General features: G+C 71.3%; 109 protein-coding genes, 1 rRNA gene and 6 riboswitches (1 of these 116 running past the window's edge). Of the genes, 40 read left to right on the top strand and 70 right to left on the bottom strand.

Features of this window, described 5'->3' with window-relative positions; genetic code table 11:
* The 3 genes in view from nrdE to thiI are tightly spaced (at most 14 nt apart) and all read left to right on the top strand, a layout consistent with a single transcriptional unit that may run on beyond the window.
* Positions 1-118, top strand: partial view of a class 1b ribonucleoside-diphosphate reductase subunit alpha gene (gene nrdE / locus ACIQWG_RS00550; protein ID WP_404088718.1) — the 3' portion only. It extends 2090 nt beyond the left edge of the window; 118 of the gene's 2208 nt are visible here — the last part of the coding sequence; the start codon falls outside the window, past its left edge; it ends in the stop codon at positions 116-118.
* A 14-nt stretch (positions 119-132) separates the two neighbouring features.
* The gene (gene nrdF / locus ACIQWG_RS00545; RefSeq protein WP_404088715.1) at positions 133-1161 is read left to right on the top strand and encodes a class 1b ribonucleoside-diphosphate reductase subunit beta; all 1029 of its coding nucleotides are present in this window, start codon (positions 133-135) and stop codon (positions 1159-1161) included.
* A 9-nt stretch (positions 1162-1170) separates the two neighbouring features.
* Positions 1171-2421, top strand: a complete 1251-nt coding sequence (gene thiI, locus ACIQWG_RS00540; RefSeq protein WP_404088712.1) for a tRNA uracil 4-sulfurtransferase ThiI — start codon at positions 1171-1173, stop codon at positions 2419-2421.
* Positions 2422-2424: 3 nt separating this feature from the next.
* On the opposite strand, the gene ACIQWG_RS00535 is transcribed toward thiI, so the two are convergent.
* From ACIQWG_RS00535 to ACIQWG_RS00525, 3 genes are read right to left on the bottom strand one after another with little or no spacing between them, the layout of a single operon-like run.
* On the bottom strand, positions 2425-3564 hold the full coding sequence (locus ACIQWG_RS00535) for a bifunctional 2-methylcitrate synthase/citrate synthase (RefSeq protein ID WP_404088709.1): 1140 nt from the start codon (positions 3562-3564) through the stop codon (positions 2425-2427).
* Between the two features lie 50 nt (positions 3565-3614).
* Positions 3615-4520, bottom strand: a complete 906-nt coding sequence (gene prpB / locus ACIQWG_RS00530) for a methylisocitrate lyase (protein WP_404090734.1) — start codon at positions 4518-4520, stop codon at positions 3615-3617.
* Positions 4521-4522: 2 nt separating this feature from the next.
* Positions 4523-6031 carry an MmgE/PrpD family protein gene (locus ACIQWG_RS00525; RefSeq protein WP_404088706.1) on the bottom strand — a complete coding sequence of 503 codons (1509 nt, stop codon included), beginning with the start codon at positions 6029-6031 and terminating at the stop codon, positions 4523-4525.
* Positions 6032-6239: 208 nt separating this feature from the next.
* Between ACIQWG_RS00525 and ACIQWG_RS00520 the strand changes: the two genes are divergently transcribed.
* Both ACIQWG_RS00520 and ACIQWG_RS00515 read left to right on the top strand, forming a co-directional pair.
* Positions 6240-7688, top strand: coding sequence for a short-chain fatty acyl-CoA regulator family protein (locus ACIQWG_RS00520; protein WP_404088703.1), 1449 nt, complete (start codon positions 6240-6242; stop codon positions 7686-7688).
* A gap of 558 nt (positions 7689-8246) precedes the next feature.
* Positions 8247-8837 (top strand): histidine phosphatase family protein, encoded by a 591-nt coding sequence (locus tag ACIQWG_RS00515; RefSeq protein WP_404088700.1) that lies wholly within the window; start codon positions 8247-8249, stop codon positions 8835-8837.
* Positions 8838-8847: 10 nt separating this feature from the next.
* Here ACIQWG_RS00515 and ACIQWG_RS00510 read toward each other — a convergent pair whose 3' ends face one another.
* From ACIQWG_RS00510 to ACIQWG_RS00450, 13 genes are all read right to left on the bottom strand, one after another.
* A complete protein-coding gene (locus ACIQWG_RS00510) occupies positions 8848-9195 on the bottom strand; it encodes a hypothetical protein (protein ID WP_404088697.1) in 348 nt (115 codons plus the stop codon).
* Positions 9196-9348: 153 nt separating this feature from the next.
* Positions 9349-10101 carry a CbtA family protein gene (locus ACIQWG_RS00505; protein ID WP_404088695.1) on the bottom strand — a complete coding sequence of 251 codons (753 nt, stop codon included), beginning with the start codon at positions 10099-10101 and terminating at the stop codon, positions 9349-9351.
* A 21-nt stretch (positions 10102-10122) separates the two neighbouring features.
* Positions 10123-10344: a CbtB-domain containing protein gene (locus ACIQWG_RS00500; RefSeq protein ID WP_404088693.1), complete on the bottom strand. Its 222-nt coding sequence runs from the start codon at positions 10342-10344 to the stop codon at positions 10123-10125.
* Between the two features lie 37 nt (positions 10345-10381).
* Positions 10382-10535: riboswitch (cobalamin riboswitch) on the bottom strand.
* 53 nt (positions 10536-10588) lie between these two features.
* A complete protein-coding gene (locus ACIQWG_RS00495; RefSeq protein WP_404088690.1) occupies positions 10589-11401 on the bottom strand; it encodes an enoyl-CoA hydratase in 813 nt (270 codons plus the stop codon).
* The gene (gene mmsB / locus ACIQWG_RS00490; protein WP_404088688.1) at positions 11398-12294 is read right to left on the bottom strand and encodes a 3-hydroxyisobutyrate dehydrogenase; all 897 of its coding nucleotides are present in this window, start codon (positions 12292-12294) and stop codon (positions 11398-11400) included. Before mmsB ends, ACIQWG_RS00495 begins: the two co-directional genes overlap by 4 nt.
* The gene (locus tag ACIQWG_RS00485; protein WP_404088685.1) at positions 12291-13373 is read right to left on the bottom strand and encodes an enoyl-CoA hydratase/isomerase family protein; all 1083 of its coding nucleotides are present in this window, start codon (positions 13371-13373) and stop codon (positions 12291-12293) included. Before ACIQWG_RS00485 ends, mmsB begins: the two co-directional genes overlap by 4 nt.
* The gene (locus tag ACIQWG_RS00480; protein WP_404088682.1) at positions 13370-14518 is read right to left on the bottom strand and encodes an acyl-CoA dehydrogenase family protein; all 1149 of its coding nucleotides are present in this window, start codon (positions 14516-14518) and stop codon (positions 13370-13372) included. The genes ACIQWG_RS00485 and ACIQWG_RS00480 overlap by 4 nt, the downstream gene beginning before the upstream one ends.
* Positions 14519-14525: 7 nt before the next feature.
* Positions 14526-16049, bottom strand: coding sequence for a CoA-acylating methylmalonate-semialdehyde dehydrogenase (locus ACIQWG_RS00475; RefSeq protein ID WP_404088679.1), 1524 nt, complete (start codon positions 16047-16049; stop codon positions 14526-14528).
* A gap of 189 nt (positions 16050-16238) precedes the next feature.
* Positions 16239-16420: riboswitch (cobalamin riboswitch) on the bottom strand.
* 55 nt (positions 16421-16475) lie between these two features.
* Positions 16476-17294 (bottom strand): ECF transporter S component, encoded by an 819-nt coding sequence (locus ACIQWG_RS00470; RefSeq protein WP_404088676.1) that lies wholly within the window; start codon positions 17292-17294, stop codon positions 16476-16478.
* The gene (locus ACIQWG_RS00465; protein WP_404088673.1) at positions 17291-18919 is read right to left on the bottom strand and encodes an ABC transporter ATP-binding protein; all 1629 of its coding nucleotides are present in this window, start codon (positions 18917-18919) and stop codon (positions 17291-17293) included. Before ACIQWG_RS00465 ends, ACIQWG_RS00470 begins: the two co-directional genes overlap by 4 nt.
* Positions 18916-20091 (bottom strand): energy-coupling factor transporter transmembrane component T, encoded by a 1176-nt coding sequence (locus ACIQWG_RS00460; protein WP_404088670.1) that lies wholly within the window; start codon positions 20089-20091, stop codon positions 18916-18918. Before ACIQWG_RS00460 ends, ACIQWG_RS00465 begins: the two co-directional genes overlap by 4 nt.
* Positions 20088-21017, bottom strand: coding sequence for a hypothetical protein (locus ACIQWG_RS00455; RefSeq protein WP_404088668.1), 930 nt, complete (start codon positions 21015-21017; stop codon positions 20088-20090). The genes ACIQWG_RS00460 and ACIQWG_RS00455 overlap by 4 nt, the downstream gene beginning before the upstream one ends.
* Positions 21014-23692, bottom strand: coding sequence for a prenyltransferase/squalene oxidase repeat-containing protein (locus ACIQWG_RS00450; protein WP_404090731.1), 2679 nt, complete (start codon positions 23690-23692; stop codon positions 21014-21016). Before ACIQWG_RS00450 ends, ACIQWG_RS00455 begins: the two co-directional genes overlap by 4 nt.
* Positions 23693-23882: 190 nt before the next feature.
* Positions 23883-24015: riboswitch (cobalamin riboswitch) on the bottom strand.
* A gap of 100 nt (positions 24016-24115) precedes the next feature.
* A riboswitch (cobalamin riboswitch) is annotated at positions 24116-24190 on the top strand.
* Positions 24191-24306: 116 nt separating this feature from the next.
* Between ACIQWG_RS00450 and ACIQWG_RS00445 the strand changes: the two genes are divergently transcribed.
* A complete protein-coding gene (locus ACIQWG_RS00445; RefSeq protein WP_404088666.1) occupies positions 24307-25719 on the top strand; it encodes a hypothetical protein in 1413 nt (470 codons plus the stop codon).
* A 101-nt stretch (positions 25720-25820) separates the two neighbouring features.
* A complete protein-coding gene (locus ACIQWG_RS00440) occupies positions 25821-26750 on the top strand; it encodes a cobalamin-binding protein (protein WP_404088664.1) in 930 nt (309 codons plus the stop codon).
* A gap of 6 nt (positions 26751-26756) precedes the next feature.
* Here the strand turns inward: ACIQWG_RS00440 and ACIQWG_RS00435 are convergent, their stop codons facing one another.
* The gene (locus tag ACIQWG_RS00435; RefSeq protein WP_404088663.1) at positions 26757-27245 is read right to left on the bottom strand and encodes a DUF4430 domain-containing protein; all 489 of its coding nucleotides are present in this window, start codon (positions 27243-27245) and stop codon (positions 26757-26759) included.
* A gap of 116 nt (positions 27246-27361) precedes the next feature.
* A riboswitch (cobalamin riboswitch) is annotated at positions 27362-27489 on the bottom strand.
* A gap of 481 nt (positions 27490-27970) precedes the next feature.
* Here ACIQWG_RS00435 and ACIQWG_RS00430 point away from each other — a divergent pair.
* Positions 27971-28219 (top strand): hypothetical protein, encoded by a 249-nt coding sequence (locus tag ACIQWG_RS00430; protein WP_404088660.1) that lies wholly within the window; start codon positions 27971-27973, stop codon positions 28217-28219.
* Between the two features lie 60 nt (positions 28220-28279).
* Here the strand turns inward: ACIQWG_RS00430 and ACIQWG_RS00425 are convergent, their stop codons facing one another.
* The 4 genes from ACIQWG_RS00425 to ACIQWG_RS00410 form a co-directional block, all read right to left on the bottom strand.
* The gene (locus tag ACIQWG_RS00425; protein WP_404088657.1) at positions 28280-29425 is read right to left on the bottom strand and encodes an aromatic acid exporter family protein; all 1146 of its coding nucleotides are present in this window, start codon (positions 29423-29425) and stop codon (positions 28280-28282) included.
* A 76-nt stretch (positions 29426-29501) separates the two neighbouring features.
* Positions 29502-30128, bottom strand: coding sequence for a YigZ family protein (locus ACIQWG_RS00420; protein ID WP_404088656.1), 627 nt, complete (start codon positions 30126-30128; stop codon positions 29502-29504).
* A 47-nt stretch (positions 30129-30175) separates the two neighbouring features.
* Positions 30176-30718 carry a SixA phosphatase family protein gene (locus ACIQWG_RS00415; RefSeq protein ID WP_404088653.1) on the bottom strand — a complete coding sequence of 181 codons (543 nt, stop codon included), beginning with the start codon at positions 30716-30718 and terminating at the stop codon, positions 30176-30178.
* Positions 30715-31476 (bottom strand): hypothetical protein, encoded by a 762-nt coding sequence (locus ACIQWG_RS00410; RefSeq protein WP_404090728.1) that lies wholly within the window; start codon positions 31474-31476, stop codon positions 30715-30717. The genes ACIQWG_RS00415 and ACIQWG_RS00410 overlap by 4 nt, the downstream gene beginning before the upstream one ends.
* A gap of 263 nt (positions 31477-31739) precedes the next feature.
* On the opposite strand from ACIQWG_RS00410, the gene ACIQWG_RS00405 reads away from it, so the two are divergent.
* Both ACIQWG_RS00405 and ACIQWG_RS00400 read left to right on the top strand, forming a co-directional pair.
* Entirely contained in the window at positions 31740-32147 is a 408-nt protein-coding gene (locus ACIQWG_RS00405) for a CoA-binding protein (RefSeq protein WP_404088650.1), read from the top strand.
* A 66-nt stretch (positions 32148-32213) separates the two neighbouring features.
* Positions 32214-33437, top strand: a complete 1224-nt coding sequence (locus ACIQWG_RS00400) for a 4-hydroxybenzoate 3-monooxygenase (protein ID WP_404088647.1) — start codon at positions 32214-32216, stop codon at positions 33435-33437.
* 43 nt (positions 33438-33480) lie between these two features.
* Here ACIQWG_RS00400 and ACIQWG_RS00395 read toward each other — a convergent pair whose 3' ends face one another.
* Positions 33481-33840 (bottom strand): ArsR/SmtB family transcription factor, encoded by a 360-nt coding sequence (locus tag ACIQWG_RS00395; protein WP_404088645.1) that lies wholly within the window; start codon positions 33838-33840, stop codon positions 33481-33483.
* Positions 33841-33901: 61 nt separating this feature from the next.
* On the opposite strand from ACIQWG_RS00395, the gene ACIQWG_RS00390 reads away from it, so the two are divergent.
* Positions 33902-35005: a cation diffusion facilitator family transporter gene (locus tag ACIQWG_RS00390; protein WP_404088642.1), complete on the top strand. Its 1104-nt coding sequence runs from the start codon at positions 33902-33904 to the stop codon at positions 35003-35005.
* 127 nt (positions 35006-35132) lie between these two features.
* Here ACIQWG_RS00390 and ACIQWG_RS00385 read toward each other — a convergent pair whose 3' ends face one another.
* Positions 35133-35693, bottom strand: coding sequence for a YbaK/EbsC family protein (locus ACIQWG_RS00385; protein ID WP_404088640.1), 561 nt, complete (start codon positions 35691-35693; stop codon positions 35133-35135).
* A gap of 42 nt (positions 35694-35735) precedes the next feature.
* On the bottom strand, positions 35736-36308 hold the full coding sequence (locus tag ACIQWG_RS00380; RefSeq protein ID WP_404088637.1) for a helix-turn-helix domain-containing protein: 573 nt from the start codon (positions 36306-36308) through the stop codon (positions 35736-35738).
* A gap of 107 nt (positions 36309-36415) precedes the next feature.
* Here ACIQWG_RS00380 and ACIQWG_RS00375 point away from each other — a divergent pair, with 107 nt between their 5' ends.
* Positions 36416-37273 (top strand): EamA family transporter, encoded by an 858-nt coding sequence (locus ACIQWG_RS00375; protein ID WP_404088634.1) that lies wholly within the window; start codon positions 36416-36418, stop codon positions 37271-37273.
* Positions 37274-37372: 99 nt separating this feature from the next.
* Here the strand turns inward: ACIQWG_RS00375 and ACIQWG_RS00370 are convergent, their stop codons facing one another.
* On the bottom strand, positions 37373-38170 hold the full coding sequence (locus ACIQWG_RS00370; RefSeq protein WP_404088632.1) for an acyltransferase: 798 nt from the start codon (positions 38168-38170) through the stop codon (positions 37373-37375).
* A 110-nt stretch (positions 38171-38280) separates the two neighbouring features.
* Between ACIQWG_RS00370 and ACIQWG_RS00365 the strand changes: the two genes are divergently transcribed.
* On the top strand, positions 38281-38811 hold the full coding sequence (locus ACIQWG_RS00365) for a gamma carbonic anhydrase family protein (protein ID WP_404088630.1): 531 nt from the start codon (positions 38281-38283) through the stop codon (positions 38809-38811).
* A gap of 81 nt (positions 38812-38892) precedes the next feature.
* Here the strand turns inward: ACIQWG_RS00365 and ACIQWG_RS00360 are convergent, their stop codons facing one another.
* From ACIQWG_RS00360 to ACIQWG_RS00350, 3 genes are all read right to left on the bottom strand, one after another.
* Positions 38893-39537 (bottom strand): DedA family protein, encoded by a 645-nt coding sequence (locus ACIQWG_RS00360; protein WP_404088627.1) that lies wholly within the window; start codon positions 39535-39537, stop codon positions 38893-38895.
* A 75-nt stretch (positions 39538-39612) separates the two neighbouring features.
* On the bottom strand, positions 39613-41157 hold the full coding sequence (locus tag ACIQWG_RS00355; RefSeq protein WP_404088623.1) for a carboxylesterase/lipase family protein: 1545 nt from the start codon (positions 41155-41157) through the stop codon (positions 39613-39615).
* Between the two features lie 247 nt (positions 41158-41404).
* The gene (locus ACIQWG_RS00350) at positions 41405-43063 is read right to left on the bottom strand and encodes an RICIN domain-containing protein (protein WP_404090726.1); all 1659 of its coding nucleotides are present in this window, start codon (positions 43061-43063) and stop codon (positions 41405-41407) included.
* Positions 43064-43626: 563 nt separating this feature from the next.
* On the opposite strand from ACIQWG_RS00350, the gene galU reads away from it, so the two are divergent.
* Positions 43627-44574: a UTP--glucose-1-phosphate uridylyltransferase GalU gene (galU, locus tag ACIQWG_RS00345; protein WP_404088621.1), complete on the top strand. Its 948-nt coding sequence runs from the start codon at positions 43627-43629 to the stop codon at positions 44572-44574.
* An 80-nt stretch (positions 44575-44654) separates the two neighbouring features.
* On the opposite strand, the gene ACIQWG_RS00340 is transcribed toward galU, so the two are convergent.
* On the bottom strand, positions 44655-45116 hold the full coding sequence (locus ACIQWG_RS00340; RefSeq protein WP_404088619.1) for a DUF4442 domain-containing protein: 462 nt from the start codon (positions 45114-45116) through the stop codon (positions 44655-44657).
* A 176-nt stretch (positions 45117-45292) separates the two neighbouring features.
* Between ACIQWG_RS00340 and ACIQWG_RS00335 the strand changes: the two genes are divergently transcribed.
* Positions 45293-46594 (top strand): MFS transporter, encoded by a 1302-nt coding sequence (locus ACIQWG_RS00335; RefSeq protein WP_404088617.1) that lies wholly within the window; start codon positions 45293-45295, stop codon positions 46592-46594.
* 124 nt (positions 46595-46718) lie between these two features.
* Here the strand turns inward: ACIQWG_RS00335 and ACIQWG_RS00330 are convergent, their stop codons facing one another.
* From ACIQWG_RS00330 to ACIQWG_RS00320, 3 genes are all read right to left on the bottom strand, one after another.
* Entirely contained in the window at positions 46719-47564 is an 846-nt protein-coding gene (locus tag ACIQWG_RS00330; RefSeq protein WP_404088614.1) for a spermidine synthase, read from the bottom strand.
* Between the two features lie 116 nt (positions 47565-47680).
* Positions 47681-48850, bottom strand: coding sequence for an elongation factor Tu (tuf, locus tag ACIQWG_RS00325; protein ID WP_404088612.1), 1170 nt, complete (start codon positions 48848-48850; stop codon positions 47681-47683).
* 302 nt (positions 48851-49152) lie between these two features.
* Complete coding sequence (locus tag ACIQWG_RS00320) at positions 49153-49875, bottom strand: DNA alkylation repair protein (protein ID WP_404088609.1); 723 nt, start codon at positions 49873-49875, stop codon at positions 49153-49155.
* A gap of 49 nt (positions 49876-49924) precedes the next feature.
* Between ACIQWG_RS00320 and ACIQWG_RS00315 the strand changes: the two genes are divergently transcribed.
* On the top strand, positions 49925-50701 hold the full coding sequence (locus ACIQWG_RS00315) for a TVP38/TMEM64 family protein (protein ID WP_404088607.1): 777 nt from the start codon (positions 49925-49927) through the stop codon (positions 50699-50701).
* A 9-nt stretch (positions 50702-50710) separates the two neighbouring features.
* Here ACIQWG_RS00315 and ACIQWG_RS00310 read toward each other — a convergent pair whose 3' ends face one another.
* Complete coding sequence (locus ACIQWG_RS00310; protein ID WP_404088604.1) at positions 50711-51892, bottom strand: thiolase family protein; 1182 nt, start codon at positions 51890-51892, stop codon at positions 50711-50713.
* A gap of 164 nt (positions 51893-52056) precedes the next feature.
* On the opposite strand from ACIQWG_RS00310, the gene ACIQWG_RS00305 reads away from it, so the two are divergent.
* The 6 genes from ACIQWG_RS00305 to lnt all read left to right on the top strand — a co-directional run bounded on the left by ACIQWG_RS00305 (position 52057) and on the right by lnt (position 56826).
* Positions 52057-52527, top strand: coding sequence for a winged helix-turn-helix transcriptional regulator (locus tag ACIQWG_RS00305; protein ID WP_404088600.1), 471 nt, complete (start codon positions 52057-52059; stop codon positions 52525-52527).
* 230 nt (positions 52528-52757) lie between these two features.
* Positions 52758-53633: an undecaprenyl-diphosphate phosphatase gene (locus ACIQWG_RS00300; RefSeq protein ID WP_404088597.1), complete on the top strand. Its 876-nt coding sequence runs from the start codon at positions 52758-52760 to the stop codon at positions 53631-53633.
* A gap of 16 nt (positions 53634-53649) precedes the next feature.
* Positions 53650-54171, top strand: a complete 522-nt coding sequence (locus ACIQWG_RS00295) for a DUF1877 family protein (protein WP_404088594.1) — start codon at positions 53650-53652, stop codon at positions 54169-54171.
* Positions 54172-54305: 134 nt separating this feature from the next.
* On the top strand, positions 54306-54485 hold the full coding sequence (locus ACIQWG_RS00290; RefSeq protein ID WP_078504336.1) for a hypothetical protein: 180 nt from the start codon (positions 54306-54308) through the stop codon (positions 54483-54485).
* Positions 54486-54685: 200 nt separating this feature from the next.
* Positions 54686-55171 (top strand): nuclear transport factor 2 family protein, encoded by a 486-nt coding sequence (locus ACIQWG_RS00285; protein ID WP_404088590.1) that lies wholly within the window; start codon positions 54686-54688, stop codon positions 55169-55171.
* 71 nt (positions 55172-55242) lie between these two features.
* The gene (gene lnt / locus ACIQWG_RS00280) at positions 55243-56826 is read left to right on the top strand and encodes an apolipoprotein N-acyltransferase (RefSeq protein WP_404088587.1); all 1584 of its coding nucleotides are present in this window, start codon (positions 55243-55245) and stop codon (positions 56824-56826) included.
* Here the strand turns inward: lnt and ACIQWG_RS00275 are convergent.
* Both ACIQWG_RS00275 and ACIQWG_RS00270 read right to left on the bottom strand, forming a co-directional pair.
* Positions 56750-57655: a Gfo/Idh/MocA family protein gene (locus tag ACIQWG_RS00275; protein WP_404088584.1), complete on the bottom strand. Its 906-nt coding sequence runs from the start codon at positions 57653-57655 to the stop codon at positions 56750-56752. The genes lnt and ACIQWG_RS00275 overlap by 77 nt on opposite strands.
* Entirely contained in the window at positions 57627-58853 is a 1227-nt protein-coding gene (locus ACIQWG_RS00270) for an FAD-dependent monooxygenase (RefSeq protein ID WP_404088581.1), read from the bottom strand. Before ACIQWG_RS00270 ends, ACIQWG_RS00275 begins: the two co-directional genes overlap by 29 nt.
* Positions 58854-58950: 97 nt before the next feature.
* On the opposite strand from ACIQWG_RS00270, the gene ACIQWG_RS00265 reads away from it, so the two are divergent.
* From ACIQWG_RS00265 to ACIQWG_RS00255, 3 genes are all read left to right on the top strand, one after another.
* Positions 58951-59577: a TetR/AcrR family transcriptional regulator gene (locus ACIQWG_RS00265; RefSeq protein ID WP_404088579.1), complete on the top strand. Its 627-nt coding sequence runs from the start codon at positions 58951-58953 to the stop codon at positions 59575-59577.
* 19 nt (positions 59578-59596) lie between these two features.
* Complete coding sequence (locus ACIQWG_RS00260; RefSeq protein WP_404088576.1) at positions 59597-60106, top strand: DinB family protein; 510 nt, start codon at positions 59597-59599, stop codon at positions 60104-60106.
* A 112-nt stretch (positions 60107-60218) separates the two neighbouring features.
* Positions 60219-60731 (top strand): hypothetical protein, encoded by a 513-nt coding sequence (locus ACIQWG_RS00255; protein WP_404088574.1) that lies wholly within the window; start codon positions 60219-60221, stop codon positions 60729-60731.
* Between the two features lie 46 nt (positions 60732-60777).
* On the opposite strand, the gene ACIQWG_RS00250 is transcribed toward ACIQWG_RS00255, so the two are convergent.
* From ACIQWG_RS00250 to ACIQWG_RS00220, 7 genes are all read right to left on the bottom strand, one after another.
* Positions 60778-61233, bottom strand: coding sequence for a hypothetical protein (locus ACIQWG_RS00250; RefSeq protein WP_404088571.1), 456 nt, complete (start codon positions 61231-61233; stop codon positions 60778-60780).
* A 170-nt stretch (positions 61234-61403) separates the two neighbouring features.
* Complete coding sequence (gene ung / locus ACIQWG_RS00245; protein ID WP_404088568.1) at positions 61404-62087, bottom strand: uracil-DNA glycosylase; 684 nt, start codon at positions 62085-62087, stop codon at positions 61404-61406.
* Positions 62088-62227: 140 nt separating this feature from the next.
* Positions 62228-63808, bottom strand: coding sequence for an ABC transporter substrate-binding protein (locus ACIQWG_RS00240; protein ID WP_404088565.1), 1581 nt, complete (start codon positions 63806-63808; stop codon positions 62228-62230).
* Between the two features lie 205 nt (positions 63809-64013).
* Entirely contained in the window at positions 64014-64772 is a 759-nt protein-coding gene (locus ACIQWG_RS00235; RefSeq protein ID WP_404088562.1) for an SDR family oxidoreductase, read from the bottom strand.
* Between the two features lie 12 nt (positions 64773-64784).
* A complete protein-coding gene (fabG, locus tag ACIQWG_RS00230) occupies positions 64785-65546 on the bottom strand; it encodes a 3-oxoacyl-ACP reductase FabG (protein ID WP_404088559.1) in 762 nt (253 codons plus the stop codon).
* Between the two features lie 113 nt (positions 65547-65659).
* Positions 65660-66109, bottom strand: coding sequence for a DUF3037 domain-containing protein (locus ACIQWG_RS00225; protein WP_404088556.1), 450 nt, complete (start codon positions 66107-66109; stop codon positions 65660-65662).
* Positions 66106-66870 carry a HipA family kinase gene (locus tag ACIQWG_RS00220; RefSeq protein WP_404088555.1) on the bottom strand — a complete coding sequence of 255 codons (765 nt, stop codon included), beginning with the start codon at positions 66868-66870 and terminating at the stop codon, positions 66106-66108. The genes ACIQWG_RS00225 and ACIQWG_RS00220 overlap by 4 nt, the downstream gene beginning before the upstream one ends.
* A gap of 220 nt (positions 66871-67090) precedes the next feature.
* Here ACIQWG_RS00220 and ACIQWG_RS00215 point away from each other — a divergent pair, with 220 nt between their 5' ends.
* A complete protein-coding gene (locus ACIQWG_RS00215; protein WP_404088552.1) occupies positions 67091-67582 on the top strand; it encodes a Rieske (2Fe-2S) protein in 492 nt (163 codons plus the stop codon).
* Here ACIQWG_RS00215 and ACIQWG_RS00210 read toward each other — a convergent pair.
* Positions 67569-68219, bottom strand: coding sequence for a cysteine hydrolase (locus tag ACIQWG_RS00210; protein ID WP_404088549.1), 651 nt, complete (start codon positions 68217-68219; stop codon positions 67569-67571). The genes ACIQWG_RS00215 and ACIQWG_RS00210 overlap by 14 nt on opposite strands.
* A 139-nt stretch (positions 68220-68358) precedes the next feature.
* Between ACIQWG_RS00210 and ACIQWG_RS00205 the strand changes: the two genes are divergently transcribed.
* On the top strand, positions 68359-68826 hold the full coding sequence (locus ACIQWG_RS00205; RefSeq protein ID WP_404088547.1) for a pyridoxamine 5'-phosphate oxidase family protein: 468 nt from the start codon (positions 68359-68361) through the stop codon (positions 68824-68826).
* A gap of 22 nt (positions 68827-68848) precedes the next feature.
* On the opposite strand, the gene ACIQWG_RS00200 is transcribed toward ACIQWG_RS00205, so the two are convergent.
* Complete coding sequence (locus ACIQWG_RS00200) at positions 68849-69751, bottom strand: LysR family transcriptional regulator (RefSeq protein WP_404088544.1); 903 nt, start codon at positions 69749-69751, stop codon at positions 68849-68851.
* 38 nt (positions 69752-69789) lie between these two features.
* On the opposite strand from ACIQWG_RS00200, the gene ACIQWG_RS00195 reads away from it, so the two are divergent.
* Complete coding sequence (locus ACIQWG_RS00195) at positions 69790-70770, top strand: DMT family transporter (RefSeq protein WP_404088542.1); 981 nt, start codon at positions 69790-69792, stop codon at positions 70768-70770.
* A 313-nt stretch (positions 70771-71083) separates the two neighbouring features.
* On the opposite strand, the gene ACIQWG_RS00190 is transcribed toward ACIQWG_RS00195, so the two are convergent.
* Complete coding sequence (locus ACIQWG_RS00190) at positions 71084-72415, bottom strand: aminotransferase class I/II-fold pyridoxal phosphate-dependent enzyme (RefSeq protein WP_404088539.1); 1332 nt, start codon at positions 72413-72415, stop codon at positions 71084-71086.
* 35 nt (positions 72416-72450) lie between these two features.
* On the opposite strand from ACIQWG_RS00190, the gene ACIQWG_RS00185 reads away from it, so the two are divergent.
* Together ACIQWG_RS00185 and ACIQWG_RS00180 are read left to right on the top strand one after the other, a co-directional pair.
* Complete coding sequence (locus ACIQWG_RS00185; RefSeq protein WP_404090723.1) at positions 72451-73134, top strand: pyridoxamine 5'-phosphate oxidase family protein; 684 nt, start codon at positions 72451-72453, stop codon at positions 73132-73134.
* Positions 73134-73766, top strand: coding sequence for an FMN-binding negative transcriptional regulator (locus tag ACIQWG_RS00180; RefSeq protein ID WP_404088536.1), 633 nt, complete (start codon positions 73134-73136; stop codon positions 73764-73766). Before ACIQWG_RS00185 ends, ACIQWG_RS00180 begins: the two co-directional genes overlap by 1 nt.
* A 57-nt stretch (positions 73767-73823) precedes the next feature.
* Here ACIQWG_RS00180 and ACIQWG_RS00175 read toward each other — a convergent pair whose 3' ends face one another.
* The 3 genes from ACIQWG_RS00175 to ACIQWG_RS00165 form a co-directional block, all read right to left on the bottom strand.
* Positions 73824-74783: a DMT family transporter gene (locus tag ACIQWG_RS00175; RefSeq protein ID WP_404088533.1), complete on the bottom strand. Its 960-nt coding sequence runs from the start codon at positions 74781-74783 to the stop codon at positions 73824-73826.
* A 175-nt stretch (positions 74784-74958) separates the two neighbouring features.
* Positions 74959-75963, bottom strand: a complete 1005-nt coding sequence (locus tag ACIQWG_RS00170) for an EamA family transporter (RefSeq protein ID WP_404088530.1) — start codon at positions 75961-75963, stop codon at positions 74959-74961.
* Between the two features lie 256 nt (positions 75964-76219).
* Positions 76220-76780 (bottom strand): Clp protease N-terminal domain-containing protein, encoded by a 561-nt coding sequence (locus tag ACIQWG_RS00165; protein WP_404088528.1) that lies wholly within the window; start codon positions 76778-76780, stop codon positions 76220-76222.
* A 302-nt stretch (positions 76781-77082) separates the two neighbouring features.
* Here ACIQWG_RS00165 and ACIQWG_RS00160 point away from each other — a divergent pair, with 302 nt between their 5' ends.
* Entirely contained in the window at positions 77083-77517 is a 435-nt protein-coding gene (locus ACIQWG_RS00160) for an SRPBCC family protein (protein ID WP_404088525.1), read from the top strand.
* Positions 77518-77601: 84 nt separating this feature from the next.
* Here the strand turns inward: ACIQWG_RS00160 and ACIQWG_RS00155 are convergent, their stop codons facing one another.
* Entirely contained in the window at positions 77602-78219 is a 618-nt protein-coding gene (locus ACIQWG_RS00155) for a PadR family transcriptional regulator (RefSeq protein ID WP_404088522.1), read from the bottom strand.
* Positions 78220-78479: 260 nt separating this feature from the next.
* Between ACIQWG_RS00155 and ACIQWG_RS00150 the strand changes: the two genes are divergently transcribed.
* Complete coding sequence (locus ACIQWG_RS00150; protein WP_404088519.1) at positions 78480-79289, top strand: PhzF family phenazine biosynthesis protein; 810 nt, start codon at positions 78480-78482, stop codon at positions 79287-79289.
* A 75-nt stretch (positions 79290-79364) separates the two neighbouring features.
* On the opposite strand, the gene ACIQWG_RS00145 is transcribed toward ACIQWG_RS00150, so the two are convergent.
* Positions 79365-80165 carry a CPBP family intramembrane glutamic endopeptidase gene (locus ACIQWG_RS00145; RefSeq protein WP_404088516.1) on the bottom strand — a complete coding sequence of 267 codons (801 nt, stop codon included), beginning with the start codon at positions 80163-80165 and terminating at the stop codon, positions 79365-79367.
* Positions 80166-80357: 192 nt separating this feature from the next.
* Here ACIQWG_RS00145 and ACIQWG_RS00140 point away from each other — a divergent pair, with 192 nt between their 5' ends.
* Positions 80358-82145, top strand: coding sequence for a substrate-binding and VWA domain-containing protein (locus ACIQWG_RS00140; protein WP_404088513.1), 1788 nt, complete (start codon positions 80358-80360; stop codon positions 82143-82145).
* Positions 82146-82168: 23 nt separating this feature from the next.
* Here ACIQWG_RS00140 and ACIQWG_RS00135 read toward each other — a convergent pair whose 3' ends face one another.
* Positions 82169-83686, bottom strand: a complete 1518-nt coding sequence (locus ACIQWG_RS00135; RefSeq protein ID WP_404088510.1) for a glutamate-cysteine ligase family protein — start codon at positions 83684-83686, stop codon at positions 82169-82171.
* A gap of 130 nt (positions 83687-83816) precedes the next feature.
* Between ACIQWG_RS00135 and ACIQWG_RS00130 the strand changes: the two genes are divergently transcribed.
* The 3 genes from ACIQWG_RS00130 (at position 83817) to ACIQWG_RS00120 (ending at position 85612) form a co-directional block, all read left to right on the top strand.
* Positions 83817-83990, top strand: coding sequence for a hypothetical protein (locus ACIQWG_RS00130; protein ID WP_404088507.1), 174 nt, complete (start codon positions 83817-83819; stop codon positions 83988-83990).
* 254 nt (positions 83991-84244) lie between these two features.
* Positions 84245-84847, top strand: a complete 603-nt coding sequence (locus tag ACIQWG_RS00125) for a hypothetical protein (RefSeq protein ID WP_404088504.1) — start codon at positions 84245-84247, stop codon at positions 84845-84847.
* A gap of 558 nt (positions 84848-85405) precedes the next feature.
* Positions 85406-85612, top strand: coding sequence for a DUF5999 family protein (locus tag ACIQWG_RS00120; RefSeq protein ID WP_404088501.1), 207 nt, complete (start codon positions 85406-85408; stop codon positions 85610-85612).
* A gap of 198 nt (positions 85613-85810) precedes the next feature.
* Here ACIQWG_RS00120 and ACIQWG_RS00115 read toward each other — a convergent pair whose 3' ends face one another.
* The 6 genes from ACIQWG_RS00115 to ACIQWG_RS00090 form a co-directional block, all read right to left on the bottom strand.
* A complete protein-coding gene (locus ACIQWG_RS00115; RefSeq protein ID WP_404088498.1) occupies positions 85811-86845 on the bottom strand; it encodes an endo-1,4-beta-xylanase in 1035 nt (344 codons plus the stop codon).
* Between the two features lie 55 nt (positions 86846-86900).
* On the bottom strand, positions 86901-87731 hold the full coding sequence (locus ACIQWG_RS00110; RefSeq protein ID WP_404088495.1) for a carbohydrate ABC transporter permease: 831 nt from the start codon (positions 87729-87731) through the stop codon (positions 86901-86903).
* Positions 87728-88726, bottom strand: a complete 999-nt coding sequence (locus ACIQWG_RS00105) for a carbohydrate ABC transporter permease (RefSeq protein ID WP_404088491.1) — start codon at positions 88724-88726, stop codon at positions 87728-87730. Before ACIQWG_RS00105 ends, ACIQWG_RS00110 begins: the two co-directional genes overlap by 4 nt.
* A gap of 6 nt (positions 88727-88732) precedes the next feature.
* Positions 88733-90028, bottom strand: a complete 1296-nt coding sequence (locus tag ACIQWG_RS00100; RefSeq protein ID WP_404088489.1) for an extracellular solute-binding protein — start codon at positions 90026-90028, stop codon at positions 88733-88735.
* Between the two features lie 368 nt (positions 90029-90396).
* Positions 90397-91731: a diaminopimelate decarboxylase gene (gene lysA / locus ACIQWG_RS00095; RefSeq protein WP_404088486.1), complete on the bottom strand. Its 1335-nt coding sequence runs from the start codon at positions 91729-91731 to the stop codon at positions 90397-90399.
* 13 nt (positions 91732-91744) lie between these two features.
* Positions 91745-92215: an SAV_915 family protein gene (locus ACIQWG_RS00090; protein WP_404088483.1), complete on the bottom strand. Its 471-nt coding sequence runs from the start codon at positions 92213-92215 to the stop codon at positions 91745-91747.
* 449 nt (positions 92216-92664) lie between these two features.
* On the opposite strand from ACIQWG_RS00090, the gene ACIQWG_RS00085 reads away from it, so the two are divergent.
* From ACIQWG_RS00085 to ACIQWG_RS00075, 3 genes are all read left to right on the top strand, one after another.
* Positions 92665-93213: a universal stress protein gene (locus ACIQWG_RS00085; protein WP_404088481.1), complete on the top strand. Its 549-nt coding sequence runs from the start codon at positions 92665-92667 to the stop codon at positions 93211-93213.
* A 288-nt stretch (positions 93214-93501) separates the two neighbouring features.
* On the top strand, positions 93502-95457 hold the full coding sequence (locus ACIQWG_RS00080) for an amino acid transporter (RefSeq protein ID WP_404088478.1): 1956 nt from the start codon (positions 93502-93504) through the stop codon (positions 95455-95457).
* Between the two features lie 120 nt (positions 95458-95577).
* The gene (locus tag ACIQWG_RS00075) at positions 95578-96099 is read left to right on the top strand and encodes a hypothetical protein (protein ID WP_404088475.1); all 522 of its coding nucleotides are present in this window, start codon (positions 95578-95580) and stop codon (positions 96097-96099) included.
* Between the two features lie 28 nt (positions 96100-96127).
* Here ACIQWG_RS00075 and ACIQWG_RS00070 read toward each other — a convergent pair whose 3' ends face one another.
* Together ACIQWG_RS00070 and gcvP are read right to left on the bottom strand one after the other, a co-directional pair.
* Complete coding sequence (locus ACIQWG_RS00070; protein ID WP_404088473.1) at positions 96128-98023, bottom strand: SMI1/KNR4 family protein; 1896 nt, start codon at positions 98021-98023, stop codon at positions 96128-96130.
* Between the two features lie 173 nt (positions 98024-98196).
* Positions 98197-101082: an aminomethyl-transferring glycine dehydrogenase gene (gene gcvP, locus ACIQWG_RS00065; RefSeq protein WP_404088471.1), complete on the bottom strand. Its 2886-nt coding sequence runs from the start codon at positions 101080-101082 to the stop codon at positions 98197-98199.
* Positions 101083-101256: 174 nt separating this feature from the next.
* Positions 101257-101352, bottom strand: a riboswitch (glycine riboswitch).
* Positions 101353-101466: 114 nt separating this feature from the next.
* On the opposite strand from gcvP, the gene ACIQWG_RS00060 reads away from it, so the two are divergent.
* The gene (locus tag ACIQWG_RS00060) at positions 101467-101874 is read left to right on the top strand and encodes a PRC-barrel domain-containing protein (RefSeq protein WP_404088468.1); all 408 of its coding nucleotides are present in this window, start codon (positions 101467-101469) and stop codon (positions 101872-101874) included.
* A 46-nt stretch (positions 101875-101920) separates the two neighbouring features.
* Here the strand turns inward: ACIQWG_RS00060 and ACIQWG_RS00055 are convergent, their stop codons facing one another.
* The 11 genes from ACIQWG_RS00055 to rrf all read right to left on the bottom strand — a co-directional run bounded on the left by ACIQWG_RS00055 (position 101921) and on the right by rrf (position 112248).
* Positions 101921-103345, bottom strand: a complete 1425-nt coding sequence (locus tag ACIQWG_RS00055; RefSeq protein ID WP_404088466.1) for a DNA polymerase IV — start codon at positions 103343-103345, stop codon at positions 101921-101923.
* A gap of 41 nt (positions 103346-103386) precedes the next feature.
* Entirely contained in the window at positions 103387-104031 is a 645-nt protein-coding gene (locus ACIQWG_RS00050) for a MerR family transcriptional regulator (RefSeq protein ID WP_404088464.1), read from the bottom strand.
* A gap of 265 nt (positions 104032-104296) precedes the next feature.
* Positions 104297-104770, bottom strand: a complete 474-nt coding sequence (locus ACIQWG_RS00045) for a bifunctional nuclease family protein (RefSeq protein WP_004002801.1) — start codon at positions 104768-104770, stop codon at positions 104297-104299.
* Positions 104771-104855: 85 nt separating this feature from the next.
* Positions 104856-105593 carry a MerR family transcriptional regulator gene (locus ACIQWG_RS00040; RefSeq protein ID WP_404088462.1) on the bottom strand — a complete coding sequence of 246 codons (738 nt, stop codon included), beginning with the start codon at positions 105591-105593 and terminating at the stop codon, positions 104856-104858.
* A gap of 41 nt (positions 105594-105634) precedes the next feature.
* Positions 105635-106540, bottom strand: coding sequence for an FHA domain-containing protein (locus ACIQWG_RS00035; protein WP_404088460.1), 906 nt, complete (start codon positions 106538-106540; stop codon positions 105635-105637).
* A 61-nt stretch (positions 106541-106601) separates the two neighbouring features.
* Entirely contained in the window at positions 106602-107456 is an 855-nt protein-coding gene (locus ACIQWG_RS00030) for a DUF881 domain-containing protein (protein ID WP_404088458.1), read from the bottom strand.
* 5 nt (positions 107457-107461) lie between these two features.
* Positions 107462-107794: a small basic family protein gene (locus ACIQWG_RS00025; RefSeq protein ID WP_003988855.1), complete on the bottom strand. Its 333-nt coding sequence runs from the start codon at positions 107792-107794 to the stop codon at positions 107462-107464.
* Positions 107791-108693 carry a DUF881 domain-containing protein gene (locus tag ACIQWG_RS00020; protein ID WP_404088455.1) on the bottom strand — a complete coding sequence of 301 codons (903 nt, stop codon included), beginning with the start codon at positions 108691-108693 and terminating at the stop codon, positions 107791-107793. The genes ACIQWG_RS00025 and ACIQWG_RS00020 overlap by 4 nt, the downstream gene beginning before the upstream one ends.
* Before the next feature lie 108 nt (positions 108694-108801).
* Complete coding sequence (locus ACIQWG_RS00015) at positions 108802-111297, bottom strand: sugar phosphate nucleotidyltransferase (protein ID WP_404088452.1); 2496 nt, start codon at positions 111295-111297, stop codon at positions 108802-108804.
* Between the two features lie 115 nt (positions 111298-111412).
* Positions 111413-112021, bottom strand: coding sequence for a CDP-alcohol phosphatidyltransferase family protein (locus tag ACIQWG_RS00010; RefSeq protein WP_404088450.1), 609 nt, complete (start codon positions 112019-112021; stop codon positions 111413-111415).
* A 110-nt stretch (positions 112022-112131) separates the two neighbouring features.
* Positions 112132-112248, bottom strand: a 5S ribosomal RNA gene (gene rrf, locus ACIQWG_RS00005).
* Positions 112249-112382: the final 134 nt, after the last annotated feature.

The following is a 112382-nucleotide window of genomic DNA, read 5'->3' as shown; positions in this document are numbered from 1 at the left end:
GAACAAGGCGCAGATCCAGGCCTGGCGCAAGGGCATCAAGACCCTCTACTACATCCGGCTGCGCCAGGAGGCCATGCCGGGCACCGAGATCGAGAACTGCCTGTCCTGCACGCTGTGAGGAACGCACCGACCATGACCACCGCCCCCGCCACCACCGCGCTGACCGAGCTGTCGGTGACGCCCCCGGCGTACCGCCACGACCCGGCCGCCCGGCTCCGCCCCGTCAACTGGAACCGCGTCACCGACGAGAAGGACCTGGAGGTGTGGAACCGGCTCACCGCCAACTTCTGGCTGCCCGAGAAGGTCCCGCTCTCCAACGATCTGAACGCCTGGCAGCAGCGGCTCAGCGCTGAGGAACGCACGCTGACCATGCGGGTGTTCACCGGCCTGACCATGCTCGACACCGTGCAGGCGACGGTCGGCGAGATCGTCCAGATCCAGGACGCGCGCACCGAGCACGAGGAGGCCGTGTACACCAACATCGCCTTCATGCAGGCCGTGCACGCCCGCAGCTATTCGTCCGTGTTCTCCACGCTCTCCACCACCCGGGAGATCGACGACGCGTACGCCTGGGCCGTCGGCAACGACGTCCTCCAGCAGCGCTGCAAAACGGTCCTGAACCACTACTACGGCGACGACCCGCTCAAGCGGAAGGTCGCCTCCACGCTGCTGTCGTCCCTCCTGCTGTACGCGGGCTTCTACCTGCCGCTGCACTTCTCCACGCACGCCCTGCTCACCAACACGGCCGACATGATCCGGCTGATCCTGCGGGACAAGGCGGTGCACGGCTACTACTCGGGCTACAAGTACCAGCGCGGCCTGGAGAAGCTGACGCCCGCCGGGCAGGAGCAGATGCGCGAGTTCACGCACAGCCTGCTGGAGGAGCTGTACGAGCTGGAACTGCGGTACTCGGGCGAGCTGTACGAGCCGCTCGGCCTGATGGACGACGTGGCGGTCTTCGTCCGTTACAACGCCGACAAGGCGCTGATGAACCTGGGTTACCCGGCCCGGTTCGGTGCGGACGAGACCGAGGTCAACCCGGAGATCCTGGCGGCGCTGTCGCCCGGCGCGGACGAGAACCACGACTTCTTCTCCGGCTCCGGCTCCTCCTACGTCATGGGCAAGGCGGAGGACACCGCCGACGACGACTGGGACTTCTGAGAGGCTGACATGTCCGGCGAACCCAGAGTGCCCGCCGCACGGGGCACGACTCCCGCCTACGGCCCCTGTGTGCTGCTCAAGCACGGCGAGATCTTCCTCAAGGGACACAACCGCCATCGCTTCACCGAGCGGCTGCACGACAACCTGCGCCTCGCGCTGCGCGGCATCGGCGGCTCGACGTGGATCAAGACCGCCCAGAACGTCACCGTGCTGGGCGGCCAGGTCCCGCAGGAGGCCCTGGTGGAGCGGGCCCGACGGGTGATCGGCTTCAACTCCGTGGAGCCGGCCGTGCGGGTGCCCAGCACTCTGGAGGTGATCACCCGGGCGGCCGTCGAGGCGATGGCCGCCCGGCCGGCGGGCAGTGGCTTCGCCGTGCGGGCAAAACGGCGGGACAAGCAGTTCCCACTGAAATCGTCCCAGTTGGCGGGGCATCTGGGGGCCCGGATCCTGGAGGAGGTCCCCGCGCTGCGCGTGGACCTCACCCGGCCCGACACGGTCCTTGCCGTCGAGGTCGACCGCAAGGAGACCTACCTCTCCTGGACCCGGCACCCCGGCCTCACCGGTCTGCCCGTCGGCTCCAGCGGGCGCGCCCTGGTGCTGCTCTCGGGCGGATACGACTCCCCCGTGGCCGCCCACCGGGCCATGCGCCGGGGCCTGGCCTGTGACTTCGTGCACTTCAGCGGGGCGCCGTACACGAACCCGTCGTCCGTGTACAAGGCGTACGCCCTCGCCCGCGAGCTGAACCGGTACCAGCCGCCCGGCCGACTGCACGTCATCGCCCTGGGCAAGGCCCAGAAGCAGCTGGCGGTGGCCGGTGCGGGCCGGCTGCAAGTCGTCGCCCAGCGGCGGCTGATGGTGCGTACCGCCTCGGAGCTGGCCGGCCGCATCGGCGCCGAGGCCCTGGTCACGGGCGACAGCCTCGGCCAGGTGGCGAGCCAGACGCTGGCCAACCTGGCCGCGGTGGACGAGGCGGCCGGCCGGCTGGTCCTGCGCCCGCTGATCGGCTGGGAGAAGCAGGAGATCATCGACGCGGCCCGCGCGATCGGCACGGCCGACATCTCCGTCCTGCCCGACGAGGACTGCTGTCAGCTCCTCGCCCCGCCCCGGGCCACCACCCGGGCCGGGCTGCCCCAGTTGCGTGCCGTGGAGAGGCGGCTCGACCTGGACGAGGTGACGCAGGAGCTGCTGGCGGGTGTGCAGGTGATGCGGCCCGGCGAGGACGCGGTGCCCGCCGCCCCGAGTTGTCCGGCTCCCGTCTGAGCACTATTCGGCGGTGCCCGGCACCGCCCGCTGGTCCGGTCCCGCGTAGGAGGCGAGGGGCCGGATCAGTGCGTTGTGGGCGAGTTGTTCGGTGATGTGGGCGGTCCAGCCGGTGATACGGCTCATCACGAAGATGGGCGTGAACGCCGGGATGTCGAAGCCCATCAGGTGGTAGGCGAGCCCGGCCGGGTAGTCCAGGTTCGGGTGGATGCCCTTGCGGGTGATCATCGCGTGTCGCAGCGCCGCGTGCAGGGTGGCCAGCCGGGTGACCTCGGGGTCGGCGGCGCGGGCGACCAGGCGGTCCAGGGCGTCCTGCATGATCGGCACCCGTGAGTCGCCGTGCTTGTAGACGCGGTGCCCGAAGCCCATGATCTTCCGCTTGGTGGCGAGCGCGCCGTCGAGCCACTCCTCGACCCGCCGCGGGTCGCCGATCTCGTTCAGCATGTGCATCACGGCTTCGTTGGCGCCGCCGTGCAAGGGTCCCTTGAGGGCGCCGATCGCGGCGGTGACCGCGCTGTAGAGGTCGGAGAGGGTGGAGGTGACGACCCGCGCGGTGAACGTCGACGCGTTGAAGCTGTGTTCGGCGTACAGCACCAGGGAGATCTCGAAGCAGCGGACCACGTCCGGGTCGGGCACGCTGCCGAAGCACATGTGGAAGAAGTTCTCGGCGTACCCGAGGTCGGGGTCGGGCGCGATCGGGTCCTGTCCCCGGCGGCGGCGCTGGTCGGCGGCGACCACGGTGGGCAGTTTCGCCAGCAGGGTCAGGGACTTGGCGCGGTTCGCGGCGAGAGAGCCGTCGTCCTCGGTGGGGTCCTCGGCGCCGAAGAAGCTGACCGCGGTGCGCAGGACGTCCATCGGGTGGCAGGTCTCGGGGAGCTTCGCCAGCAGCTCCCCGGTGGTGCGGTCCAGCGGGCGCAGGGCGCGTTCGCGGGCCTGGAAGTCCGCGAGTTGGCGTGCGTCGGGGAGTTCGCCGTACCAGAGCAGGTACGCGACCTCCTCGAAGGAGCGACGGGCTGCGAGGTCCTGGACCGGATAGCCGCGGTAGGTGAGGGAGTTGGTCTCCTGGATGACGGTGGAGATCTCGGTGGTGTCGACGACGACACCGGCGAGGCCGCGGTGGATCTCGGACGCGGTGATGGTCATGGGGAGCCTGCCTTCGTGGGTCAGGTGCCGGCGTCAGGTGCCGGGTGGCGTCAGGTGCCGGGCGGGAGGGTGAAGTCGAAGACGGCCGAGTCGAAGGCCGAGTACTCCTCGTAGCCGAGGAGTTCGTACAGGCGGGAGCGGGTCTGCATGCGCGGCAGCAGGGATTCCTGGCTGCCTTCGGCCGCGATCGTGCGCAGCCCGTCCTCCACGGCGCCCATGGCGATCCGCAGCAGCGTGACCGGGTAGAGCGCGATGTTGTAGCCGAGGTTCTCCAGCGTGCGGGCGTCCAGCAGCGGGGTCTTGCCGAACTCGGTCATGTTGGCGAGCAGCGGGACGTCGACCGCCTTGCGGAACGCCTCGTACTCGGCCTCGTCGGCGAGGGCTTCGGGGAAGACGGCGTCGGCGCCGGCGTCGACGTAGGCCTTCGCACGCTTGATCGCCGCCTGAAGCCCCTCCACCGACCGGGCGTCGGTGCGGGCCATCAGCACGAAGTCCGGGTCGCGGCGGGCGTCGACGGCGCCCCTGATCCGCCGGACCATCTCCTCGCGGGGCGTGACGGTCTTGCCGTCGAGGTGGCCGCAGCGCTTGGGGTTGACCTGGTCCTCCAGGTGGAGTCCGGCGAGCCCCGCGTCCTCCAGCACCTGGACGGTGCGGGCGGCGTTCATCGGCTCCCCGAACCCGGTGTCCGCGTCGATGAGGACCGGAAGGTCGGTGACCCGGGTCGTCTGCTGCGCGCGGGCGGCGATCTCGGTGGCGGTGGTCAGGCCGATGTCGGGCAGCCCCAGGTCCGCGGCGAGGACGGCGCCGGAGAGGTAGACGGCGTCGAAGCCGGTGTCCTGGATGAGGCGGGCGGACAGCGGGTTGATGGCGCCGGGCATGCGCAGCAGCCGGCCGGAGGCGAGCTGTTCGCGGAACGTACGGCGGCGTTCGGCGGGGGTGGTGCGGGTGTGGAGCAGCATCAGAACAGGCCCTTCGGGAGCCGGGCGTCGTACGCCGCGACGGCCTCGGTGTCGACGGCAGGGAACAGTCCGCCCAGGTCGGCGGCGCCCAGCTCGGCGAGGTGCTCGGCGGCGGCGAGGAACCGGTCCTGGCCGCCCGGTGTCACGATGCCCTCGACGAGGGTGCGGAACTTCGCCGTGTAGGCGGGGCGGTCGAAGGGACGCGCGCCGGCCGGGTGGGCGTCGGCGACGGCCAGCTCGTCCTCGATCACCGTGCCGTCGTCCAGGGTGACGACCGCCCGTCCGCCGAAGGCGCGGCGGTCCGGGTCGGGGTCGTGGTAGCGGCGGGTCCACACCGGGTCCTCGACCGTCGTGATCTTCCGCCAGAGCTCGACGGTCTCCGGGCGGCGGGCACGCTCGGGGGCGTAGGAGCGCTCGTGATGCCAGGTGCCGTCCTCGAGGGCGACGGCGAGGATGTACGGGACCGAGTGGTCGAGGGTCTCGCGGCTGGCCTCGGGGTCGTACTTCTGCGGATCGTTCGCACCGGAGCCGATGACGTGGTGGGTGTGGTGGCTGGTGTGCAGCACCACCGAGCGCACCTTCGCCAGCGGGCCGGTCTTCTCGCGCATCCGCCGGGCCAGGTCGATGATCGCCTGGGCCTGGTACTCGGCCGAGTGCTCCTTGGTGTAGGTGTCGAGGATCGCGCGCCGCGGCTCATCGGGCTCGGGGAGCAGGACGGTGTAGTCGGCCTCCGGGCCGTCCAGCATCCAGGCCAGGAACCCGTCCTCGCCCTCGTAGACCGGGGACGGGGAGGTCTCGCCGCGCAACGCCCGGTCCACCGCCTCGATCGCCGTCTTGCCGGCGAAGGCCGGCGCGTAGGCCTTCCAGCTGGAGATCTCGCCCTTGCGGGACTGCCGGGTCGCGGTCGTGGTGTGCACGGCCTGCTGCACCGCCTGGTACACCGTCTCGGTCGGCAGCCGCAGCAGCGCGCCCAGGCCGCAGGCGGTGGCCGCGCTGAGGTGGGCCACGTGGTCGATGCGGTGCTCGTGCAGACAGATGCCCTTGACCAGGGCGACATGGATCTCGTACGCCGCCACGACGCCTCGCAGCAGATCGGCGCCGGTGCGGCCGGTGTGCTGGGCGACGGCGAGCAGGGGCGGGATGTTGTCGCCGGGGTGGGAGTAGTCGGCGGCGAGGTAGGTGTCGTGGAAGTCCAGCTCACGTACGGCGGTGCCGTTGGCCCAGGCGGCCCACTCCGGTGAGACGCGGGCGGCCGTGCCGAAGACGGACGCGCCGGGGGTGCCTGCGCGGTGGGCGGTGGCCTGAGCGCGGGCGACCGCGACCGGGCGGCGCAGCAGGGAGGCGACGGCGACCGAGGCGTTGTCGATCACCCGGTTGACGGCCATCGCGCTGCTGTCGGCGCCCGGCTCCTCGGTGCCGGTGGCGACGGACGCGAGCTTCCAGGCGAGCTGCTCCTCGCGCGGCAGGCGGTCGGCGCTGGGGTGGACTCGGACGTGGTGCTCGATCACGGGACTCCTCGCGGATGCCGGGCGGTCTGGCTGATGTGATCGAGCCTGCCCCGCGGCCGGGCGCCGGGCCACCGGTCCAATGTGCGGAATCCGTACAGCGCGGAGCTGCGAATCTGCGAAAGTTGCGAATTCTGCGGATGATAGGTTCGCAACTACGCCGCCCAGTACACCGCCCTAGTTCGGCGGGATCCCGACCAGGAGGTGGGCCATGTCCCGGCGACCGGCCGAACGCAAGGTCTACGCCCACGCCAAGCTGCGCCGGCTGCGACGCGAGCGGGGCATGAACCAGGTCGACATGGCCCGCGCGCTCGGCATCTCCACCAGTTACGCCAACCAGATCGAACAGAGCCAGCGTCCGCTGACGGCACCCGTGCTGCTGCGGATCGCGGAGGTCTTCGGGGTCGACGCGGAGTTCTTCTCCGAGGCGGAGGAGGACCGGCTCGCCGCCGATCTGCGCACCGCGCTCGCCGACGAAGCGTGCGGGGTGGAGCTGCCCGCCGCAGAGGAGATCACCGAGGCCGCGCGCGACCACCCCGAGGTGGCCCGCGCCCTGGTCGCCCTGCACCGCCGCTACCGGGACACCGCCGAGCAGGCCGCCGCCCTCGGCTCACCGGGCTCGCCGCTCCCCGCGGGCGAACCGCATGACGAGGTACGGGACTTCTTCTACGCCCATCACAACCACTTCGAGCCACTGGACACCGAGGCCGAACACACCGCGCAGGCGCTGCAACTGCGGCCGGGCCGCACCGCCGATCCACTCGCCGCACGGCTGGCCGAGCGGCACGGCGTCAGGGTGGTCCAGGCCGCCTCCGGCCGCTCCGGTGACGCCCGGCGCTTCGACCCGGCCACCGGACTGCTGTTCCTGTCCCCGTGGCTCAGCGACGGCCAGCGTGCCTTCCAGCTCGCCACCCAGCTGGCCCTGCTGGAACACGCCCCGCTGCTCGGTCAACTCGCCGACAGCGCCCCGGAACTGACCTCGCCGGAGTCTTTGCCGCTGGCCCGTATCGGCCTGGCGAACTATTTCGCCGGCGCCCTGCTCATGCCGTACACGGCCTTCCATGCCATGGCCGAAGAGGTGCGCTACGACATCGAGTTGCTGTCGGCCCGCTTCGGCGTCGGCTTCGAGACCGTCTGCCACCGCCTGAGCACCTTGCAACGCACCGGACGCCGGGGCGTCCCCTTCTCCTTCCTGCGGGTCGACCGGGCCGGGAACATCTCCAAACGGCAGTCCGCGACCGACTTCCACTTCTCCCGGCTCGGCGGCACCTGCCCGCTGTGGACGGTGTACGAGGCGTTCTCCGCACCCGGGCGGATCCTGACCCAGGTCGCCGAGATGCCGGACGGGAAGCGGTACTTCTGGATCGCCCGGACCATCACCCGCGGCGGCTTCGGCCATCACGCCCCGCGCGCGGAGTTCGCGGTCGCGCTCGGCTGCGAACTGCGGCACGCTGCGCGGCTCGTGTACGCCGAGGGCGTCGCCCTGGACGATCCGCGGGCCGCCACCCCGATCGGGCTCGGCTGCCGGATCTGCGAGCGCCGGGACTGCGCACAGCGGGCCCGTCCCCCGGCCGGCGGCCGGCTCGCCATCGACCCCGACCGGCGCACGTACGTGCCCTACCCGGTAGAGACCCACGGCCCACCGCCGCGCCGGCCGTGACCGGCTGGACGGGCGCCGGCTTCCCTCACGAGGCGAAGGGCGCCCCGCTGTCTGAGCATCGGCAGCGCATGGTCCATGAGCGCGGGAGACAGCCGGACATCATCCTCGTCCCCGGTGATCCACCGCAGGCGCGCGAGTTCGGCGCCGATCCGCGGGGCCCGGTCGACAGCGGTCTCGAACACCGTCAGCCTCATCGGCACGCCCTCCAGTGCCGCGGTGGCTTCGACAACGGCGAGCAGACGGTGCCGCACGGGCAGAACCCCCAACTCCTCGTCCAGCTCCCGGGCCGGCGTCTCCAGCGGCTCCTCGTCCCCGTCGGGCTAGCCACCCGGGAGTCAGAAAGTCGCCGGAGCGGCCTGCTTGCCGACGACCAGAAGCCGCTCGGCCTCGACGATGACCGCCGCGACCACGATCAACGACGGTCGCGCGTCCGCACCGGGCATGCCGTCGGCTCCCTCATCAAGTCTCGTACGCCTGTCCTCAGCGCCGGATCAGCTCACCGTACGCTCCCTCTCGGACGGAGACCCGAATCCGCGACGGCACCAGGAGGCGTCACCCGTGGCCAGCCGAATCATGCTCATCTCTCCCGCCACGAGCCGGTCGCTGCGGCAGGCCCGTTTCGACGACGGCGTGGGGATCGACGACGCGGGGACGGCTCGGGCCCGTGCGGCGGCCGGGGCGCTGCCCTCGGGTGGGCGTGTCGTGGCGTCCGGGAGTGTGCGGTGCGGGGAGACGGCCGTGGCCCTGGGGCTCCATGGCGAGGAGGTGGCGGATCTGGCACCCCTGGACGTGGGCCGGTGGCGAGGCCTGGTGCTGGACGAGGTCGCCGCCGCCGAGCCGGAGTCGATGGCGCGGTGGCTGAGCGATCCGGCCTGCGCTCCGCACGGCGGGGAGTCGGTCGAGGATGTCTGCGCTCGGGTCGGGCGCTGGCTGGACGCCGGCCGGGAGACGGACGGGCGGGTGCTCGCCGTGGTGGAGCCGGAGGTCGTGCGAGCCGCCGTCGTCCACGCACTGCGCCTGCCGTCCGCGGCCTTCTGGCGGCTGGACGTCCCCCCGCTGACGGCGACGGAACTCAGTGGCCGGTCCGGGCGCTGGAATCTGCGGCTGGGGCGCCCGCTGGACGTGCCGGAGACCGACGGCGCTGCGTAGCCGAACCGGTTCAGGAGGCCAGGTCGCGGTGGCGCCGGAGCAGGTTCGCGATCGCGCAGCGCAGACAGCCGACGGGCGCGTCCGACGTCCTGGACCCATCGGCCGGACACGGTGCCGGCGCTTCCTCCGGGCCGGACCCGGGCTGTTCGCCGCAGCCCGCCGGTGAACCGACCAGAAGCTCCAGCTCTTCGAGCAACTGCTCAGTGCGCCTGGCCCGTTGAGCGAGCACGCGCACCCGGGCGCTCTGGCCGCCGATCTGCCGGCGACTGGCGATCAGTTGCTCGTACTCCTCGACCGTGAGCGCAACCGCCTCGCGCCCGCCGAGAGTGATGTGCCGTGGCTGGGGTCGTTTGGCCACTCGGTTCCTCCGCTCCTCGCCCGACTCGTCGTCCCGTCCGACGGTCCCTTCCCATCCATGGAGGATGACCGTGATGCGAAGGGGTTGGTTCACTCACAACGCGAAAGGGCCCCTGGATGGTTCCACGGGCCCTCGAACGTCCGGCGGATCAGGTCAGTTGGGAGCGGTGACGGGCCCGCTCACGGCCGCTGTCGCGGGCTTGGGATCGAGCAGACGCTCGGCCAGCTCGCCGAACAGCAAGCCGAATCCGGTCCACAGCGTGACCTGGATGGCCAGCGCGGACAGCCGGAACCGCCACAGCACGGAGGCCGGGAAACCGGCCGGCACCTCGTCGATGACCGGAAGGACCGCGTACGCGATCCCGATGACCAGGGCGAAGGCGGCCACCGCCGAGACCGTCGCCCACCACGCCCCCGTCGCGGGCGCCAGTCGCCTGCCCAGGAGGGTGGCGGCGATCGCCAGCAGCACACTGAGCAGCATCATCAGGAAGTACAGGGTGGTCCGCTTGCCGATGGTGTCGGGGTCGCCGACGGCCGGCGGGTTGGCCGGGTACTTCAGGAACGGCACCACGTAGACGGCGAGCAGCGCACAGCCGGACAGCAGCAGTGCGGTGGCCCGCGGACCGAAGCGGCCCACCCGTCCGAGGGCGAAGCAGTACGCCAGGGCGGCGATACCGCCGAAGGCGACCCCGTAGATCAGGACGCCGGTGGCCAGTCCCGCGGTGGACTGAACGGAGCGGGAGACGATCTCCATCTCGTGCTCGTGGGAGTGGGCCTCCTCGAAGCCGATCGCCCTGTCCACGTTCGGTTCACCGAGGAAGTACGCGACGACGAGGGCGAGCACGCCGGCGGCGAGGCCGGCGAGCATGCCGCGCACGAGCAGGTTTCTGACGGTTGCGGAGTTCATGAGGGTGTCGGCTCCCCGGTGTCAGTGGCAGGGGAAGCCGAGCAGGTGGCGGGCGTCGTGCACCCACTCGTGGACGTCCTCGCCGGAGACGACGGAGGTGGCGCCCTGCTCGGCGCCGACGAAGTACAGCAGGACCAGCATCAGGATGCCGAAGAAGACCGCCCACGGGACGATCGCGCCGATCGGCAGCTTGGCGGGGAGAGCGGCGGTGGTGGCTGTCGGCGGGGCGACATGCTGCGCCATGGCAGGGCCTCCTTAAGGGAGTTCGCGTCCCATCTGGGTGAAGCACAGGACGACGGGCCCGGGTCTGACTCACGGTGTGCCCCGGGATGGGGCACACCGTTCACAGTGGCGCGACCGTGCCGGATTCCCACCGGCTTCCGTGGCGCCGTCGTCGATATCGAGACGACGCTACCCCTCGGCCGGTGTGAGACCTATACCGAGTCGACCGGTGGGAACCGGCTCTCACCCTGCTCTCACCGCGCGCTTACCTGTGGCCGAAGGAGGGCGGTCGTTTGTCGACGAAGGCGTCCATGCCCTCCTTCTGGTCCGCCGTCGCGAACACCGCGTGGAAGAGCCGCCGTTCGAAGCGGACTCCCTCCGCGAGCGTCGTCTCGAAGGACCGTGCCACCGCCTCCTTGGCCATCATCGCGACCGGCAGCGACATGCCCGCCACGGTCTCGGCGACGTTCAGGGCCTCCCCGATCAATTCGTCGGCGGGCACGATCCGCGAGACCAGTCCCGCACGCTCGGCCTCGGCGGCGTCCATGGTGCGCCCGGTCAGGCACAGTTCCATGGCCTTGGCCTTGCCGACCGCCCGCGTGAGCCGCTGCGAGCCGCCGATGCCGGGGATGACGCCGAGCTTGATCTCGGGCTGCCCGAACACGGCGGTGTCGGCGGCGAGCAGGATGTCGCAGAGCATCGCCAGTTCGCAGCCGCCGCCCAGCGCGTACCCGGAGACCGCGGCGACGGTCGGTGTGCGCAGCTGCCCCAGCCGGTCCCAGGCCGTGAACCAGTCGCTCAGGTACATGTCCATGTACCCCTGCGGCCGCATCTCCTTGATGTCGGCCCCGGCCGCGAACGCCTTCGCCGAACCGGTGATCACGATGCAGCCGCAGTCGGGGTCCCGGTCCAGGGCCTCGGTGGCGGCGACGACCTCCTCCATCACCTTGAGGTTGAGGGCGTTGAGTGCCTTGGGGCGGTTGAGGGTGAGCAGGGCGGTACGGCCCTTGCGCTCGACGAGGATCGTCTCGTACGCCTCGTCCGTGCTGTCCGTGCTGTCCGTGCTGTCCGTGCTCATGGCTTCTCCCCACTCTGCTTCCTGATGGTCCGCACGATCCCGGAGAAGTCCTCGTCCGCTCCGTCCCCTTCGGCGTACGCGGCGTACAACTCGGCCGCGCGCAACCCGAGTTCCGCCCGCACCCCGCCTTCCCGCAGGGCGTTGGCCGCCAGTCCCAGGTCCTTGGCCATCAGCGGGGCGGCGAAGCCGGGGCGGTAGTCGCGGTTGGCGGGGCTGCCCGGCACCGGGCCCGGCACCGGGCAGTTGACGGTCAGCGCCCAGCACTGCCCGGACGCGGTGGACGCCACGTCGTACAGGGCCTGATGGGACAGTCCGAGGCTCTCGGCGAGTACGAAAGCCTCGCTGACGGCGATCATCGACACACCGAGGATCATGTTGTTGCAGATCTTGGCCGCCTGCCCGGCGCCCGCGCCGCCGCAGTGCACGGCCCGCTTGCCCATGGCGGCGAGCAGCGGCTCGGCCTCCGCGAACTCGGCCTCCCCGCCGCCCGCCATGAAGGTGAGCGTGGCCGCCTCGGCGCCGACGACCCCGCCGGACACCGGGGCGTCCAGGGCTCGCATGCCGGCGGCGACGGCCTGTTCGTGGGCGGTGCGGGCGTCGGCGACATCGATGGTCGAGCAGTCGACGAAGAGGGTGCCGGGGCGGGCCGCGCCGAGGATGTCGTCGTAGAGGCCGAGCACATGGCGCCCGGCGGGCAGCATGCTGATCACGAGGTCCGCGCCGGCCACGGCCTCGGCGGCCGAGCCGGCGGGCTCGACGCCCTGCCCGGCGGCGGCTTCCACGAGGGCCGGAACCAGGTCGTGGCCGAGGATCCGGTGCCCGGCCTTCGCGAGGTTGGCGGCCATCGGGCCGCCCATGTGCCCCAGTCCGATGAAGGCTACGGTCCTGCTCACCACGGCACCTCCTGAGTGCTCTCGGGCCGGCGGTCGGCGAGTGAGAGCTCACGCTCGCCGAGCGGGGTGAAGAAGCGCTCCACGTCCGCCTCGGTGACCTCGGTGAAGGTGGCCGGGGTCCAGTGCGGGTCACGGTCCTTGTCGATGACCTGCGCGCGGATGCCCTCCACCAGGTCGGGGGCGGTGAGGCAGGCGACGGAGACGCGGTACTCCTGCTCCAGGACCCGCTCCAGGGGGCCCAGCCGGCGGGCGCGTCGGAGGGCGGCCAGGGTGACCTTGAGGGCGGTCGGCGACTTGGCGAGCAGGGACTCGGCGGCCTGCTTGGCCGCCGGGTCGCCGTGCCCGAGCAGGCGGTCGACGATCTCCTCGACGCTGTCCGCGGCGTAGCAGGCGTCGATCCAGGGCCGCTGGGCGGCGAGTTCACCCGGTGGAGCCTGACTCACATACCGGGCGAGAACGTCGTGCACGGGTTCCCGGGCCAGGTCCCGCAGGAGATCCGGGAGGCTCCCGGACGGCACGTGGTGGTCGGCGAGCCCGCACAGCAGGGCGTCCGCCGCCCGGACCTGGGTGCCGGTCAGGGCGAGGTGGGTGCCGAGTTCGCCGGGCGCGAGGGCGAGGAGGTAGGTGCCGCCGACGTCCGGCACGAATCCGATGCCGGTCTCCGGCATGGCGATCCGGGACCGTTCGGTGACCAGGCGGACGCTGCCGTGGGCGGAGACCCCGACGCCGCCGCCCATCACGATGCCGTCCATGACGGCGACGTACGGCTTCGGACAGCGCGCGATCCGGGCGTTGAGGTGGTACTCGTCGCGCCAGAACGCCGCCGACGCCGAGCCGTCCCCGTCCCGGGCGTCGTCGTGGATGGCACGGATGTCACCGCCCGCGCACAGGGCGCGCTCGCCCGCGCCGGTGATGACGACGGTCTCGACCGCCGGGTCGTGTTCCCACGCGGCCAGCGCCGCGTCGATGCGCCGCACCATGGCGTGGGTCAGGGCGTTGAGGGCTTTGGGCCGGTTGAGGGTGACGTACCCGGCGCGCCCCTCGGTGCGCGTCAGGACGTGGTCCTCGGTGTCGGTCATCCGAATGCCTCCGTCAGGCCGCGGGCCACGATGACGCGCATGATCTCGTTGGTTCCTTCCAGGATCTGGTGGACGCGCAGGTCACGGACGATCTTCTCGATGCCGTAGTCGCTCAGGTACCCGTAGCCGCCGTGCAGTTGGAGCGCGCGGTCGGCGACGGAGTAGCCGGTGTCGGTGGCGAAGCGCTTGGCCATCGCGCACAGGTACGGCGCCTGCGGGTCGCCTCGGTCGAGGGCCTGGGCGGCCTGGTGGACCAGGGCGCGGGCGGCCGTCAGCTCGGTCGCCATGTCGGCGAGCCGGAAGCGCAGCGCCTCGGAGTCCAGCAGCCGGGCGCCGAACGCCTCCCGGTCGGCGAGGTGGGCGAGGCTGCGGTCGAGGGCGCTGCGGGCGCCGCCGAGGGAGCAGGCGGCGATGCCGAGCCGGCCGCCGTTCAGGCCGCTCATGGCGATGCGGAAGCCGTCGCCCTCGGCGCCGAGCAGCCGGTCCGCGGGGACGCGGACACCGTCCAGGACGACCTGGCGGGTGGGCTGGGCGTTCCAGCCCATCTTGCGTTCGTTGGGGCCGAAGCCGATTCCCGGGTCGTCCTTGTCGACGAGGAACGCGCTGATGCCGTTCGGCCCGTCGAGGCCGGTGCGGGCCATCACGACATACAGCTGGGCGGCGCCGGCACCGGAGATGAACTGCTTCACGCCGGTCAGCACCCAGTGGTCGCCGTCGCGTACGGCGCGGGTGCGCAGGGCCGCGGCGTCGGAACCGGCGCCGGGTTCGGTGAGGCAGTAGCTCCCCAGGTCCTCCATGGCGCACAGGCGGGGCAGCCAGCGGTCACGCTGGGCGGTGTCGCCGTAGTGGTCGACCATCCAGGCGACCATGTTGTGGATGGAGAGATAGCCGGCGATGGACGGACAGCCGGAGGCGAGCGTCTCGAAGACGAGGACGCCGTCGGCACGGGAGAGCCCGGAGCCGCCCGACTCCTCGCGGACGTACACCCCACCGAGGCCGAGCCCGGCGGCCTTGCGCAGCACGTCGACCGGGAAGTGCTTGTCCCGGTCCCAGTCGAGGGCGTGCGGGGCGAGATGGTCCTGGGCGAAGTCCAGGGTGGTCTCGACGAGGGCCTGCTGGTCCTCGGTGAGCGAAGCGGTGGTCATGACGCGATCACCCCATGGTCGGGATCGTGAAACTGGCGCCCTCGCGCAGACCCTCGGGCCAGCGCGAGGTGACCGTCTTCGTACGGGTGTAGAAGCGGATGGCGTCCGGCCCGTGCTGGTTGAGGTCGCCGAAGCCGGAGCGCTTCCAGCCGCCGAAGGTGTGGTAGGCGACTGGTACCGGGATGGGTACGTTGACGCCGACCATGCCGGTGTCGACACGGCGGGTGAAGTCGCGGGCGGTGTCCCCGTCCCGGGTGAAGATCGCCACGCCGTTGCCGTAGGTGTGCTCGCTGGGCAGGCGCAGGGCCTCCTCGTAGTCGGCGGCGCGGACGACGGACAGGACCGGGCCGAAGATCTCCTCCCGGTAGATGCGCATGGCCGGGGTGACCCGGTCGAACAGGGACGCGCCGGCGAAGAAGCCGCCCTCGTGCCCGGGGAGGGTGAAGTCCCGTCCGTCGACGACGAGTTCGGCGCCCTCCTCGACTCCGAGGTCGACGTAGGAGCGGACCCGGTCGACGGCGTCCCGGCCGACCAGCGGGCCGAAGTCGGCGTCCGGGTCGTCGCTGCGGCCGATGCGCAGTGCGGCGATGCGCTCCTTGAGCCGGGCGACCAGGGCATCGGCGGTGGCCTCCCCGACCGGTACGGCCACCGAGATCGCCATGCAGCGTTCGCCCGCCGAGCCGTATCCGGCGCCGATCAGCGCGTCCACGGCCTGGTCCAGATCGGCGTCCGGCATCACGATCATGTGGTTCTTGGCGCCGCCGAAGCACTGGGCGCGCTTGCCGTGGGCGGCCGCGGTCGCGTAGACGTGCGCGGCGATCGGCGTGGAGCCGACGAAGCCGAGGGCGGCGACGCGCGGGTCCTCGAGGAGGGTGTCGACGGCTTCCCGGTCGCCGTTGACGACGTTGAGCACGCCGGGCGGCAGCCCGGCCTCCAGGAAGAGTTCCGCGAGGCGGAGCGGCACGGACGGGTCGCGTTCGGAGGGCTTGAGGATGAAGGCGTTGCCGCAGGCCAGCGCCGGGGCGGCCTTCCACAGGGGGATCATCGCCGGGAAGTTGAAGGGGGTGATCCCGGCGACCACGCCGAGCGGCGAGCGCAGCGAGTGCACGTCGATGCCCGTGCCCGCGTTGTCGGTGAACTCGCCCTTGAGCAGGTGCGGGATGCCGGCGGCGAACTCGACGACTTCCAGGCCGCGTTGGAGGTCACCATGCGCGTCGGCCACGGTCTTGCCGTGCTCGGCGGACAGCAGCCGGGCCAGCGCGTCCTTCTCCTGCTCGACGAGTTGGAGGAAACGCATCAGCACGCGGGCGCGGCGCTGCGGGTTCCAGGCGGCCCACGCGTGCTGTGCCTCGGCCGCGTCGGCGATGGCCGCCTCGGTCTCGGCGCGGCTCGCCAGCGGTACGCGGGCCTGGACGCGGCCGGTGTTGGGGTCGTACACGTCGCCGTGGTTCCCCGACGTTCCCGGGGTGTGCTTGCCGCCGATGAAGTGGGTCAACTCGCGCACGTCGGCGCGGTCTTGTTCGCGGACCATCGATGCCTGCTCTCGTCAGGTGGGATCCGGGGACGGCACGCCTGGCCGGCACCCTCAGGACGCTCGTGGCGTCGGGGTGCGGGGCGGCGTGAGATCGCGTATGGCTCGAAGCCCGTCAGGGAGCGAGGGGTTCGCCAGGGTCGTGGGTGCGCACCGGTGCCATGCGTGTCTGCTCCATCCTCGTGGACAACACGGAACAAATCCCACGGCCGGTATCCTGACTCCCGGATCGGCGCGCGCCGTCCGCCTTCCCGACATCCAGCTCGTCAGTGGCGTAACGCTCGACGGCGTACTCCCCGGTCACAGTGGCGGGACCGCGCCGGACTCACACCGGCTTCCCTGCACCGCGGGCCTTCTCCCACGAATATATAGTTGGACGTCCTAGTAAATCCAGCCCTCGCAGGTATGCGATGACGTCATCGCAGGTCAGCGTCGGTCGGAGGGAGCCGTTCGGGGGTCCGCGAAACGTACGGGCGCGCGGAATCGCGCCTTGCGCGCGGCCCTTCGGAAGGTGGTGAGCACCGCCGGACCGGCGAGCATGACGCACACGAAGTTGGTGACCGCCCGGCCGGTGTCCCAGCCCAGCGAGGTGGCGATGTCGAAGGCGACGTAGCGCTGCCACTGCTCGGTGAACGGCAGACCCGGCAGGTAGGCGATGGAGCTGTTCGGGTCGAGCGAGAACGGCCAGAAGGACAGATTCAGCAGAAAGCCGAAGAGATAGCCCGACAGCGAGCCGTACAAGGCGAGCAGCAACACCTCACGACGGCCCGTCGCACGGGGCAGGAATCCGGCGAGCATCCCGACGAACGCGCAGCCGAACATCTGGTACGGCATCCAGGGCCCGACTCCGCCGGTGATGAGCGCGGAGGTGAACAGCGAGGTGCAGCCCAGGGTGAAGCCGAAGCCGGGACCGTAGACGCGGCCGGCGAGGACAAGGACGAAGAAGACGGTCTCGATGCCGGCGGTTCCGGCGCCGAGCGGGCGCAGGGCGGCGTTGACGGCGGACAGCACCCCGAGCATGGCCAGCGCCTTGGAGTCGATGCCTCCCTCGGCGATCTCGGAGAGGATGACGCACAGGACGAGCACCAGCAGCACGCCGAAGATCAGCGGCGGGGCGTAGTTCGAGCCGAACTTGCCCGGCGCGACGACGAACGGCCAGAAGAACGCGACCAGTCCGAGGAACGCGGCGAGCGTCATGACGACGCCGGCGCGGGCAGTCAGCCGGATGGCGGCGGCGTGCGTCATGGCAGCTCCCCGCGGACCTGGTCGACGGTCAGATACGGCAGTGGCGCGAGGATCTTGGTGGTCTGCGGGGCGAACACCGGCGAGGCGACGATGACTTCGGTGGTCGGACCGTCGGCGACGACGTCTCCCTCGGCCATGACGACGACCCGGCCGGCCGCGCGGGCGGCGAACTCGACGTCGTGGGTGGAGATGACGACCGCCCGGCCTTCCGCCGCCAGGGCGTCGACGATGGCGATCAGTTCCGTCTTCGCGCGGTAGTCCAGACCGCGGGTGGGCTCGTCCAGCAGCACGACCCTGGGCGCGGCGGAGAGCTGGATGGCGAGGACCAGTGCCAGCTTCTGCCCCTCCGACAGGTCGCGGGGGTGCGTGGCGTCGTCGATGCCGGGCGCGAGCCGGTCCAGCAGGCCACGCACCGGCGACTCGGTGCCGGACTCGGCGTCCGCCTGGTCGAGTTCGGCCTTGACACTCTCCAGATAGAGCAGATCGGCCGGGGTCTGCGGGACCAGTCCGACGAGCGTGCGCGCCTGCGCCGCGGGCACCGTGTGCGGATCGGTCCCGCCGCCCGCCCCGGCACTCCCCGCGCTCACCCCGACCTTCCCGGCGCTGCGCCGCCCCGCCCCCTGGAGAGCCCACAGCAGGGACGACTTCCCCGAGCCGTTGCGGCCCATCAACGCCGTCACCTCGCCCGTGTGCAGATCGAGATCGACCTCGCGCACGGCGGCCACGCCCTTGTACGCGACCGTGACGCCGCGCGCGGTCAGCAGCCGGGTGCGATCCCCGGCCGGCTGCGGGCGGACCGGTGCCGGCTCGTGCCCGGCCAGCCGCGCCCGCAGAGGTGCCGCGGCACGGCGGGCGTCGCGGATGGACAGCGGCAGCGGGGACCAGCCCGCGGCTCGGCCCAGCTCGACGATCGGGGGCGCGATGTCCGACGTACGCAGGATGTCGGCCGGCGGTCCGCTCACGACCCGGCCGCCGCCCGGCAGATGGACGATCCGGTCGGCGTACTGGACGACCCGTTCCAGGCGGTGCTCGGCCATCAGGACGGTGACGCCCAGGTCGTGGACGAGCCGGGTGACGGCCGCCAGGACCTCCTCGGCGGCCGTCGGGTCCAGCGCCGACGTCGGCTCGTCCAGCACCAGGACCCGCGGATGCGCGGTGAGGACCGAGCCGATGGCGACGCGCTGCTGCTGGCCGCCGGAGAGTTCGTACAGGGCGCGGTGGCGCAGATCGGCGAGGCCGAGCAGGTCGAGCGTCTCCTCGACACGCTTGCGCATGGTCGCCGGAGGAATCGCCAACTGCTCCATCGCGTACGCGAGTTCCTCCTCGACGGTGTCGGTGACGAACCCGTCGATCGGGTCCTGGCCGACCACGCCGACCACGTCGGCCAGTTCGCGGGGCGGGTGGTGGGCGGTGTCACGGCCGTCGACGGTGACCCTGCCGTACAGGGTGCCGCCGGTGAAGTGCGGGACGAGGCCGTTCACGGCGCCGAGCAGGGTGGACTTGCCGACACCGGTGTGACCGACGACCAGGCACAGCTCGCCCTCCTCGACCGTGAGGTTCACGTCGCGCAGGGCGGGCCCGTACGTGTCGTCGTACTGGATGGTGACCTGGTCGAAGGTGATCACTCGGGTTCGGCTTTCGTGGCGGGCCGGTGCGGGCCGGGCGGCGGGGACAGCAGGCCGGCGGTCCCGGCGAGCAGGATGGCGGCGGTCGGCACCAGGGGCAGGGTGGGCCAGGTCAGCGGATAGAAGGAGGGGTTGAGTGCGGCCGGGTCGTAGCCGAGGTTGGCGAGCAGCAGGACCGCCGCGAGCAGACCGCTGCCGGCGACCGCCCACTCCGGCAGGCGCCAGGGGTCGGGCCGGTAGCTGGTGCGGGTGACCCGACGGCCGCCGAGCCGTAGACCGGCCACGCACAGCAGCGCCCCGCAGCCCATGGCGGGCAGGCCCAGGAAGGCGGGCGCCGTCGCGTCCAGCAGGCCGTACGCGCCGGCACACAGCCCGCACATGCCGAGCAGCATCAGCGCCCCGGTCGCCCGGCGGGAGCGGCGGGTGGCGGTGCCGGCCCGGCCGTAGCCGCGCGAGTCCATGGCTGCGGCCAGCCGCAGGGAGCGTTCCAGAGCGTCCTCCAGCACGGGGACGACGATGCCGCGCAGGGCCCGGCGGCCCTTGGTGCGCCCGGCTCGCAGCTTCCGAGCCCGAGCGACCCGCTGGACACTGTGCACCAGCTGCGGGGCGACGCTCAGCGCGACCGTGACGGCCACCCCGAGTTCGTACAGCGCACCGGGCAGGACGCGCAGCGCACGCTTGGGGTTGGCGAGGGTGTTGGCGGCACCGATGCAGCACAGCATGCACGCCAGCCGCAGCCCGTCGGTCGCGGCGGACAGCAGGGCCTCCAGGGAGACCGGCCCGCCGATCTGGATGCCCGCGTACCAGTCGGGGGTGGGAAGGTGCGGCAGGGAGAACAGGAAGTGGTCGTGGGGCGTGATGCCGGTGGCGAAGACGGCGCGGAAGACCACGCGGATCGCCACGACCGTCAGAGCCAGGTACAGGTAGTACTTGAAGCCGCGCGCCCAGGGCGCCTCGGTGCGACGGGCGGATACGACGTAGCCGAGGACGGCCAGCACCAGGAACAGCAGCAGCGGGTTGTTGGTCCGGCTGACGGCGGTGGCCAGCGCGAGCGCCCAGATCCACCAGGCCATCGGATGCAGCATGCGCGGCAGGCGCCGGCCGCCCCGGTCCGGTTCGGACACGGAAAGGGGCGGCGCGGCGTCGGCAGTCGTGCGGGCCACGCCGGTCACTCGGTACGGCGGCGTCGGCGGGCCGCGTAGACGGCGGCCCCTCCGATGAGCACGACGAGCGAGGCGCCGGTGACGACGGGCAGGATCGAGCCGGCGTCGTGCTCGGCGTCGGCGGCCGGTGCGGCATCGACCACCTTGGTGCCGGGACTGGGCGCGGCGGCCGCGTCCGCGGGCGCCGAGGTGCTTGCCGAGGGGGTGGGCGAGGGCGAGGCGCTCTTCGTCGGCTTCCGGTCCTTGGGGGCCTTGGGCTTCTTCGGCTTCGCCGACGAGGACCTGGCCGACGGAGGCGCCGGCTGCTCGGGTGCCGGACCGGTGTCCACGTCCGGTGTGAGCTCAGGGGCCTGGTCGTCGGAAGGCGGCTTGCCCCCGTCGCCTTGCGGGCGCGTGTTGTGGGCGCGGAGCTGATCCGGGGAGACGGTGGGCCGTCCTTCCGTGCCCTCGACGTTGGTGCCCCCGAACTGCCACAGGTCGACGCTGCCCGGCTTGGGCTTGTAGAGCATGGCGCCGAGCTGGCTGTACTCCCAGTCGTTGTCGCCGGGATCGGCGTGCCAGTACGACCAGTAGGCGGACGCCGGCGGCGTGAGGACACAGTCGTCCTCGGCCGGGGTGGGGAACTGCTTGCCGTCGCGGTAACCGCTGTAGCCGATCCGGCAGATGAACGCCGGGCCGTCGTGCCCGGTCCCGGTGGTACGCCAGCCGCCCTGATTGAGGAGCTCGTATCCGGTGGTGGGCGTCGTACCGCAGGAGCGCAGGATCGGCCCTCCCCAGTGGCTGAGGTCGACGGCGAGGACGGCGCCGGAGGTGGTGGTGCAGCGGCCCATCGGCTGCGGGTCGGCGGCGGCCGGGTCGGCGGTCGCGCCGAGGGCGGCGGCCGTCAGGGAGAGGGCCGCGACGAGCCGGACGGCGGTTCGGAAGCGGGTCGTCATGACCGCTCCTCCGCCACGGCCCGGCGTCGGGCCACGACGACCGTCCGCCAGCCGGCGCCCACCAGCAGCGCCGCGACGGCCCCGAGGGCGGCGACCTGGACGCCGGTGGACGCCAGGCCGCCGGACGAACCCTGGGCGCCGGTGCCGCCGGCGCTCCCGCCGGTGCCTCCCGTGTCGCCGGGCGTGACGATGTCCGGAACGGTTCCGCTCGGGCTCGGCGTGGGCTGCGGCGACGTGCCGTCCAGGCTGCGCTCCAGCTCACCGAAGGAGATGCCGGTGGCACCGCCCACCGCCTGGGTGGAGGCCCGCAGGTCGGAACCCTGCTGGCCTTCCTCGGCCACGTCGAAGCCGCCGTCGGGGTTCTGCCGGGCGGCGAGGAACTTGCGTGCGTCGGCGATCTCGTCGGCGTGGGCGGTGGCGTCCAGTGACAGGCCCTGTACGGCCAGGGCGGCCGAGTTGGTCGAGTTGCCGGCGGCGCCCGGGAATCCACCGTCGGACAGCTGCTTGGAGGCGATCCAGTCGAGCGCCTTGTCGACGGCCTGTTCGTGACCGCCGGCCAGGTCGACGGCCATCGCGGCGATCGCCGTGGAGTCCACGTCGGAGTCGCCGGTGGCCGGGATCAGGCTCGGCCAGGCGCCGTTGTCGTGCTGGAGGCTCAGCAGGTAGGCGATCGGTTCCTTGGCCGCCGCCGCCTCACCGGCGCGCAGTTGCGCCATGATCGCCAGGGACTGGGCGAACACGGACGGCGCGTAGGTGTAGGCGCCCTTCGCGGCGCAGGAGCGGTCGGGTGCGGTACTCGGAGCTGCGCATACGGCCTTGTCGAGGGCGGCGATCACGTCCTCGCCGCCGAAGTCGCGCGGGTCGCGGCCGACGGCCTCGGCGAGCAGCGCGGTCTTGCCGACCGCCCCGCCGACCGCGTAGGGCGTGCCGACGCCGGTCCAGTCGTGCACGGTGCGGCCCTCGCCGTCCTTGCCGCCCCGGTCGAGGAAGTCGACGATGCCGCGCAGCTTGGCGTTGTTCAGGCCGGTCGCGGCGAGGGCGTAGGCGCCGTCGATGGTCAGACCGAAGTCGGCTCGGCCGGTGGCGGGCCCGGCGGTGTAGTACTGCCCCTGCTCGAGGTTGGCGGCGCTGGTGAGGTAGGCGACGCCCTTCTCGAGGTCGGGTCCCTCGCCGTCGGCCGGCGGTGTGCTCGGGTCGTGGGTCGTCGGCGGGTCGGTCGGCTCGGGGTCCTCGGTGGTCAGCGCGGTCAGATCGGTGCCGGCGCCGGCCAGGACGGCGGGGGGCGTCGGGTAGAGAGAGGAATCCGTGGCGCCTTCCTCGAATCCGAAGCCGCCGTCGTCGAGTTGCTCCCGGGACAGCCAGCCGACCGCGGCGTCGGCGCGGGCGTTGTCGCCGAGCGCGCGCAGGGCCTGGGCGGCGTAGCCGGTCGCGGCGACGCTGCCCACGGTCGATCCCGTGTAGGCGGTGAAGGCGCCGTCCGCGCGCTGGGACTTCGTCAGATAGGTGCGTGCCTTCGCGACGGCGTCGTCGTGGCCGCCCGCCTCACCCAGGACCAGGGCGACCAGGCCGGTGGTGGCCGGGTCGCCGTCGCAGTTCTCGCCGGGGCGGATGAGGACGCTGGTGACGCCGCCGTCGGTGCACTGAAGTTGGGTCAGACGGTCTATGGCGTCCGCCGGAGGCGTCTTGCCGGCCCGCAGTAGGGCCAGCACGGACAGCGCCTGGCCGTCGGTGTAGGCGGCGTTGCGGAAGTCGCCCTTCGCGGTACAGCCGGATTCGGGGCCGGCCGCGCAGACGTTCTTCGCGAGATCGCCGACGAGGTCGTGGCCGCCGAAGCCGGACGGGTCGCCCTCGGTGATCTCCGCCAGCAGGGCCAGGCGTGCCGCTGCGGTGGCGTCGGGGGCCTGGTCGGTGCCGGACGGATAGGCGTAGGAGCCGGTGTGGCCGGCGAGGAAGGCGGTGACCTTGTCCAGGGCGGGGCCCTTGCCCTCGGCGGCGGCGAGGGCGTACGCGGTCTCGGTGGTCAGCAGGTAGTTGGGGGTCTCGGCGCCGTCGTCCACGACGCGTTCCCCGTCCGTCAGACGGCCCTTGAGCCAGGTCGCCGCGCCGGCCAGGTCCACATCGCCGGGTGCTCCGGTGGGGGTGCCGGGGTCCGGGGTGCCGCTGCCGCCGTCCGCGCGGACGTCGTCGGGGCTGAAGGTCGGCTTGCCCGTGGAGCCGCCCACGTCGGTGCCGCCGAACACCCAGGCGTCGACGTCGCCGTCATGGAGTTTGCGGTCCATGGCGCCGTACTGGCTGTAGGACCACTCCTCCTGGCCGGGAGCGGCGGTCCAGTAGGACCAGTAGGCCGTGGCGGGCGGGGTCAGGACACAGGACTCCTGGTCGGGAGTCGGGTACTGCGTAGCGGAGTTGAAGGATCCGTGGCCGATGCGGCAGATGAAGGCCGGGCCGTCGTGCTCGGTGCCGGTGGTGCCGAAGCCGCCCTCGTGGAGAAGCTCGTAGCCGGTGGTCGGGGTGGTGTCGCAGCCGCGTACCACGTCACCGCCGAACGGTCCGAAGTCGACGGCGACGATCGCGCCCTCGGTGGCGGTGCACTCGCCGATCGGGTCCGCCGTGGCCGGGGTGACCGTGAGGAAGGTCACCGCGGTTCCCACGAGCAGCGCCAGTGCCGACAGCAACGCCGTCAACGGCCCGCGTCTGGTCCCCGTACGTCCGGTTCTGTGTCTGTCCGTCCCCACTACGGCCCCCGGTCCCTCGCTGTGTGGCCGACGCGGCAAGAGACGTGGGTGAGGGCCGTCACCTGCGGGGGTTCTCCCGCCGGGACGGCTGGTCGCACCACGCCGCAGTCCGCGACGGCGTTCTTTGCGTTCGTTGCTGAGAGCACGCGCCAGGTGTTCCGGCTCGCCCGGCCGAGGCCGGGCTCACGGTTGCGGGACAGCGCCGGGATCTCACCGGCTTCCCCTGGAACCGCGTGCATGTCAGCCGGATTTGAACATGGTTCACAGACAGCGTCAAGGAGAGGCACAGGGGTGGCAAGAGCGCTTCCGGGACAACTCTGGCGGCGGTGGCGGGAGTCGAGTAGCGTCCTGGGCTGCCACATGGGGGAATCCGGTGAGAGGCCGGGGCTGACGCGCAACGGTGTGGAACGGCGGGGGCCGTTCCGAGCCCGAATGCCCATGGCGGCAAGCACCTTTGGAAGCCATCCCGCGTCCCGGACGGCGGCCGCTCCCGATGCCGCGCCGTCCGGGCAACGGGATTCGGGGTCGACGTCCCTCATTCCCAGGAGCCGTCCATGCCCCGTCCCGCGTCCCTTCGGCGTCCCGTACTCGTGGCGTCCGCCGCGCTCAGCGCGTTCGTCCTGACGTCCCTGCCCGCATCGGCCACCTCCACCCCGGCACAGATAGCCACGGCGAAGACCAACGGCGTCGCCTACCTCAAGACCCTCCAGGCCGCCGACGGTTCGTACGCGGGGGCGGGGCTGTCCAACGAATGGGCGTTCAGCGCCTTCGCGGCGGCCGGGACCGCCGCCGTGGACGTCACGCCGGGCGGCGACACCAGCAAGAACGCGAGATCCGTCTACCGCACCCTGCTCTCCACCACGAGCTGGCCGTCGGCCTCGCCTGTCGTCACCGACTACGAGCGGGCCACCCTCAACGCCTACGCCACCGGTATCGACCCGGCCCGGGTCTCGGCCTCCCGCAATCTCGTCGCCGACGTCTACCGCTACTGGCAGACCGCCGAGCCCGGCTACTTCGGCCCCTCCGCCAACTTCAACGGCACGGTGTTCGCCGCTCTGGCGTTGAACGGCGCCAAGACCCAGGCGGGCCAGACCCGCATCCCCCAGACGCTGCGGAACGCGATGATCACCCGCATCCGCGCCAACCAGCACGACGACGGCGGCTGGAACTACTCCAAGGCCGAGGGCGACCCGGCCAAGCTGGCCGCCGCCAGCGATGTGGACATGACCGGCGCGGCGATGGCGGCGCTGTGCGTCTCCGGGGTGCCGAACACCGACATCGACATCGTCCAGGCCAAGGCGTTCCTGAAGAGCAAGCTGGTGCCGAACAGCGGTGCCTTCAACGCCATGTTCGGCATCAACACCGACTCCAACGGCTGGGCGGTCTCGGGCCTGAACGCCTGCGGCATCAACCCGCAGACGGGTGACTTCCTCACCTCTATGGGCAAGACACCCGTGGACTTCCTGATCGCACAGCAGATCAACCCCGGCGGAGGCTTCAAGTACCTGCCGAGCGACACCCAGCCCTCCGCGTACGCCTCCATCGACGCGGTGCGCGCCCTCGCGGGCGGCGGTTTCACCTCGGCCCCGCCCGTACCGGTCACCCCCGGCGCTCCGCAGTGGGTCGCCCAGGGCTCCTTCACCTCCGGTACGGCGACCAAGCTGGCGCTGACCGTGGACGACGGCGCCGGCGGGCTCAAGGTCTGCTCGGTGTCCCTCACCCCGACCGGCGGTACGACGACACTGGGTGCTGTCCTCGACGCCGCCCTCGGCGCGGCCACCCCGTCGGGCTGTGTGACCGGGGTGACCCCTTCGTCCGGCACGGGCACCGTCACCGCGGTCAACGGCAAGGCGAACAGCGGGTCCAACACCTGGAAGGTCAGCGTGGACGGCTCGTCCTTCGCGGGCGCCACGCGAGGCAAGGTGATCAACGTCGGGGACACGATCGCGCTACGCTGGGGAGCCTGATCCAGCAGGCGGGCGCCTAGGGCCTGTCGTTTGGATCATGCCGACAGGCGCAGTTCCTCTCAGCCGACCTGATCCAAACGACAGGCCCTAGAGTCACAGGTATGCGCATCGTCTCTCTGCTGCCCGCCGCGACCGACATCGTGGCCGAGCTCGGCCTCATGGAGAGGCTGGCCGGACGGACCCACGAGTGCGACTGGCCGCCCGCCGCGGTGACCGGCGTTCCCGTCGTCACGGGGGCGGAGTTCACCGCGGACGACCTCACCAGCCGGGAGATCTCCGACGCGGTGGGCGGTTCGGCGCACTCGGGGTCGTCCCTGTACACCCTCGACACGCAGGCGCTGGCGGAGCTCCGGCCGGATGTCGTCCTCACCCAGGACCTGTGCGACGTGTGTGCCGTGTCGTACGAGAAGGTGAGCCGCGCCGTACGCGTGCTCGACGCCGACACGCGTGTGCTCAGCCTGGAGCCGCGCACCCTCGACGACGTCCTGGACTGTCTGGTCACGGTCGGCGAGCTGCTCGGTGTGCGGGAGCGGGCCGAGCAACGGCGGGCGGAACTGCGGGCCCGGCTCGAACGGGTGCGCGGCGCGGTGGAGGGGCGGACCAGGCCCCGTGTCGTGGCCGTCGAGTGGCTGGACCCGCTGTGGCCCGCGGGGCACTGGGTCCCGGAGCAGATCACGTGCGCCGGGGGCGAGCCGCTGCTCGCCGCGCCGGGCGAGCACACCAAGCCGATGACCTGGGAGGCCGTTCGCTCGGCCCGGCCGGATGTCGTTCTGGTACTGCCCTGCGGCTTCGCTCCCGAACGGACCCTGCGTGAAAGGGAGTTGCTGACCGAGCTGCCGGGCTGGGCGGACCTGCCCGCCGTCCGTACCGGCCGGGTGTGGGTGCTCGACGGACCGGCGTACTTCAACCGCCCCGGCCCACGTGTCGTGCGCGGCGCGGAGGTGCTGGCCCAGGTCCTGCACGGGGTGCCGGCCGGGAAGGCGGTGTCGGCGGCCGAGGCCCGTCCCTTCGAGGACGGCCCCGGCCGCTGACAGCGGCTAGAACTGCGTCCAGGTGAAGGCCACTTGGTCCCCGGCGCTCAGCTTGAACTGGCAGCCGCCGACCGGGATCGACGTGCCGTTGACGGATATGTTCCAGTAGGCGACGCCGCCGCCGCTGACGTCCTTGATGGTCTCGACGGAGTAGTCGTCGAAGGACGCGTACCAGGTGCCGTCCCAGGTGAAGTCACGCTTGCGGGCGGCGTCGTCGAGGGCGGCCGTGGGTGTCGGCACGGCACTGGCGTGCGCGCCGCCGTTGGTGCCGTCGCATCTGTGCGTACCACCGGTGGCCGTGGTCACCTCATGCCCCTTGGTCCGGATCTTCCCCTTGAACAGGGTCCCGTCCGGGCCCTGGACGGTCAGGGTCACCTTGACCGGCGTGTTCGTACGGGCGGCGGGCTGCGCGTGGGCCACGGCCGGCGCCGATGCGAGGGCCAGGCCGAGGGCGATGGAGGCGGTCAGCGTGCGGGGTGTGCGAGTGCGGTGCAAGAGAGTGCCCCTTTCGGGCGGTGACGGCCCGCGGCCCGTCACCGAGGCGGCGCACACACCGGATCGTGGACCCAGGCAGGGCTCTCGGCTTCGCGCTGCGGACCATGACAGTGGGAAGCGGTGCATGCACGCACCAAGGGCATCCCGACTCGCGTCCCCGCGGGGCCGCACACGGTTGCAGGTCAGCGCCGGACTCCCACCGGCTTCCCCCCTGGGCGCGCGTATGGAGTTGTCGTACGGGCCACGACCCGATGCGCGCCGAAGCCCCCGCATCCTAGGGCGAGTTGAAGTCCCGCCACCAGGGCCGTCGTGGCGGCTCACCGGAACTGGCCCAGGGCGGGCTGCCGGCCGGAGGGCTGGCGGCAGCACTCGCGTCCGTGCCGTCCCTGCTCACCGAGGGCTGAGGTGGTGTACGCGGGACGGCGACCGGCCGACGACCCAGGCACCCCGACTTCGGGCGGCTGATCCGGGCCTGCCATGTGTCCCGCGGGCGTCCGAGCGAACGCAGGCCCACTTCGCCGTGGGCCGCGCGACGGCCCGCTCGGGCGAACTGACCCTCAGCCGCTGGGAGTTCCCTGGGGAGCGGGCGGACTCCGAGGAGCCGCGCCGGGTGCGCCGGACGAGCCTGGACTCGGGCCGCCGTACCCAGACGCGCGGCCGACGCCCGTACGGCAGCAGCGCTGCACGCCACGGGTTTCACCGACCTCGGCCAGGCGCTTCGGACCGTGTACGTCGACCGGCGGAGCAGCATCGAGGAGACGGCACGCCTCCTCGCCGTCGGCAAGGGCAGGCTGCGGCGACTCCTGGTCGAACACTGCATCGCGATCCGCCCGGCAGGTCAGAACGCCGCCGCCGGCCGACGCGCACGCGTACAACCCGACGACCGTGCCGCGGCCGACCGCCGCGTTGGCGCCCAGGACATCACCGCCCGGCTCCACAACGAACCGCCGAGGGCACCACACTCCGCGAACTGACCACAGCCACTTTCCTCAGCACGCCCCGGGTCGCCGCCTGCATCGACGCACTCCAGACGGTCAGCGTGTGACGAGCTGGTCGGCCAGGCGGCGGGCCTGGGTGAGCAGGTTGCCGTGGGCGGCCAGGGCGTCGGGGTCGGCGAGCACACCGCCGGCCAGCCGCCGGCGTAGCGCGTCCAGCGTGTGAACCATGTCGTCGACGACCTCGCGCAGCTCGTGGTCGGCGTCGCGGTCGTGACCGCCCGGGGCGAACCGGCTCTGGGGGTAGAGCCGGATCGCGCGGGCGCTGTTGCGCAGGAAATCGGCGTACGACTCGGTGACCGCCGGGCCCGGTCGCGGTTCCCGCCGATCGCCGTCGCTCGCTTCCAGTACCGCCCGTGTGACGCCCGTGGTGTGGACTGCGACGTAGTCGAGCACGGTGATCGCGTCGTCGTAGTCCTGGCCGGGCGGCGCCAGGGCGCGGTTGCGGCGCCTGGGGTTGACCCGCAGGCTCTCCCGGCCCCAGCCGACCGCCGAGCGGGCCTGCTCGACGAGACGGAACAGCCGCAGCGCCCGCTCATGCAGCTGCGCTGCGGTGACGGCGTCCCACTCCTGGGCGGTCAGCCGGTCGGCCACCGCGTCCAGGATCTCCTGCGCCTCGCGGGCCGCCTCCTCGAGGGCGACGCGGGTGCCGCGCAGATAGACGGGAGGCCGGATCAGGGCGTTGACGGCGATGCCGACCAGGGCGCCGAAGACCGCCTCCGCGATCCGGGTCGCCGATCCGGTGATCGTCACCGGGGTGCTGGTCAGCACGAACAGGGCGCCCGTCGCCGCGTAGATGCCCTGGCTGCCCAGCCGCCGCCAGTTTCCCAGCAGCACCGCGACCGGCAGGACCAGGGCCATGGCCGCCATCGGGGAGTTCAGCGTCAACGCGACGACGGTGGCCACCACCGTCCCCGTGGCGATGGCCGCCAGTTGCTGAAGCCCGTGCGCGATCGACCGGTACACCGTCGACTCCACGAGCACGACCGCCACCCAAGGGGCGACGAACGCCGTCGGGGTCTTGAGCCACCAGCCCGCGACCGCCCACGCCACACACGCGGCCAGGGCCGCCTTGCCGGCCTGCACCACCACATCCCGCTCCGGGCCCGGCTGTGTCCATGCCCGCCGGGCCGGCCCGCCCAAGGTACTGAGACGGCGCCGGGCACGCAGCGCCGATTCACGCATTCCTCGCATCACATGCCAGGTGCCACAAATGCGCGGATGAATTCACGCGAGCCGGGGAATCAAGCGGGCCGGGGCATCACGCGTCCCCGTACGCCTCGCCCCCGAGCTCGAACCCCGCCGTCCCGGCCGTCGCGTCCGCGAGCCACGACCGGAACGCCGCCACCTCCGCGTCCGGCAGGCCGATCTCGATGGTGACCGCTTCCCCGTACCGCACGTCACGCACTTCACGCCCGGTCGACCGCAGATCGTTCTGCACCTTGCCCGCCCGCTGGTGGTCGACGGTCACGGTGGCCAGCCGGAAGCGGCGCCGGGTGAGGGTGCCGAGCGTGTCCAGCGCCTCGCCGACCGCCCCGCCGTACGCCCGGATGAGGCCGCCCGCGCCGAGCTTGACCCCGCCGTAGTAGCGGGTGACGACGGCGACGACGTAGCGCATGTCGCGGCGCAGCAGCATCTGGAGCATGGGGACGCCGGCCGTACCGCCCGGTTCGCCGTCGTCGCTGGCCTTCTGGACCGACGCGTCGGCGCCGATCACGTAGGCCCAGCAGTTGTGGGTGGCGTCCGCGTGCTCCTTGCGGACGGCGGCGAGGAAGGCCTGGGCCTCCTGCTCGGTGGCCGCCGGGGCGAGCGCACAGATGAAGCGTGAGCGGTTGACCTCGGTCTCGTGCACGCCCGCGTGGGCGACTGTGCGGTACTCGTCCTGCATCCGGCCAGCCTATGCGGAGCGCTCACGCGCGCGTCTGGGCGGCCACCTCACTCCTTCTTGCCGCGCGCCACCATGACGCCCGTCAGCAAGGCCGTGCCGGGCGCGAGGTCCCGCCAGGTGGGGCCGCGCCAGGCCAGGACCGCGACGGCGGACGTGGGGAACTTCGTGCGGACCTCGTCCAGGGTGTCGTCGAGGCCGTCCCCGGCGAGTGCGAGGACGAGTTCCTCCAGGCCGGGGTTGTGCCCGACCAGGAGCAGCGTGCCGACCTCGTCGGACGCCTCGCGCGCGACCTCCAGCAGGTCGGGCACGTCCGCCGCGTACACCCGCGGATCGTGGCGCACCGGGGGCGGGGTGCCCCACTGGGCGGCGGCCAGCTCCCAGGTCTGACGGGTGCGTACGGCGGTGGAGCACACCGCGAGGTTGGGCAGGCAGTCGGCGTCGGCGATCATCCGGCCCGCGACGGGCGCGTCCCGCCGGCCGCGCGGGGCGAGGGGGCGTTCGTGGTCGGCGACACCGTCGGGCCAGGCGGACTTGGCGTGCCGCAGGACGACGAGCCGGCGCAGCGGGCCCGCTCCGAAGGGCGCGGTCACGACAGGCCTCCGAGGTCGTGGGTGAGGTCCAGGCCGAGGAGGCGGTCGGCGTAGGCGTAGGTCTCGAAGCGGGCGCCGTCCGGCAGGTCGGGGGCGGTCTCCACCCAGCGCAGGACCCCGAGCACGCCGGGTACGTCGAGATCGTCCTCCCAGGCGGTGCGCAGCTCCGCCCGGACCTCGTCGGGGATGGGCCGCGACGGCTGCCGCGCCCAGCCGGCGACGGCACGGCGCCAGCGCATGAGCGTGTCCTGGGCGTCGGCGACGGCCTCCGCGTCCAGCCCCACGGGCACGCTTCTGCGCCGGGAGAGCAGGGCGAGGCGCAGCGCCGTGGGGTCGGCGTCCTCGGGGGGCGCCTCCGAGTGCACGGGCGCGACGGCGAGCCGTACGCCGTCGGGTTCCGCGCCACCGCCCTCGCGTACGACGTGGATGACCTGGGCCTCGCCCAGGCCCGCGGTGGCGTTGCCGCCGTCCTCGAAGGGGCGGATGCCCAGCGCGGCGGCCCCGGCCCGGAGCTCGGCCGGCTGCCGGCTCTCGTCGAGGAGGGCCCAGACCGGCGTACCGCCCAGTTCCAGGGCACGGACGAGGAGGTCGGCGGCCAGCAGCACGCGCAGGGCAGTGACGTCGAAGCCCTCCGTATGCGCCTCGACGCGGGTCAGGCCCCGCCGGGCGGGCGCGGCGTCGACGGGCTGGCCGGTTCGGGCGTCGATGATGCGCAACACGGAGCGAGCGTAGGTGCACTCGCGCCCGTCCGCAGCCATCCGGCCCGCTTCCGTGGCGGCGTGGCGGATGTGGGGCCCCTCGGGAGTGCGCTGGTCGTCGGTGTCGTAACCGGGCATCGCGACCCCCTGCCGTGCGGACTGCCCGAACGGTACTGCGCACCGGCCCGCCCGGACAGGAGTCCGGCCGGCGTCGGGCGCGGCAAGGAATGCGGCCCCGGGTCGGGAATCCTCGTGGTCCGTCGTCCGTTGTGCCTGGTGACGACGGTGGGACGGGTGTTCCCCGCAGCAAGAGGAGGCCAGTGGTGTACGGCGACGACGCGACGGTTCGCAGGATCCTCACCGAACTCGGCGACACATGGGCGATCGTGGGCCTGTCGTCGAACCAGCGGCGGGCGGCGTACGGGGTGGCGGAGGTGCTCCAGCGTTTCGGCAAGCGCGTCGTGCCGGTCCACCCGAAGGCGGAGACGGTCCATGGCGAGCAGGGGTACGCCTCCCTGGCGGACATCCCCTTCGACGTGGACGTGGTCGACGTCTTCGTGAACAGCGACCTCGCGGGTGACGTCGCCGACGAGGCGGCCGCCAAGGGCGCCAAGGCGGTCTGGTTCCAGCTCGGCGTCATCGACGAGGCGGCGTACGACCGCACGCGCGCGGCGGGCCTGGAGATGGTGATGGACCGGTGCCCGGCGATCGAGATACCCCGCCTCGGCTGATGGCGGCACACCGGCCCGGCGCCGGAACCCTGCCCTCCCCGCGTCGCCCGCCCGCATAATGCTCGGGTGACTTCCCACTCCCCCCACCCCAACTCCCGCCCCACGCAGCGCTTTCCGGTCGTCGTCGTGGGCGCCGGGCCCGCCGGGCTCACCATCGGCAGCATCCTGCGGGCGGCTTCCGTCGACTGTCTGGTCCTGGAGACCGAGACGCGGGAGTTCATCGAGCAGCGACCGCGCGCCGGGGTGCTGGAGGAGGGGGCCGTACAGGGGCTGCGGCGGCGGGGCCTCGCGGACAACCTGCTGGCACGGGCCCAGCGGCACACCGAGTGCGAGTTCCGGTTCGCGGGCGAGCGCTACCGCTTCGAGTACGCCGAGCTGACGGGCGCTCATCACTGGGTGTACCCGCAGCAGTTCCTGGTGACGGACCTGGTGCGCGAGTACGCCGACGTGCGGGGCGGGGCCATACGCTTCGGCGTGCGGGACGTGGCCCTGCACGACCTCGACACCGACCACCCCTCGGTGTCGTACACCTGCCCCGACACGGGCCTGCGGCAGGTCGTGCACTGCGACTTCGTCGCCGGCTGCGACGGCGCGCGCGGAGTCACCCGCACCGCCCTGCCGGCGGGCCGCGCCCACATCTCCCGCAGCGACTACGGCATCGGCTGGCTGGCGCTGCTCGCTGAGGCACCGCCGTCGGCCGACTGCGTGCTGTTCGGCATGCATCCGCGCGGATTCGCCGGGCACATGCCGCGCAGCGCCGAGGTGACCCGCTACTACCTGGAGTGCCCGCCGGGCGACGACCCGGAGAACTGGTCGCAGGACAGGGTCTGGACGGAGCTCCAGCAGCGGTTGGGGGCGGCGGGCGCGCCGCCGCTGACGGAGGGGCGGCTGATCGAGAAACGCGTCCTCGACATGCACAACTACGTCGTGGAGCCCATGGTGTTCGGCCGTCTCTTCCTGGCCGGTGACGCCGCCCATCTGACTGCCCCCATCGCGGCGAAGGGCATGAACCTCGCCCTGCACGACGCCTTCCTCCTCGGCGACGGGCTCGTCGCCCACCTGACGAAGGGCGACGGCACCGGCCTGGACGGCTACTCGACGACCTGTCTGAACCGCGTGTGGGACTACCAGGAGTTCTCCCACTGGTTGTCCGAGGTCTATCACGGCGCATCGTCCGGCGACCCGTACCGGGCGGGCACCACCCTCGCCCGTCTCCGCCGCATCTTCGACTCCGAGACGGCGGCCAGGGCGTTCGCGGAGCAGTACCTGGGCAGGCGCACCGCGGACTGAGGGACTCGCCCCCGCACGGTGCGGGATCGGACGTGCAGCGAGATCAGTCGTGCAGCGGACGGTCGCTGAGCCGGTGGTCCGCCACGTTCAGCGCCTCGTCGACGAGACGGCGCAGATGTCCGTCGCGCAGGGAGTAGATCACCCTGCGGCCCTCCTTCCGCGTGTTCACCAGGCCCGCGAGCCGTAGCCGGGCCAGGTGCTGGCTCACGGCTGGGCGGGCCGCTCCGCAGGCCTCCGTGAGCGTCGTGACATCGGCCTCCCCGGCCGTCAGGGCGTGCAGCAACGTGAGGCGGGTGCGGTCGCCGAGCAGGGCGAGGAGCTCGGCGGCGAGCGCGAACTGTTCCTCGCCCGGGGTGCGCGGATGCGCATCGTGTGCAGATGACAGGTGCATGCGTGCGCTCATACGCACATAATGGCGGGGTGGGCGGCCCGCGTCCACTACCGCGCACCGGAAGGGGACCGCCGTGAGCGACCGGCACGAGCACGGCCATGGGCACGAGCACCACCATGACCACGGGCATGATCACCAACACGGCCACCCCGAATCCCACTTCCACCCTCACCCCCACTCCCCCGACCGCACCGGACTGCGCCACCGCGTCACCCACCTCCTCACACCCCACTCCCACGAGACGGCCGACAAGCTCGACTCCGCCCTGGAGTCGTCGGCCCGCGGCATGCGCGCCCTGTGGATCTCACTGGCCGTGCTAGGCGCGACGGCGCTCGTGCAGGCGGTCGTCGTGGTCGCCTCGGGGTCGGTGGCGCTGCTCGGCGACACGGTGCACAACACCGCGGACGCGCTGACCGCCGTACCGCTCGGCATCGCCTTCGTCCTGGGCCGGCGCGCGGCGACGCGCCGCTTCACCTATGGCTACGGACGGGCCGAGGACCTCGCGGGCATCGTCATCGTGCTGACCATCGCCGCGTCCGCGGCCTTCGCGGGCTGGACGGCCGTCGACCGCCTCCTCGACCCGCGATCCATTCAGCACATCCCGGCCGTCGCGTTGGCGGCGCTCGTCGGGTTCGCGGGGAACGAGTGGGTGGCCCGGTATCGGATCCGGGTCGGGCGGGAGATCGGTTCGGCCGCGCTGATCGCGGACGGACTGCACGCCCGCACCGACGGATTCACCTCACTGGCCGTCCTGTTGAGCGCCGGGGGCGCGGCGCTGGGGTGGCAACTCGCAGACCCGATCGTGGGGTTGGCGATCACGGCGGCCATCGCGCTGGTGCTGCGGGACGCGGCGCGCGAGGTGTTCCGGCGGGTGATGGACGCGGTGGACCCGGCCCTGGTGGACCGGGCCGAGGAGGCGCTCCGCGAGGTCGCGGGCGTGCGCGAGGTGGGCGAGCTGCGGATGCGCTGGATCGGGCACCGGCTGCGGGCCGAGGTGGCGGTCGTCGTGGACAGCGAGACGACGGTACGGCAGGCGCACGCGGTCGCCGTGGAGGCCGAACACGCCCTCCTCCACGCCGTTCCCAGGCTCACCGCGGCCCTGGTCCACGCGGATCCGGCGCCGGTGCTGGGTGAGGCGGACCCACATCTGGCCCTCGCGCACCACACGGCGGTCTGAAGGGTCGGACGGGGACCCGCGAGTCACGGATGGCGGTCTGAGGGGTCGGACGGCGGCCCTCGGGTCACCGATGGCGGCCTGAGGGGTCGGACGGCGACCCTCGGGTCACCGATGGCGGCCCGACGGGTCAGATCGCGACGCCGAGCCCCTCCAGTACGACCGCTCCCGGCAGCTCGGCGAACGCCTTGCCCGGCACCAGCAGTTTGCCGCGCCGGCGCCCGCTGCCGACCAGGACGTACGGCAGGTCGACGACGGCCGAGTCCACCAGCACCGGCCAGTCGCCGGGGAGTCCGAGCGGGGTGATGCCGCCGTACTCCATGCCGGTCTCGCCGGTCGCCGTGTCCATGGAGGCGAAGGACGCCTTGCGGGCGCCGAGTTGGCGACGCACGACGCCGTTCACGTCGACCCGCGTGGTGGAGAGCACGACGCACGCGGCCAGGGTGGTCTCGCCGCCGCGCTTGCCGGCGACGACCACGCAGTTCGCGGACCGCTCCAGCAGTTCGTGTCCGTAGTGCTCCACGAAGACGGCGGTGTCGGCCCACTGCGGGTCGGTGTCGACGTAGACGATCTGATCGGCGGGGACGCTGCCTTGCCAGTCGCGCACGGCCTCGGCGACCGGGTGGGTCAGTTCGTCGAGGCAGTCCGGGGCGCGGGTGGCGCTGTCGAAGTGTCCGATGGGTGCGTCCATGAGCGCACGCTAACAGGACCGCCGAGGCGGCCGGGACGTGTCTCAGCGGGCGGGCGGGACCGAGACGGCCAGCATCCACTCCGTGGGGACGTCGCCCTGGTTGCCGTAGGTGTGCGGGGCGTCGGCCTCGAAGGTGGCGCTCGCTCCGGCCGGGACGAGATAGTCCGTGCCGTCGACGGTGAGGGTGAGTTCGCCCGCCGTGACGTGGACGATCTCGACGGTGCCGACGGGGTGCGGGTCGGAGGTGCTGCTCTCGCCCGGCATCACCCGCCAGTGCCACATCTCCAGCGGTCCGGGGGCCTCGGTCCCGGCGAGAAGCCGGCTGTGGCTGCCCGCGTCGGTGTGCCACAGCCGCACGACCTGATCGGCCGGGACGATGCGGACCTTCGGCCCCTGCTCGTAGTCGAGCAGCGTGGTGATGCTGATCCCGAGCGCATCACCGATCTTGATCACCGTGCCGAGGCTGGGGTTGGTGCGTGCCTGCTCGATCTGGATGAGCATGCCGCGGCTGACGCCCGCCCGGGCGGCGAGCACGTCCAGCGTGAAGCCGCGCACCGCGCGCCAGTGCTTGACGTTGCGCGCCAGGGACTGGGTCAGCAGTTCGAGGTCCGACACATTCCGTCCAGGGTTGCGGAGTTCAATATTCTGGATGACAGAGTTTACCCGACTGCACTACGGTGGGCTGCACCCGATCGTGCACCGAACTGTACTGCGAGGCCCCCGTGACAGCACTCTTCGCCCTGGCCACCAGCCTGCTGTGGGGGCTGGCCGACTTCGGCGGCGGACTGCTGACCCGGCGCACCCCGGCACTCACGGTGGTCGTCGTCTCCCAGGCGATGGCCGCCGCCGTGCTCGGCGTGATCGTGGTGGCCACCGGCGCCTGGAGCGAGGCCGGAGCACAGCTGTGGTTCGCGGTCGCCGCCGGTGTGGTGGGCCCGGTCGCCCTGCTCTGCTTCTACAAGGCACTCGCGCTCGGCCCGATGGGCGTGGTCTCCCCGCTCGGCACGGTGGGTGTGGCCGTGCCCGTCGGGGTGGGCCTCTTCCTCGGCGAGCGGCCGGGGGTGGTGCAGGTCGCCGGCATCGCGGTCGCCGTCTTCGGCGTCGTGCTCGCGGGCGGACCGCAACTGCGCGGCGCACCCGTGCAGCGGCAGGCCATCCTGCTCACGCTGGTCGCGGCCTTCGGCTTCGGCACGGTGTTCGCGCTGATCGCGGAGGCGTCGACGACCGTCACCGGCCTGTTCCTGGCGCTCTTCGTGCAGCGCCTGGTCAATGTGGCCGGGGGCGGCCTCGCGCTGTACGCCTCCGTGCGACGGGGCGGGACCGCCCTCCCGGACGGCACGCTGACCCGGCGCTCGCTTCCCGCCTTCGCCTTCGTCGGCCTCGCCGATGTCGCGGCGAACGGCACCTATGTGGTCGCCGCACACCACGGCCCGGTCACCGTGGCCGCCGTACTGGCCTCGCTCTACCCGGTGGTCACCGCCCTGGCCGCGCGCGGCTTCCTCAGGGAACGGCTCCGAGCGATCCAGGCGGCGGGCGCGGGGCTGGCACTGGTGGGGACGGTACTGCTCGCGGCCGGCTGACACGGCGGTGGGCCAGGGGCTCGCGCTCATCGGCACGGCGCTGCCCACGGCCGGCTGACCAGGCGGCTCGCGCTCATCGGCACGGTTCGGCCGACTGGCTCAGGACTCCACGTCCACCTCGGCCAGCCCAGCCGCCGACCGCTCGTCCAGCTCGGCCAGCTTGGCCACCGTCTCCTCGTCCAGGTCGGCCAGCGCCTGGAGTTGCTCGGGGGTGACCCCGTCGGGTATCGGCACGGGCGCCGGCGTGCGGAGCGGCGGCTGCCAACCCTCGTCGGCGGTCCAGCGCCGTACGACCCGGGCGGGTGCCCCCGCCACCACGGCATGGTCGGGCACCGTGCCCCGGACCACCGCGCCGGCGGCCACCACGACGTTCCGCCCGATGCGCGCGCCGGGCAGGATCACCGCCCCGGTGCCGATCCAGCACCCCGGGCCGATCTCGACCGGCTCCATACGCGGCCACTGCTTGCCGATGGGCTCGTGGGGATCGTCGTAGGAGTGGTTGGTGGAGGTGACGTAGACGTACGGCCCGAAGTAGCAGTCGCTGCCGATGGTGACCGTCGTGTCGGCGATGACATGGCTGCCGCGGCCGAGGACGACGCCGTCGCCGATGCGCAGGATCGGCTCGGGGCCCAGGTCGAGGTCGGGCATCAGACCGGCCGTCAGGGTCACCTGCTCGCCGACGATGCAGTGCGAGCCGAGGTGGATCCAGGGTTCGCCGAAGACCGTGCCGAGCGGGAAGGCCAGGCGGGTGGCGTCACCGATGGAGCCGAAGCGGAAGCGGCCCGGACGGTCCGCCGTCACCGAACCCGTGCGCTGCACCCACGCCCAGCCGGCGTGGACGGCGCGCTGCGCCAGTCGGCGTCGCCAGGATGAGAACGTGTTCTTGCGCTTCGGCACGCGCTCACCGTACTTACCGCACGGCCCCCTTATGAGGTGCGGGGCCTGTGATCTTCGCCCTACCGGGTGGCGTAGCGTGCGTCTACGACGTTTCGGGCGAGGAGAGGGCTATGACGCGCAAGGCACTGGTCATGGGCATCGCAGGCAGAGAGCCGAAGATCGACGAGGACGTGTTCGTGGCGCCCACGTCGTCGGTGATCGGGGAGGTGACACTGGGTGCGGGCGCGAGCGTTTGGTACGGGGCCGTGCTGCGCGGCGATGTGGAACGGATCTCGGTCGGCGCCCAGTCCAACATCCAGGACAACTGCACGCTGCACGCCGACCCCGGGTTCCCCGTGAGCATCGGGGAGAGGGTGTCCGTCGGGCACAACGCCGTCGTGCACGGGGCGACCGTGGAGGACGACTGTCTGGTCGGGATGGGCGCGACCGTGCTGAACGGTGCCGTGATCGGGGCGGGGTCCCTGGTCGCCGCTCAGGCGTTGGTGCCGCAGGGGATGGAGGTGCCGCCCGGATCACTGGTCGCGGGGGTGCCGGCGAAGGTGAAGCGGCAGTTGACCGAGGAGGAGCGTCAGGGCGTGACGCTCAACGGGACGATGTACGCCGCGCTGGCTCAGGCACACCGGGAAGAGCACGGGGAGTAGAGACGGCGAGTGGAGCCGGTCGGCGGTCCGCCGACCCTGCGCGGCGGGGGGCGCGCACGTCCGCGCGCCCCCGGCGGAGTCTCAGTCCCCGGCGGGAACCGGTTCCGGCTCCTGGTGCGCGAGCTGCGCCTTCTTCGCCTTGCGCTTGATGATCAGCATCGACGTGGCACCCACCAGCACCGCCGCCACCAGGCCCAGCCACGAGAAGCGCTTGAGCCACTCCTCGGCGACGACACCGACGTAGTAGATGACCGCCGTGGTGCCGCCCGCCCAGACGATGCCGCCGAGGACGTTGGCGGTGAGGAACTTCCAGTACGGCATCCGCAGCACACCCGCGAGCGGGCCGGCGAAGATACGCAGGAGGGCGACGAAGCGGCCGAAGAAGACGGCCCACATGCCCCACTTCTGGAAGGAACGCTCGGCGGTCGCGATGTGCCCCTCGCTGAAGTGCCTGGGGAACTTCGCGCCCAGCCAGGCCAGCAGTGGCCGTCCGCCCTTGCGGCCGATGGCGTAGCCGATGGAGTCACCGATGATCGCGCCGGCGGTGGCGCAGGCGCCGAGAATGACGGGGTCGATCTCACCGTGCTGCGAGGCGAGCAGCGCCGAGGAGACCAGGATGATCTCGCCGGGCAGCGGGATGCCCAGGCTCTCCAGGCCGATGACCACGCCGACCAGCAGATAGATGGCGAGCGGGGGCACCGTTTCGAGCCATTCCTGGACGTGCAACGCCGCTTCTCCTCGTGTCCTGGACCCTGTGTTTCCCGGCGCACGCTCGGCCGTTTGAGCGTGCGCCGGGGCAGCCTACCCGCTCTGAGTGACGCGCTCGGTGTCCCAGAGGTTGCACCGGTGCTCAAGATGCACGGTGGTGCTCGGCACGTTCCCGCCGGCGGACGCGGTCCGCAGGGCCAGGACGCTGCCGGGCCGGGACGGCATCGCGGGCTGTCCCGCCGCCCGCGGCACCCCGTCGCGGACGAAGGACCCCCAGTACCGCACCATCTGCCGCGCCAGTTGCCGCTGCTCGGCGTCGAGCGGGGTCTTCAGGCCGAAGTGCTTGAAGAGGTACTGCACTTCGTTGACATGGGTCGCGCCGAAGTCGAAGTCCGTGTCGAGGTTGCGCAGGGAGGCGAAGGGCGGGGAGGTGCGGTCGGCGAACTCGTAGGCGTAGACCTTGCCGCGTCCGGCGAGCGTGCCGTCGAGGCGGAGCGCCGGGCAGGCGAAGAGCTGGTCGCCCTGCGCGGTGCCGTAGGCGATGGTCGGCGAGGGGTACGAGGACAGGGGGTAGCGCGTGAGCGCCTCCTCGCCGTAGTCGGTCCGCATCACGGTCGGGTACTGCTCGGCGGTGAGCGGGGTGCCGTTCGCGTCGAAGCGACCGAAGGCGAAGAGGCGTCCCTCGTCCTGGTTTGCCCCGTTCATGACCGGTACGCCGGCCGCGGCTCCCCGCACGAACGCCTCCCTCGGCTGCCTCGGCAGGAAGGCGCCACCGGCCACGGGCGCCCAGTCAAAACCGCCCTGCGCGGCCAGGATCTCGGCGGCCGACTCGGCCCGCAGACACGCGAGGTCCGCGCAGCCGAGCTTGCGCGCGAAGGCGGCCCCCTGTTCCAGGGCTGTCTCGTGGGTGCGGGCGGCGCAGTCGCCGTACGCCCCGCTCTGGATGATCCCGGCCCGGAACAGGCCCTTCGCCGTGGGCGAGGCCAGCTGGGTGCAGACCGAGCGGCCGCCGGCCGACTCACCCGCGATGGTCACGCGCCCCGGGTCGCCGCCGAAGCGGCCGATGTTGGCCCGGACCCAGCGCAGCGCCGCCTGCTGGTCGAGCATGCCGGAGTTGCCGGACACGCCGTCGCGGGTCTCGCCGTCGAGTCCGGCGGTGGCGAGGAAGCCCATGGCCCCGAGACGGTAGTTGACGGTCACGACGACCGTGCCGGTCTGCCGGGCGAAGCCGTCCGGGACGATGTCCTGACCGGCCCCGGCGGTGAGTCCTCCCCCGTGGAACCACACCAGGACCGCCCGGCGGGCGGCGCCTTCGGGGACGTACACATTGAGGTCGAGGCAGTTCTCGGTGTGGCTCGGCTGCTCGTAGCCGGGGTCCCAACTCGCGCTCTGCACACACTTGTTGCCGAAGTCCCGTGCCATACGCGCGCCTTGCCAGGGCCGCACCGGACGTGGCTCCCGCCAGCGGAGCTCCCCGACCGGCGGCTGTGCGTAGGGGATGCCGAGGAACTGCCGTCCCTCGGCGGTGGTTTCGCCCCGTACCCAGCCGGCGTCGGTACGCACGACGGGAGGGTCGGCCGCCTGCGCCGGCACCGGGGTGACGAGGGCGGCCGCGAGGGCCATCAGTGCGACGGACATACGACGTATCACCGGTCCACCTCCGCTTGATGAACATTGGACAACACGGTGCGGCGGGAAAGCTATGAACTCTGGTGACTCGTGTCAATGACGTGAACGAGAAACGGCTGAATGGCATCAAGAAGTACAGGCGGGCCCGAGGTTGGGAAGGGGCCACCCCGGTGGGGTGACCCCGGTGGGGTGGCCCCGGTGGGGTGGCCCCGGTGGGGTGGCCCCGGTGGGGTGGCCCCGGTGGAGTGGCCCCTGGTCAGCGGAGAGTGGAGTCGAGTGTCGAGGTGGCGGCGCCGACGGCCGTGGACACGGCGGTCGTCACCCCGCCCTTCACCTCGGCCGTCGCTTCGCCCGGAAGGGCCGTGAGGGTGTCGACGGGTGCGTCGGGAGCGACTTCGTCGCCGTGGCCGGCCTGGACGTACCGCGTCTCGTACCGCGACGGCGGGGGCTCCGCGGGCTGGTCCGGGCCGTCCTGCGGCTCGGGGACGGGATCGTGCGGGGAGCCGCGGTCGGGCTCGACGGCCACGCCGCCCTTGCCCATCCCCTTACCCATCCCCTTCCCACGCCCCGGATCACCGTCGCCCCGCCGCTCCTTCTCCTTCTTGCGCGGCCCGTCCGTCCGCGCCGGCCCGCCGTGGAGCACCCAGCGCTGTGCCTGGGAGCCGTCGCGTTCGGCGGCGACGACACTTCCGTCCTCACCGCGCGCGACCGCCACCCGCCCGGCCCGGCGCAGCAGCAGTTCGCCATGGACGGTGAGGTCGTAGCGCACCTCTCCGGCCGGGGCGAGGCAGTTCGCCAGGACGACCGTGCCCGCGTCGGGGTCGGCGTCGAGGCACAGGGTGGGGTCGGCGGCGTTGCGCAACGCGCCGTCGTCCCGGTACGACCACTGCTGGGACGCGGCGTCCGAGCACTGCGCGAGCTCGGCTCTGACACCGGTGCGGACCACACCGTCGCGCAGATCCAGACAGCGGCCGTCGTCGACGTTGCGGAGCCGGCCCTGGGCGATCTCGACGGGACTCTCGGCCGAGGCGGCCGACGGCGAGCCGCCGGACGAGGGTTCGGCGACGGCGCTCGGGGCGACGGAACTGCCGCTGGGCACACCCCAGGTGGCGTGGGCGTCGGGGACGCCGTTCTCGTCGGACCAGCCCTTCGCGGCCAGCACGGACACGAGCAGGACGAGGGAGGTCAGCCCGACTCCCACGACCATGGCCTTGGCGCGAGGGCGCGGCGGGGCGATCCGCTCCGGGCGGTGCCGACCGGCCCGTCGGGGGCGGTCACAGGACGTCGGCGACGAGCCGCCCCGCCCGGGACGGGAGTCGAGGTAGCGGCGGGCACCCCAGCCGAGCACGGTCTCGGCCAGCAGCACCTCCAGACCGCCCTCGAAATGGCTGAGCTGTTCGGCGGCGTGCCGACAGTAGCGGCACTCCATCAGATGCTGCTGGACATCCGGCAGCAGAGCTCCGCCCCGGCGAATGGGGACGTCGAGGAGACGGTTGTAGTAGCGGCATTCCCGGGTGGGCGCGAGTTCGCCGTGGGCGCGGACACAACCCCGGCGGAATTGCTCGCGTACTCCCTCCAACGCCGCCGCTGCGGTGGCCGCGTCCACCCCCAGCAGACCAGCGGGTATGGTTATCGGTTCCGCCTCGACCTCCGTGTGCCACAGGAGGCATTGCGAGGCGCCCGAAAGGGCCTGGAATGCGCGCTCGGCGATTTGCCGCCTTTCGGGCGTCACGGATCGCGCGGCGCGCAGTCCGCGTCCGCCGGTCGGTTTGCCGAGTTCCGGCAGCAGAGCGGAAATGTTGCCGTCGGACGCCCACTCCTTCACCAGGTCTCGCACGGCGACGAGGAGTTGGGGACGCAGCGCGCCGCCGGCCGGTCGCCGGAGCACACGATGGAACGCCGCAGCGGCCACCATGGCGGCCGAACTTTCCGTGGAGACAAGGCAGATGGCCGCGTAGTCATGGGTGGGACGCCAGTGCCGCGCCATCAACAGGGCGAGGGCATGGGGGGCCGAGGCGTCCTTGGCGAGGCTCGCGACGAGATCGCGGTCGGACTCTCCGGGGCTCACTCCGGGCCGAGGCGGGTACGGCGGTCGTGGGGGGTAAGGGGATTGCACTGAACCATTTCCTTTCCGGCCGCAGGACGGCACGGGGAATGCGCGTCCGTCGGAAAAGCAGGTGCCTGATTGGTGCATACCTGGTCCGGAACAGCTGTGGACCGGCTATCAGGGCCGCTCACTTTCGCACAAGGGGCGCACAGGAAACAAGAAGTTCGAGTGACCGACGGTCAAAGGGCGGGGAATTCAGCAAAGTTACCGACGGTATCCGCACCCGCATTCGAAACCGACACCGAGCGGAGCGTCAACTTGTGTGCGGCCAAAGCACATCGGTCCACAGAATCTTCAACTCCGCCTGCCGCACAGCTCGCTCCGAGGTTTCTCTCGGCGTGCTCTCATCGAAGTACCCCAGCATGGGCCGCATGATCGTCCCCCACACGACACCCACCCCCACCCCGGCCCGTACCGTCCGCAAGGCGGTCGTCCCGGCCGCGGGCCTGGGCACCCGCTTTCTGCCCGCGACGAAGGCGACACCCAAGGAGATGCTCCCGGTCGTCGACAAGCCGGCCATCCAGTACGTGGTGGAGGAGGCCGCGGCGGCCGGTCTCGACGACATTCTGATGATCACCGGCCGGCACAAGCGGGCCATCGAGGACCACTTCGACAACGCCTTCGAACTGGAACAGGCCCTCGCGGCCAAGGGCGACACCGTACGGCTGGACGCGGTACGCGATCCGGCCCGGCTCGCCGACATCCACCACATCCGCCAGGGCGACCCCCTCGGCCTCGGTCACGCGGTGCTGTGCGCCCGCCATCACGTCGGCGACCAGCCGTTCGCGGTCCTGCTGGGCGACGATCTCATCGACCCGCGCGAGACCCTGCTGAGCAGGATGCTGGAAGTCCGCGACCGCTACCAGGGAAGCGTGATCGCCCTCATGGAGGTGCCGCCGGAGCAGATCCACCTCTACGGCTGCGCGGCCGTGGAGGAGTCGGGCGTGGACGGCGTGCTCCGCGTCACGGGCCTGGTGGAGAAGCCGTCGCCCGAGCAGGCGCCGAGCCGTTACGCGGTCATCGGCCGCTACGTCCTCGACCCGGGCGTCTTCGGCGTCCTGGAGCGCACCCCGCCCGGCCGGGGCGGCGAGATCCAGCTCACCGACGCGCTGGAGGAACTGGCGGCGGGCGGCACGGTCCACGGTGTCGTCTTCGACGGCCTGCGGTACGACACCGGCGACAAGGCCGACTATCTGCGCACGGTGGTGCGGCTGGCGTGCGACCGGCCGGACCTGGGGCCGGAGTTCGTGTCGTGGCTCAGGGAGTTCGTGGCCGGGCTGGAGGACGGCCCGGCGCCGCGGCGGCGGTTCGCCGCCTGAGAGGCCACCCGAGGGTGCACGGGGGGGGTGGGTGTGCAGGGGTCCCGGGCGAGGCCCCTGTACACCTCGCACGACCGGGGTCAGCTGTTCGGCCGCAGAGTCCACACGACCGTCATCTCACCGGTCACGGCCCCGTCCCCACGCTGGATCGCGATCGTCACGGGGAACTCGGGACGCTCCCCCGCGTCCAGCTCCGCGACCACGTCGGCGGCCGGGCGCCCCAGGGTCGCGGTGGCGGTGACGGCGCCCATCGCGAGCTTCTTGTAGGCGATCTCGGCGCTGACGGCGAGCGGCACGGCACGCGAGAGCTGGTCGCCGAACGCGGCCAGCACGATCGCTCCGCTGGCGGACTCGCCGAGCGTGAACATCGCGCCGGCGTGCGGGCCGCCCACGTGGTTGTGGTACTCGCTCTGGTCCGGCAGAGCCACCACGGCCTTGTCCGGGGTGGTCTCCAGGAACTGGAGGTTCAGGGTCCGGGCCATGGGCACGGTGGCGGCGAGCATCTCGCCGATGGACTTCTGGTCTGCGCTCATGACGGTCATGTTACCCATGAGTAGGCTGCTGGGAAGAGGCCGGGACAGATGTGACGAGAGTCGTATCGGGCAGCGCGCGGACCTGCCCCGTCCGCCTCCGCCGTAGCCACGCGCTGGACGGGCCATTCGGCACGTGACCTGCAATCGGCTTGGCAGATCGGCGGCCCAGCGGCGATAGTCGGCCGGTGAGCCCCGCCGCCGTTCTCCCCCGCCGTCCGCGCCGCCCCGCCTGGGCGGGCCGCAACTACAGCCTTCTGACCGCCTCCGCCTTCGTCACCAACCTCGGCAGCAACGGGGCCCTGATCGCGGCGGCCTTCGCGGTGCTGGAGGCGGGCGGCGACGGCGGGGACGTGGGCCTCGTGGCGGCCTCCCGCACCCTGCCCCTGGTGCTCTTCCTGCTGATCGGCGGCGCGGTGGCGGACCGCCTCCCGCGGCACCGGGTGATGGTCGCGGCCAACGCCCTGAACTGCGTGTCACAGGCCGCCTTCGCCGTACTGGTGCTCTCCGGGGAGGCGCGGCTGTGGCAGATGATGCTGCTCACCGCGCTCGGCGGCACCGGCCAGGCGTTCTTCAGCCCGGCGGCCGAGGGCATGCTGCTGTCGTCGGTGCGCGGGGAGCAGGCGAGCCGGGCGTTCGCCGTGTTCCGGATGGCGATGCAGGGTGCGTCGGTGGGCGGCGCGGCGCTCGGCGGTGCCATGGTGGCGGTGATCGGGCCCGGCTGGGTGCTGGCCGCGGACGCGGCGGCCTTCGCGGTCGCCGGGTCCATGCGGGCGTTCCTCGACGTGAGTCACATCCCGCGACGCGCGCCGGGCGGTGGCATGCTCGCCGATCTGCGAGAGGGGTGGCGGGAGTTCGCCGGGCGGCCGTGGCTGTGGGGCGTCGTCGTCCAGTTCTCCATCGCGAACGCGGTCGTCGGCGCGGCGGACGCGGTGTACGGCCCGCTGGTCGCCCGGGACCATCTGGGCGGCGCCGGTCCCTGGGGCCTCGCCCTGGGCTTCTTCGGGGCGGGCACGGTCGCCGGCGCCCTCCTCATGACCCGCTGGAAGCCACGCCGCCTCCTCCTCGCCGGCACCCTGGGCGTCTTCCCGCTCGCCCTCCCCGCGGCCGCGCTCGCCGTGCCGGTGCCGATCGCCGTGCTGTGCGCGGTGATGTTCCTGACCGGCGCGACGGTGGAGGTGTTCGGGGTCTCGTGGATGACCGCGCTCCATCAGGAGATCCCGGAGGAGAAACTGTCCAGGATCGCCGCGTACGACTGGTTCGGTTCGGTCGCCCTGGTCCCCCTGGCGATGGCGCTGGCCGGCCCGGCGGAGACGGCGTTCGGACGCACCGGGGCGCTGTGGGGGTGCGCCGCGCTGGTGGTCGTCGTCACGGCGGCGGTCCTGTGCGTACCGGACGTACGGAATCTACGACGCCGTACGAAACACGTGACCGCCGGCAGCCGACCCGCCTCAGCCGACACCGAGAGCCCCGCCGGGGGGCTCGGGTGACGGCACCGCGTCCACCGCGTCCTCGCGTCGCACCGGCCGGCCCCGCCGACACCTGCGAACCCACGAAGCCGTACTGAACAGGTGACGCCGTCTGAACAGGTGACCCCCGTCAGCCAACCCCGCCTCAGCCGATGCCGAAAGCCCCGTCCGGAGGCTCGGGTGACGGCACCGCGTCCTCGTCCCGCACCGGACGTGCCCCGCCGATGAACTCCCGTAGGGCGGGGCCGTGTTCGACCCGGGCGGGGAAGGCGTCGGAGGCCGTGCGTCGGGCCAGGGCGGCTGTGTCGAGGGGCCGGTGCGCGGCGATCAGTACCGCGTTGCCGAACCGTCGGCCACGCAGCACGGCCGGCTCCGCGATCAGCGCCAGTTCCTCGAACACCGTGGCGCAGGTGGCGAGTTGGGAGCGCAGGAAGGCGAAGGGCGCGGCGTCGGCGAGGTTGGCCAGGTAGACGCCGCTCTCCCGCAGCACGCGCTCCGCATGACGCGCGTACGCGACCGACGTCAGATGCGCCGGCACCCGTGAGCCGCCGAAGACATCGGCGACGAGCACGTCGGCGGAGTCGTCCGGGGCTTCCTCCAGCCAGGCGCGGGCGTCCCCGGCGTGCAGCCGGACGCCGGTCCCGTCCGGAACCGGCAGATGCTCGGCCACCAGCGCCATCAGCCCGCGGTCGGCCTCGACGACGTCCTGTCGCGAGCCGGGCCTGGTCGCGGCCACATACCGGGGCAACGTGAGCGCGCCGCCCCCGAGGTGCAGCACGTCCAGCGCGCGCCCCGCCTCGGCGACGGTGTCCAGCACATGGCCGAGGCGACGCGCGTACTCGAACTCCAGATGGGTCGGCTCGTCGAGATCGACGTAGGACTGCGGTGCCCCGTCGACGGTCAGCAGCCAGGCTCGCTTCCGGTCGACGTCGGGCATCAGTTTGGCGACGCCGTGGTCGACGGTCCGGGTGACGGGTATGGGCTCGCTCACCTCCTCATTGTGCCGGGGAACCCGCTACGGGCGGAAAGGGAGCGTCCCTTGAGGGGCGCGGGAGACCGCGCGACCGGCCACCACCGGCCCCACGGTCCCCCACGAACCGAACACCCTCACTCGACGGCCGTGACGGTCCCCGCCCCGACGGTCCGCCCGCCCTCACGGATGGCGAACCCGAGGCCGGGCTCCAACGGCACCGCACGCCCCAGCTCGACGGTCATCGTGACCGTCTCCCCGGGCCGCGCGACGCCCGCCTCACCGAGGTCGATGTCCCCGACCACATCCGCCGTACGGATGTAGAACTGCGGCCGGTACCCGCTGGCGACCGCCGTCGTACGACCGCCTTCACGTGCCGACAGCACATAGACCCGCGCCGAGAACCGCCGCCGCGGCACCACGCTCCCCGGCGCGGCGACCACATGCCCCCGCCGCACGGCGTCCCGCGGCACCCCGCGCAGCAGGAGCGCGACGTTGTCCCCGGCCTGCGCCTCGTCCATCGGCTTGCCGAAGGTCTCCAGGCCGGTGACCACGGTCTCCAGCCCGGCACCGAGCACTTCGACCCGGTCCCCGACGCGCACCGTCCCGCGCTCGACGGCCCCGGTGACGACGGTTCCGCGACCGGTGATCGTGAGCACGTTCTCCACCGGCAGCAGGAACGGCGCGTCCACATACCGCTCCGGCATCGGAACGTAGGTGTCCACCGCGTCGAGCAGCGCCTCGACGGACGCCGTCCACTTCGGGTCGCCCTCCAGCGCCTTCAGCCCCGACACCCGTACGACCGGCGCCGCGTCGCCCCCGTAGCCGTGCTCGGTGAGCAGGTCGCGGACCTCCAGCTCGACGAGGTCGATGAGCTCCTCGTCGCCCGCGTCGGCCTTGTTGAGGGCGACGACGATGTGGTCGACACCCACCTGCCGGGCCAGCAGCACGTGCTCGGCGGTCTGCGGCATGATCCCGTCGAGCGCGGAGACGACGAGGATCGCCCCGTCCAGCTGGGCCGCGCCGGTGACCATGTTCTTGACGTAGTCGGCGTGACCCGGCATGTCGACGTGCGCGTAGTGGCGGGTGTCGGTCTCGTACTCGACGTGCGCGATGTTGATGGTGATGCCGCGCGCGGCCTCCTCCGGCGCCCGGTCGATGCGGTCGAAGGGGACGAAGGTGGAGGATCCGCGCTCGGCGAGGACCTTGGTGATGGCGGCCGTCAATGTGGTCTTGCCGTGGTCGACATGGCCCATGGTTCCGATGTTCAGATGCGGTTTGGTGCGCACGTATGCCGTCTTGGACATGGCTGTACCTCGAAGTCTTGGCAGAAGTCTCCGTGCAGGAGGTGGGGACCCCGAGGACTCGCCGACCCTCCCCCTGCGGGGTCCGCCGGAATGTCCGGAGAGGGTCAGCTTCGGGCGCCGTCGACTGCGGCCAGGAGGACCGGAACGGCAGCCTTCGGAGCATCCGCGACCGCGGATGCTGTGACGACGAAGGCGTACCGGAACATGACGTCGATCATTGCCGACGCTTTGTCCGACGTCGAATGGTTTTTCGCGGTACGGGACTTGGGGCCCACGGCCCCCGGCGCGCGCGGTTCAGGACCTCAGGCGCCGATGTTCTTCAGCGCCTCCCGCACCGACAGCGGTGCGAACCGTCCCCGCTCGCGCGCCAGGAAGTCCCGTACGGCGTCCGGATCGGTCTTGGCGTACTCGCGCAGGCACCAGCCGATGGCCTTGCGGATGAAGAAGTCGGGGTGCGCGGACTGGCGCAGGCAGTAGGCGAAGAGGCGCTCGGTGTCGGTGCGTTCCTTGTAGCGCAGTTGGTGGAGGAGGGCCGTGCGGGCGATCCAGAGGTCGGGGTCCTCGATCCAGGCGTCCATGTCCGCCTTGAGCTTCGGGTCGGCCGCGACGAGCCCGCCCACGACGTGTGCGGCGAGCAGGTCGACGGTGTCCCACCAGGGGACCGTCGTGATCAGGTGCCGGGCCACCGGCAGGAAGCCGGAGGAGCAGCGCTTCACGTGGCGGCGGAGGTAGTCGACGGCGAAGTAGTGGTACTCGCGCTCCGGCAGCTCCCAGCAGCGCAGGGCGACGGCCGTGCAGTCGGTCTCGTCGGGGCGCGGTGTGTCCTGGAGGACGGTGCGGGACAGGGCGCGGCGCGTGGGCGTGGTGAGGCCGAGGAAGGGGGCCACGTCCTTCATGTACGCCCGCATGGACACGGCGCGTTCGGCGTCGGCCGCCGCTCCGTACGCGGCGACGAGCCGCTCCAGCACGGTGTCGGCGAGGACACTGCGCGGAACTTCCAGTGTTCCCGTTCCTGTGACGCCCATGAGACGAACCATACGGCGATCACACATCTTCGTCGGTTACTGTCGCCAGATGCTCGACGATGCCACCACCCGCTCTGGGGGCACCGCCACGGCCGCTCAGCAGGCCGCCGCCTCGGAACTCGCCGTCCCCGCACCCATACCCGCCCGCGCGGGCTTCGCCACACGTTGCTCAAGAGCGCTGCTCTCGCCGTGGTCCCGCCTGTCCCTGCTCCTGGTCCTCCTCGCGGCGGCCGCGACGTCCGTGCTGCTCTTCGAGCCGCAGAAGCTCATGGCGAACGGCTGGCCGCCCCAGGTCCACGGCCCCCTCGCGCTGGTGCTGTTCGCCGTGGCGTACGGACTGGTCACGGTGGCCTTCGTGCCGCGGCCGCTGCTGAACCTCGCGGCGGGCGCGCTCTTCGGCTCGGCGCTGGGCATGGGCGCCGCCATGGCCGGCACCGTGATCGGGGCCGCGATCTCGTTCGCGCTCGGCCGGATGCTCGGCCAGGACGCGCTTCGTCCGCTGCTCCGCGGCCGGCTGCTCACGGCGGCGGACAGGCAGTTCAGCAAGCACGGCTTCCGGTCGATGCTGGCGGTCCGGCTGTTCCCCGGTGTGCCGTTCTGGGCCGCGAACTACGCCGCCGCCGTCTCCCGCATGGGCTATTTCCCCTTCCTGCTCGCCACGGCACTCGGCTCGATCCCGAACATCGCGGCCTACGTCGTCGCCGGCGCCCGGGCCTCACAGCCGACCTCACCGGTCTTCCTGATCGCCGTGGCCGCCATCGCACTGCCCGGACTCGCCGGCGCGGTGGTGGCCTGGCGCAAGCGCCACCACCTACGACGCCGCTGAACCGTTCGCTCAGCCGGATTCGGCGACGGACTCGATGATCATCGCGTTGGCGAGTCCGCCTGCCTCACACATCGTCTGCAAGGCGTAGCGGGCGCCACGCTCGCGCATGGCGTGCACCAGCGTCGTCGTCAGTCGAGTGCCGCTCGCGCCCAGCGGATGCCCGAGCGCGATGGCGCCGCCGTGCACGTTGACCTTGTCGAGGTCGGCGCCCGTCTCCTGCTGCCAGGCCAGGACGACGCTGGAGAACGCCTCGTTGACCTCGAACAGGTCGATGTCGCCCAGGGCCAGGCCGGCCCGGCGCAGCACCTTCTCGGTCGCCGGGATCACACCGGTGAGCATCAGGATCGGGTCGGAGCCGGTGACCGCGAAGCTGTGCAGCCGGGCCAGGGGGCGCAGGCCGAGACGGGCCGCGGTCTCGCTGGAGGTGATGAGCACGGCGGAGGCACCGTCGTTGATGGGGCTGGCGTTGCCCGCGGTGACGTTCCACTCGATCTGCGGGAAGCGCTCGGCGAAGGCCGGGTCGTGGTACGCGGGCTTGAGGCCGGCGAGGATCTCGGGGGTGCTGCCCGGCCGGACGCACTCGTCGCGCGTGACGCCGTCCAGGGGAGCGACCTCGGCGTCGAACAGGCCCTGGTCCCAGGCGGCTGCCGCCTTCCGGTGGGAGGCGACGGCGAACGCGTCCATCTGCTCACGGGTGATGGACCACTTGGCGGCGATCAGCTCGGCGCTGACGCCCTGCGGGATGAGGCCCTCCGGGTAGCGCTCGGCGATACCGGGGCCGAAGGGGTCCTTGCCGGCCGGCACGTTCGACCACATCGGCACCCGGCTCATCGACTCGACGCCACAGGCGACGACCAGGTCGTACGCGCCCGAGATCACGCCCTGGGCCGCGAAGTGCACGGCCTGCTGGGACGAGCCGCACTGGCGGTCCACCGTGGTCGCCGGGACGGACTCCGGGAAGCCGGCCGACAGGGCGGCGTAGCGGGTGGTGTTCATGGCCTGCTCGCCGACCTGGTCGACGGTGCCGCCGATGACGTCGTCGATCAGTGCCGGGTCCACGCCGGAGCGTTCGACGAGGGTGCGCAGGGTGTGGGCGAGGAGCTGGACGGGGTGGACGTGCGCCAGGGAGCCGTTCGGCTTGCCCTTGCCTATCGGGGTGCGTACGGCTTCGACGATCACTGCGTCACGCATGGTGCGGGCCTCCTTGGCCGCCGGGCGATGACCGGCACACGGGGCGGGTGCCGGGACCGGCCTTGATTACCGATGAGTAGGAAATCTGGACCCACTGTAATCCGGTGGGTTGGAAAATCAAACCCACCAGGTCGGCAAGTCGAACCCGCCTTAGACTGAGCGCCATGGCCGCCCCCAAGGACCCGCGCCCCTGCTCCATCGCCGACGCCCTGGCGGTGGTCGGCGAGAAGTACTCCCTGCTCGTCCTGCGCGAGGTGTGCCTCGGCAACGGCCGCTTCGACCAGCTCGTACGCAACATCGGCGCACCGCGCGACATCCTCGCCACCCGGCTGCGCCGCCTCGTCGACGCCGGCATCCTCACCAAGCGCGTCTACAGCGAGCGCCCTCAGCGATTCGAGTACCGGCCCACGCGGGCCGGCCTGGAGCTGGAGCCCGTCCTGATGGCCCTCATGGCCTGGGGCGACCGTCACCTGCGCCAGGAGGACGACCGCCCCATGGTGATCGAGCACAGCTGCGGCAACGAACTGCTCGCGGAGGTCACCTGCCGTGCCTGCGGCGACCCCGTCCGCCACGAGGACCTCAGAGCCCATCCGCAGGCCCCCGGGTGGTCGCTGTCGGGCCCCACGGCAGCGTGATCAGGGGCGACGACTCCGGCCAGGGTCACGGCCCACACCGACGGCGGCCGCGCGGCCCCAGGTCGGGGCGCCACGTTCCGTGAGGCGGCCGAGCACCGGCCGAACCCCCTGTGCCGGAGCCGTAATCGCGGGACGCTACGCTGCCCCTCGACACTCGCGATCACTGCGCCGCCGACGCGGTGTCCCCCCGTCATCCCTTGCCACGATCAGCACTTGGACTCCGTAACTTCATGTCTTGGTTTGAATCGCTCATCCTCGGACTCGTCCAGGGGCTGACTGAGTTCCTCCCCGTCTCCTCCAGCGCGCATCTGCGACTGACCGCGGCGTTCTCGGGCTGGGAGGACCCAGGTGCGGCCTTCACCGCGATCACCCAGATCGGCACGGAGGCCGCGGTGCTGATCTACTTCCGCAAGGACATCGGGCGGATCATCTCGGCGTGGCTGCGTTCGCTGACGAACAAGGAGATGCGAGGCGACCACGACGCCCAGATGGGCTGGCTGGTGATCGTCGGCTCGATCCCGATCGGTGTGCTCGGCCTCACGCTCAAGGACCAGATCGAGGGCCCCTTCCGCGATCTGCGCATCACGGCGACGATGCTGATCGTCGTGGGCGTCATCATCGGCATCGCCGACCGCCTGGCGGCCCGCGACGAGACGGGCGGCCGGCACCGCGTGGCCAAGCAGCGCAAGTCGCTCGAGGACCTGAACGTGAAGGACGGCCTGATCTTCGGCCTGTGCCAGTCCGCGGCGCTCATCCCGGGCGTCTCCCGCTCCGGCGCGACCATCAGCGGCGGCCTCTTCATGGGCTACAACCGTGAGTCCGCGGCCCGTTACTCCTTCCTTCTCGCGATCCCGGCCGTCCTCGCCTCAGGCCTCTTCGAGCTCAAGGACGCGATGGAGAACGACCATGTCTCCTGGGGCCCGACGATCTTCGCCACGGTGATCGCCTTCGCGTCCGGCTACGCCGTCATCGCCTGGTTCATGAAGTTCATCTCGACGAAGAGCTTCATGCCGTTCGTCTGGTACCGCATCGCCCTCGGCATCCTCATCCTCGTCCTGGTCACGGCGGGCGTCCTGAGCCCGCACGCGGCGGAGTCCGCGGGCTGACGCCACCGAGCCGGTCATGGCCCTCACCCAGCAGTTCGCCCGGGTCACGCGGGACCACCTGGACCAGTGCCGCGCCAACGCACTCGACTCACCCGGGGCGGCACCCGGTTGGGACCCGCCGACCGAGGATCTCCTCGACACGGACTGGGCGACATGGGGCCTCATCCGGTACTGCCGCACGGCGCGAACAGACCAGCCCGACCTGGTCGCGCTGCTCGACCGAGCGATCTCCGGGGACCAGGGCGAGGACATCGGCTTCCTCGACCACCCCGAGGTGTACGACGGCTTCACGGACCCGCCCCAGCTCCTCGACGCCGCCGCGGTCACGGCCATCGCCCGAGCCCTGGACGCGATCGCCCTCGACGAGGTCCTGGCGGAGCTGCCGACGGTCGACGACGACGCGGCGGAGGCGTGCGGTTTCGGCCGAGGATTCAACGGTGACGTACGGGACTATCTCGTCCGGCACTTCGAGGCGATGCGGGAGTTCTACGGCGGGGCGGCGCGGCGAGGCCAGTGCGTAGTGGTCTGGACCGACTGAGCACCCCACTCCCTGACCGGCGAGTCAGTAAAGAGCCTCCACCGCCCCCGCGCCCGAAATCCGTGACCAATCACATACGTTGTGCGTAGCCATCCGGTAGCGCGCTGTCAGTCCTTGCCCCTAGGCTTGTCCGCATGTCCCCCCATTCCTTAGGCCCTGGTTCCGTGCGGTCTGCTGCCGAGGTGAACGAGGAGATCCGCGCCCTGTGGCTGCGCGCGGGAGGTTCCCTGTCGGCTCAGGAGCGCGCGGAATACGAGCTATTGGTGGTCGAGTGGGCGGCCGCCATCCGCGGTGAGGTCATCGAGGCGGCCTGAGCCCGCACCCACCCGCCGGCCCGCACATCACGCCGCGGCCTGGTCATCTTCCTGAACGGCACGTCCAGTTCGGGCAGGGGCACGCGCACCCCAGCAGGACCCCGCCCGCCGCCGGCAAAACTCACGCGCCCCACCCACATCCCCGGAATGCCGCCGTACGCCCCCTTGGCTCCGCCCCTCACATGCCCAACACTGAGCCGATGACGCAGCGTGCGGAACTCGCCACCCTGAGGGATCGGCTGGCGGTCGACGGGATGATCACCGACTATGCGGTCGCCGTGGACGACGGCGACTGGGCGGCGTACCGGAGCCTGTTCACGTCGGACGGGCGTGCGGACTACCGTTCGGCCGGCGGTATCGAGGGGGACGCCGGCAGCGTCGCCACATGGCTCGCGGAGAGTCTCCATGTGTTCTCGATGCGCCAGCACCTCATCGTCAACCGACGGGTGCGGTTCGGGATCCTGGAGCAGGACACCGGGGACACCGCCAGGGTGCAGGCGGACTATGTCAATCCGATGCGGCTCGCGGGGAACGGCGAGGGCGCCTCGGCGCCCGATTTCGTGTGCGGCGGAAGGTACGCGTTCGCACTGCTGCGCACCGACGACGGCTGGCGGCTGCGCGAGGTGATCGTGCAGGAGAAATGGCGCCGCCTGCCCGAGCGGACCGCGCCCGCGGTGATCGACTGAGCGGACGCCCACTGTCCCAGTGTCAGTGCCTGTGAGCACACTGGAAGGACCACGGGGTAGGGAGGCGCCGCATGCAGACGATCAGCCGCTGGCTCACCTCGCCGTGGCGGCGCTCGATCGCCGCCACCGCGGCCGGTGCGCTTCCGGTGCTCGCCTTTCCCCAACCGGCGCTGTGGTGGTTCGCGTACGTCGCCCTGGTCCCGTGGATGGCGCTGCTGCGCACCGCGCCGACCGGTCGACGGGCCCTGCGCGAGGGCTGGTGGGGCGGTTTCGGCTTCATGCTGGCGATGCACCACTGGCTGCTGCCGAACCTGCATGTCTTCACCTTCGTCATCGCCGCCCTGCTCGGTGCCCTGTGGGCTCCCTGGGGCTGGCTGGTGCGGCGCTTCCTGGGCGCCCCGGTCCCGTCCGCGGGCCGGGTGGCGGCGGCGCTCCTCGTCCTGCCGTCCGGCTGGCTGCTGGTCGAGCTCGTCCGTTCCTGGCAGCAGCTCGGCGGCCCCTGGGGCGTCCTGGGCTCCAGTCAGTGGCAGGTGGAGCCCGCGCTGCGGCTCGCCTCGGTGGGCGGTGTGTGGCTGATCAGCTTCCTCGTCCTGGTCGTCAATGTCGCGGTCGCCGTGCTGGTGACGATCCGCGCGTCCCGGGTCCCGGCCGTGGCCGGTCTCGCCGCGACGGCCGTGGCGACCTCGGCGGCCTGGGTGTGGTCCCCGCGGCCCGACGTCCAGGACCGCGTGAAGATCGCCGTCGTGCAGCCCGGCGTCATCGAGGGTGGCGGCGCGGCCGACCGGCGCTTCGACCGCGAGGTGCGGCTCACCCGGGAGCTGGCGGGCCAGGGCGTCGGGCTGATCGTCTGGGGCGAGAGCAGCGTCGGCTACGACCTCGACGACCGGCCCGACTTCGCGCGCCGGCTCGCCGCCCTGTCCCGCGAGACGGGGGCGGACATCCTGGTGAACGTGGACGCGCGGCGCTCCGACAAGCCCGGCATCTACAAGAGCTCGATCCTGATCGGCCCGGACGGCCCGACCGGCGCCCGCTACGACAAGATGCGGCTCGTCCCGTTCGGGGAGTACATACCGCTGCGCTCGATGCTGGGCTGGGCGACCTCCGTGGGCAAGGCCGCCGCCGAGGACCGCAGGCGCGGCACCGAGCAGGTGGTGATGGACGCGGGGCACGGGCTGCGGATCGGCCCCATGGTCTGCTTCGAGTCCGCGTTCCCGGACATGAGCCGCAGCCTCGCGGACCACGACGCCCAGGTGCTGATCGCCCAGTCCGCGACGTCCACCTTCCAGCAGAGCTGGGCCCCCGAGCAGCACGCCTCGCTCGCCGCGCTGCGTGCCGCCGAGACCGGCCGCCCGATGGTGCACGCGACGCTGACCGGTGTCTCCGCCGTGTACGGCCCGAGCGGGCAGCGCGTGGGCTCCTGGCTGGGTACGAGCCAGAGCGCGAGCGCGGTCTACGAGATACCGCTGGCCGGCGGCGTCACACCGTACGTCCGCTTCGGCGACTGGGTGGCGCAGGCGGCGCTGCTGATCGTCGCCGCCTGGTGTGTCGGCGAGGGCGTACGGACCGTACGGCCCCGGTTCAGGCGGTCCGCTCCTGAACCGCACGTACGACCCGCTCGCACAGCTCATGGGTCGCCAGCGCGTCCCGGGCGCTGAGCACCTTGCCCGCGCGCACCGCGTCGAGGAAGGCGAGCACCACCTGCTCGATGCCGCGCTGCCGGGCCACCGGCACCCAGTCACCGCGCCGGCGCACGGTCGGCTGACCCTTGTGGTCGACGACCTCGGCGAGGTTGAGGACCTGGCGCTTGGTGTCCTGCCCGGACACCTCCAGGATCTCCTCGGCGGAGCCGCTGAGCCGGTTCATCACGCCCAGCGCGGTGAAGCCGTCGCCGGCGAGCTGGAGCACGACATGGTGCAGCAGCCCGCCCTCCACGCGGGCGCGCACGGTGACGTCGTCGATCGGGCCGGGCACGAGGAAGCGCAGGGTGTCCACGACGTGGATGAAGTCGTCGAGGATCATCGCGCGCGGCTCCTCCGGCAGCCCGATCCGGTTCTTCTGCATCAGGATCAGCTCGCGCGGGTGGTCGGCGCACTGCGCGTAGCCGGGGGCGTAGCGCCGGTTGAAGCCGACGGCGAGGCTCACCTCGCGCTGCTCGGCGAGTGCCACCAGCCGCTCGGAGTCGGCGAGTCGGTAGGCGAGCGGCTTGTCGACATACGTCGGCACGCCCGCCTCCAACAGCGCGGTCACGATCTCCGGGTGCGCGACGGTGGGCGCGTGCACGAAGGCGGCGTCGAGGTCCTGGGCGAGGAGTGAGTCGAGGTCCGTGTGCCGCTGCCCGGCCGGGATGCGGAGACCGTCGGCGACCCGGTCGAGCGTCGCGGGCGTACGCGTCTGGAGGTGCAGTTCGACCCCGGGCTGTACGCCGAGCACCGGCAGGTATGCCTTCTGCGCGATGTCACCGAGTCCGATACAGCCGACCTTCACGGGGTTGTCTCCTCTGGTGGTTGTCCGCCGGGGCCTTTCCGGCAGCATACGGCGCCTGCGGGGGCCGCCAGCCGGCGATGTCCTCGTAGCTCCGCAGGAACAGCAGCGGGGCCGCCTTGGACAGCGCGGCCAGTGCGGTGTTCCGTACGGCGATCCCGGCTCGGCCGGTCATCATGTTGAGGCGGCCGGCCTTGGCCGCCCGGCGGGCGATGGCGGTCGTCCGCGGGAGACGGGCCGCCGTGTACGCGGCGAGGTCGTCGCAGTGGGCGGCGAGGACGACGGCGTCCTCGATGGCCTGGTTGCCGCCCTGTCCCAGGGTCGGCTGCATGGCGTGCGCGGCGTCACCGACCAGGGCGACCCGGCCGCGGTGGTAGGCGGGCAACGGCTCGGCGATGTGGTGGACGTCGTGGCGCAGGACGTCCTCGGGCCGGGCGGCGGCGAGGATCGCGGGGATCGGGTGGTGCCAGTCGCCGTACCGGCGCAGCAGTTCGGCCTTCTCGTCGTCGGGGGCGCACTCCCCGGCGGGCGTGATCGCCGCGGCATACGCGTAGACGCGGCCGTCCTTGAGCGGGTGCGAGCCCCAGATGCGGCCCCGGCCCCAGGTCTCGTGCGAGGCGAACTCCACGCCGGGCACCGGGATGACGACCCGCCATGTGGTGAACCCGGAGTACACGGTCCCGGGATGCTCCGGGAACAGCGCCCGGCGTACGGCGGACCGGATGCCGTCGGCGGCCACCACCAGGTCGGCCTCCCGTTCGCCGTCCGGGGTGTGCACGCGCGCCGGTCGGCCGGCGTCCCCCGGGTCGGCCACCGTCGCGGCGGATCCGGTGCGGACGGCGTCGCTGGGGAGCCGGGCGGCGAGGCTGTTGACGAGGGTGGCCCGGTGCAGGAGGACGAGGGGGCCGCCGAAGCGTTCCGCCACGGCGGCCGCGTCCGTGCGAGAGAGCCAGCGTCCGGACGGGGTGCGCAGCCCGCCGTCGCCCTGCCAGGCCGCCAGGTCGCGGATCTCGTCGCCGAGCCCGATGACGTCCAGCGCGCGCAGGGAGTTGGGCGCGAGGGAGATGCCCGCGCCGACCGGGTCCAGGGACGGGGCGCGCTCCAGCACGGTGACGTCCCAGCCGCCCTGGCTCAGCGCGACCGCCGCGGTCAGGCCTCCGATGCCGCCGCCGATGACGACGGCCCGCCTCGACTGTGCCATGGCTTCCTCCCAGGTTGACTACAGGTGTAGTAGCGCTCCGCCTCGACTGTACTACAGACGTAGTGCGCCATGTATTACGAGAGGTAGGTTGATCTCCATGTCCGTACGCTCCGCCGGTGCCGCACGCGCCGATCTCGTCGCCGACTCCGCCCTCGCCCTGCTCGCGGAGCGCGGCATGCGGGGGCTCACGCACCGGGCGGTCGACGAGGTGGCGGGGCTGCCGCAGGGCTCCACGTCGAATCTGGCGCGCACCCGGCAGGCACTGCTGGAGCTCGCGGTACGGCGGCTCGCCGAGCGTGAGGCGCGGGTCCTGGCGCTGGAGGAGATGCCGGACCCGCGAGGCGGCCTCGACGCGCTGGTCGACGGCTTGGCGCTGGCGACGCACCGAGCCCTGACCCACCACCGCGAACTCACCCTCGCCCGCTACGAACTGGCGCTGGAGGCCACCCGCCGCCCCGAACTGCGCGCCTACTTCGACGCGACGGGCGCCCGCTTCCGCGACCAGCTCACCGTCCTGGTGACCGCGATGGGCTCGACGGCCCCGGCCCGGCACGTGCTGTCGCTGGTGGCATGGGCGGACGGGCTGATGTTCAGCTGCGTGGCCGGTTCCTTCAACGCGGAGGTGCCGAGCCCGGACGAGGTGCGGGCGGGGCTGCGCGAACTGCTCGCGGGGATGTTCGCCGACGCCTCCGCCCCGGCAAAAATCCCTGGTGAATCAGGGTGAGTTGAGCGACGATGCGGGCATGACGACCGAACGCCACGAGCCCGCGACCACCGCCGACGAACGCACCATGCTGGAAGGCTGGCTGGACTACCACCGGCAGACACTCGCGTGGAAGTGCGAGGGCCTCACGGACGCCCAGCTCAGGACCGCCTCGGTGGAGCCGTCCGAGCTGACCCTGATGGGCCTGGTCCGGCACATGGCCGAGGTGGAGCGCTTCTGGTTCCACGAGATCCTTCTGGGCGAGGACCTCGGCGTCCTCTACGCCAACGAGGAGGACCCGGACGGCGAGTTCCACTTCACCGACGCGGACACCTGGGACGAGGCGCACACCACCTGGCAGCGCGAGATCGCCAACGCCCGTCGCCATGCGGCCGGGGTCGGTCTGGACGATCTCTCCAAGGGCACGAGCCGCTCCGGCGAACCGTTCAATCTGCGCTGGATCATCACGCACATGATCGAGGAGTACGCCCGTCACAACGGCCACGCCGACCTGATCCGCGAGCGCGTCGACGGCGCCACGGGCGACTGACGTCAGCGGGGGCGGGCCGGCGCGACCCGTACGGGGACGGAGATCACCCGTGTGGATCAACCTCTGCTCGTCCGCTGTCCCAACGACCCCGCGACGCAGCAGAGTTGCGCGGGTGCATCGAACGACGACCACCGCAACGCTTCTGGTCACCGTGGCCGTATCGGCCCTGTCCGGCTGTACGACGGTCCAGCGCCCGCCGGTCCCCGGCGCGCCGACGGCGCCGTCCCGGCCGGAGCTTCCCCGGCCCAGCGGGCACACGGCTCCCGAGGCCGTACAGGCGCCGGCCCGTGAGGCGCTTGCCCTCATCGGCCCGCCCCGGAGCCCGGACCCCACGTCGTCCGCCGCACACTCCGCGCCACCGACCACGCCGCCCCTGGTGCAGCCCACGCCCCGGGCACCCCGTCCGCACGAGCGCCCCGGGCACCAAGAACCCCACCGCCGCCCGCAATCCGACCCCGCCCCGGCCGTGCCGGAGGCGCCGAGCGCCGCGATCCCCGAGGTGTCGAAGTCGCTCCCCAAGGAGGTCCAGGGGAACCCGGACGTCTGCGCACTGGGCAGGAAGTACGGCGGCTGGCGGCCGGACAGCCCGGAGTCGAGGATCTGCGACCAGACGTACGGACAGTGACGGGGCACGGCAGGAACGCAGCAGACCGGCGCCGAGAGGGCCGCCCTTACGCCCCCTCCCCCAACCGACCCTCCAGCCGCAGGATCTCGGCCCGGACCCCGTCCCCGTAGCTGTCGTCCCGCAGCACCCCCGCCGCTCCCCGAGCCCGCCGCAGATGCGCGCGGGCCGCCTCCGCGCGGTCGAGCTTGACGTAGTCGGCGGCCAGGTTCAGATGCAGCGAGGGATACAGAGCGCGCAGGCCGACCGCGCCGCTCGCTCCCTCCGCCTCCGTCAACGCCCGTAGATCCCAGGCCAGTTCGTCCGAGGGGTCGTCCTGCGTATCGGCCAGGTAGTGCGCCAGTGTGCATCGGTGCAGGGGGTCGGCGTCCTCCCCGAGCTCCGTCCACAGGTCCAGCAGCCGGCGCCGGGCCTCCTCGCGGTCCCCGGCGTGATGGAGCATCACGACCTGCCCGATCCGCGTCAGCACGGCGTCCGGCGCCGTCCGCTCCTGTCGCTCCGCCACCGCGTCCTCCGGGCCCTCGTCGGCTGGTCCGTCCCGACGCTAACCGGCCCCACCGGCATTACCGGTCAGGCGGCTCCGTACGGCCACCGGGCCGGTCCGGCGAAGGACGGCTCAGAACGAGGCCGTCCGACCCGAGGACCTGGCCCGGACATCCCCCACCCGGCGACGGCTCAGCCCAGATCCGGAATCCGCCAGTCGATCGGCTCGTGCCCCTGCTGGGCGACCGCCTCGTCGATCTGCGTGAACGGACGCGACCCGAAGAACTTCTTCGCCGAGAGCGGCGACGGATGCGCGCCCTTCACCACCACGTGCCGCGTCTCGTCGATGAGCGGGAGCTTCTTCTGCGCGTAGTTGCCCCACAGCACGAACACCGCGGGGTCGGTGCGGCCGGCCACCGCCCGGATCACGGCGTCGGTGAACTTCTCCCAGCCCTTGCCCTTGTGCGAGTTCGCCTCACCGGCGCGCACCGTCAGCACCGCGTTGAGCAGCAGGACGCCCTGCTCGGCCCACGGCATCAGATAGCCGTTGTCGGGGACGGGGTGGCCGAGCTCCTCCTTCATCTCCTTGTAGATGTTGCGCAGCGAGGGCGGCGTCTTCACTCCGGGACGGACCGAGAAGCACAGGCCGTGGCCCTGCCCCTCGCCGTGATACGGGTCCTGGCCGAGGATCAGGACCTTCACCTTCTCGTACGGCGTGGCGTCCAGCGCGGCGAAGACCTCCTCGCGCGGCGGATAGACGGGACCCTTCGCCCGCTCCTCCTCGACGAACTCCGTCAGCTCCTTGAAATAGGGCTGCTGAAGCTCGTCACCCAGAACCCCGCGCCAGGACTCGGGCAGCATGGCGATGTCGGTCACGTCAACTTCCTTACGCTGTACGGCACACGATGTGCGGTCCACGACCAGCGGTCGCTTCCGGTTCTCAGAACCTACAGGCGACCACTGACAATCGCCCGCGGACCGCACATCCCGACAGCCGACCCGCCGGAGGGTCTCCCCTACCAGCTGGTCTTCCTGGACAGCTCGCCCACCATCATGATCGTCGACGGGTCCAGCGCCCGCTCCGCGCCCGAGATCTCCTCACTGGCGGCCACGTACTGCCGGCCCTGCCACAGCGGCAGCAGCCGGACGTCGTCGACGAGGATCCGCTGGGCGTCCTCGAAGTCCTTGACCACGTTGGCCCGGTCGCTCTGGGCGCGGGAGTTGGGCAGCAGCGTCTCGGTGATCTTCGGCACCAGGTACGGCGTACCGAGCGCGTTCTGCTCGCCGACGAACGGCGCGATGAAGTTGTCCGCGTCCGGGAAGTCGGGGAACCAGCCACGCCCGAACACCGGGTACTCGCCCTTCTGGTAGCCGCCGACGTACGTCTTCCAGGGGCGGCTCTTGAGGGTGATCTTGAACAGCCCGGACCCGTCGAGCTGGCTCTTCAGCTCCTCGAACTCGGCCTTGGTGGCGGAGCCGTAGCGGTCGCTGGTGTACCAGAGAGTGAGCGGGACGGGGGTGGTGATGCCCGCGTCGCCGAGGATCTCGCGCGCCTTGGCGGTGTCGGGCTCGCCGTAGTCGTCGAAGAAGCCCGTGGTGTGTCCGGTCAGGCCCTTGGGGACCATGGAGTACAGCGGCTCGACGGTGTCCTTGTAGACCTTGTGCGCGATGGCCGGGCGGTCGACGACCTGGGCGATGGCCTTGCGGACGGCGGACTTGCCCGCCATCGAGTCCTTGGGGTTGAAGACCAGGTAGTTGATCTCGGTGCCGGAGCCCTCGATCAGCTGGAGCTCGTCCTCGTCGTCGGCCTGGATGTCGACGATGTCGTCGGCGGCGAGGCCGCGGAAGGCGACGTCGAGCTTCTTGTCGCGCAGCCCGGCGACCATGGTGGGCGAGTCCTGGAAGTACCGGATGGTCACGGCGCTGTTCTTGCGCTCCGCGATGCCCTTGTAGCTGTCGTTCTTGACGAGTTCGGCCTGGTTGCCGTCGTCGTAGGACGACAGCGTGTACGGCCCGGAACCGACGATCGTCTCGCCCTCGCGGAGCTTGTCCTCCGGGTAGTCCTCGGGGTCGACGATGGACATCGCCGGCGTCGCGAGCACGAACGGGAAGGTCGCGTCGGCCTTGTTGAGGTGGAAGACGACCTCGCGGTCACTCAGCACCTGGACGCGGTCGAGGCTGCCGAGCAGACCGGCGGGGCCGCCGTTGACGTTGATCTTCCGGATCCGGTCGATCGAGTACTTGACCGCCTTGGCGTCGAGCGCGTGGCCGTCGGAGAAGGTGAGGCCCTCACGCAGCTCGCACTCGTACTTCAGGTTCGACGTGTCCGTGAACCGGCAGTTGTCTGCGGCGTCCGGCTCGGGGGCGGTCGCGCCCGAGGGGTAGCTGAGCAGGGTCTGGTAAATGTTGCGGAACAATTCCCAGGAGCTGTCCCAGGACGCGGCGGGATCGAGGGTGCTGGGGGCAGCGGTCGTCCCCACGACGATCGGGTCTTGCTCCTCCGTCGAATCGGACGAGAGGACACCGCACCCTGCCACCAGGGACGATATGGACGCGATGGCCGCCACCTGCCGCAGGCGTCGGATCCGGTTGAACACGCGCACGCTCCTCGATCTGCCATACCAAGGGTCGGCAGACCATACCGCAGTGTTCCGGCCGTTGAACCTCCTGTCTCATAGTGCACTTGTTCGCTCTTCGGGTGACTACGTTGTCAACGTTCGATGATCTTCCGATACGTCGACACGGGCGCCGCTGATGTCCAGCGGCGCCCGTGTCGATGTGGGCCGGGGGATGTCCCGTGCGTCAGCTGACGCCGGCGTTGAGGAAGATGCCGCCGTCGACCACGAGGGTCTGACCGGTGACCCAGTCGGACTGGTCCGAGGTGAGGAAGGCGGCGGCGCCGCCGATGTCGGACGGCACGCCCAGCCGGCCCAGCGGGTAGGCCGCGGCGGCCTCCGCCTCCCGGCCCTCGTACAGGGCCTGCGCGAACTTGGTCTTCACCACGGCGGGGGCGATCGCGTTGACCCGCACCTTGGGCGCGAACTCGTGGGCGAGCTGCTGGGTGAGGTTGATCAGCGCGGCCTTGCTGACGCCGTAGGCGGCGATGAAGGGCGAGGGCGCGATGCCGGCGACGGAGGCGATGTTGACGATCGCGCCGCCGTTGTCCTTCTGCCAGGCGTGCCAGGTCTTCTGCGCGAAGCCCAGCGCCGAGATCACGTTGGTCTCGAAGACCTTGCGCGCGACACCGAGGTCGAGGTCGGCGATCGGCCCGAACACCGGGTTGGTGCCGGCGTTGTTGACCAGGTGGTCCACCCGGCCGAAGGCCTCCATGGTGCGCTCGACGGCGACGGCCTGGTGGGCCTCGTCGTGCGCCTTGCCCGCCACGTAGATGGCGCGGTCGGCGCCGAGCTGCTCGACGGCCTCCTTGAGGGCGTCCTCGTTGCGGCCGGTGATGCACACACGGTCGCCCCGGGCGACGAGCGCCTCGGCGACGCCGTAGCCGATGCCGCGGCTGGCGCCCGTGATGAGCGCGACCTTGCCGGAGAGTTCTACCGAAGTCATGTTCCCTTGCCCCTAGTCGAGCGGTCCGCCGGCGACGTACAGCACCTGGCCGGAGACGAAGCCGGCCGCCTCGCCCGTGAAGAAGGCGATGGCGTTGGCGATGTCCTCCGGCTCACCCACCCGGGCCACCGGGATCTGGGTGGCGGCCGCCGCCTTGAAGTCCTCGAAGCCCATGCCGACGCGGTCGGCGGTGGCCTTGGTCATCTCGGTGGCGATGAAGCCGGGGGCGACGGCGTTGGCGGTGACGCCGAACTTGCCGAGCTCCTTGGCCAGGGTCTTGGTGAAGCCCTGGAGCCCCGCCTTGGCGGCGGAGTAGTTGACCTGCCCGCGGTTGCCGAGCGCGGAGGACGAGGAGAGGTTGACGATCCGGCCGAAGCCCGCGTCCACCATGTGCTTCTGGCAGGCCTTGGACATCAGGAAGGCGCCGCGCAGGTGGACGTTCATGACGGTGTCCCAGTCGGCGACGCTCATCTTGAACAGCAGGTTGTCCCGCAGCACGCCCGCGTTGTTCACCAGGATCGTCGGGGCGCCGAGCTCCTCGGCGATCCGCGCGACCGCCGCCTCGACCTGCGCCTCGTCGGAGACGTCGCAGCCGACCGCGAGGGCCTTGCCGCCGGCCGCGGTGATCTTCTCCACGGTGTCCTTGCAGGCGGCCTCGTCGAGGTCGATCACGGCGACCGCGCGGCCCTCCGCGGCCAGTCGTACGGCGGTGGCGGCGCCGATCCCGCGCGCTCCGCCGGTGACTACGGCGACCCGCTGCTCAGTGGTGGACATCAGTGACTCTCCTCGGTGAGCGACCGCTTAGTACCTTCGATGGACGTGACGCTAGAAGTCCTGGCACGCGGTGTCAACGGTCACCACGTGCATGTGATCCATTACCTGATCCGTCACCTCACCAACAGGTCGAGCAGCCGTTCCGTCTCGGCCGCCGGATCGACGGTGAGCCCGGTGTGCACGGGACCCGGCTGGACGACGGTCGAGCGGGGCGCGATCAGCCAGCGGAAGCGCCGCCCGGCGTCGTCGCCCGCGGCCTGCCCCGCCCCCACGTCGCCGCCGCAGACGCGCTCGACGGCCCCGAGGGCGGCCCGGACGCCGGTCACGTCCGCGTCCGGGTCGAGGGCGAGCAGCCGTGCCTCGTCGAGGTGGGTGCGGGCACCGACGTAGCCCTGGGCCCGGCAGTACACCAGCACGCCGGCGTTGATGCACTCGCCGCGCTCGACGCGGGGGACGACGCGCAGGAGGGCGTACTCGAAGACGTCTCGTTCGTTCGACTCGCCGCCCCGGATGATGTGCCGTTCGACGACGCTGCCGGCCATGTGGATGTGGCGCTCGCTCACTTGCCCTCCTCGATTCCGGTGACGCGCTCGTGGACGGAGGCGGCGCGGGCGAGCAGGGGCCGCGCATAGGCCCGCCGGAGGTCGTCGGGTGTGTCGAAGCCGGGTTCACCGGTCAGCCAGGCGTCCGGGATCTCCGCGGTGACCTCGGCCAGCAGGTCCTCGGTGACGCGCGGCGCGAGGTCGGCGGCGGCGCCCGCGAGGTCGGGGGCGAAGCGGGCGAGGGCGTGGTCGGAGGCGTCGTAGGGGCGGGCGGCGGAGGCCTCGGCGCCGGGCCAGTTGTGGTGCCAGATCATGGTCGCGCCGTGGTCGATCAGCCACAGCTCGCCCCGCCACCTGAGCAGATTGGGGTTGCGCCAGGACCGGTCGACGTTGTTGACCAGCGCGTCGAACCAGAGGACCCGGCCGGCCTCCTCGGGGCTCACCTCGAAGGCCAGCGGGTCGAAGCCGAGCGCCCCGGACAGGAAGTCCATGCCGAGGTTGGTGCCGCCGCTGGACCGGAGCAACTCCTGCACCTGCTGGTCGGGTTCGCCGAGCCCCAGCACCGGGTCGAGGTCGACCGTCACCAGGCCGGGCACCCGAAAGCCCAGCCTGCGGGCGAGTTCACCGCAGACGACCTCGGCGACCAGCGTCTTGCGGCCCTGTCCGGCGCCGGTGAACTTCATGACGTACGTCCCGAAGTCGTCGGCCTCGACGAGCCCCGGCAGCGAGCCGCCCTCGCGCAGCGGCGTGATGTAACGGGTCGCGATGACTTCCTTGAGCATCGCCCCAGGTTACTGGCGGGGCGCGGGGGCCGGGCGCGGGCCGGACGGGAGGCGGTGCGTCGGCGCCGACAGCGAATCGACAGCACCGGACAGGGAACCGACAGCTCCGCTTTACCCACCTCCTGGCCGGACCGGGTCAGGATTTCGACATCGTCTGAACAGCCGGTCCGGAGGGACCGTACCTCTCGGCAGATCACGAATTACCGGAAGGAACGTCAGCATGACCAGCGAATCAGTTCAGCCGGTGTCGAAACCCAGCCGCCGTGCCGTCGTGGCGGCGGTCGGCGCGGCGGGGCTCGCCGTCGCGCTGACCGCGTGCGGATCGGACGACGAGGCCTCGGGCCCGTCCACCGAGCAGGGTGCCGCCGACGGCGGCGCGACCACCGAGACCGGCGGCGGCTCGTCCGCCGAGGCCGGCGCGGGCGGTGCGGCACTGGCGAAGACCGCCGACATCCCCGAGGGCGGCGGCAAGGTCTTCGGCGACGAGAAGGTGGTCGTCTCGCAGCCCGCGGCGGGCGACTTCAAGGCCTTCTCGACGATCTGCACCCACCAGAACTGCCCGATGACGGACCTCAAGGAGGACACGATCTCCTGCGCCTGTCACGGCAGCCAGTTCTCCGTCCTGGACGGCAGCGTCAAGAAGGGGCCGGCGACCCAGCCGCTGGCCGCCCAGCAGATCAGCGTGTCGGGCGACTCGATCACGCTGGCCTGACCGCGCGCGGACGCCCGAAGCAGTCCAGCACCTCGTCCGTGGTCGCGACCGTGGCGACCAACGCGAGGGTGTGGCTGATCATCGCCGGGGTGTAGTCGGAGGGCACCCCGGCGATGGCGTCCCGGGGCACGACGACGACGTAACCCCGGTTCACCGCGTCGAACACGGCGTTGGGGATCGCCACGTTGGCCGAGACGCCGCTGACGATCAGTGTGCGGCAGCCGAGGTTGCGCAGCAGGGCGTCGACGTCGGTGCCCTGGATCGGGGACAGGCCGTGCAGTCGCCGTACGACGAGGTCCTCCTCGGCCACCTCGATCGGCGCGGCCACGCTCACCGCCTCGGTGCCGGACAGTTGCTGGACGGGGAGCCGTGCGGCGGCGCGGAAGAGGCGGGCGTTGTGGTTGGCACCGCGGCCGTCGGGGCGGCGTTCGGCGATGGCGTGGATCACCTGGGTACCGCTCTCGTGGGCCGCGTCCACCAGCCGGGCGACATTGGCGAGGGCTCCCGAATCGCGTGCCTCCTGGGCGAGTTCGGGCAGCGCGCTGTCCGCGCCGACGACGCCCTGCTGGCATTCGACGGTGAGCAGGACGGTGGTGGCGGGGTCGATCAGTGCGCGGAGTCGGTCGTACGACGGCATGGGTCCCCCCTTTGCCCGACGGCGGCGTGGGGCGGCGAGCGTAGCCACCATTGCGTGCGGACGGAAGACGACTCATCCTTTTCTGACGTGATGTCAGAGGATCTCTCCTCTGGCACGACGTGAGAGAAGAGGGGGCCGTATGACAGTCACTCAGCGCCGGGGCCGGAAGATCATGATGACGCCCGGTGAGCTGGACGAGTTCCTCACCACGCAGCGCACCTGCCGGGTCGCCACGGTGTCGACCGATGGGTTTCCGCATGTCAGCGCCCTGTGGTTCGCCTGGGACGGCACCTCGCTGTGGCTGTACTCGGTGGTCCGCAGCAAGCGGTGGACCGATCTGCTGCGGGACCCGCGGGTCGCGATCGTGATCGACACGGGTGAGGAGTACGAGCAGCTGCGCGGTGTCGAGCTGTCCGGCACCGTCGAGTTCGTGGGCGAGGCCCCGCGCGTGGGCGAACTGCGTGCCGAACTCGACGTCCCCGAGACGCTGTTCGCGCGCAAGAACTTCGGCCTCGACGAGATGCCGCACGACGGCCGGCACGCGTGGGTCCGGCTGACCCCCGAGAAGGTCGTGTCCTGGGACTTCCGGAAGCTGGGTGCGCGGTAACCCGCCCGATCACAGGGGCACTTCAGCCGATCTCCTCCGCCGCCGCCTGGAGGGCCCGCACCGCCGCCCGGATCGACGGGCGGCGGTCCGCGTCGGCGCGCCACACCGCGTAGATGTACCGGTGGACCCGGTTCCGCACCGGCACGGCCCGCACCCCGGGCGGCATCGGGTCTCGGCCCAGGCGGGGTGCGACACAGACGCCCAGTCCGGCGGCGACCAGGGCCAGTTGGGTGTGGTGCTCCTCGGCGCGGTGGGCGATCAGGGGCTCGATGCCCTTGGTGCGCAGCGTGTAGAGCAGCCACTCGTGGCAGAACTCGCCTTCGGGCCAGGCGACCCATTCGTCACCCGCGAAGTCCTCCAGGTCGACCTCGCGCCGGTCGGCGAGCGGGTGCCCCTCGGGCATGGCGATCTCCACCCGGTCGTCGAGGATCGGGGCCTTGGCGAGTCCCTCCGGCATGGGCAAGGGCTTGTTGTACCAGTCGAGGACGACGGCCAGGTCGGCGTCACCGCGGATCACCGCGGCGACCCCGTCCTCGGGCTCCAGCTCGTGCGAACGCAGGCGCAACGCCGGATGTTCGGCGCGCAGAGTGGTGAGCGCGGCCGGGAACAGCCCGCGCAGAGCCGTGGGGAAGGCGACCAGCCGCAGCTCACCGACCACCTGCCCGCGCTGCGCCTCCAGGTCGGACTGGGCGAGTTCGACCTGCGACAGGATGCGGGCGGCATGCTCGGCGAGCAGCCGGCCGGCGTCCGTCAGCCGGACCCCCCGGCCGTTCTTGGCGAGCAGCTGCTGGCCGATCTCCCGCTCCAGCTTGGACATCTGCTGCGAGACGGCCGAGGTCGTGATGTGCAGCCCCTCGGCGGCACCGCTGACCGAGCCGTGCCGGGCGAGGGCGTCGAGGGTGCGCAGGCGCTCCAGGTTCAACATGTAAGCAATTCTACGAGATACCGGGCTCGAAAACTCGATTGTGCTACGAGATTCCGTGCCCCATCGTTGCTGCCATGACCACCGCCACCGTCTCGCGCGGCACGCCCGCGGCCGCAACCGCCTCCGGCGCCTCGCGCCCCCGCCCGCGCCTCGACTGGCGGCTGCGCTTCGCCGTCCTCTCCCTGATCTGGGGCTTCAGTTTCCTGCTCATCAAGGTGGGCACGAACGGCTACGCCCCCTTCCAGGTCACCCTGGGGCGGCTGGTGTTCGGTACGGCGGTGCTGGCGGCCGCGATGGCGGTGAAGCGGGAGCGACTGCCGCGCGGGGCGCGGACGTGGGGGCATCTGGCCGTGGCCGCGTTCTTGCTGAACGCGCTGCCGTTCTCCCTGTTCGCGTACTCCGAGTTGACGATCCCGTCGACGCTGGCGGGCATCTGCAACGCGACCTCTCCGCTGTGGGGCATGGCCCTGTCGCTGGTCGCGCTGTCGGAGGACCGTCCGACGCGGGTCCGGGTGGCCGGGCTCGGAATCGGCTTCCTGGGCGTCCTGACGGTGCTCGGGGCATGGCAGGGCTTTCACGGGCTGGACGCCACCGGTACGGCGATGGCGCTGCTGGCCTCCTTGAGCTACCCGATCGGGTGGATATACGTCCGCCGGACGCTGGCCGGCTCCGGGGAGTCGCATCTGGCACTGACGGGCGCGCAGTTGCTGCTGGCGACCGTACAACTCGCGGTCGTCACACCCCTGTTCACGTCACTGCCGACGAAGTTCTCCCTGGTGCCGGTGCTGGCGATCGTGGCGCTGGGTGCGCTGGGGACCGGGCTCGCCGTGTTGATCCAGTACGGGCTGGTCGCCGAGGTCGGGCCCACCACGGCTCAGATGGTCACGTATTTCATCCCGGTGATCGCGACGGCCGCGGGGGTCGCCGTCCTCGGCGAGTCCCTTCGCTGGACCACGCCGGTCGGAGCGGTGATCGTGCTGGTGGGGGCGGCGCTCACGCAGGTGAAGCGGGGCCGTTGAGGGGGGCGGGACTGCTGGCGCCCGCCACTGGGGCGCGGCCTACGCCGACCCTTCGGAGTCGGTCAGGCGTAACTCCTCGCCGGCCCGAGGTGAAGCGAGGCGCCTGACGGTGCAGGATCACGGGCAACCGCCGGCCCGGCCCAGTGAGTCGCACCCCACGGCCGGGTGAAGGCGGTGACGCGGTAGCCCGCGGCAGGGCGGCCGGGGCGCATGAAGGGTGCGGACCGTTGGCCACCGCGGCCCCCGGCCCAGCGGGTCGCACCCCACGGCCGGCCCCCACGCCAGACCCTGCCCCGCGTCTCTCCAACACCGGTCAGGCATAACTCCTCGCCGGCCCAGGCCCCACCGCCCTCGCCACCGCGTCCGCCAGCGAAGCGGCCTCATCCGCGCCGAGTGTGGAGGTGGTGATCCTGATCCCGGGCGGCGCGCTGCTGCGGAAGCGGGCGCCGGGTGAGACCGCCCAGCCCGCGTGCAGCAGGCTCGCCACCGCGCCGGTCTCGTCAGGGACCGGGACCCAGACGTTGAGGCCGCTGCGCCCGTGCGCCTCGATTCCGCGCTCGGCCAGGGCCTCCATGAGCCGGGTACGGCGCCGGCCGTACGTCCGCGCCACCGCCACCGGGTCCACGGCTCCCTCCGCCCAGAGCCGCACCACGGCCCGCTGCACCAGGCGGCTCACCCAGCCGGCGCCGAGCCGCTGCCGTCCGCGCACCCGGTCCATGGTGACCCGGTCCCCGGTGAGGACGGCGAGGCGCAGGTCGGGGCCGTAGGCCTTGGCGACCGAGCGGACGAAGGCCCAGTGGTGGGTGATGCCGGCCAGGGGGTGGACGGGCAGGTCGACGATGCCGTGCCCGTGGTCGTCCTCGATCAGCAGGATCTCCGGGTGCCGCCGCACTTCGGCGCGCAGGGCACGCGCGCGCGTGGCGCTCACCACCGCGCCGGTGGGGTTCTGCACCCGGTCGGTCACGATCAGGGCGCGGGCACCGGAGTCGAGGGCGCGCCGGACGTCGTCGGGCACCGGTCCCTCGTCGTCGACCCGGACGGAGACGGTACGCAGTCCCAGCGCCGGGATCAGGTCCAGCAGGCCGCCCCAGCCGGGGTCCTCGACGGCGATGGTGTCGCCGGGCTTGAGGTGGGACACGAGGACGCGCTCGATGGCGTCCAGCGACCCCGAGGCGACGGCGAGGGGGCCGTCCGGCACGCCGTCGGCGTCCAGCCGGGCCCGCGCCATCCGCGCCAGCTCCGGCTCCACGGCGTCGTCCCCGTACAGCACGGGCTGCCGGTCGGCGTGCTCCGCCGCGGCCGCGAAGGCCTTGGCCAGCGACGGCAGCAGGGCCGGGTCGGGGTTGCCGCTCGCCACGTCCCGGACCCCCTCCGGCACATGGACCCGGAGCGACTCACGCCCGGTCGTGGCGGGCCTGGGCCGCACCCGGCTCCCGCGGCGGCCCGCGGTCTCGATCACACCCCGCTCCCGCAGAACGCGATAGGCGGCGGCGACCGTATTGGGGTTCACACCCAGCTCGGTGGCCAACTCCCGCATGGGAGGCAGCAGTTGCCCCGGATCCAGCTCGCCCGCGCCGACCGCGCGCTCCACGCTCGCCGCGATCTCGGCTGCGCGCCGCCCTTCGATCCTATATTCTCCTAGCACAAACAACATTATGTACTAGTGCAATGGAGAACGCAATGCAGGGGCTCCCGCAGCCGACGTCGCAGCCCGCCGCCTACCGGAAGACCGACCGCACCGTCCCCACCCGCTCCGCCGAGCGCGCGGTGTACGACAAGGAACTGGTCCACGCGATCCTCGACGAGGCCTACGTCTGCCACCTCGGCTTTGTCCGCGACGGTGCGCCCGTGGTGCTGCCGACGCTGTTCGGCCGGGTCGGCGAGACGCTCTACGTGCACGGGTCCACGGGCTCGCGCCCGCTGCGGATGACCGGTCAGGCCGACCCGGGACTGCCCGTGTGCCTGACCGTCACGCACGTCGACGCCCTGATCCTGGCCCGCTCGGCCTTCCACCACTCGATCAACTACCGGTCGGTGGTCGTGCACGGCACGGCGTACGACGTGACGGACCCGGAGGAGAAGCGCGTCGCGCTCGACGCGCTCGTCGACCATGTGGTGCCCGGCCGCGCCCGTGACTCCCGTCCGGCCAACAAGAAGGAACTGGCCGCGACCGCGGTGATCCGCCTCGACCTGAACGAGGTCTCCGCCAAGCTGCGCACCGGCGGCGTGAACGACGAGCCCGAGGACCTCGCCCTCCCCCACTGGGCCGGCGTCGTCCCGCTGCGCAAGGGCTACGCGACCCCGGTCGGGGACCCCGACCTGGCGCCCGACACCGAACTCCCCGACTATCTCAAGGCCCTGTAATGCTGATCCACCCCTGGGACGCGCCCCGCGACGACGCCGAGTGGCAACAATGGCTCAGCGTCCACGACTTCGGCCAACTCGTGGTCAACGGGCTGGACGGCGAGCCACCGCACGTCCAGCCGCTGCACTTCACCTACGACGCAGGCCGCGGCGAGGCCGTGACGCATCTGGCCCGCCCCAACCCGATATGGCCCGCCCTGCTGGCGAACCCCGAGGTCGTGCTGAGCGTGGTCGACGACTACGTCTACGTGCCCGGTCCCTGGCAGGCGGGACCGGAACAGCCGACCGAGCACGGCGTACCGACCAGTTTCTACGCGGCGGTCCAACTCCGGTGCCGGGCCCATGTCGTGGACGACCTCGCCGAGAAGGCCGAGCTGCTCAACCGACAGGTCGGCCACTTCCAGCCGGAGGGCGGCTCGGCGAAGGTGGCGGTCGGGGATGCGCCGTACGGCAGGCTGCTGCCCGGCATCCGCGGACTGCGGCTCGAAGTCACCGGTGTGCGGGCGAAGTTCAAGTTCGGCGGCAGGCGGTCCGAGGAGGTCCAGGACCGGATCGCGGGGAACCTGGCGGGGCGGTCGGGACCGCGGGACGAAGCGGCCCGCGGGCACATGCTGCGCCGCCGCCCGGCCTGAGCAGGCGCCGCTCGGACCGGCGGGTCCCGCGCCGTGCGGCGCGGGACCCCCGGGACGTCACGCCGGAACCGGTTCCCGCTCCCGTCGCACCCCGCGCGTCTCCGCCACCGCCAGGCCGGCGACCGAGCCGAGCATGAGCAGAGTGCCGGCCAGGGTCGGCGCCGTCAGGTGCTCACCGAGCAGGACGACCGCGAGCACCGCCGCGCTCACCGGTTCCAGCAGCATGATCACGGACACGGTGGCCGACCGTACGGCGGCCGCGCCCGCGAAGTAGAGCGCGTAGGCGAGGGCCGTGGGGATCGCCGCGATGTACGCCAGCAGCCAGCCGAGCCGGACCGGATCGACCGTGTGCGGGACGAGCCCCTCGACCAGGGCGAACGGCAGCAGGCACAGGCTGGTGACCGCGAAGGCCCACACCGAGGTGTCGCCGGCGTCCGCCCCGCCGTCGCGGCCCCACCTGCGGGTCAGCAGGGTCATCACCGAGTACGCGGCCGCCGAGACCAGCGCGAGCAGCACACCCCAGGGCCGTACGGTCGCCCCCTCGCCGCCCAGCGTGAGCACCGCGAGACCGGTGAGCGCGCCGGCCGCGGCGACGGCGCCCCCACGGCCGAGCCGCTCCCCCAGCGTCAGCCGGGCGCCGAGCGCGATGAACACGGGACCGGCGCCGAGGGTGACCACGGTGCCCACGGCCAGTCCGGTGGCCTGCACCGCGGCGAAGTAGGCCGTCTGGAACACGGCGAGACCGGCCCCCGTGGCCCCGGCCCGCAGTGCCTTGCGGGCGAGGGGCTCGGAGGTGGTGCGCCGGGGGCGCGGGCGCAGCAGCCGGACGGCGACCAGCAGCACGAAGCCGACCGCGCAGCGCCAGAAGGACAGGGCGATCGGCCCCATGTCACTGGCCCGGTAGACCAGTGAGGCGGCCGCGCCCGCGGTGCCCCAGGCGGCACCGGCGACGACCAGGTAGACGAGGCCGCGCCCGATGGGCAGGCCGGAGAGAGGGGTTGATGAGGTGTTCGACACGAGTTCGTTCTCCGCAGACGTGCAGAAGTTCTGGGAGGAGCCCGGCTGAGCGGGTCCATGGACTTCGTCTGCGGGCAGCACCGTTCGGCCCGGCGTGACGCCGGGCGGTGTACCGGAGGGCCCGCCTCAGGCGGCCGGAGGCGGAAGAACGAGCGTCGAAGGCATGATCGGCAGCCTAGGCGACGTTCCCGCGGGCGGACAACTCGCGTTCCGGGCCACCGCTCGCCACCGGCTCGACGGAGGTCTTGGCCGGCGCCGACGACTGGGCGATGAACGCCCCTGCCAGCACGACCGCACCGCCCACGATCTGCGGCGCGGAGAGATGCTCGCCGAGCAGGAACCACGCGAGGACGGTCGCGATGACCGCCTCCAGGCAGGCCACGACCCCAGCGACCTGCGGGGAGAGCCGTCGCACGGAGACCACGCCGGTGACGTAGGCGATCACCGTGGCGACCAGCACGATCCAGGCCAGCAGCAGGGCGGCCGAGACCGGGGTGCCGTCCATGTGGGCGGTGCCCGCGAGGACCGACCAGTCCATGCGCCAGGGGCGGGCCACGACGGTCAGGACGGCGGCGCCGACCAGCAGGCCGTAGGCGATGACGCCGAGCGGGTCCGGAGCCCGGTCGCCGGAGTCGCTGCCCTGGTCGGACAGGACGAAGTAGCCGACCTGGCAGCAGGCGGCGCCGAGCGCGAGGAGCAGGCCGAGGGCGTCGAAGCTCAGGCCCGACCAGACCTCGACGACACAGGCGAGACCGCCGACCGCGAGGATCACGCCGACGGCGGCGGCGCGGGTCACCGGCCGGCGTTGCACGAACCGCACCCAGCCGAGGACCAGGGCGGGCGCGAGATACTCGACGAGCAGCGCCACCCCGACCGGTATCCGGGAGATCGAGGCGAAGTAGAACGCCTGCACACCGGCCACGCCGAGCAGACCGAACCCGGCGAGCAGCGCGGGGCGGCTGCGCACCAGCGAACGGTGGCGCACGGCGAGCGGCAGCATCACTAGCGCGGCGCCGGCCACGCGCAGCCACACCACGTGGAGCGGGTCGAGGCCCGCCTCGATCAGCGGCTTGGCCGCCACACCGGAACCCCCGAAGGCGACCGCGGACCCGATCGCCAGACCGAGCCCCACACCCTTGCCGCGGCCGACCTGACCGCTCTCAGACTTGCGCACCGGCACATGATGACAGGCGTTGACAGGAGCGTCACCCCCATTGACACCTGTCTCGATCCTTGGACGGGCGGGCGAGGTCGCCGGGGGAGGGAGGGAGAGGAGGGAGAGGAGGGAGAGGAGCTGAGGCAGCCGGACGGGGCTGTGGAAAGCGAGGCCGGGCTATCGGGCGTGGCTGTCGGGCGACTCTTCCTCGCCGCCGTTGCTGTCGGGCGACTTCCCCCCGCCGCGGTCGCTGTCGGCCGGTCCTCGCCCGCCGCCGTAGCTATCGGCCGGTCTCACCACCGCCGACATACTCGTCCCGACGCCCGTCGATACGCGCGCGCAGAGCGTTCGCGTCCACGCCCGCCCGGCCGAGCACCTCGACGGCGCGCGCCTGGGGGTCCGCCACGATCGCCGCGAGCAGATCGATGCCGCGGGCCTGGGCGTCGCCGCGGTGGGCGGCGCGGCGGCAGGCGTCCCGCATCGCGCTCGCGGCCAGCGGGGAGAAGCCCTCGCCGTGCATCACCACGGGCACCGCGCCGGAGTCCTCGACCGCGCCCTGCCAGCGCAGGCCGTAGCCGATGCTGCGCTGCACGAGGTAGCCGAGCAGGCGGGCGATCTGGGGCCCTTCACCGAAGACGGCATAGACATCGGGGTCGTGCTCCAGCAGCGAGTGCAGCAGGTGAGCCGTGTCGATCTGCCGGTCCCCGTCCCTGACCGCCCGGCGCCGGGCACCGGTCACCACCGCTGCCAGCTCATCACTGAGCCTGGCATCGTCCGCCGGGGCGTCCGGGCGTCGGCAGTCCTGTTCCTGGTCGGACTGCCGGGGGATTCGGGGTTGCACATCCCTTACCCCATCAGCCTCACCGAGCCGAGTCATCGCCGAGGGGAAGCATTTTCGGGTCCCACACTGAGTGGAGTCCGGCGGCCGAAATCTCCTCCCTACGGATGAGATCAGGCCGAACGAACCGAGGGGCGCGCGTCGCCTTGCGATGCGCGCCCCTTGCGGCACCCCTGGCGTCCGCCTCCCGCATGGGCCTGCGTGTCCGACGCCTCCACAAATTCTGACGGTTCATCAGTATTGAATGTTCCGGGCCCCACGGCTACGTTCCGCGACACCGTAGCCCGAGTCGAAGGGGTGGTCGCATGGCCGAAGTCAGCACGGAGGCACGTATCGAGGCGCCGGCCGAGAAGATCTGGGCACAGCTGACGGACTGGTCGGCGTACGGGCAGTGGAACGCCACCCACACCAGCTTCCCGAGCGGCGGCCCCACCACTCTCGAAGTGGGCGGGACCTTCCAGGAGAACATGAAGCTGATGGGGTTCCCGGCCGAGGTCGAGTGGACCATCGAGGAACTGGAGCCCGCGCGGGTGCTCGCGATCCGCGGCAAGGGCCCGATGGCCGTGACCGTGGCCACGCGTTACACCCTCACCCCGGACGCCGACGGCGCCGGCACGGTCGTACGCATCGACGGGGAGTTCACGGGCGCGGCGGTGTCGCTGATGGCGGGCAAGCTCAAGGATTCGGCGACGGCGGCGCTGAACGAGTCGCTGCGCAAGCTGGCGGGTCTGGTCACCTGATCCGCCACGCGGTACGCACGAAGGCGCCCCGCGCAATGCTCCGCGGGGCGCCTTCACTTACGGCGGGGAGGCCGCCGGTGCCGTTCAGTCCTCGTCGGCGAGGATCAGGTACAGCTTCTTGCGGGCGTCGTTGATGACAGCCAGCGCCTTGTCGCGCTGGTCCTTGCTGCCCGTCTTCCAGACCTGGCCGAAGGCCTCCATCAGACCGAAGCCGGCCTGCCGGATCTCACCGAGGGCCTCCCAGTCGACGCCACGGGAGGCTTCCTCCCAGGGCGCCTCGGGACCGGCCTCGGCGGCCTCGCGGCCCGAGTCGGTGAGCGAGAACAGCTTCTTGCCGCCCTCGGTCTCGCTGGCGATCAGGCCCTCGTCCTCCAGCAGCTGGAGGGTGGGGTACACCGAGCCGGGGCTGGGCTTCCACGCCCCGCCGCTGCGCTCGGCGATCTCCTGGATCATCTCGTAGCCGTGCATGGGGCGGTCCTTCAGCAGGGCGAGGATCGACGCCCGCACGTCTCCGCGCCGCGCCCTCCCTCGGGGCCCGCCTCGACCCCTTGGCCCCCAAGGGCCGGGGCCGAATCCAGGCCCACCGAAACCGGGACCACCACCGGGCCCGAAGGGTCCGAAGGCGCCACGAAGCCCCTCGAAACCACCTCGGCCGTGGTGACCGTGCCCACCGTGTCCACGCTCGTATCCATGGGAACGCATCGCAATCACTCCATTCCATCGTTGATCTGTCGCGATGCGTCAACGATATATCGGAACTGTTCACGTGGCAAGGGTCCGCCGACTGCGGGCGACACGCCCCGCGCGGTTGCAGGCGAAGTCAGCGCAGGCCCAGCACCACCCTCCCCATGGCCACCTCGCAACCCACCCAAAGCCCCGCCTCCCCTCTCCCTCCGAATTCGGTCCAGCACCCCCGGATTGGCCTTGGCCACCCCCTCTCCCCACCCCCTACCGTCGGCGCCATGCGGATTCGAATCGTCGATGCCTTCTCCGACCGTCCCTTCGGCGGCAACCCGGCCGGGGTGCTGCTGCTCGACGGCTTCCCCGAGGACGACTGGCTGCGGAACGTGGCCATGGAGGTCAATCACGCCGAGACGGCGTTCGCGCACCCGCTGCCCCCGGGCGGCGAAGCCGACTGGGCGCTGCGGTGGTTCACGCCGGTCACGGAGGTGGCGCTGTGCGGGCACGCCACGCTCGCCACGGCCCATGTGCTGCACAGCACCGGCGCCCACGAGGGGCCCGTGCGGTTCGCCACCCGCAGTGGCGTGCTCGTCGCCGCGCCCCGCGAGGACGGGTCGATCACACTCGACTTCCCGACGGCCCCGCTCACGCCCGTCGAAGTCCCGGAGGGAGTCGCGCAGGCACTGGGTGCCGAGCCGCGCGTCGCCCTCGACACCGGCCCGGACGTCGGCGACCTGCTCCTCGAACTCGCCGACGAGAAGACGGTCCACGCGCTGACCCCGGACCTCAGAGCTCTCGGCGCCTACTCCCGGCGCGGCATCATCGCCACCGCCCGCGCCGAGGACCCCACCCGCGGCTACGACTTCGTCTCCCGCTGCTTCTTCCCGAACGTCGGCATCGACGAGGACCCGGTCACCGGCAGCGCCCACACGGCTCTCGCGCCCTTCTGGTCCGAGCGCCTCGGCCGGCCGGAGCTCACCGGCCTCCAGGCCTCCCGCCGCTCCGGCCGCGTCCACACCGAGCTGCGCGGCGACCGCACCCTGCTGAGCGGCCGCGCCGTGACCGTCATCGAGGGCGAGTTGAACGCCTGACCCGCCTCCCACCCGAGCACGCCGAAGGGGGCGTACGACGGTCTCGTACGCCCCCTTCGCCCCCTCAGATCCGCGTCAGGCCGTTGGCAGCCAGTCCACCTTCCCCGCCAGCAGCGCATAGCCGACGAACGCCCCTATGTCGAGCAGGGAATGCGCCACGACCAGCGGGCCCACCCGGCCCCACCGCCGGTACAGGTAGACGAAGACCACACCCATCGCCATGTTGCCGAGGAAGCCGCCGATGCCCTGATAGAGGTGGTACGAGCCGCGCAGTACGGAACTGGCCACCAGCGCGGTGCCGGGCGTCCAGCCCAACTGGCCCAGCCGGCGCAGCAGATAGCCGACGACGATGACCTCTTCGAGGACCGCGTTCTGGATCGCCGAGAGGATCAACACCGGGTACTTCCACCACACGTCGGGCAGCGCCTCGGGCACCACCGTGAGGTTGAAGCCGAGCCCACGGGCGGCCAGATAGAAGGCGATTCCGGTGCTGCCGATCACCGCCGCGATCGCCGCGCCCCGGCCGAGGTCCGGCCAGGGCCGGGTCCGGTCGAAGCCGAGCGTGCGCAGGCTCGCGCCCTCCCGCATGAGGAAGTGCGCGACCAGCGCGACCGGCACCAGCGCGGTGGTGATCCCGAACAGCTGCCAGGCGAGATCCAGCCATGGACGCCCCGGCGCGGCCGAGGCGTTGAGGGTGGCGGCCTGGTCCTTCAGGCCACCCGGTTTGGTGACGGAGCCGACAAAACTGATCAGGGCGGACACACCGCTCGCACCGAGCGAAAGCCCCAGAACGAGCAGCGTCTCGTCCCGGAGAATCCGTCGCGAGGGCCGCTCATGCGGAAAAGATTCGGCCACGGGCCCTGCCTCGCCCTGCACTCCAGCCTCCAGTTGGGTAATCCCGCCTCATCCTCATCGTCGCCCCGCTAGGGTCTCGAAAGCAGTTACGAAGACCGTGCGCGACAGGCCGTTGGGGGGTCGGCGCCGTACGGGGCGTGCCGCCCCTCTGCCTGCCATACGGCCGGACTCCGGCACGTGGTTCAACAGGCAGCAGGGAGGGGCACGACCGTCATGGGACGTCACAGCTTGCCCGATCAGTATGGGGCGGGCGGCAGCGGCCCCCGTCGCCACGATCCCCGTAGCCGTGGGCGCCGCCGCACGCTGGCCGTCGCGACGGCTCTCGTCCTGACCGTGGCCGGTGGCACGGCCGCCGCGATCCGCGGCGGGCTGCTCTCCTTCGGCTCTTCCTGCCAGGACGACGCGGTACGGCTGACCGTGGCCGCCTCGCCCGACCTGGCCCCGGCCCTCGAAACGGCGGCACAGCGGGCGCGGGAGGCGGACCTCACCTCCGACGGGCGATGCGTCGCCGTGACCGTGACCGCGCGCGAGTCGTACGAGGTCGCCGAGACGCTCCTGGCGGACAAGGACCCCGGTGCCGAGGTGTGGGTGCCCGACTCGGAACTGTGGCTCCAGCGGCTCACCGTGGACGGCGGCACGGCCGACGTCTCCACGGTGGGCCATGTCGCCTCCTCGCCGGTCGGGGTGGCCATGGTGCCGACGGCCGCGAAGTCGCTGGGGTGGCCACAGCGGACGTACGACTGGCTGGGGCTGGCCGGCGCCGCCCTGCGCGGCGACTCGCTCCGGCTCGGCGCGGCCGACCCCGCGCGCAGCGCGACCGGGCTGCTGGCCCTCTCCCGGCTGAGCACGGCCGCCGGCCGGACCGAGGACGGGAAGACGCGGGCCGCGGGGATGATGAAGGCGCTGTCGCGGCGGGTCTCGGACAGTGACGGCCAGGTCCTGGAGACGCTGCCGCGCGACTCCTCGGGCACCGAGCAGGGCAATCCGAGGCGCAACCAGGCGCTGATGGTCAGCGAGCGAACGGCGTACATGTACAACTCGGCCGCCGGCGGCGCCGACAGCCTGGACTTCTTCTACCCGAAGGACGGTTCGCCCCGGCTCGACTACCCGTACGCCCTGCTCGACCAGACCGGGCTGACCACCGACGAGAGCCGGGCGGCGATCCGGTTCATGAGCTATCTGCGCGATCCCCGGCAGCTGAGGCTGCTGGAGCGGCACGGATTTCGCACCTCGGACGACGAGGTGCCGGACACGCTGGTGACCCGGGCCGGCGGCAGCACCCCGCAGCCGTACGCGGAGCCCGCCGGGCGCCCGGATTCAGCGGTCGCGGTCCAGGAGACGCTCGGCGTGTGGACGATCACCGTGCAGAGCGCGCGGATCACGACGGTCGTGGACGCCTCCGCCTCCATGGCCGAGCCGGTACCGGGCAGCGGGCGGTCACGGATGGACGTGACGAAGGCGTCGCTGTCGCGGGCCCTGGAGACGTTCACGGCCGAGGACGAGGTCGGCCTGTGGGACTTCGCCACCGAGCTGGACGGCGACAAGGACTACCGCGTCCTGGTGCCGACCGAGCGGCTCGACGACCGGAAGGGCACCGGCACCCAGCGCGACCGGCTGTCGGCGGCCTTCGACGACCTGGCGCCGGTCCCGGACGGCGCCACCGGCCTGTACGACACCACGCTCGCCGCGTACCGGGCGGCGACCGGCTCCTACGCCGAGGGCAGGTTCAACGCGCTGGTCGTCCTCACCGACGGCGTGAACGAGGACCCCGGCAGCGCCTCCCGCGCCGACCTCATCGCGCGCTTGCAGCGCCTCACCGACCCCGAACGCCCGGTCCCCCTCATCATGATCGCCGTCGGCCCCGACGCCGACCGCGAAGAGGCGAACCGGATAGCCGAGGCCACGGGCGGCTCCGGCCACGAGGTGACGGACCCGGCGCAGATCCAGTCGGTGATCCTGAAGGCGATCGTGGGGGCGGCGTCACCGGGCGAGCCGGGCTGACGCGAGGTGTCCGCGTCCCGGCGTCACCCCAGTGGCACCGGCTCCAGCAACCCCACCGGCCACATGTGCACCGGATCGCCGCGATGCATCAGCTCGCGGTACCGCCGCGTCGTCGCCGCGAGCGCCGCGTCCCGCGACAGCCCCGACTCCAGGGCCCGGTGGAAGGTCGCCGCCTGCCAGGACGCGCCGTTCATACGCCGGCGGCAGCGCTCCTCGATGACGCCGAGATAGCGGTCCCGGTCGGCCGGCTCCACCCCCCACGCGTCCAGTCCGGCCTCGGCCAGCGGCAGCAGTTCGTCGCGTACGAGGCTCACCGCGTCGACCTCGGTGGTGCCGCCGTAGCGTCCGCGGCGGGGCCAGGTCAGCCGGGCGTCGATGCCGTGCTTGCACGCCGCGTCGAAGTTGGCGGCCGCCGCCTCGAAGGGCATCCGGGTCCACACCGGCCGCGACTCCTCGGCGAGGGCGCGGACGACGCCGTAGTAGAAGGCCGCGTTGGCGATGACGTCCGTGATGGTGGGCCCGGCGGGCAGCACGCGGTTCTCCACCCGCAGGTGGGGGACGCCGTCGGCGATGCCGTAGACCGGACGGTTCCAGCGGTACACGGTGCCGTTGTGCAGGACGAGTTCGGCGAGGCTCGGTACGCCACCGGCGTCGAGGACGTCGAGCGGGTTCTCGTCGTCGCAGATCGGCAACAGGGCCGGGAAGTAGCGCAGGTTCTCCTCGAAGAGGTCGTAGGCCGAGGTCACCCACCGCTCCCCGAACCAGGTGCGCGGTCGCACGCCTTGGGCCTGGAGCTCGGGCGGGCGGGTGTCGGTGGACTGCTGGAACAGCGGCGGCCGGGACTCGCGCCACAGCTCACGCCCGAAGAGGAAGGGCGAGTTGGCGCCGATGGCGACCTGCACCGCGGCGACCGCCTGGGCCGCGTTCCACACGTCGGCGAAGCGGCCCGGGGTGACCTGGAGGTGCAGTTGCACGGAGGTGCAGGCGGCCTCGGGGGCGATGGACTTCGAGGTGCAGGTCAGGCGCTCCACGCCGTCGATGTCCAGCGTGAACTCCTCACCGCGGGCGGCCACGATCTGATCGTTGAGGAGGACGTAGCGATCCACGTCGGAGAGGTTGGAGGAGACCAGGTCGTCGCGGTCGAGCGTCGGCAGAATGCCGATCATCACGATTCCCGCGTCGACCTCACCGGCCTTTCGGTCGGCATATGCCAACGACGTCCGGAGTTCCTCGTCCAGCCGATCGAATACCCGCCCCTGCAATCGATGTGGGGCGATGTTGACTTCCAGATTGAACATGGCGAGTTCTGTTTGGAAATCACGGCTCGCGATCCGCTCCAGTACCTGTCCGTTCAACATTTTCGGCATACCGTCGGCGCCGGCGAGATTCAATTCGATCTCCAGCCCCATGAGGTTCTTGGGGCGATCGAACCGCTTCTCCGCCAGCAGTCGCTCCAGGCCCGTCAGGCACTGCCGCAGCTTCTCGCGGTAGCGCTGCCGATCGGACAGATCGAAGCGACCTGCCACGACCTTCTCCCCCATCGATGCTTCCCTCCTCGGATGGGCGGGCCGAGGATCCGGCCCCCCGGTCTCCCGGGTCAGGTTGGATGATGCCCAGCCGAAGCGATCGATAACGTCCCGTGCGAAGCCGGCGGCCGCTACTCTGTCGGATGTGACCGGTGGCACATTCAGCGGGCATGATGCAGTATGCAGTTTCGGACGGCTCAGCGGCCTCGTGAAAAACGCCGACGAGAATTGGCCGTCCGCGCCCGACACGTTTTACGAGGTCATCGCCACCGCACCCGCCGGGAATCGGGATGATTCCCGCATTTCCGCGACCGATTGACTCCTTGCCGAGTGCACCGAAAGCGGTTAGACGAAACATCGTCTGAACACTCGTCGTATAAACTTCACAATCAAGGCAGAGGGTTGGCACCCGCGGTCCCAGACCTGCCGTCCCGGTGACGTGCGGCAGGCCTCACTCATCCCCCTTGCACCCAGACCCGGCCCCCGCCTCTCTGACCTCCGTGAGCTGACAGCGCCGTCCGCCCCCGCCCCGCCCTCGCGCCACTGTGCCTGTCCAATGAGAGGCGACCCACCATGCCCCTGCATGTCCCCCCGGCTCCCGCGCCCGCACTTCGCTCCGTCCTCACCGCGCTCGGCTCCCCGACCGCGGTGACCGAGGCCCGAACGCCCTCCCTGCGCGCCGCCCAGGGGCCCGCCACCCCCGAACTCCCGCTGCCCGTCCACGTCCTGGACGAGTTCACCCCCGCCGGCGTGTCCGCGACGCGGCTGGCCGGGTGGCGTTTCCTGATCCGGTGCGGCGAGCGCGCGGTGGCCGCGGCCGAGACCCGGCTGACCCCGGACGGCTGGACCTTCTCGCACTTCTTCGAGGGTCCCTACATCGCCTCGACCGAGCGCGCGCTGCGCCAGGCCGAGACGATCGCCCAGCCCTGCCAGCCCCGCCTGCTGTCCTTCCCGGGCCTCTACATGCTCGCCCTCTGGCTGCACGGCGACTGCACCGCGGACGGCGCCACCGGGCACCCCGACCCGGCCGACATCCTGGTGCCGCTGGCCCCGGCCCCGCCCGGCATCGCGGCCCATGTGCCGCACCGCGTCGCCGAGCTGCTCCCGGTGCTCACCCATCGGGCGACCCCGGCCCCGCTTCCGCCGCTGCCCCCGCTGCTCGGCTCCCCCGCCTGACAGCACGGCCCGCGCGAGCGCCCTCGTACCCCGCCGCCCATTTCCGGGTGGCGGGGTACGACGCTGTTCGGCAAGGGGATTAGGCTCGTACCGGACAACAGGAAACACTTACGTACGAGCCGTAAACCACTCACAGGAGCCGTAAAACACTCGTACGAGCCGTGAATCCCTCGCGCGAGCAACAATGCACTCGTACGAGCGAGAAAGTACTCGCCTGAGCGCGAAAAGGCGTGCCCGCGAGGAATGTTTCGCTCGCGCGAGCGACAATACGCTCGAACGAGCCCCGCGGAACCCCTGGCCCACACGGACTAGCCCCATCCGGCCACTGCGAACCACCCGAAGTGACAGTGGAGTTGGGATGAACCGTCCGCGTGGGTGATGCGTCATCAACCTGTGAGAAAGCGGTGCTGCGAAATCCCTGCGGATCGACGCTCGTGGGGCAACACTGGGTTCCGACCGACTTATCACAACGGGGGAGCGGCCATGAACGAGGCTTCACGCCGCGAGACAGACAAGACAGCCATCTCACAGATCACGACAGAGCGAAAGATCCCATCCATGTGCCAGCACCAGCCGCCGTGCCCGACAGCCGAATCCGCCGACCGGGAATCCGCCCGTCTCATGGCGCACCACCCGGAGCAGGGATGGAGCCTGCTGTGCAACGGCGTTCTGCTCTTCGAGGACACCGGTGAGCTCCTGCCCGACGGCCAGATCATCGCCCCGCACCGTCCACTGGGCGCCGGCAAGGTGATGACCGCCGCGTAGCACCTCCCGGCAGACCACGCCGGAGACCCCGCACCACCGGGCGGCACGACGGACGCCCGGAGTACTCCCAGGGGCCGGTCGCAGACTCTCACTGCGAGCCGGCCCCGACGTGTGTCCGGGGTCCCTCACGCACCGTAGCGCGCCGTGTGTCCCGGGCGACCCTCGTACCGCCGCCCGGGACACGCGGCCGACGGTGGCCTACCCGAGCGCCTCCCGCAGCGCGAAGTAAGCCGGCTTGGGCCGCAGCTCCTCGTCCCAGGGCAGCGCGGCGCCCTCCCCCGGGAAGAACGCCGGTATCCAGCTGTACCGGTCCGTGTAGTCCCAGACCGTGATCCCCACACACCGGCGCACCGCCAGACACGCCTCGGTCATGTCCCGGTACCAGTCGGCCTGCCGCGCCAGCTTCTCGGCGGTCGCGGGCAGTTGCATCCGTACGTCGACCTCGGTGAGCGCGGTGTCCAGGCCGAGGCGGGCGAAGCGGCGGAGGTTGTCCTCCAGCGAGGTCGGATAGCCGTACTGGAGCGCGAGATGGGTCTGGAGACCGAAGCCGTGCAGCGGGACACCCTCGGCCTTCAGCTCCTTGGCCAGCGCGTAGTAGGCGTCGCTCTTCGGGCCGGTCCCCTCGACGTTGTAATCGTTGAGGTAGAGCTTGGCGCGCGGATCGGCCTGGTGGGCCCAGCGCAGGGCGTCGGCTATGTAGCCGGGGCCGAGCGTCTTGTAGAAGATCGTCTCGCGGTACGTGCCGTCCTCGTTGAACGCCTCGTTGACGACGTCCCAGGCGTGGATCCGGCCCCGGTAGTGCCGCACCTCGGTCTGGATGTGCTTCTTCAGTACGGCCCGCAGCTCGGCCGCGGTCCACTCGCGGCCGGTGAGCCAGCCGGGCAACTGACTGTGCCAGACGAGCGTGTGGCCGCGGATCTTCTGGTGGTGGGCTCGGGCGAGGTCGACGATCTCGTCGCCCGCGGAGAAGTCGAACACGCCCTGCTGGGGTTCGGTGGCGTACCACTTCATGCCGTTGCCGGGAGTGATCTGGTCGAACTCGCTGCCGAGGAGCGCCTTGTACGGCTCGTCGACCAGTTCGGGGTTGTCGGTCGCGCTGCCGAAGTAGCGGCCGTGGCGCTGGGCGAGCTCGGCGAGGGTGGGCCGGCTGTCGTGGGCCTCGGCGGCCGGGACGGTGAACGCGACCAGGGCGGCGGCGACCGCTCCGGCCAGTCTGAGACGGTTCTTGCGCATGGTGCGACTCCTCACGTCGCGGATGTGTGGGCAGTCGTACGTCCGCCCGCGCGCGTCATCCCTTGGTGGCGCCGGCGGTGAGGCCGCCGACGAGCTGGCGCTCGGCGACCGAGTAGAAGGCGAGCGCGGGGACCATGGCCAGGACCAGGTAGGCGAAGACGCGGGCATAGTCCGCGGAGTACTGGCCCTGGAACTGCTGGACACCGATGGGGATGGTCCACCAGGTGGAGTCGGTGAACACCAGCAGGGGCAGGAAGAAGTTGTTCCAGCTGGTGACGACGGCGAGCACCGAGACGGTGCCCAGCGCGGGCCGCGCCATCGGCAGCAGCACCCGCCAGAAGAACCCGAAGGAGCTGCACCCGTCGAGCGTCGCGGCCTCCTCCAACTCGCCCGGGATCTCCCGGAAGAAGCCCCGCAGGATGATGATGGTCATCGGCAGTCCGAAGGCGGCCTGCGGGAGGATCACACCGAGCGGGTTGTCCAGCAGGCCCATCGAGCGCAGCAGCAGGAACAGGGGCAGCGCCGCCACCGCGAACGGGAACATCAGGCCCATCGTGAACAGGGTGAACAGCGTCTCCCGCCCCCGGAAGGCGAAGCGCGCAAAGGAGAACGCGGAGAGCGCGGACACGGCGACGACGAGCACGGTCGTACCCACCGCGATCAGCGTGCTGTTTCCCATCAGCCGCCAGAAGTCCCCCGAGCCGAGGATGCTCGTGTAGTTCCCCGTCACCCAGGACTCCGGCAGTCCGACCGGGTTGCGGGAGAGCTCGTCGGTGGACTTGAAGCCGGACAGCACGGCGTAGAGCAGCGGGGCGACCATCACCGCGCCGACCACCACGAGAATCACATGCAGCGGCAGGCTCTTCCTGCCGGTCCTGGCCGTCACTTGGCGCCTCCCCGCATCGTCGTGGCGGCTCCTTCGAGGTCGCGGCGGAGCACGAACCGCTGGTAGGCGAGGGCGAAGACGAGGCTGATGCCGAACATGACCACGCTGATCGCGCCGGCGTAGCCGACCTGGTAGCGCTTGAAGCCGTACTGGAACATGGTCACGGCCATCGTCTCGGAGTGGTGGTCGGGGCCGCCCGCGGTGGTCACCCAGACCAGGTCGAAGAGCTGGATCGACCCGATCACGGACAGGAACACGCTGATCCGGAGGGTGGGCGCGAGCAGCGGCAGGGTCACACCGCGGAAGCGCTGCCACGCGTTCGCGCCGTCGATCAGCGCGGCCTCGGTCAACTCCCGTGGAACGGACTGGAGTCCGGCCAGGTAGAGCATCATGTGGAAGCCGAAGTACTTCCACGTCATGACCAGGAACAGGGTGGCCATCACGGTGGACGGGTCGGCGAACCACTCCCCGCCGAGCCCGTCGAGGCCGATGCCGCCGAGGATCTGATCGGCGAGGCCGTCGTCGGGGGCGAAGATCATGGCGAACAGCACGCCGGTGATCGCCTCGGACAGGACGTACGGTCCGAAGAACAGCATCCGATAGAAGGCCCGGCCGCGCAGCCGCTGGTTGAGCAGTACGGCCATGGCGAGCGCGAACGGCAGCTGGACGGCCAGGGACAGCACGACCAGGAGCAGACAGCGCCACAGGTCGCCGAGGAAGACGGGGTCCTGGAAGAGCCGGGTGAAGTTGTCACCGCCGATGAAGTCGGACGGCATGCCGAAGCCGCCCCAGCGGAAGAAGGCCGCGTACAGGGCGAACAGCATCGGCAGCAGCACGAGGAGGAGGAACAGCACCAGCGCGGGCACCTGGAAGCCGACCGCGGTGAGCCAGTGCAGCGCCCGACGCCGGGCCCGCCCCCGGGCCGAGTCGGCGGACGGGGGCGGGAGTTCGACGCCGGGGCCGGTCCGCTCGTCCGGCAGGAAGGTGGAGGTCATCGCCGGCTACTGCTCTTCCTTCGCGGTCTTCGTGATCGACTCGGCCACCTGCTGCGGGGACTTGGAGCCGGCGATCAGCGCGCCGACGCTGTCGTTGACCTCCTGTCCGACAGCGGGCGCGTAGGCCTGGTCCAGGTAGAGCTGGAAGCCGGTTGCGGCCTTCAACTGTTCCTGTACGGCCTTGATGTTGGGGTCGGTGAGGGCGCTCTCGGCGGCCGGGACCACCGGGATGACGCCGGTCTTCTTGACCAGTTCCACGTCCGTGGCCTCGGAGGCGAAGAACTCCAGGAAGTCGACGGCCTCCTGCGGCGCCCCGCTGCGCAGCGCGTGTCCGCCGCCCCCGCCGAACACCTCGGTGATCGTGCCCTTGCCGCCGTCGACCGCCGGGAACGGGAAGAAGCCGAGGTCGTCTCCGAGGCCCTTGCCGGCGTCGGCCTGGACGACCGGGGCCCACTGGCCCATCAGTTCCATCGCCGCCTTGCCGTTGCCGACGGTCGCGGCCTGGCCGGTCGGGCTGGAGTAGGCGGCGCCGAGGAAGCCCTTCTGGAAGGGCTGGAGGTCGACCAGCTCCTGGAGGTGCTGACCGGCCTGGACGAAGGCGTCGCCGGTGAAGTCCTTGTCGTCGTACGCCTTCTGGAGCGCGGCGGCACCGGCGGTGCGCATCGCGAGGTAGGCCCAGTAGTACATGCCGGGCCACTTCTCCTTGCCCGCAAGGGCGAGCGGGGTGGTGCCCTTGGCCTTCAACATCCGCACGGCGTCGAGGAAGCCGCTCCAGGTGGTCGGCGGCTCGGTGACACCGGCGTCCTTGAATCGCGCCTTGTTGTACCAGAAGCCGATCATGCCTATGTCGAACGGGATGCCGTACACCTTCTCGTCGAGGACATACGGCTCCTTCGCGACCGGCAGCAGTCCGTCGGCGAAGTCCTTGGTCCGGTCCGTCAGGTCCTCGACGAGCCCGGCGTCCACCTGCTGCCTCAGGACGCCGCCGCCCCAGGTGTGGAAGATGTCGGGCAGCTTCCCGGAGGCGGTCAGCGCGGTCATCTTCGATTTGTAGGCGTCGTTCTCCAACTGGACGATCTTCACCTTGACCTTGGGGTTCTGGTCCTCGAACTTCTTGGCCAGCGCGGCCCAGACGCCCTTGGTCGGCTCGGTGGTGGAGATGTTCCACCACTCGATGGTGGTCGTGCCGTCCGACGACCCTCCGTCCGAATCGCCGCCGCATCCGCTCAGTGCCGTCACGCCCACACCGGCCGCGGCGGAGGCCGCCAGGAATCCGCGGCGGGACAGTCCCGGGTCGCCCATCTTGCGCTCCTTGGGTACGGGACGGCTCGTCCGTGGCCGTCCTCCGGATCGCCTGGATCGAAAGTTTCGAAGTAGATCCAGAAAGCTGCGTTGCTGCCGCACCCTAGAGACAGCCGCCGAAGGGTGGCAACCCCTTGTGCGCGGTCAATCTGCGGCCAACTGGCAAGCCCTGAAGGGAGGACGGGCGTTGGGGGTCTGTTCGCCACCGACACGACGAAACATTCGTAATGAGCAACGAACTTTACGAGACCCTGCAAAGACCGCGCGTGCTGCGCGCGACCAGGGCGAGTCGCACGGTGAAGGGCCGGTACGCGATCAGCCTCCGGACGGGCATCCCTCGTCCGGAGGCTGATCGGGTGACGCTGCTGCTACAGGCCCACGTCCCGACTGCGGAAGTCCTCCAGGGACTCGCGGCGGATCAGGAGCCGGGCGTGGCCGTCGCGCACCGCGACGACCGGCGGGCGGCCCACCATGTTGTAGCCGGACGCCATGGACAGGTGGTAGGCGCCGGCCGCCGGGACGGCGAGCAGGTCTCCGGGACGGATGTCGTCGGGGAGTTCGACGTCGGCGGCGAGGATGTCACCGGCCTCGCAGTGGCGGCCCACCACGGTCACCGGGGCCGGGGTGGCGGTGCTGTGCCGGCCCACCAGCCGGGGCGCGTAGCGCACCCCGTAGAGCGCGGGCCGGGGGTTGTCGCTCATGCCGCCGTCCACGGCGACGTAGGTGTGCGCGCCGGTCCGCTTCACGGAGAGGACGTGGTAGAGCGCGACACCCGCCGGGCCCGCGATGGCCCGTCCCGGCTCGATGAGCAGGCGAGGCACGGTGAGCCCGGCCGCCGTGCATGCCTCGGCGAGCTCGGTGCGTACCCTGCGGGCCAGCGTGGTGAGGTCCAGGGCGGGTTCGCCCGGCCGGTAGGCGATGCCGTGTCCGCCGCCCAGGTCGAGTTCGCGCAGGACCAGGCCGTGCTGCTCGTACAGCCGGGCCATCAGGCCGACCATCCGGCGTACGGCGGCCAGATAGGGCTTGACGCTGGTGATCTGGGAGCCCAAGTGGCAGTGCAGCCCGGTCAGTTCGAGCTGCGGCTGGTCGAGTATCCGGGCGATGGCGTGCTGGGCGTAGCCGTCCCGGATGGACAGTCCGAACTTCTGGTCCTCGGTGCCGGTACGGATCTTGTCGTGTCCGCCGGCGCTGATACCGGGCACGACACGGACCATCACCTTCTGGTGACCGTCGGGTCCGACCGCCGCGGCCAGCCGGGCGATCTCGGAGGGGCTGTCGATGACGATCCGGCCGACCCCCAGGCGCAGCGCCAGCTCCAGGTCCCGCGGGGACTTGGCGTTGCCGTGCAGCACGATCCGCTCCGCCGGGAAGCCGGTGGTGACCGCGAGCTCCAGCTCACCGGCCGAGCAGACGTCCAGTCCCAGGTCCTCCTCGGCCATCCAGTGGACCATCGCCCGGCACAGGAACGCCTTGGCCGCGTACAGGACTTCGGCCTCGGGAAAAGCGTGCTTGTAGGTGCGGCAGCGCTCTCGTACCTCGCCCTCGTCGATGACGTACACGGGCGTGCCGAAACGGTCGGCGACCTCGGCGAGCGGCACTCCGCCGACGGTGATGTCGCCCTCGCGGGACTCGACGGTCGAGGCCGGCCACACGGAGAGGGCGTCGGCCACGGTGGTCACCGCGGGTTCGTGAACGGTGGTCATCCTGTGCTCCCCCTCAGCCGATCCACAGGGCAAGCGCGGAGACGAGCGCCGCGGCGCCGGTCACGCGCAGCGCTCCGACGGCCTGGGGATCCCAGGCTCCGTCACGGAATCGGGGGCCCTGGTGCGGCTCCCCGGGCGCTCGGTGCGGCGCGGAGTTCGACGGCATGGGGGCAGGTGCGGGGCCCGAGGTCGGGGTCGGCGCCGGGGCGCAGAACTGAGGGTCCACCGTCACGGTGGTGACGCCGAGCGGGGCGATCAGGGACCGCAGGGCGGGCTCGGCGAGCCGGATCCAGCGCTGGTCGGCGCCGAGGGTCGCGGTCAGTCTCGGCCGCGAGGTGAACCCCACGGCCGTACGGTCGCCGAGGGGCGTACGGAAGAGGCGGGCCGCGCACGCGGCCTGTCCCGGCCGGACCGGAACGTACAGGAGGCCGGCCGGGAACCGTTCAGAGGGCTCCGGGTCTTCGTCGTACTGGATGTCTGCCATGGGTTCCTCCGGGTGGGTCCGAGTCGGGCCCGGGTTTGATCCGAGGCGGAATCAGGGCGATCCGCGGGGATCGGGTGGGTTGCTCGATGCCCCGGCCGCGGGGAGGCGGACCGGGGCGTGGCAGTGACGCTATGCCCGGTGCCCCCGGGTTCCGGACCGCTCGTAACACGATGCTGACGAAGACCGGCCGGACATTGACGGGATGCTGACGCCCCGGCCGGCGGCCCCTGCGGAAGCGCCGTCAGAGGTGCGTCATGAACGGCGGCCGGGGCTGGCCGCGGGGCCGCGGCGGGCGTCTGATGGCGCGTGATGCACCGACGGGCGTGCGCGAGGAGCGGGCGCGAAGCATCCGTGCGCGATGCGTCCGGGAACGGAGCGTCCGTGCGACGCGCGCATCACGTACGACCGAACCAAACGCACAGTGCCGAAACGCATAGAACGGTGAAGTCATGTCTGGTGACGACGACCGCCCCGCGAGCCCCCGCGTGGTGGTGGGCGTGAGCGGCTCCCTGGGCAGTGTCACCGCTCTGTCCCGGGCCGCCGACGAGGCGAGGCGGCGCGGCGCCGAGTTGTGGCCGGTGCTCGCGTGGCAGCCACCGGGCGGGGACCTCGCCTCCCGGCGGGGTCCGGCCACGAGCCTGCCCGCCGAAGAGTGGCGGCGACTGGCACGGGAACGGCTGCTGGGGATCCTGGACGATGTGTTCGGCGACACCGGCCCGGGCGTGTGGATGTACGCGGTGGTCGCCCACGGCACGCCGGGGGCGGCGCTGGTGGAGGTCGCCGACCGGGAGGAGGACATCCTGGTCGTCGGCACCGGCCGCCGCGACCCCTGGCACCGCGTGAGCCACCGTTCGGTGACCCGATACTGCCTCGCCCATGCCGCCTGCCCGGTCCTGGCGGTGCCGCCGTCCCCGCTGGAGTCGGAACTGGCGGCCGTACGTCGCCGCAACGCCTGGCGGCGGCTGGACGCCAGGGACTTGACGGAGGAAGGCACCTGAGCGGTGGCCGTGGCCGAATCGGCCCTGGAGACGAGCACACGCACGATGACGCTGTGTATCCACCCCGGAAGGAACCCCAGGCGCCACCCATACAGCCCAAAGGCCGCCCGCGCAGCCCCCGAACTCGATTGTTGATGCGCGGCCAACGCCGACCCGGCCAGTCTTAACGGAAGCTTGACGCCTCCACCCCTGTGATCCGTGGGCCCGGACGTAACTCTCTGCTTACGCTGGTGCCGCCGTCCGCGTGATGGCCGGAATCGCCTGCCGCCCGCACACAGGAGCACGCCGATGGCCACGACCGAACACCCTCCGCCCAGTCGCTTGCGCGCCTGGATGCTGGAGGGGCTGTCCGACATGGGCAAGGGTCACGGGGCCAAGGCCGCGCACCCCGAGGAGCAGCCCGCGGACGAGGGTCAGCCCTGGTACCGGGTCATGTGTCTGACCGGCGTCGACTACTTCTCGACCCTCGGCTACCAGCCGGGCATCGCCGCCCTCGCGGCCGGTCTGCTCTCCCCCGTGGCGACCATCGTGCTGGTGATCGTCACCCTGGCCGGCGCTCTGCCCGTCTACCGACGGGTGGCCGAGGAGAGCCCGCACGGCCAGGGCTCGATCGCGATGCTGGAACGGCTGCTGACCTTCTGGAAGGGCAAGCTGTTCGTCCTGACCCTGCTGGGTTTCGCGGCCACCGACTTCCTGATCACCATCACCCTGTCGGCGGCCGACGCCTCGACCCACCTGATCGAGAACCCGCACCTGGAAAGCGCCCTGCACGACAAGCAGATGCTGATCACGCTGGTCCTCGTGGCCCTCCTGGGCGCGGTCTTCCTCAAGGGCTTCCTGGAGGCGATCGGAGTCGCGGTCGCCCTGGTCGCCGGCTATCTCGCGCTCAACGCCGTCGTCGTGGTCGCCGGGCTGTATCACGTCGTCACCGAGGGACATGTCGTCACCGACTGGACGAACGCCCTCACCGCCGAGCACGGCAACGTCTTCGTCATGATCGGCGTGGCCCTGATCGTCTTCCCCAAGCTCGCGCTGGGCCTGTCCGGCTTCGAGACGGGCGTCGCCGTGATGCCGCACGTCAAGGGCGACCCGGGCGAGACCGAAGAAAGCCCCAAGGGGCGGATCCGGGACACCAAGAAGCTGCTCACCACCGCCGCCGTGATCATGAGCTGCTTCCTGATCACGACGAGCTTCATCACCACCCTGCTGATCCCGGAGAAGGAGTTCGAGCCGGGCGGAGAGGCCAACGGCCGTGCCCTCGCCTATCTCGCGCACGAGTACCTCGGCAACGCCTTCGGCACGGTGTACGACGTCTCGACCATCGCCATCCTGTGGTTCGCCGGCGCCTCCGCGATGGCCGGACTGCTCAATCTGATGCCCCGCTATCTGCCGCGCTACGGCATGGCACCGCACTGGGCGCGCGCGGTGCGCCCGATGGTCATCGTCTTCACCCTGGTCGCCTTCCTGGTCACCTGGATCTTCGACGCGGACGTCGACGCCCAGGGCGGCGCGTACGCCACCGGCGTGCTGGTGCTCATCAGCTCCGCCGCCATCGCCGTGACCATCGCGGCCCGCAAGGCCGGTCAGCGCAACTGGTTCATCGGCTTCGCGGTCATCTCGGTCGTGTTCCTGTACACGACCGTCGTGAACGTCATCGAGCGCCCCGACGGTGTGAAGATCGGCGCCTGCTTCATCGCCGGCATCATCCTGATCTCCCTGCTCTCGCGGCTTCTGCGCGCCTTCGAGCTGCGCGTCACCAGCGTGAACCTCGACGACATGGCGGAACGATTCATCCGCGACATCGCCAGCCGCAAGATCCGTTTCATCGCCAATGAGCCCGACAACCGGGACAAGGCGGAGTACCGCGAAAAGGTCGAGCAGATCCGCGTCGACAACGACCTCTCCGAGCAGGAGGACTTCGTCTTCGTCGAGGTCACGGTCACCGACCCGTCCGAGTTCGAGGCGGGCCTGATCGTGCGCGGCCAGGTCATGCACAACCGCTACCGCGTCCTGACCCTGGAGTCCTCCTCCATCCCCAACGCCCTGGCCGCACTGCTGCTGCACGTCCGCGACACGACCGGCCGCATCCCGCACATCTACTTCGAGTGGACCGAGGGCAGCCCCTTCGCCAACTTCCTCCGCTTCTTCCTCTTCGGCCAGGGCGAGGTCGCCCCGGTCACCCGCGAAGTGCTGCGCGAGGCCGAACCGGACCGGGATCGCAGGCCCCGCGTGCACACCGGCTGACACGTGCCCAGCGGCCCGCCCGGCCTCGCACATCAGGATCGCGTCAACGATGAACCGTTAGGCGTCAGAGCACCGTCAGCGGCGTTCGCTCGAACGCCGATTCCCCCTACCGTCGGCATTGTGGACGGAAGCAGCGCACGCCCGGCCCCGACCGGTGACCGCCAATGGCACGACAGCGCACGGTTCGCCACCGGCTGTGCCCTGACCTTCCTCGGCATGACCCTGGCGGTCGACTGGGACGCGCACACCCTCACACCACCCCGCGCCATGCTGTGGCTCGTCATGACCTCCCTGCTCTTCACGATCCTGCTCCCGCAGCGCGTGACGGCCGGCCCCGGCTGGCTCGCGGTGCGCGGCCTGGTCCGGCGTCAGGCGGTGCGCACGGACGCCCTGGTGACCGTTCGGCAGTACGGCGATGTCTCCGCGCACCTGACCCTGCGCGACACGGACGGCCGCCGCCTGGAACTGGACCCCCGGGTCCTCCTCGCCAACCCGCTGCTGTGGCACGAACTGGACACCGGTGTACGCCGCTCCCGGGCCGGCGGGACGCTGCTGGAGGGCCTCGAGGTACTGGAACGGCTGCGGCTCCAGATCGACGAAGCCGAGGCGCGGGCGGTGCTCAAGGCATCGGGGATCGTCTGACGCTCTCTCCCCGAACCGACGGCCGGCGTCACGACCGGAGCCGCGCGAAGCTGAGGTAGGCAAATCCCTCGCCCTCGCGGGGCGCCCGGGTCCATGACCGCGTGGTGAAGGTGTGGAGCTTGCCCTTGGTCAGCGCGAAGCGGGGAAGGGAGAGCCCGAGTTCGCGGTGCAGGGCTTCCAACGCACGCCGTTCGCACTCGGGTTCGCCGTCCTCCTGGCGGAACAGCCGTGCGGGGTCCAGGGCCTCGGGTATCGCTCCGGAACGCTGGATCTCCGTGCCCCGCACGGTGAACGCGTAGAGCTCCACACCCTGTTCGGCCACCGACACGTGGAACGCTCCCGGGTGGCCGCCCTGAGACGATCGACTTGGATCGACCCACACCACCACCGCACGACCGACCCCCGAGGAGGCGGCCGGTGCCGGGGACAGGAACAGATGGTTCAGGTGGTGGTGCGAGTGGCCGTCGAAGGCGAAGGCCCACCCCCCGGCGGTACGGCCGACGGCGACCACGGCCCGGTCCTCCCAGAGTTCCACGCCCTCCCGCTCGTGCGGCGCGGGTGCCCGCCAGGACACCCTGAGCGGATCCGCGGGCGCGCTCAGTTCGGCGCCTTCCTCGCCGATCAGGGCGGGCAGGCGGGCGGGATCGACCCCCTCGACCCAGACACAGCGGTACCCGTCGAACGGCCGCTGGTGCCCGGCGGTTTCCGTCAGCCAGGCGAGGCCGGGCGGGTCGAGATCGGGCACCGGCTCGGGGGCGGGTCCCGTCTCCCCGGCCCTCGGTGTCGCGAGGAGCTCCCGTCCACGCTCGGGGGTGATCAGCGGACCCAGCACCGGATCCGCGAGCAGGCCGATCGGGGCGATCAGGGACGGCCCGGGTGCCTCCCACCGCGGGAGCGCCTCCCGCAGCACCCGCCACGCGGCGTCGCCGGCCCCCCAGCGAGCCGCCTCCCGGGCCTCGGCGACGGCCCGGCCCCACACTCCCGGCGGCGCGTAGCGATGGCTGCCGTCCCGCATCGCGCTCAGCACGGCCTCGGCGGTCTTACGGTCCGCCCCACGGGCGTGCATCATCCCGAGCCAGTGGTCGTCCCCGCCCAGCCGCCGGCCGCCGTCCGACGCCGTCATGGCCTCCACGGGCAGAAGCTCGGGCAGGTAGCGCGGGTCGGCCACCAGATGGCCGTACCCCCGGGAACTGCGCGGAGCCCGCAGGTGCAGGAGCTGATCGAGCAGGACGGCGCTGCGGGGCCGCCCGAAGGACCGCGCCTCCTCCAGGAGCGGCTGAGCCTCCTCGTACCGCCCGCGCAGGGCCAGCAGGCGGGCCTCCTCCACATGGGCGTCCTGGGCACGCGTGGTCGCGTTCACGAAGTCGGCTCTCCCGGCCCGTTGGGAGTGGAAGCCGCGGTACATGGCCTCCATGTAGGCACGGAACGACGGGTAACGGTCCGGCAGTTCACCGCTCCAGCCCTTGTACACGTAGAGCGCCCACTCGCCGTCCTGGTCACTGTCGCCCGGGTCGAGCAGGGCGTGCGACATGTCCGAATCCGTCTCCAGCCGGAGCGCCCGTCGCCACATCCCGGCCAGCAGGACGTCCTCCGTGCGCGGGTTGTCGCCCAGGTTCTCCTCGTACATGGGGGCCATGTCGTACGGGTCCCCGAACCAGTCGATGTCCGCGGCACCGCCGAGCTGATAGATCCCGGCCGTCTGATCGACGCGCCACCCTTCGCTCACGGCCAGGAACTCCCGGTACGACGGCGGCAGCCCCCGCCCCAGCCGGGCCTCGGCCGCGGCGATCGCCGCCTCGTCCGCCCCGGGTCGGCCCAGCGGCACGTCGGTGCCGTCATCGTCCTCGTCCCCCTCGTCCCGCGGAACCCACTCCTCCTGCCAACGCCCCAGGAAGCCATGCCAGTTGAACGGCTCGTCACTCATGCCACGAATAGTGGCATCCGGCACTGACAACGCCCCCTGACCAGGCACGACCGGTGACCAGGCACGACCGGTCCGCTACGGACAGCGGTACCAGTCGCGGCGGGTGCGGAAAAGGCTCCGCCCCGGCCACCTACGGCCGGGGCGGAGCCCTTCTTCACACACCTACTTCGAGCTCAGTCCTCGTACGCGTCCAGCGGCGGGCACGAGCACACCAGGTTCCGGTCGCCGAAGGCCTGGTCGATGCGGCGCACCGGCGGCCAGTACTTCTCGGCGGCCGACACCCCGGCCGGGAACACGGCCTCCGCACGGGTGTACGCGTGCTCCCACTCCCCGCCGAGCGCGTCGGCGGTGTGCGGGGCGTTGTGCAGCGGGTTGTCCTCGGCGGGCCACTGACCCGACCCGACCTTCTCGATCTCCGCACGGATGGCGATCATCGCATCGCAGAACCGGTCGAGTTCGATCAGGTCCTCGGACTCGGTCGGCTCGATCATCAGCGTCCCGGCCACCGGGAACGACATCGTCGGCGCGTGGAAGCCGTAGTCGATGAGCCGCTTGGCCACGTCGTCGACGCTCACGCCGGTCGCCTTGGTCAGCGGCCGCAGGTCGATGATGCACTCGTGCGCGACCAGCCCGCCCGGGCCGGTGTAAAGCACGGGGTAGTGCGGCTCCAGCCGCTTGGCGATGTAGTTGGCGGACAGCACGGCCACCTGCGTGGCGCGCTTCAGCCCCTCGCCGCCCATGAGACGGACGTACGCCCAGGAGATGGGCAGGATGCCCGCGGAGCCCCACGGCGCGGCGGAGATCGGGCCGACACCCGTCTCCGGACCGGCGGCGGGCTGGAGCGGGTGGTTGGGCAGGTACGGCGCCAGGTGCGCGCGCACACCGACCGGGCCGACACCCGGACCGCCGCCGCCGTGCGGAATGCAGAAGGTCTTGTGCAGGTTCAGGTGCGAGACGTCACCGCCGAAGTGCCCGGGCTTGGCGAGCCCCACCAGCGCGTTGAGGTTCGCGCCGTCGACGTACACCTGCCCGCCGGCCTCGTGTACCTGCGCGCAGATGTCGGCGACGTGCTCCTCGAACACACCGTGCGTCGACGGGTACGTGATCATCAGCACGGACAGCTCGTCGCGGTGCTTCTCGATCTTGGCCCGCAGGTCCTCGACGTCGATCTCGCCGTCCTCGGCGGTCTTCACGACGACGACCTTCATGCCGGCCATGACGGCGCTGGCGGCGTTCGTGCCGTGCGCCGAGGACGGGATGAGGCAGACGGTCCGCTGCTCGTCGCCGTTGGCCCGGTGGTACCCGCGCACCGCGAGCAGCCCGGCCAGCTCACCCTGCGACCCGGCGTTCGGCTGGAGCGAGACCTTGTCGTAGCCGGTGACCTCGGCGAGACGTTCCTCCACCTCACGGATGAGCGTCAGATAGCCCTGCGCCTGCTCGGCGGGCGCGAAGGGGTGCAGCTGCCCGAACTCCGGCCAGGTGACCGGCTCCATCTCGGTGGTCGCGTTGAGCTTCATCGTGCAGGAGCCCAGCGGGATCATGCCGCGGTCCAGCGCGTAGTCCCGGTCCGCCAGCCGGCGCAGATAGCGCAGCATCGCGGTCTCGGAGCGGTGCTGGTGGAAGACGGGGTGCGTGAGGTAGTCGTCGCCGCGCAGCAGGTCGCCCGGAAGGGTGTCCTCGGTCGCCGCGTCCAGTGCCTCGATGTCCCCCTCGACCCCGAACGCCGTCCATACGGCGCCCAGCTGGGCCCGCGCGGTGGTCTCGTCGCAGGCGACGGAGACGTGGTCGGCGTCGACGAGGCGCAGGTTGACGCCGTTCTGGCGGGCGGCGGCGACCACCTGGGCGGCCTTTCCGGGCATCCGCGCGGTCAGCGTGTCGAAGTAGGAACCGTGCACGACCTCGACGCCACCGGCCGTGAGCCCCGCGGCGAGGATCGAGGCGTAACGGTGGGTGCGCCGCGCGATGCCCTTGAGCCCCTCGGGCCCGTGGTAGACGGCGTACATCCCGGCCATCACGGCCAGCAGCACCTGAGCGGTACAGATGTTGCTGGTCGCCTTCTCGCGCCGGATGTGCTGCTCACGCGTCTGGAGAGCGAGCCGGTAGGCCTTGTTCCCGTCGGCGTCCACGGACACGCCCACGAGCCGCCCCGGCAGGCTGCGCGCGAACTTCTCGTGCACGGCCATGTAGCCGGCGTGCGGACCGCCGAAGCCCATCGGCACACCGAACCGCTGCGTCGTGCCGACCGCGATGTCCGCCCCGAGCTCGCCGGGCGACCGCAGCAGGGTGAGCGCGAGCAGATCCGCGGCGACGGTGACGAGCGCACCCAGCTCGTGGGCCTGCTCGATGACGGGCTTGATGTCCCGTACGACACCGGAGGCGCCCGGGTACTGAAGGAGCACGCCGGTGATCTCACGCGAGGCGATCTCGGCCGGAATGCCGTCGCTGAGGTCGGCGACCACGACCTCCACCCCGGTGGGCTCGGCGCGGGTCTCGATCACGGCGATCGTCTGCGGAAGCACATCCGCGTCGACCAGGAAGAGACCCTTCTTGTTCCGGCCCATGCGCCGTGACAGGGCCATGGCCTCGGCCGCCGCGGTCCCCTCGTCCAGCAGCGAGGCACCGGACGTCGGCAGTCCGGTGAGCTCGGCGACCATGGTCTGGAAGTTCAGCAGGGCTTCGAGCCGTCCCTGCGAGATCTCCGGCTGGTACGGCGTGTAGGCGGTGTACCAGGCCGGGTTCTCCATGACATTCCGCAGGATGACCGGCGGCGTGAAGGTGCCGTAGTACCCGAGCCCGATCATCGAGTCCAGCACCTGGTTGCGGTCGGCGAGCGACCGCAGCTCGGCCAGCACCTCGGGCTCGGTACGCGCCCCGGGCAGGTCGAGGGAGTCGGCGTTCTTGATCACGTCCGGCACCGCGGCGGCGGTCAGTTCGTCCAGCGAGCCGTACCCGACCTGGGCGAGCATCTTGGCCCGAGCCTCATGATCAGGGCCGATGTGGCGCTGCTCGAAGGGGATACCCTGCTCGAGCTCGGAGAGCGGAATGCGGTGGGCGGTCATTGCGGAGGCCTCCTGGTCTGACGACCTTCGAGGGGCACCACGGCGCGGGTACCCGAACGGCCTCCCCCTCTGTCATCTCAACCTGAGAGCTTCACCGGACAGCCCGAAGGCCGTCGGCTTTCACCGTCGGTGAGAGCGGAAGCCGTCGACACCCGCCCTGCTTTCCAGAGTGACCTCGTCCGTGCGGTACGTGAGCCTGAGAGATTCCGGGGAGGATTTGCTCCTTCGGCGCCTCCGGTGTTCTCCGGAGGACTCTCCCGCACGGGGTCAGCAGCCGCTAGTCAGCCTACCAGCGAGGTCGGCGCACGGACCTTCAAGTGGCCGCTCTCACCAATCTGCCTTTTCGTAGTGCTTACGGATGAGTTGCGACCAAGTGGAGGGCCCGTGCAGACCGACATCGATCCGCGCAATCTGATCGGCCGCAAGGCCTTCGACCGCAACGGCACCAAGATCGGCACCATCGACGAGGTCTATCTCGACGACGCGACGGGAGTGCCGGAATGGGCGGCGATACGCACGGGCCTGTTCTCCCGGGACGCCTTCGTACCCCTGGAGCCCAGCGAACTGGTGGAGGGCACCCTCCACGTCCCCTTCGACCGCACCCTGATCAAGGACGCCCCCGACTTCGGGGTGGGCCGCCACCTTTCCCCCGAACAGGAACTCCAGCTCTACCACCACTACGGCCTCGACGTCGCCGCCTCGCCCCCACCGCCCGACCGGGACTTCGGCAAACTGGCGGGCGCGGAGGATCCCGACAACAACGGCCCGAAGACCACTCACCCGCACCCCTGAGGGCGCACAACGGCGGCTCCGGTACGCCCCAGCGCCCCCGCCCGCCCTACCCATGCGCCACAGGCGGCTCCTGCGCCCCCAGTCCCCCGCCGGCACCGGTCGCGGCTCCCTCGCCGCCCTCATCTCGTCCGGACCGCCCCTCCACCAACGGCAGGGGCTCCGCGGCCTCCAGGTCCGGGTCCTCGACCCGGAACGTCCGCACCCGCCCCGGCTCCGACCAGGGCGTCTCGAACCGCACCGTCACCCGTCCCAGCCCGCTCCCCTGCACCCACCCGTGCCCGAACTCGGCGTGCCGCACATCGTGCCCCGCGTGCCACCGCCGCTCGGTCACGTCCTCGGCGTGCCCCGCGGCCGCCGCCTCTTCCTCACCGTGCTCCGCCGCCTCCTCCACCCGCTCCCCCGCGGCCTGCGCGAACAGATCCTCCTGCGTGTAGTCGGCCAGCCCGCTGACCCCGACCCCGAGCAGCCGTACGCCACCCGTCGTGTCCACGGAATCGAGCAGCCGGGCGGCCGCCTCCCGGACCACGCCCGGATCGTCCGTGGGGCCGCGCAAGGTCTCGGACCGGGTCAAGGTCGAGAAGTCGTACCGCCGCACCTTGAGCACGATCGTCCGCCCGGACAACCCGGCACCCCGCAACCTGCGCACACAGCGGTCCGCCAGCCGCTGGACCTCCAACCCCACCCGCACCCGGTCGTGGATGTCCACGTCATAGGTGTCCTCGACCGACACCGACTTGGCCTCCCGCTCGGCCACCACGGGCCGCTCGTCGTGCGCCAGGGCCATCGCGTACAGGGCGTGCCCATGCGCCTTGCCCAGCAGCCGGACGAGCTCGTCCTCACCCGCCTCGGCGATCTCCTCGACTGTGTGGATGCCGGCCCGCCGCAGATGGTCCCCGGTCGCCGGGCCCACCCCGGGCAGGGTCCGCACCGACATCGGCCCGAGCATCGCCCGCTCGGTGCCCGGCTCGATCACCACCAGCCCGTCGGGCTTGGCCTCCTCTGAGGCGATCTTCGCGAGCATCTTGGACGCGGCCAGCCCCACCGACCCCGCCAGCCCCGTGCCGGCCCGTATGTCGGCCCGCAGCTTCGCTCCCACCAGCCGCGCCGACGCCTCATCCCAGGCCGCGTCCCCGGCCTCCAGATCCACGAACGCCTCATCCAGGCTCAGTGGCTCCACCAGCGGCGACAGCTCGCGCAGCAGCGCCATCACCTGCTCGCTGATGTCGCGGTAGATCCCGAAGCGCGGCACGAGATACGCGGCATTCGGCGCCAGCCGACGCGCCTGCCCCATGGGCATCGCCGAGTGCACCCCGAAGACCCTGGCCTCGTAGGAGGCGGTGGCGACGACGCCCCGCGGCCCGAGCCCGCCCACGATCACGGCCTTCCCGCGCAGGCTCGGCTTGGATGCCTGCTCCACCGAGGCGTAGAAGGCATCCATGTCGAGATGCAGGATCGTGGGCGCGTTTCTCACACCTCTGATGCTGCCTCACGCCACTGACAATGACCTGGGGGTCAGACCGCCCGGTTGCGCCGCCGAGCCAGCTCGTCCGCCGGGTTGTGCCCGACGAGCGTCTCGCCGGTGTCGATCCGCTCCCCGTGCAGCTGCGAGAGCGCGCTCTCGACGTCCCGCCACACCACGCCCACCGCGATACCGAAGATCCCCTGCCCGCCCTGGAGCAGCGCGTGCACCTCGTCGGGCGACGTGCACTCGTACACCGTCGCGCCGTCGCTCATCAGCGTCATGCGCTCGAGATCGCGAAAGCCCCGCTCCCGCAGATGCTGAACGGCGGTGCGGATGTTCTGGAGCGACACACCGGTGTCGAGGAAGCGCTTGACGATCTTCAGGACGACGACGTCCCGGAAGCTGTACAGCCGCTGCGTCCCCGACCCGTAAGCGGGCCGCACGCTCGGCTCGACCAGGCCGGTGCGGGCCCAGTAGTCCAATTGCCGGTATGTGATGCCGGCGGCCGCACACGCCGTCGGACCGCGATACCCGATCTCCTCGGTCGCCATGGACGCCGCCCCTCCGCCGCTGCTCGGCACGGCCGTCGGTCGCTGCGAAGCGTGATCCGCGATGCCGTGAAGCGGGTACGGTCCGCTCGCCCCGAGACTGCGCTCGGGAACTCCCCCAGCCGTACCGTCGCCGCTGCTTCTCACGCCGACCTCCGTCCTTGACCTGCCTTCTCGACGGTAGGCAGTCACCCGGGGTGCGTCAACGATCGCCACACTCGGCACGCCGAGTGATAATCACCCTGAGAGTGGTTTCCCGTACCCCACCGCGGGGAAAGGCTAGCCGAATGCGCTCGGGGCAGGGCTCAGGACGCTCTCGCTCGCCGCTGGCATTTGCCGGCATTCGAGCCGTGACCGGCTGTGGGCCGTACCCTCACGGACCGAGAGTCCGCCCGGCACCACCCACACGACCTCACTGACTGCTGGTGCCGAAGTCCTCCGGCGAGATCTGGTCGAGGAACTCGCGGAACTTCTCCACCTCGTCCTCCTGCTCGTCCGGGATCGCGATGCCGGCGTCGTCCAGCACCCCGTCGCTGCCGTAGATCGGCGTTCCGGTGCGCAGGGCCAGCGCTATGGCATCGGAGGGGCGGGCACTCACCTCGACGCCGCTGGCGAAGACCAGCTCGGCGTAGAACACGCCTTCACGGAGGTCCGTGATGCGTACTTCGGTGAGCTCCTGACCGACGGCCTCCAGCACGTCCTTGAACAGGTCGTGGGTCAGCGGTCGCGCGGGGGCCATGCCCTGCTGGGCGAAGGCGATCGCCGTCGCCTCCCCCGGTCCGATCCAGATGGGGAGGTAACGGTCGCCTCCCACTTCGCGCAGGAGCACGATCGGTTGGTTGGAGGGCATTTCGACCCGGACACCTACGACATCGAGCTCGTTCACACAGCAACCCTAGGCCGTGCTCGGGACGTTTGGGTAGTCGGGCCGGGAACGGGTGGCCGATCCGGCCTCCCTGTGCTTGTCCCGCTCAGGGCAGCCGCACCCCGAGGGCGGTCTGCACCAGCGCGGCGTGCAGCTTCACGGTGAGCCCGGCCAGCTCCTTGGCACGCGCCTCGGCATGTGCCCTGGTCTGGGGGTTGCGGTGGCGGCGCAGCGGCGCCACGACCTGGTCCACGAGCCCGGCCTCACGGTCGGCGGCGGCCTTCATCACCCGAAGATGCCTTGGCTCGATCCCGAACCGCCCCAGCTCGGCCACGAGCGAGGCCACATTCACTGCCTCCGCGTCGTACGCCCCGTCCGGCAACGCAGTGATCAGCCCGTACGACTCCCACTCCGCGAGTTCCCGCTCACCGATCTCGGCGGCCGCGAGCAGCTCGGCCCGACCGATCCTGGCCGGGGCGGGCCCCTCCACGGGCTCCAGGACCGTTTCTCCGTCCCGCTGGCGGCACACGGCCGGCAGCGGTGCCGCCTCGCCCCGCTCCATGGCGTCAAGGTGCTCCCGGATCACCTTGAGCGGCAGATAGTGGTCACGCTGCATCCGCAGGACGTGACCGAGCCGCTCGACGTCCTGCGCGCTGAACTTCCGATACCCCGAGGGGGTCCGCCGGGGCTCGACCAGGCCTTCCGACTCCAGGAAACGGATCTTGGAGATGGTGATGTCAGGGAACTCGTCGCGCAGCACGTTCAGCACCGTGCCGATGCTCATCAGCCGACCGTCCGTGGCGGCGGTGCCGTGCCTGGCACCGCCGCTCGGTGTTTTCAGCATGGACCTTCCCTGGGTCTCCCCGGACGGACTCCGGGGGAGGGTCAGTAGCCCCGCTGGCTCGCGTAGAAGACCAGCCGGTACTTGCCGATCTGCACCTCGTCACCGTTGTTCAGGGCGACCTGGTCGATCCGCTCGCGGTTGACGTACGTGCCGTTCAGGCTGCCGACGTCGGCCACCGTGAACGAGCCGTCCTGAAGGCGGCGGAACTCCACGTGCCGGCGCGAGACCGTCACGTCGTCCAGGAAGATGTCGCTCTGTGGGTGGCGTCCGGCCGTGGTCAGATCGCCGTCCAGGAGGAACCGGCTGCCCGAGTTCGGGCCGCGGCGCACCACCAGGAGCGCGGAGCCCAGCGGCAGCGCGTCGACGGCCGCCTGGGCCTCGGGCGAGAGCGCCGGGATCTGCGTCTGACCGGTGGCTTCGGCGTCGTAGGCCTCGAGACCGGAGATGGAGATCGTGGAGGTCGTCTCGGACGGACGCTCCGGCGTCGCGCCGGCTCGCAGCGGGGCGCCGCAGTTGGAGCAGAAGCGGCTGTTCTCCGCGTTGCGGTTACCGCACCTCGTACACACCAGGGCCGACATCGGGGAAAACCCTCCACCCGTACTTGAGGCTGACGGTTGCCCGAAACCTATGCCGCCGGACTGGCCAGGGTCAACCGACGGCGCGCCCTGACCTCCCGAAATGTCACCGCCCGGACCAGGCACCTGGTCCCTGAACAGTGGGCGCTGGACGTCCTCGTCCCCCTGTGCGCGGTGACGAGCGGTCGCGTTGGCGTTGTCCTCTCGCGCGCTCTTGCCGAACAACTTCGCAAACAACTTCACGGGCGATTCCCCTTGACCGAAACAGACCCGCCCGTGGGGCAGGACGAACCCTGACTGCACTCTCTGGCCGACCCGGACATCTTCACAACGTCCGTCTGCACCTGACAGTTTCCACCACGCACCACCCATTCGGTGCGCCGACCCCCCGCAACCTCATGCCCTCCTCGGACGTCCCCCATGCACCGTCGGTTCACTGGGAGGACGACCGAGCGTAGTCAGGCCGCTTCGCCGCTCGCAAGGCGTCCACGACGATCTTGTCCGACTGCTCGATCGTCACGGTGGCCTGCTCCTTCTCCAGGGTCTGCACCACGCCTCCAGGAATGTTGAGCGCCGGCTCGAGGTCCTGCGGTTTGCCGATGACCTTGAAACGATAGGGGGCGTTGATCTTGTTCCCGTCGACGCTCACACCGTTGCCGGAATCCGTCAGATAGGTGCCGGCGACAACGCGTACGTCGTTCACCTGGATCGCCTCGGCACCGGCAGCGCGCAGCTCCTGGATCGCGTCGAGCAGCATGTCCGCCTCGACCGTTCCCTTCGTGTCGTCGATGGTCATCGTGATGCCGGGTCCCTGCGCGGCCACGGTGCCCGCCAGAATGCCGAGTTGCCTCTCCTTCTCGACCGTCTGCTTGCGGGCCTCCTCGGCCTGGTTCGAGCTGTTCTCCAGTTCGTCGCGCTGCTTCTCGAGACCCTGCTTCTCGTCCTCTAGACGCTGAGTACGGTCGTCCAGTTCATCGAGGATGCGAACGAGATCTTCCTGACGTGCGCCACGCAGGGCACCGTCACCGTCGCTGTTCGACGCGACCTGGACGGCCAGGCCGAATCCGAGGCCGAACAGCAGCAGGGCGACGATGAGTTGGGCCCGGGTGACGCGCGGCGGCCACAGCCCCTGCGCCAGCCGCTGCCGACCGGTCAGCCCGGGCTCCGGGCGCTCATCGGGCGTCCCCGTGCCCTCGGAGGCGTCCCCGGCCTCGGCCGCGCCCGGCGCAACCTCGTCGGGCAGTTCCTTACGCAGCCTGTTCTCCGTGGTCTCGTCGTGATCGCTCATCGGCCTCACGCCCGGAACACGTGCCGGCGGATCGCCGCGGCGTTGGAGAAGATCCGGATGCCGAGCACCACGACGACACCCGTGGACAGCTGGGCGCCCACACCCAACTTGTCGCCCAGGAACACGATCAGCGCGGCCACGACCACGTTGGACAGGAACGACACGACGAAGACCTTGTCGTCGAAAATGCCGTCGAGCATGGCCCGCAGACCCCCGAAGACGGCGTCCAGCGCCGCCACGACGGCGATCGGCAGATAAGGCTCGACGACCGCCGGAACCTCAGGCCGGACCAACAGTCCGGCCACGACTCCCACGACGAGGCCCAGTACGGCGATCACGATGTGCCCTTCTCGGTTTTCTCGGTGTTCGGCTGTGCTGTACGTACGATCACGCTCGGTGCTGCGGGCAGCCGGAGGTCGTCCTGCGCGGAGATACTGGTCCGGATGCCGAAGTTCTCCTGCAAGGCATGCAGGTACAACCCGTCGGCACTGTCCTGGAACCTGGTGCTCAGCCGCTCGCCGTCCCCCACCGCGAGCACCGTGTACGGCGGCACCAGCGGCTTGTTGTCGACCAGTATCGCGTCACCCGCGGCCCTGATCGCCGACAAGGCGGTAAGTCGCTGCCCGTTGATCGAGATCGCCTCGGCACCCGACTGCCACAGCCCGTTGACCACGCGCTGCATGTCACGGTCGCGCACCCGCCCGGTGTCGGAGAATCCGGACGCCCCTCGGGGGTCACTGCCGCTCTCCGTGCCCGCTTCCTTGGCATCGTCCACGACGAGTTTCACTCCAGGGCCGTGCACCTCGACAGCGCCCGCCAGAACCCCCACGAGCTCCGCCTGGTCGCCGCCGGTCGATTTCAGCGCCTCACGCTGCCGTGCGCTCACGTCGGCGCGCAGGTCGTCGACGCTGTCCTCCAGCTTGTCCGCGGCCGCCGTCTCCCGGTCGATGCGGTCGATCAGCTCCTCGCGCTCCTTGGCCACCACAGGCGCCGCCACACGCGCCTGCGCCGCCCCTACGGTCACCACCAGCGCCGCGAGCACCAGACCGACGGCCAGCCCCAACTTCGCCCTGAGCGTCTTGGGCATGCCCCCGTCACCGGCGGCCTTCTTACGCGCGGCCGCCTCGGCGTACCCGTCGTCGAGGCTGTGATCCATGACGTTGGTGAGCAGCGACATGGACGCGTCCGGGCGCGAAGGCGGCGTGGATGTGCTCCGAACGGGGGGCGGCTGCGGCATGCAGGACATCGTCGCACGTCGCGCGTACTACCTCCGAATGGCCCCACCGGCGTGCCGGACAGGCCCCGTTCGGGGAGACCTGTCCGACACGCGCGCGTTTGGCTTGCCTCAGCGGCCGGCGCTGTCCACGACCGCCGACCACTCGTCGAGCAGGGCCTGCGCGGACGCGTCGTCCGGCCCCTCGGCCCACAGATGCGTGACCGCCTCGGCCGGGTCCGGCAGCACCATCACCCACCGCCCGTCGGTCTCCACGACCCGCACTCCGTCGGTCGTGTCGACAAAGCGATCTCCGGCCTCCTCGACGACCCGCCGCATGACGAGCCCCTTGACCGCCCACGGCGTCGCGAGATCCCGCTTGATGACATGCGCCCGCGGAATCCGCGCGTCGATCTGGCTGAGCGTGAGCTGCGTCCGCGCCACCAGCCCGATCAGCCGTACGAAGGCCGCCGTGCCGTCGAAGACGCTGCTGAACTCCGGGATGATGAACCCGCCCCTGCCGTCACCACCGAAGATCGTCGTGTCGTCGCGACCGACCCGGGTGAGGTCATCCGGCGAGGTCGTCGTCCACTCCACCTGCGTCCCGTGATAGGCCGCCACCTGCTCGGCGATCCGCGTGGTGGTCACCGGCAGCGCCACCCGCCCGCTGCGCCGCTCAGCGGCCACCAGGTCGAGCATCACCAGCAGGGCTCGGTCGTCCTCGACGATCCGCCCCTTCTCGTCGACCAGCGACAGCCGCTCGCCGACCGGGTCGAACCGCACCCCGAACGCGGCTCGCGCGGACGCCACGATCTCTCCCAGCCGCACCAGCCCCGACCGCCGGGTATCCGCCGACTCCGTCGGCCTGGACTCATCGAGACCCGGGTTGATCGTCAGCGAGTCCACCCCGAGCTTGCCGAGCAGACTGGGCAGCACCAGCCCCGCACTACCGTTCGACGCGTCCACGACGACCTTCAGCCCGGACTCCGAGATCCCGGTCGTGTCGACGTTGCGCAGCAAAGACCCGGTGTACGAGTCGAAGACACTGGACGGGAAATGCAGGTCCCCGATCTCGCCCGGGAAGGCACGCCGGTACTCCTGTCGGGCGAAGACCCGGTCCAGCTTCCGCTGGCTGGCCTGCGACAGGTCGGCTCCCTGCCCGTCGAAGAACATGATGTCGACAGAGTCCGGCACTCCCGGCGTCGTCCGGATCATGATCCCGCCGGCACTGCCCCGCGCGGTCTGCTGCCTGGCGACGGGCAGCGGTACGTTCTCCAGGTCCCGTACGTCGATGGCGCTGGCCTGGAGAGCGGAGATCACCGCCCGCTTCAGCGCGCGTGCACCTCGGGAGTGGTCGCGGGCCGTGGTGACGGTGGAACCCTTCTTCAGGGTCGTCGCATACGCGCCGGCCAGCCGCACGGCGAGTTCCGGCGTGATCTCCACGTTAAGGATTCCGGAGACACCACGGGCACCGAAGAGATGCGCCTGTCCCCTGGACTCCCAGATCACCGAGGTGTTGACGAAGGCGCCGGCCTCGATGGTCTTGAACGGGTAGACCCGCACATTGCCCTGAACGATCGATTCCTCACCGACCAGGCACTCGTCACCGATGACCGCGCCGTCCTCGATCCGCGCGGCACGCATGATGTCGGTGTTCTTTCCGACGACGCAGCCACGCAGATTGCTGTGCTGGCCGACGTACACGTTGTCGTGCACGACGGCCTTGTGCAGAAAGGCCCCGCTCTTCACGACGACGTTCGAGCCGACGACGGTGTGTTCCCGGATTTCCGTGCCGGCTTCGACCTTGGCGTAGTCCCCGATGTACAGGGGTCCGCGGAGAACGGCGTCGGGATGCACTTCGGCACCTTCGGCCACCCACACACCCGGGGAGATCTCGAAGCCGTCGAGTTCGACGTCGACCTTGCCCTCGAGCACGTCGGCCTGCGCCTTCACGTAGCTCTCGTGCGTGCCGACGTCCTCCCAATATCCTTCCGCGATGTAGCCGTAGATCGGCTTGCCTTCCTTCATCAGCTGCGGGAAGACATCGCCGGACCAGTCCACGGGAACATCGGGCTCGACATAGTCGAAGACCTCGGGCTCCATGACGTAGATGCCGGTGTTCACGGTGTCCGAGAAGACCTGCCCCCAGGTCGGCTTCTCCAGGAAGCGCTCGACCTTGCCCTCCTCGTCGACGATCGTGATGCCGAATTCCAGAGGGTTCGGCACACGCGTCAGACAGACGGTGACGAGGGCACCCTTTTCCTTGTGGAAGTTGATCAGCTCGGTGAGGTCGAAGTCGGTCAGGGCATCGCCGGAGATGACGAGGAAAGCATCGTCCTTCAACGCCTCTTCGGCGTTCTTGACGCTTCCGGCGGTACCGAGTGGCTTCTCCTCGTTGGCATAGGTGAGCTCCATTCCGAGCTCTTCACCGTCACCGAAGTAGTTCTTGACCAGCGAAGCCAGGAACTGAACGGTCACGACGGTCTCATTCAGCCCATGCCTTTTGAGCAGCCGAAGTACGTGCTCCATGATCGGCCGGTTGGCCACCGGCAGGAGCGGCTTGGGCATGCTTGAGGTCATGGGGCGAAGGCGCGTGCCTTCGCCTCCGGCCATCACAACGGCCTTCATGTCGGAAGCGTCCTCCTCGCAGAGACGACGGTCTAGCCGACTTCACCCGTCCAGATTGTCCCGCACTTTTCCGCCGCGGGCCATCGAGCCGCTACGCCCGATTCAATCGGCGAGATCATTCGGCCATGGCATCCGCACGAACCAGGCGGCGGACTTGTACCACGTAGAGGACTCCTGCCCACCAGTACAGGGTTGTACCCCATCCAGCGAACGCCCATCCGAAAATAGCAGCGAGTGACGGGATCCACCCGCTTCCATCACTGAGCAGCAGCAACGGGAAGGCGTACATCAGGTTGAACGTGGCTGCCTTCCCGAGGAAGTTCACCTGCGGAGGCGGATAGCCGTGGCGTCTGAGGATGCCCACCATCACCAGCAGAACCAGCTCTCGCGCCAAAAGTGCAGCGGTCAACCAGAGCGGCAGAATCTCGCGCCAGGTGAGCCCGACCAGAGTCGAGAGGATGTACAGCCGGTCGGCTGCCGGGTCGAGGAGCCGGCCGAGGCTGCTGACCTGGTTCCACCGCCGCGCGAGCTTGCCGTCCAGGTAGTCACTGATGCCGCTCAGAGCCAGCACCAGGAGAGCCCAGCCATCGCTCTTCGGCCCGCCGAACTCGGGCCTGAGGATCAGCCACAGGAACAGCGGCACGCCAACGAGCCGCGCCATGCTGAGGATGTTGGGGATGGTGAGGACTCGATCCGTCTGGACGCGAGTCTCCTGGACCTCCACCCGAGGGCCTCCTGTGGAAAACGTACCTACGATGCCCCCTGACCCTACCTCAACGCAAAAAAGCTCTGGCCCTCGGGCTGTAATGCCCAAGAGCCAGAGCTCTAAAAGGAGTTCGGCGGTGTCCTACTCTCCCACAGGGTCCCCCCTGCAGTACCATCGGCGCTGTAAGGCTTAGCTTCCGGGTTCGGAATGTAACCGGGCGTTTCCCTCACGCTATGACCACCGAAACACTATGAAACTGTGACCGGACACAACACGGTCGTTGTCTCAGAACCAACACAGTGGACGCGAGCCTCTATGGACAAGCCCTCGGCCTATTAGTACCGGTCACCTCCACACATTACTGTGCTTCCAGATCCGG

This window comes from Streptomyces sp. NPDC098781 (assembly GCF_044759995.1).
Lineage (GTDB): Bacteria > Actinomycetota > Actinomycetes > Streptomycetales > Streptomycetaceae > Streptomyces.
This window is presented reverse-complemented; position numbering and strand designations above follow the sequence as displayed.

Bases quoted from the DNA above. Each gene is read 5' to 3' on its own strand.
- ACIQWG_RS00500 (WP_404088693.1), bottom strand. From the start codon at position 10,344: ATGGCGCAGCATGTCGCCCCGCCGACAGCCACCACCGCCGCTCTCCCC.
- ACIQWG_RS00160 (WP_404088525.1), top strand. From the start codon at position 77,083: ATGGCCGAAGTCAGCACGGAGGCACGTATCGAGGCGCCGGCCGAGAAG.
- galU (WP_404088621.1), top strand. From the start codon at position 43,627: ATGATCGTCCCCCACACGACACCCACCCCCACCCCGGCCCGTACCGTC.
- ACIQWG_RS00310 (WP_404088604.1), bottom strand. From the start codon at position 51,892: ATGCGTGACGCAGTGATCGTCGAAGCCGTACGCACCCCGATAGGCAAG.
- ACIQWG_RS00350 (WP_404090726.1), bottom strand. From the start codon at position 43,063: ATGGTGGCCGCTGCGGCGTTCCATCGTGTGCTCCGGCGACCGGCCGGC.
- ACIQWG_RS00270 (WP_404088581.1), bottom strand. From the start codon at position 58,853: ATGGCACAGTCGAGGCGGGCCGTCGTCATCGGCGGCGGCATCGGAGGC.
- fabG (WP_404088559.1), bottom strand. From the start codon at position 65,546: ATGTCCACCACTGAGCAGCGGGTCGCCGTAGTCACCGGCGGAGCGCGC.
- ACIQWG_RS00445 (WP_404088666.1), top strand. From the start codon at position 24,307: ATGCCCCGTCCCGCGTCCCTTCGGCGTCCCGTACTCGTGGCGTCCGCC.
- ACIQWG_RS00135 (WP_404088510.1), bottom strand. From the start codon at position 83,686: ATGGGGGAGAAGGTCGTGGCAGGTCGCTTCGATCTGTCCGATCGGCAG.
- ACIQWG_RS00520 (WP_404088703.1), top strand. From the start codon at position 6,240: ATGTCCCGGCGACCGGCCGAACGCAAGGTCTACGCCCACGCCAAGCTG.
- ACIQWG_RS00090 (WP_404088483.1), bottom strand. From the start codon at position 92,215: ATGGCAGACATCCAGTACGACGAAGACCCGGAGCCCTCTGAACGGTTC.
- lysA (WP_404088486.1), bottom strand. From the start codon at position 91,731: ATGACCACCGTTCACGAACCCGCGGTGACCACCGTGGCCGACGCCCTC.
- ACIQWG_RS00210 (WP_404088549.1), bottom strand. From the start codon at position 68,219: ATGCCGTCGTACGACCGACTCCGCGCACTGATCGACCCCGCCACCACC.
- ACIQWG_RS00265 (WP_404088579.1), top strand. From the start codon at position 58,951: ATGTCCGTACGCTCCGCCGGTGCCGCACGCGCCGATCTCGTCGCCGAC.
- ACIQWG_RS00105 (WP_404088491.1), bottom strand. From the start codon at position 88,726: ATGACCTCCACCTTCCTGCCGGACGAGCGGACCGGCCCCGGCGTCGAA.
- ACIQWG_RS00125 (WP_404088504.1), top strand. From the start codon at position 84,245: ATGCCCCTGCATGTCCCCCCGGCTCCCGCGCCCGCACTTCGCTCCGTC.
- ACIQWG_RS00440 (WP_404088664.1), top strand. From the start codon at position 25,821: ATGCGCATCGTCTCTCTGCTGCCCGCCGCGACCGACATCGTGGCCGAG.
- ACIQWG_RS00295 (WP_404088594.1), top strand. From the start codon at position 53,650: ATGGCCCTCACCCAGCAGTTCGCCCGGGTCACGCGGGACCACCTGGAC.
- ACIQWG_RS00475 (WP_404088679.1), bottom strand. From the start codon at position 16,049: ATGGTCCGCGAACAAGACCGCGCCGACGTGCGCGAGTTGACCCACTTC.
- ACIQWG_RS00365 (WP_404088630.1), top strand. From the start codon at position 38,281: ATGACGCGCAAGGCACTGGTCATGGGCATCGCAGGCAGAGAGCCGAAG.
- ACIQWG_RS00315 (WP_404088607.1), top strand. From the start codon at position 49,925: ATGCTCGACGATGCCACCACCCGCTCTGGGGGCACCGCCACGGCCGCT.
- ACIQWG_RS00040 (WP_404088462.1), bottom strand. From the start codon at position 105,593: ATGCTGAAAACACCGAGCGGCGGTGCCAGGCACGGCACCGCCGCCACG.
- ACIQWG_RS00290 (WP_078504336.1), top strand. From the start codon at position 54,306: ATGTCCCCCCATTCCTTAGGCCCTGGTTCCGTGCGGTCTGCTGCCGAG.
- ACIQWG_RS00140 (WP_404088513.1), top strand. From the start codon at position 80,358: ATGGGACGTCACAGCTTGCCCGATCAGTATGGGGCGGGCGGCAGCGGC.
- nrdF (WP_404088715.1), top strand. From the start codon at position 133: ATGACCACCGCCCCCGCCACCACCGCGCTGACCGAGCTGTCGGTGACG.
- ACIQWG_RS00220 (WP_404088555.1), bottom strand. From the start codon at position 66,870: ATGCTCAAGGAAGTCATCGCGACCCGTTACATCACGCCGCTGCGCGAG.
- thiI (WP_404088712.1), top strand. From the start codon at position 1,171: ATGTCCGGCGAACCCAGAGTGCCCGCCGCACGGGGCACGACTCCCGCC.
- ACIQWG_RS00180 (WP_404088536.1), top strand. From the start codon at position 73,134: ATGCTGATCCACCCCTGGGACGCGCCCCGCGACGACGCCGAGTGGCAA.
- lnt (WP_404088587.1), top strand. From the start codon at position 55,243: ATGCAGACGATCAGCCGCTGGCTCACCTCGCCGTGGCGGCGCTCGATC.
- ACIQWG_RS00480 (WP_404088682.1), bottom strand. From the start codon at position 14,518: ATGACCACCGCTTCGCTCACCGAGGACCAGCAGGCCCTCGTCGAGACC.
- ACIQWG_RS00100 (WP_404088489.1), bottom strand. From the start codon at position 90,028: ATGGGCGACCCGGGACTGTCCCGCCGCGGATTCCTGGCGGCCTCCGCC.
- ACIQWG_RS00155 (WP_404088522.1), bottom strand. From the start codon at position 78,219: ATGCGTTCCCATGGATACGAGCGTGGACACGGTGGGCACGGTCACCAC.
- ACIQWG_RS00030 (WP_404088458.1), bottom strand. From the start codon at position 107,456: ATGAGCGATCACGACGAGACCACGGAGAACAGGCTGCGTAAGGAACTG.
- ACIQWG_RS00470 (WP_404088676.1), bottom strand. From the start codon at position 17,294: ATGACGCACGCCGCCGCCATCCGGCTGACTGCCCGCGCCGGCGTCGTC.
- ACIQWG_RS00420 (WP_404088656.1), bottom strand. From the start codon at position 30,128: ATGCAGGACGAGTACCGCACAGTCGCCCACGCGGGCGTGCACGAGACC.
- ACIQWG_RS00260 (WP_404088576.1), top strand. From the start codon at position 59,597: ATGACGACCGAACGCCACGAGCCCGCGACCACCGCCGACGAACGCACC.
- ACIQWG_RS00200 (WP_404088544.1), bottom strand. From the start codon at position 69,751: ATGTTGAACCTGGAGCGCCTGCGCACCCTCGACGCCCTCGCCCGGCAC.
- ACIQWG_RS00455 (WP_404088668.1), bottom strand. From the start codon at position 21,017: ATGACGACCCGCTTCCGAACCGCCGTCCGGCTCGTCGCGGCCCTCTCC.
- ACIQWG_RS00485 (WP_404088685.1), bottom strand. From the start codon at position 13,373: ATGACCGACACCGAGGACCACGTCCTGACGCGCACCGAGGGGCGCGCC.
- ACIQWG_RS00205 (WP_404088547.1), top strand. From the start codon at position 68,359: ATGACAGTCACTCAGCGCCGGGGCCGGAAGATCATGATGACGCCCGGT.
- ACIQWG_RS00020 (WP_404088455.1), bottom strand. From the start codon at position 108,693: ATGCCGCAGCCGCCCCCCGTTCGGAGCACATCCACGCCGCCTTCGCGC.
- ACIQWG_RS00340 (WP_404088619.1), bottom strand. From the start codon at position 45,116: ATGACCGTCATGAGCGCAGACCAGAAGTCCATCGGCGAGATGCTCGCC.
- ACIQWG_RS00300 (WP_404088597.1), top strand. From the start codon at position 52,758: ATGTCTTGGTTTGAATCGCTCATCCTCGGACTCGTCCAGGGGCTGACT.
- ACIQWG_RS00185 (WP_404090723.1), top strand. From the start codon at position 72,451: ATGCAGGGGCTCCCGCAGCCGACGTCGCAGCCCGCCGCCTACCGGAAG.
- ACIQWG_RS00015 (WP_404088452.1), bottom strand. From the start codon at position 111,297: ATGAAGGCCGTTGTGATGGCCGGAGGCGAAGGCACGCGCCTTCGCCCC.
- ACIQWG_RS00070 (WP_404088473.1), bottom strand. From the start codon at position 98,023: ATGAGTGACGAGCCGTTCAACTGGCATGGCTTCCTGGGGCGTTGGCAG.
- ACIQWG_RS00120 (WP_404088501.1), top strand. From the start codon at position 85,406: ATGTGCCAGCACCAGCCGCCGTGCCCGACAGCCGAATCCGCCGACCGG.
- ACIQWG_RS00535 (WP_404088709.1), bottom strand. From the start codon at position 3,564: ATGACCATCACCGCGTCCGAGATCCACCGCGGCCTCGCCGGTGTCGTC.
- tuf (WP_404088612.1), bottom strand. From the start codon at position 48,850: ATGTCCAAGACGGCATACGTGCGCACCAAACCGCATCTGAACATCGGA.
- ACIQWG_RS00085 (WP_404088481.1), top strand. From the start codon at position 92,665: ATGTCTGGTGACGACGACCGCCCCGCGAGCCCCCGCGTGGTGGTGGGC.
- ACIQWG_RS00080 (WP_404088478.1), top strand. From the start codon at position 93,502: ATGGCCACGACCGAACACCCTCCGCCCAGTCGCTTGCGCGCCTGGATG.
- ACIQWG_RS00215 (WP_404088552.1), top strand. From the start codon at position 67,091: ATGACCAGCGAATCAGTTCAGCCGGTGTCGAAACCCAGCCGCCGTGCC.
- ACIQWG_RS00035 (WP_404088460.1), bottom strand. From the start codon at position 106,540: ATGGGTGGTGCGTGGTGGAAACTGTCAGGTGCAGACGGACGTTGTGAA.
- ACIQWG_RS00505 (WP_404088695.1), bottom strand. From the start codon at position 10,101: ATGAACTCCGCAACCGTCAGAAACCTGCTCGTGCGCGGCATGCTCGCC.
- ACIQWG_RS00305 (WP_404088600.1), top strand. From the start codon at position 52,057: ATGGCCGCCCCCAAGGACCCGCGCCCCTGCTCCATCGCCGACGCCCTG.
- ACIQWG_RS00385 (WP_404088640.1), bottom strand. From the start codon at position 35,693: ATGGACGCACCCATCGGACACTTCGACAGCGCCACCCGCGCCCCGGAC.
- ACIQWG_RS00235 (WP_404088562.1), bottom strand. From the start codon at position 64,772: ATGACTTCGGTAGAACTCTCCGGCAAGGTCGCGCTCATCACGGGCGCC.
- ACIQWG_RS00150 (WP_404088519.1), top strand. From the start codon at position 78,480: ATGCGGATTCGAATCGTCGATGCCTTCTCCGACCGTCCCTTCGGCGGC.
- ACIQWG_RS00495 (WP_404088690.1), bottom strand. From the start codon at position 11,401: ATGAGCACGGACAGCACGGACAGCACGGACAGCACGGACGAGGCGTAC.
- ACIQWG_RS00115 (WP_404088498.1), bottom strand. From the start codon at position 86,845: ATGCGCAAGAACCGTCTCAGACTGGCCGGAGCGGTCGCCGCCGCCCTG.
- ACIQWG_RS00395 (WP_404088645.1), bottom strand. From the start codon at position 33,840: ATGAGCGCACGCATGCACCTGTCATCTGCACACGATGCGCATCCGCGC.
- ACIQWG_RS00320 (WP_404088609.1), bottom strand. From the start codon at position 49,875: ATGGGCGTCACAGGAACGGGAACACTGGAAGTTCCGCGCAGTGTCCTC.
- ACIQWG_RS00425 (WP_404088657.1), bottom strand. From the start codon at position 29,425: ATGCGTGAATCGGCGCTGCGTGCCCGGCGCCGTCTCAGTACCTTGGGC.
- gcvP (WP_404088471.1), bottom strand. From the start codon at position 101,082: ATGACCGCCCACCGCATTCCGCTCTCCGAGCTCGAGCAGGGTATCCCC.
- ACIQWG_RS00410 (WP_404090728.1), bottom strand. From the start codon at position 31,476: ATGGCTGCGGACGGGCGCGAGTGCACCTACGCTCGCTCCGTGTTGCGC.
- ACIQWG_RS00285 (WP_404088590.1), top strand. From the start codon at position 54,686: ATGACGCAGCGTGCGGAACTCGCCACCCTGAGGGATCGGCTGGCGGTC.
- ACIQWG_RS00355 (WP_404088623.1), bottom strand. From the start codon at position 41,157: ATGTCCGTCGCACTGATGGCCCTCGCGGCCGCCCTCGTCACCCCGGTG.